Source organism: Streptomyces sp. NPDC006294, assembly GCF_042870895.1.
GTDB lineage: Bacteria > Actinomycetota > Actinomycetes > Streptomycetales > Streptomycetaceae > Streptomyces.
On record NZ_JBIAHV010000021.1, the window covers coordinates 1 to 110,186 of the forward strand.

A 110,186-nucleotide genomic window follows, 5' to 3' on the forward strand; every position below is an offset into this window, starting at 1 on the left:
AGAACCCCTCGACAAGGTTCATCGTCCCAGCTCAGAAGGCACTTTCGTGTTGCCGCACAGAAACCGGTCCCACACCAAGCGAAACGGCGAGGTTAAGGGGTGGCATGTACGACCCGACCCGGCTGGCCGCGCTCGTCGCCGTGGCGGAGGCCGGTTCCATCACCCGGGCGGCCGCCCGGCTGGGCTACACGGCGCCGGCCCTGTCCCAGCAGATCGCCAAGCTGGAACGGGAGGCCGGGGCGGTGCTGGTGGTGCGTTCGCACCGCGGCGCGCGCCTGACGGCGGCCGGCGAGCTGCTCGCCGAGCGTGCCCGGCGGGTGCTGGACGAGATGGAGCGGGCACGGCACGAGCTGGCCGGGCTCTCGGAGCTCTCCGGCGGCCGGCTGCGGGTCGGCACGTTCACCACCGCCGGCATCCATCTGCTGCCGCCGGTGCTGAGCGCGTTCCGCCGCGCGTACCCGGGCGTCGAGCTCAGCGTCGCCGAGTACGAACCGCCGGGCGGTGTCTCCGCGGTGGCGACCGGGGAGGTCGACGTGGCGCTCACCCACACCTATGAACCGGCCGAGCGGGCCGCGCCGCCGTCGGGCGTGGTCGTGGAACCGCTGCTGGTGGAGGAGTTGGTGCTGGTGACGGCGCCGGGGCATGTGCTGGCCGGCGGTTCCGGCCGGCTGCCCGTCGGAGACCTGGCCGGTCAGCCGCTGATCAGCAGCGCTCCCTCGCACCCGCCCCGCAAGGGGGTCGAGGGCGCGCTCGCACGGGCCGGTGCGACGCCGGCCGTGGTGTGCGAGTCACCCGGCTACGCACTGGTGTGCGCGCTAGTCAGCGCGGGGCTCGGGGTGGCCGTCGTACCGGAGATGGTCGCCGCGATGGCGTCGACGCCTTTGCGGACGCGCCAGTTGGAGCCGGCCGCGTTCCGCCGGACGATCTCGGTGGCGCACCGGGGCGAGGACTCGGGCCCCGCCGTGCGGTCTCTGCGGGCGCTGCTGCGCGGCGCGTTCGGCAGGGCGGGCGCCCGTCCGGGGCCGGCCCCGCAGTGACGGGGTCGCGTGGCGTCGCGCGTCTGACGGCGGCAGTCAGCTTCGCACGGGGACGGACCAGGGCAGTGCGATCCAGACGGTCTTGCCGCCCTCCTCGGTGGGCGTGACGGACATCCGTCCGCGGTACTCCGCGGTGAGGGTGCGGATGATGACCATGCCGCGGCCGTTGTCCTGGCGGACGGCGGCGGGCAGCCGCTGCGGCCATCGCGGATGGCTGTCGGTGACGCCGATGCACAGCTCCTCGTCGCGTTCGAGCCGCAGGTCGACCGTGAACGTCGGCGACTGGCCGAAGGTGTGCTGAACGGCGTTGGTGGCGAGCTCGGACACGATCAGCCGGACGGTGTCGTCGGGCTCGAGCCCCCACTCGCACACGGCGTCCGTGACATGTCTCCGCGCGGCGGAGACCGAGGCCGGCTCGTTCGGCAGAGTGACGGATGTTTCCTGATGGTCTGCCATGGCGGCGCTGTCCCTTTCCCACCGCGGCCGGGCTCCGACTCGTCGCGGATGAAACGCGGGAACGGCCACGGATTACGCTTCCGCGTCAGAGTGCCACTTATCGTGCGTCAGGGTCGGGGATCCACCGAGATCAGTACATTTCTGTCGCTCGATGCGGTGAACTCTGCTACGGGCGAACGTATTTGAGCCCCCTGTACAGGCCCCCGCACAGGCCCCCCGGCAGAGGGGCCCGGCAAGGCGCGGCCGGCCCCGGCGGTCCGGCTCAACGGCCGGGCGCCGCCCCGATGATCACGGCGAGCGCCGCGTCGATCTGCCGCTCGGTGAGATCCGCCCGGGCGGTGAGACGGATACGGGAGATCCCGTCCGGCACGGACGGCGGCCGGAAGCACCCGACCACGAGCCCCGCCGCCCGGCAGTCCGCCGCCCAGCGCAGCGCCGCGTCCGGTGACGGCGCCTGTACGGAGACCACCGCGGCGTCCGGCCGGGCCGCGGTGAGCCCGGCGTCGGTCAGTCGCCGGTGCAGCGTCGCGGCGACCTCGCGGGCCCGGACCGCAAGGCGGGGCTCGCGGCGCAGCACCCGCAGGCTCGCGAGCGCGGCGCCGGCCGCGGCGGGCGCCAGGCCGGTGTCGAAGATGAACGTCCGCGCGGTGTTGACCAGGTGGTCGATGACCCGGGCCGGGCCGAGGACCGCCCCGCCCTGGCTGCCCAGGGACTTGGACAGAGTCAGCGTGGCGACGGTGCCCGCCGCGCCGGCCAGCCCGGCGGCGTCCAGGCCGCCCCGGCCGCCGTCGCCGAGGACGCCGAGGCCGTGCGCGTCGTCGACGAGGAGCGCCGCGCCGTGCTCACGGCAGGCGTCGGCGAGGCCCGGCAGGGGCGCGGCGTCGCCGTCGACGGAGAAGACCGAGTCGGTGACGGCGAGGGCCCGGCGGCCGGGGTGCGCGCCGAGCGTCTTGCGTACGGCCGCCACGTCGGCGTGCGGCACGACCGCCGTCTCCGCGCGGGACAGGCGACAGCCGTCGACGACGGAGGCGTGGTTGCCCGCGTCGGAGACGACGAGCGCGTCACGGCCGCTGAGCGCGGTGACCGCGGCGAGGTTGGCCGCGTAGCCGGAGGACAGCACGAGGGCCGCCTCGAAACCGCAGAAGTCGGCGAGCTCGCCCTCCAGTTCGGCGTGGAGTTCGGTGCTGCCCGTGACGAGCCGCGAACCAGTGGCCCCCGCGCCCCACCGGCGGGCGGCCCGGACGGCGCCTTCGGTGACCTCCGGGTGGCGGGTGAGTCCCAGATAGTCGTTGCTCGCAAGATCCAGCAGGTCGCTGTCGGCCGCGCGCGGCCGGAGCGTACGGACCAGGCCCGCGTGCTCGCGTCGGCGGGACTCGTCGTCGATCCAGTCGAAAGGATCCTGCGGCATGGTGGTCCGGTCCTTTTGTAGGCAGCGGACAGACCCTAGCCCGGCTCGGGCAGGCGTCGGGTGTGGCCATGCACACACCTCCAAACAGCGCTGTTGTGGAGTTCCTCCTTGGCCCGGGCCCGTGCCGTGCGCAAGGATCTGCGCCATGGACCTGCTGAACACGCTGGTGGAGAAGGGGCTGCGGCGCGAGCTGCCGACCCGTGAAGAAGCGCTCGCCGTACTGGCGACCTCCGACGACGACCTGCTCGAAGTGGTGGCCGCGGCCGGCAAGGTGCGCCGGCAGTGGTTCGGACGGCGGGTGAAGCTGAACTATCTGGTCAATCTGAAGTCGGGCCTGTGCCCGGAGGACTGCTCGTACTGCTCCCAGCGGCTGGGTTCGAAGGCGGAGATCCTCAAGTACACGTGGCTGAAGCCGGAGGAGGCATCCCAGGCCGCGGCGGCCGGTGTGGCGGGCGGCGCGAAGCGGGTCTGCCTGGTGGCGAGCGGGCGCGGCCCGACGGACCGTGACGTGGACCGCGTTTCGAAGACCATCGAGACGATCAAGGAGCAGAACGAGGGCGTCGAGGTGTGCGCCTGTCTCGGGCTGCTCTCGGACGGTCAGGCCGAGCGGCTGCGCGACGCGGGCGCCGACGCGTACAACCACAACCTGAACACGTCCGAGGGGACGTACGGGGACATCACGACCACCCACACCTACGCGGATCGCGTGGACACCGTCACCAAGGCGCACGCCGCGGGCCTGTCCGCGTGCTCCGGGCTCATCGCCGGCATGGGTGAGAGCGACGAGGACCTGGTCGACGTCGTCTTCGCGCTGCGGGAGCTCGACCCGGACTCGGTCCCGGTGAACTTCCTCATCCCCTTCGAGGGCACACCGCTCGCCAAGGAATGGCACCTGACACCGCAGCGGTGTCTGCGCATCCTCGCGATGACCCGGTTCGTCTGCCCCGACGTGGAGGTCCGGCTCGCGGGCGGGCGCGAGGTGCATCTGCGCTCGATGCAGCCGCTCGCGCTGCACCTCGCCAACTCGATCTTCCTGGGCGACTACCTGACCAGCGAGGGCCAGGCCGGCCAGGCCGACCTGGACATGATCACGGACGCCGGTTTCGAGGTGGAGGGCACGGACACGACGACCCTGCCCGGCCACCGCGCGGCGGGCGGCGGCTGCGGGTCGGTGTGCGGCGACGGTGACGGGAGCGGCGAGGGCGGCTGCGCGAGCGGCGCGCCGGCCGAGGCGGCCGCCTCGGCGGCGGAGCCGGCAGCGGAGCCGGCCGCCCGTACGGACCTGGTGGCGGTGCGCCGCCGGGGCGCCGGGACGGACCTCGCGCCCAATGCCTGACCTCACCCCCGGCGAGCTGCGGGCCCTGGACCGGGCCCACGTCTGGCACCCGTACGGCCCGATGCCGGGCCGTACGGACCCGCTGGTCGTCGAGTCCGCCTCGGGCGTCCGGCTGCGGCTCGCCGAAGAGGTGCACGGGCAGCGCGAGTTGATCGACGGCATGTCGTCCTGGTGGTCGGCCGTGCACGGCTACAACCACCCGGTCCTCAACGAGGCGGCGACCGCGCAGCTCGGGCGGATGAGCCATGTGATGTTCGGCGGGCTCACCCACGAGCCCGCCGTGCGGCTGGCCACCCGTCTGGTCGAGATCACCCCGGAGCCGCTGCGGCACGTCTTCCTCTGCGACTCGGGCTCGGTGTCCGTCGAGGTCGCGGTCAAGATGTGCCTCCAGTACTGGCGCTCGGTGGGCCGCCCCGCGAAGCAGCGGCTGCTGACCTGGCGCGGCGGCTACCACGGGGACACCTGGCAGCCCATGTCGGTGTGCGACCCCGAGGGCGGCATGCACGAGCTGTGGCAGGGCGTCCTGCCCCGCCAGCTCTTCGCGGACGCGCCGCCCGCCGCGTACGAGGAGTCGTACGCGCAGGGCCTGCGCGACCTGATCGCCCGGCACGCGGACGAACTGGCGGCGGTCATCGTGGAGCCCGTCGTCCAGGGCGCGGGCGGTATGCGCTTCCACTCCCCCGAGTATCTGCGGGTGCTGCGGGAGGCGTGCGACGAGTACGGCGTGCTGCTCGTCCTCGACGAGATCGCGACCGGCTTCGGCCGCACCGGCACCCTGTTCGCGGCCGGGCACGCGGGGATCTCGCCGGACGTGATGTGCCTGGGCAAGGCGCTGACCGGCGGCTATCTGACGATGGCGGCGACGCTGTGCACGTCGCGGGTGGCGGAGGGGATCTCGCGGGGCGAGGTCCCGGTGCTGGCGCACGGCCCGACGTTCATGGGCAACCCGCTGGCGTCGGCCGTCGCCTGCGCCTCGATCGACCTGCTGCTCGGCCAGGACTGGCAGCAGGAGGTGAAGCGCCTCGAGACGGGCCTGCGGGACGGGCTCGCCGAGGCGGCCGCACTGCCGGGCGTACGGGACGTCCGCGTCCTCGGCGCGATCGGCGTCGTCCAGCTCGACCACGAGATCGACATGGCCGCGGCGACGGAGGCGGCGGTCCGGGAGGGCGTCTGGCTCCGCCCGTTCCGGGACCTCGTCTACACGATGCCGCCGTACGTCACGGACGACGCGGATCTGGCGCGGGTGTGCCGGGGGGTGCGGGCGGCGGTGGGGGCGGGGTGACGGTCGCGGGTGCGGGTCGCCTGCGGCGGGCTTGTTCCCCTCCCCGCCCCTTCCCGCTGTACCGCATGTGCGGCATGTGCGGCATGTGCGGCTCCGCCGCGTGGCGGGGCAGGCCCCGGACCCCGGTACCGCGCTCCGCGCGGTCGCCTCAATCGCCGGCCGGGGGCACTCCCCCTACGCCTGGCGGCGTGGGAGGTACCCCCACCCGCGGCCGCCGGGCCGTAGGGGGAGTTCGAGGCGCGGGGTTCGGGGCGGAGCCCCGCCAAGACCGGCCAACCCGGCCCCGCCGGCGTTCGAGGCGCGGGTCCGGGCAGAGCCCGGTTTCGGGAAGGGCCGGGGTGGGGGTAAGCGCAGTCGGAACGGATGAAAGGCACGGACGCGCATGGCAGTGATCGTCGTCACCGGAACCGGGACCGAGATCGGCAAGACCGTCGTCACCGCGGCCCTCGCCGCCGCGGCCCTCGCGCAAGGGCGGTCCGTCGCCGTCGTGAAGCCCGCGCAGACCGGCGTCGGGCCGGGCGAGGACGGCGACGTCGACGTGGTGCGGCGGCTCGCCGGGGACGTGACGCGAAGGGAACTCGCCCGCTACCCCGAGCCGTTGGCGCCCGCCACCGCCGCCCGGCGGGCCGGGCTGCCTCCGGTGCGCCCGCACGACGTCGCCGAGGCAGCCGCGAAGCTGGCCACCGAGCACGACCTGGTGCTGGTGGAGGGCGCGGGCGGCCTGCTCGTACGGTTCGACGACGACGGCGCCACTCTCGCCGACGTGGCGGCGGAGCTGGCCGCCCCGGTGCTCGTCGTCGCCCCCGCCGGGCTCGGCACGCTGAACATGACCGCGCTGACCGCGGAGGCGCTGCGTACGAGGGGCCTGGAGCAGCTGGGGGTCGTGGTCGGGAGCTGGCCGGGCGAGCCGGATCTCGCGGCCCGCTGCAACCTGGCCGATCTGCCGGACGCGGCGGGCGTCCCGCTGCTGGGCGTCGTCCCGGCGGGCGCGGGCTCGCTCGCGCCGGTCGAGTTCAGGCGTGGCGCCGCCGCCTGGCTGGCGCCGTGTCTCGGCGGCCGGTGGGATGCGGGGGCGTTCGCCGCCGCCGTAGGGTGAGTTCCATGCGTGCCAGGATCGACGAGCTCGTCCTCGACTGCCACGACCCCGCCCGGCTGGCGCGGTTCTGGGCCGCGCTGCTGGGCGGCGATCCGGTGGACCGGTCCGACGACTGGTCGTACATCGATCCGCCGGAGTTCGTACGCCTCGCCTTCCAGCGGGTGCCGGAGGGCAAGTCGGTCAAGAACCGGCTGCATCTCGACCTGGACGCGGGCGACGTCGACGCCGCGGCGGACGAGGCCGTCGGGCTGGGCGCGGTGCGCCTCGGCGCGGTCGTCACCGACGACCACGGCCGGTTCCAGGTGCTGCGCGACCCGGAGGGCAACGAGTTCTGCTTCGTGGCACCGCTCGACGCCTGATCGGCGCCGGCCGGGGGGAGAATGCCGGTGACCGGCCAGTCCGTCCCGGGAGGCCCCCATGGTTCCGATGGCTCAGCGCGGCACGAAAGTCCCCAAGGACGCCGTCCACCATCCGGTCTTCGCCCGTTTCTACGCGAAGGTGAGTGTGAGCGCCGACCTCAAGGGCGGCATCGCCGCCCACCGGGCCGAGCTGCTGGACGGGCTGTCGGGCCGGGTGATCGAGATCGGCGCGGGCAACGGTCTGAACTTCGCGCACTACCCCGCCGCCGTCTCCGAGGTGGTCGCTCTCGAACCGGAGCGCTCCCTGCGGGAGCTGGCCGTTCAGGCCGCGCTGCGCGCCGAGGTCCCGGTGGACGTGGTGCCCGGCGCCGCCGAGGCCCTGCCGGTCAAGAGCGAGGGCTTCGACGCGGCGGTCGCGTCGCTGGTGCTGTGCACCGTACGGGACCTGCCGCGGGCACTGTCCGAGATCAAGAGGGTCCTGCGCCCGGGCGGAGAGCTGCGGTTCTTCGAGCACGGGCTCGCGGACGGCCGCGGCCTCTCGACGGCGCAGAAGGTCCTGGACCGCACCGTGTGGCCGCTGCTGTTCGGCGGCTGTCACACCGCCCGCGACCCGATCGCCGCGATCGAGGAGGCCGGGTTCGAGCTCGGCCCCTACCGGCGGTTCCGGGTGCCGGGCAGCGGGCCGCAGCTGCCGACCTCGCCGTGCGTCCTGGGCGTCGCGCGCCGTCCACGGGAGCGGGAGGCGGGCCGGTAGGCCGGTCGCCGGCGCGTCACTCGCTCCAGTTCCGCAGCTCCTCCGCGATGCGGGCGACGTCGGCGTCGCCGTCCTTGACCAGCCGGGCCAGGTCCCGCACCTGCTCGGGCGAGGTGACGACCTTCAGGCCGCAGGCGACGAGATAGCCGTACGCGACGGCCGAGGCGAACATGGCGTTGGACCGCTCCAGCGCCGGCACGTGCAGCAGCAGTTGCAGCAGGGCGGCGGCTCTGGCGGCCGGGTCGGCGTAGACGGGGACGCCGAATATCTCCGCCTCGTGACGGCTGACGGCGGCGACGAGCGCACCCCAGTCCGTGACCTGCGGGTCGCCGGGGGTCTTGTGCTCGGCCACCATGAGCAGCCAGGCGAGGTCGATCCGCAGGCTCAACGCTTGTCGCCGAACTCCTCGGCGAAGACCGACTCGTACTGCTTCATGAAGTCGGCCGCCGCGTCGACGAAGGTGCGTCCCGCTTCGCCGGCGTCCTGCTTGACGAGTTCCTCGATGTACCGGTTCATGCTCACGCCGCGTTGCAGCGCCCGCTGCCGGGCGGTCTCCGCGGTGGACTCGTCCACGCGTACGTTCAGCTGGGTCTTGGCCACACCCTCAAGCTAGCGCGAGGCCACTAGCACCCGCAAGAGCCCACTCCCCTCTCCCGCCGGGCGGCCGTCTCACACCGCGAAAGCCGGTGGCGGGTCCGGCACGCGACATGCTTGGCTCGCGGCCATGACCGACGCGCCGACCAGCACCGTGACCGACCTGCGCATCCGCGACGCCGCTCCCGAGGAGGCCGCGGCCGTGCTCGCCTTCTGGCAGCAGGCGGCGGAGGGCACCAGCATCACCGACGACGTCGACGGCGTCACGCGCCTGATCGCCCGCGACCCCGAGGCGCTCATCCTGGCGGAGCTGGACGGCGTCCTCGTGGGCTCGGTGATCGCCGGCTACGACGGGTGGCGCTGCTCCCTGTACCGGCTGGCGGTGCTGCCCTCCCACCGCCGGCGCGGAATCTCCACGGCCCTGCTGGCGGCCGCCGAGGAACGGTTCGTCGCGGTGGGCGGCCGGCGCGGGGACGCGATGGTGCTCGAGGCCAACGAGCGGGCGCACCGGGCGTGGGCGGCCGCCGGGTACGAGCGCGAGGACCACTGGCGCCGCTGGGTCAAGCCCTTGGCTTGAGGATCTGGGCGGTCGCGGGGCGCGGGGGCCCTTTGCCCGTCCTTTACTATGGGGAGCACTGTCCACTCCCCGTATGAAAGGTGTGAGCGTCCGTCCATGGGCGAGCCTCCCAGTAGCCGACATCGCGCAATCCTCCTCCCGCTGTCCGATCATGGGACGGAGGTGAACCGATGACCGAGTTGCTTCTGCTCGCTGTGGCGGTGCTGCTCTCCCTCGCCTGCGGGGCCTTCGTCGCGGCGGAGTTCTCCCTCACGACGGTGGAACGCGGCGAGCTCGAACGGGCCGTGGAGCGGGGCGAACGCGGCGCGGCCGGTGCGCTCAAGGCCGCACGCAGCCTCACGTTCCAGCTGTCCGGCGCCCAGCTCGGCATCACCGTCACCAATCTGGTCGTCGGCATGCTCGCCGAGCCCTCGGTCGCCAAGCTCATCCGCGGCCCGGTGGAGGACCTCGGCTTCTCCCCCTCCGTCGCCTCGTCCGCGGCGCTGGTCATCGGCACCGGGCTGTCGACCGTCGTGCTGATGGTCGTCGGCGAGCTGGTCCCGAAGAACTGGGCCATCTCCTCACCGCTGGCCGTAGCCAAGGTCGTCGCCACGCCGCAGCGGATCTTCACCGCCGCGTTCCGGCCGCTGATCGCCCACCTCAACAACACCGCGAACCGCCTCGTGACGCGGCTCGGCATGGAACCGACGGAGGAGCTCGCCTCGGCACGCAGCCCGAAGGAGCTGATCGCGCTGGCCCGCCACTCGGCGAAGGAGGGCGCGCTGGAGGCGGACACCGCCGAGCTCTTCGTCCGCACCCTCGGCCTCGGTGAGCTCACCGCGGAGAACGTGATGACCCCGCGCGTACAGGTCACGGCCCTCGAGGTGCAGGCCACGGCCGAGGACGTCGCCAACGCGACCCGGGCGACCGGCCTGAGCCGCTTCCCGGTCTACCGGGGCAGCCTCGACACCGTCGTCGGCATCGCCCACATCAAGGACGTACTGGCCGTGCCCGCGCAGAACCGGCCGCGGCTGCGGGTCTCCGAGCTGCTGCGCGAACCGGTGCTGGTGCCGGAGTCGCTGACCGTCGACCGGCTGCTCGACCGGCTGCAGGGCAGGTCCACCATGGCCGTCGTCATCGACGAGTACGGCGGCACGGCCGGGGTGGTGACCATGGAGGACATCGTGGAGGAGGTCGTCGGAGAGGTACGCGACGAGCACGATCCGCACGAGACGCCCGACCTGGCCCCGGCCGGCGAGGACGCCGACGGGCGGTCCCTGTGGTCCGCCGACGGCGCGGCGCGCACCGACCAGCTGGCCGCCATCGGGCTGCGAGTGCCGGACGGCCCGTACGAGACACTCGCCGGACTCGTCGCCACCGAGCTGGGGCGCATCCCCGCCGAGGGCGACGTCATCGACATGGCCGGCTGGCAGCTCGACGTCACCGACGCGTCCGGGCGGCGGGCGGCGCGGGTGCTGATGCACGCGCCCCTCGCGGCGGCCGTCGCGTCCGACGAGTTCAGGGAGGCGGGACGATGATCGCGATCCAGCTCTTCGTCGGCCTGCTGACACTCGTCCTCAACGCCTTCTTCGTCGGCGCGGAGTTCGCGCTGATCTCGGTGCGGCGCAGCCAGGTCGAGCCGGAGGCGCAGGCGGGCAACCGCCGGGCACGCAGCGTGCTGTGGGGTCTGCAGCACGTCTCGGCGCTGATGGCGGCCGCCCAGCTGGGCATCACGCTGTGCACCCTGGTCCTCGGCATCGTCGCCGAACCGGCCATCGCGCATCTGCTGGAGCCGGCCTTCGACGCGGTGGGCGTGCCGCACGGAGCCGTCCATCCGATCTCGTTCGTCATCGCCCTGGCGCTCGCGACGTATCTGCACATGCTGCTCGGCGAGATGGTGCCGAAGAACATCGCCCTCGCGGAGCCCCTGCGCAGCGCGCTGCTGCTCGGGCCGCCGCTGGTGGCGACCGCACGGGCGCTGCGGCCGGTGATCTTCACGATCAACGCGCTGGCCAACGGTCTGCTGAAGCTGCTGCGGGTCGAGACGAAGGACGAGGTCACCGCTACCTTCTCCGACGCCGAGCTGGCGAGCCTCGTCCAGGACGCCGGCGAGGCCGGCCTCCTCGACGACCGCTCCGCGGAACGCCTCCGCGACGCCCTCGAACTCGGCCGCAGGCCCGTCCGTGACGTGGTCCTGCCCATCGAACGCGTGGTGTACGCGCAGGCCGGCACGACGCCGGAACAGCTGGAGGGCCTCTCCGCGGAGTCGGGCTTCTCCCGCTTCCCGGTGGTGGACGCGGGGCGCCGCATCCTCGGCTACCTGCATGTGAAGGACGCGCTGGACGCGGCGCCGCGGGACGTCGCCTTCCCGGTCTCGGCGATGCGGCCGATCGCCCGGGTGCGGGCGACGACCCCGCTGGACGACGTCCTCACCGCGATGCGGCGCAGCCGCACCCACCTGGCGGCGGTCCTCGACGAGGACGGGCGGCCGGAGGGGCTGGTGACGATGGAGGACATCCTGCGGGAGCTGGTGGGGCGCCCGGACTGAGGGGAGACGTCGCGGGTGCGGGTGGCTGGGCCTGCGGCGGGCTGTTCCCCTGCCCGCCCCTTCCCGAAGTCCGGGGCATGCCCCGGACTTCGGTGGCCGTCCTGCGCGCGGGCCGGGCTGGAGTTGCCCGGGCTGGTGTACCGGCCAACTCCAGCCTCGCCGGGGGCACCTCCCACGGCCGCCAGGCCGTAGGGGGAGTTTGAGGCGCGGGGCTCGGGGCGGAGCCCCGACAACCGGGCCCTCCCAGCGCCGGCGAAAGGGGAGCACTCACCCTTTCCATGATCAACATATAGCGCACCGGGGGGCTTGCGGCAAGGCCCCCGTCGTGCCGCAGAATCAGCCGCCGAAGCCCGGATCTGACCCCCGAGACGCGCGCGCGGGCCAGGGCCGTGGCCGGCACGTTCCGCACCGACGGGGCGACGGTGGCCGCGCAGCTGCTGCTCGGCGATTGATCACGGGTGGTGGACCGCGGTCCGGTGACACGTCGCCGGAGACCTCCTAGAACGCCGTCACCGCGAGCCACCCGTCGAGCGCCCCACGGTCCCCCTCGACCGTGAAGCGGGCCGGCTCCGGAGCGCGGCGGCCGTAGAGCAGGAGGAGCAGGTCCGCCGTCGTGGCCGCGACCGTGACCGGCGCGGCCGACGCCGTCTTCGTCCACGAGAACCCCGCCCCGCCGAAGGCGATGGTCCACGCCGCGCCGGTGTCCCGCGCGAGGAGCGAGACCGAGCCGTCCGGCAGCGACCGGATCGGTTCCGTCATCCACGTGTAGTGCGGCAGGTTCTCCAGGAACTCCTCGATGCCGTCCGCCGCGGTCCCCGGCGCGATACGGGGTTCACGGCCGAGCGCCAGTTCCGCGTCCGCGAGGTGGATCACCGCTTCGAAGAGGAGGCGCCGCGGGTAGAAGGCGACCCGCCGGTCCGCCCCGTAGGACCACATGGGCAGGTCAGGGTCCACCTTGCGCACAGTACGCAGGGCGGCTTCGGCGCCGCGGGCCGTCCAGTCCGGGTAGGCCGCCGGCTCGTCCGGCAGGTCGAGGGGGACGTCGCGGGCCCAGACGCGTTCGGTGGCCCGCGTCCGTACCACGTGTTCCGCCCAGCGGTGGGTGGTGCCGTGGTGCTTCACCAGGTCGGCGATGGTCCAGCCGGGGCAGGTCGGGACCGGGGTCGCCGGGTCCGCGCCCCGTACGGTCCGGACGAACTCGCCGACGAGGCGTTCGACGGCGTCGCAGTACCGCTCGTGCTGGTCGTCGTCCAGTCCGAAGCCGTCCGGCACGCGGAGCAGTTCGTCGCGCCACCCGCCCTCGGGGTGGCGGCCGGCCGCCCCGCGGACGAGTGTCGCGAGCTCGCGGCGGTCGGCGGGCGGCAGTCTGTCCAGCAGGAATCCGGTGGATTCCAGCCACTTCACCGCGGTGTCGGGGTCGAGCACGTCGTCGTCGCAGGTGTCGATCAGGGTCACCACTTCGGCCAGCGCCTCGGCCAGCGCGTTGAGCAGTGCGTCACTCACGAAAGCTCCCCTCCGGATACGGAACCGAGGGACCCTACCGCGCGGTACGATCGCTGCGCCATGGAGATCAATGCCAACTACACCAGTTTTGTCGCGGTCGGTGACTCATTCACCGAAGGCATGTCGGACCGGCTGCCCGACGGCTCGTACCGCGGCTGGGCGGACGTCCTCGCCGGCCGGCTCGCGGCCCGCACCCCCGGTTTCCGCTACGCGAACCTCGCCGTACGCGGCAAGCTGATCCGGCAGATCGTCGACGAGCAGGTCGACCTCGCCGCCTCCATGGGCGCCGACGTGGTCACGCTGGTCGGCGGGCTGAACGACACCCTGCGACCCAAGTGCGACATGGTCCGGGTGCGCGACCTCCTCGAGGAGGCGGTGGAGAAGCTCGCGCCGTCGTGCGGTCAGCTGGTGCTGATGCGCAGCCCGGGCCGCGCGGGCCCGGTGATGGAACGGTTCCGCCCGCGCATGGAGGAACTGTTCGCCCATGTCGACTCCCTGGCGGCGCGGCACGGGGCGCTCGTCGTCGACCTCTACGGCTGCGCCGCCCTGAGCGACCAGCGGATGTGGGACGCCGACCGGCTGCACCTGACGACCGAGGGTCACCGCCGGGTCGCGGAGGCGGTCTGGCAGGGACTCGGCCTGGACGCCGAGGACGACTGGCAGGCTCCGCTGCCGCCCGCGCTCCGCGGGAACTGGGCGGCGCGGCGGGTGGCCGACGCGCAGTTCGCCCGCCGACACCTGGGGCCGTGGATCGGGCGGCGGCTGACCGGCCGTTCCTCCGGCGACGGCAGGCCCGCGAAACGGCCGGAACTGCTGCCGTACGAGCCCGGCCTGACGTCCGCCGCCGACACCTGACCCCCACGACCGCCCTCGTGATCTCCTCGTAGCAAGCCACAACGAAGGGCGGGGCGCTGAGCTGCGCGAACCCACAGTAGAATCTGGTCACGTGACTGCTGTGTCTGCGAAGCCTCGCATCCCCAATGTTCTGGCCGGCCGCTACGCCTCCGCGCAGCTTGCCGTGCTCTGGTCCCCCGAGCAGAAGGTCAAGCTGGAGCGTCAGCTCTGGCTGGCGGTGCTGCGCGCGCAGAAGGACCTCGGGATCGAGGTGCCGGACGCGGCGCTCGCCGACTACGAGCGGGTGCTCGACCAGGTCGACCTGGCGTCCATCGCCGAGCGCGAGAAGGTCACCCGGCACGATGTGAAGGCCCGTATCGAGGAGTTCAACGCCCTCGCCGGCCATGAGCACGTCCACAAGGGCATGACCTCGCGTGACCTCACGGAGAACGTCGAGCAGCTCCAGGTCCGGCTGTCGCTGGAGCTGATGCGGGACCGTACGGTCGCGGTGCTGGCGCGGCTCGGCAAGCTGTCGGGCGAGTACGCGGAGCTGGTCGTGGCCGGCCGCTCGCACAACGTCGCGGCGCAGGCGACGACGCTCGGCAAGCGGTTCGCGACCGCCGCGGACGAGCTGCTGGTCGCGTACGGGCGTCTGGAGGACCTGCTGGGCCGGTACCCGCTGCGCGGGATCAAGGGCCCGGTCGGCACCGCGCAGGACATGCTCGACCTGCTGGGCGGGGACACCGCGAAGCTGGCGGACCTGGAGCAGCGTATCGCCGCCCACCTGGGCTTCGCCCACGCGTTCACCTCGGTCGGCCAGGTGTACCCGCGTTCGCTGGACTACGACGTTGTGTCGGCCCTGGTGCAGCTCGCCGCCGCGCCCTCGTCGGTGGCGAAGACCATCCGGCTGATGGCCGGCCACGAGCTGGTCACCGAGGGCTTCAAGCCGGGCCAGGTCGGCTCCTCCGCGATGCCGCACAAGATGAACACCCGCTCCTGCGAGCGCGTCAACGGTCTGATGGTCATCCTGCGCGGTTACGCGTCGATGACCGGCGAGCTCGCCGGTGACCAGTGGAACGAGGGCGACGTGTCCTGCTCCGTGGTCCGCCGAGTGGCGCTGCCGGACGCGTTCTTCGCGCTCGACGGGCTGCTGGAGACGTTCCTGACGGTGCTCGACGAGTTCGGCGCGTTCCCGGCGGTCGTCGCCCGCGAGCTGGACCGGTACCTGCCGTTCCTCGCCACGACGAAGGTCCTCATGGGTGCGGTCCGCGCCGGCGTAGGCCGCGAGGTGGCGCACGAGGCGATCAAGGAGAACGCGGTCGCGTCCGCGCTCGCCATGCGGGAGCAGGGTGCGGAGCGCAACGAGCTGCTGGACAAGCTGGCCGCCGACGAACGCATCCCGCTGGACCGCGCCCAGCTGGACGAACTGATGGCGGACAAGCTGTCGTTCACCGGCGCGGCGGGTGACCAGGTGGCCTCGGTGGTCTCCCGGATCGAGGAGATCGCCAAGCAGCACCCGGAGGCCGCCGCCTACACCCCGGGCGCGATCCTCTGACCCGCCCCACCCCCGCCGAGCTGGAGGCCGCTCGCGACCGCGTCATCGAGGACGTGGTCGCGGACGGTCTCTCAGTACTGTTCTGCGGCATCAACCCGGGGCTGATGTCGGGCGCCATGGGGCACCACTTCGCCCGGCCCGGCAACAGATTCTGGCCGGTGCTGCACCTGTCCGGTTTCACCCCGCGGCAGTTGAAGCCGTCGGAGCAGCGCGAGCTGCTCTCGTACGGCCTCGGCATCACCAATGTGGTGGCGCGGACGACGGCACGGGCCGACGAGATCAGAGACGAGGAGTTCCGCGAGGGCGGCCGGCTGCTGGCGGCGAAGGTGGCGCGGCTCGCGCCCCGTTGGCTGGCCGTGGTGGGCGTGACGGCGTACCGCACGGCGTTCGGGGAGCGCTCGGCCCGGATCGGTCCGCAGGAACGGACGATCGGCGGCACGCGGGTGTGGGTGCTGCCCAACCCGAGCGGGCTCAACGCCCATTGGACCGCGCAGACGATGGCCGAGGAGTACGGGCGGCTGCGAGAGGCCGCCGCCGGCCGGCCCTGAGGCCCCGGCCGGACGGGTTCCGCGTCCGCGGCCGTCCGCACCGTCCGGCGACCGCCACTTTCGCGCCACACGGCGGCGGAAGTGGCGTGATTAGACGTTGCCGGTCCGTTTCGGGAGGCGCAGCCTGAAAGGCATGGGAGCGCTCCCACGACGCCGCGGGAGCGCCCGCACCGTCGGAACCCCCAAGAAAGCCGACACTCCCCCACGGAAAGAAGGCGATCATGGATTGTCATGCACACTACAAGCACCGCGGTCTGACGCTCGTCCTCACGACCCTTGTCGCGGCGCTGCTCAGCCTGATCCCCTGGAGCGGCACCGCCGTCGCTCACGGGTCGGTCGTCGACCCGGGATCGCGCAACTACGGCTGCTGGCAGCGCTGGGGCAGCGACTTCCAGAATCCGGCCATGGCACAGCAGGACCCGATGTGCTGGCAGGCATGGCAGGACAACCCGAACGCCATGTGGAACTGGAACGGCCTCTACCGCAACGGCTCCGGCGGCAACTTCCGTGCGGTCGTCCCGGACGGGCAGCTGTGCAGCGGCGGCCGGACCGAAGGCGGCCGCTACAACTCGATGGACACCGTGGGCGCGTGGAAGACCACGGACATCGGCTCGGACTTCACCGTCAAGCTGTACGACCAGGCCAGTCACGGTGCGGACTACTTCCAGGTCTACGTCTCGCGGCAGGGTTACGACCCCACCACCCAGCCCCTGCGCTGGAGCGACCTCGAACTGGTCGCCCGCACCGGCCGGTACGGACCCAGCCAGAACTACTCGATCCCCGTCAGCACGTCCGGCTACAGCGGTCGCCACGTCGTCTACACGATCTGGCAGGCCTCGCACATGGATCAGACCTACTTCCTGTGCAGTGACGTGAACTTCCGCTGATCCGGCGGTCACCGAGCGGTCCCGCCGGACGGCGAGCACCGTCCGGCGGGACCGCCCGTGCCTCACGTACCGCCGCCGCCCGCTGCCGCACCGCACCGCACCGCACCGCACCGCACCCGCGACCTGCCCGCCGACCGGAACAAGCATCCCCGTCACTGGAGCCGACATGCCAAGACGCCGCTGGGCAGGGCCCCTTCTGCTCGCTCTCCTGCTGCCCGCCCCCACCCTGCTGTCCGCCGCCACGCCACCGTCAGCCGCCGCCGCGACCGTCGACACGACAACGGACACGGCGACCGTGCCGCTGCCGTCGCTGAGCACGACCACCACCCAGGTGGCATCCGGGCTGAGACGGCCCACCGCCATCGCCGCACCCGACGACGGCACGGGCCGGCTGTTCATCACCGAGAAGCCCGGTACCGTCCGCGTCTACCACCCGGACACCGGCCTGGACCGGACCCCGCTCATCGACATCGCTGCGGCCGTGGACCAGTCGGGCAACGAGCGCGGCCTGCTCGGCATCGCCCTCCCGGCCGACTTCGCCGACAGCCAGGACCTGTACCTGGCGTACACGGCTCTGCCCGACGGCGCGGTCACGCTCGCCCGCTACCGGCTCGACGAGTCCCGCCTGGAGGTCCTGCTCTCCCAGGAGCACGCCGAGTTCAGCAACCACAACGGCGGACAGCCGGCGTTCGGCCCCGACGGCAACCTGTACTGGAGCATCGGCGACGGCGGCGGCTCCGCGGACCCGCTCGGCGCCGGGCAGCGGCTCGACACCCTGCTGGGCAAGATCCTGCGTATCGACGTGAGCCGCGCCTGCGCCCCGCTCCCCTACTGCGTTCCCGGTGACAATCCCTTCGCCGGCGCCTCCGGCGACGCCCGCGAGGAGATCTGGCTGTACGGGCTGCGCAATCCGTGGCGGTTCTCCTTCGACGGCGACGACGGCTCGATGTGGATCGGCGACGTCGGCCAGGGCAGATGGGAGGAGATCGACCATCTCCCGGCCGGGCAGGGAGGGCTGAACCTCGGCTGGTCCTGCTACGAGGGTCTGGAGAGGTTCGAAGGCGGTCACTGCGCGCCCGGCGAGACCTACACCGAGCCGGTCTTCACGTACTCCCCCTACACCGGCGGCTGTTCGGTCATCGGCGGCCATGTCTACCGGGGCCGTCAGTACGCCGACCTGGTCGGCGGCACCTACATCGCCACCGACTACTGCTCGTCCACGGTCTGGGCCCTGCGCCCCGACGGCGGCGGCGGCTACGAACAGGCCGAGATCGGGGAGATGCCGACCCAGGTGACGTCGATCGGCACGACGGCCGACGGGGAGTTCTACGTGGTCAACGACCTGCCCGGCGGCCTGCACCGGGTGTCCTTCCAGCGGGAGGAGCCCACCTGCCGGGTGGACCGCACCGTGCGGGCCTGGGGCACCGGAACGACGGTCGACCTCACCGTCACCAACACCGGCGGCACGGCGGTGAGCGGCTGGACCCTCGCGTTCCCGCTGGCCCTCGGGCAACAGGTCGTCTCCGACTGGAACACCGACCTGACTCAGGGAAGCAACACGATCGCGGCGGCCAATGCCCCGTACAACGCCGCCATCGCGCCGGGCGCGAGCATCACCCTGGGATACCTCGCCGACCACACCGGTGACGCGTCACCACCGCCCCGGTTCACCTTGAACGGGGACGCCTGCGCAGTCGGCCGCTGAGCCGCCCCGCAGGCCGCCGCCCCGCGGGCCGCCGACCGCCGTCGCGCCGAGCTTGCAAGGCCCTCCCTAAGGCGGGTCCACGTCGGTGACGACGGCGATCAGGCGGTACTCGTCCTCGCCCTCCGCGCGGGAGACGCCGACGGCCGTCCAGTGGCTCCCGACCCGCCACAGGTGCAGGTCCTCGACGCAGTGGCTCAGCTCGTCCCACGGCGCGGGTATCTCCTCCCCGCAGATGCTGCCGACGAGCACCGACCACAGGGCGAACCACTGGCCCTCGCCCCAGCGGCTGCTCAACGCGGTGACCAGTGCCTCGCACTCCGCCTCGTACGGCTCGCGTGAGCGGCCGGCCGCGCGGTCGGAGGCGTCCAGGGCGTCCGCCGGTATGCGCAGATGGCCGATGTGGTACCCCGGGCCGCTGTCGCCGAGTCGCGACCGCTCGCGCTGCGCGGGGAAGGTGCGGCCGCGCAGCCGGTCGATCGCAGCGAGGTGCTGTGCCGTGGTCATGGACCCATTGAACCTGCCGCCACTGACAGTTGGGGCGCCGTCACCCGTTTCGCGGCGCCGCCCGTCCGGGCCGGTGGCCCGGCGCGGCGCCGGCAGCGAGTACGATCCGGCCAGAGGTGGCACGAGCGGGGAGGACACACGTGGGGCGGCTGACCGGCGGGGATCCATCGCTGCTGCGGCGGATCAACTCCGCGGTGGTACTCCATTCCCTGCGCGGCGCCGAGTCGCCCACGCTCACGGACCTGACCCGGATCACCGGCCTGTCCCGGCCGACGGTGGAGGGTGTCGTCGAGGGGCTGATCGCGGCCGGGCTGGTCGTCGAGGCCGTGCCGGACGAGAGCGAGGCCCGGCGGCAGGGGCGGCCGGCGCGGCGGTTCCGGTTCCGTGCGGAGGCCGGCCACCTGCTGGGTATCGAGATCGGCGCCCACCGTGTCGCGGCGCTGCTGTCGGGTCTGGACGGGCGGATCATCGGGGCGGGTTCGCGGGACGTCTCCGAGCGGGCGAGCGCCGACGACCGGCTGGAGCGCGTACGGGCCGTGGTCGCCGACCTGCTGCGGCGCACCGGTGTGGCGCGCAGCAGTCTGCGCGCGGTGGGCGTCGGATCGCCGGGGATCGTCGAGGCCGACGGGACCGTACGGCTGTCGACGGCGCTGCCGGGCTGGACGGGGCTGCCGCTGGGTGAGCGGCTGCGCAGATCGTTCCGGTGCCCGGTGCTGGTGGAGAACGACGCCAACGCCGCCGCGGTCGCCGAGCACTGGAAGGGTTCGGCGACGGACTCCGACGACATCGTGTTCGTACTGGCGGGGCTGAGCCCGGGCGCGGGGTCCCTCATCGGCGGGCGGCTGCACCGCGGTTACGGCGGAGCGGCGGGCGAGATCGGCGCGCTGCATCTGCTGGGCCGGGACGAGACGCCGGAGGAGCTGCTGTCGACGACCGGTGAGCCGCTGCACCCGTTGGACGAGCAGGCGGTGGCGGACGTCTTCGCGCTCGCCAGGAGCGGTGACGCAGGAGCCCGCGCCGCCGTCGACCGGTTCAACGAGCGCCTGGTGCACGACGTGGCGGCGCTGGTGCTGGCGCTCGACCCGGAGGTGGTGGTGATCGGCGGCTGGGCGGCCGGTCTCGACGGGGTGCTGCCGCCGCTGCGCGACGAGCTGTCGCGCTACTGCCTCCGGCCGCCGCGGGTGACGCTGTCCCTGCTCGGCGAGGCGGCCGTGGCGACGGGCGCGCTGCGGCTGGCGCTGGACCATGTGGAGGAGCAGCTCTTCGCCGTCGAGGGAACGGTGACGGCCCGCCGCTGAGCAGTGCGGCGGGCCGGAACGAAAGCTGCGGACGCCCTGGGACGGGCCGGTCGCGTCAGGACGCGCGGCGCTCCTGGCCGTGGTGGCTGATCTCGACGTCCCCGCCGAAGGTCAGCCGGCAGGTGTCGGCCCGGTACGTGGCGACGGACACCGCTGCGGTGCGGCCCTCCGAGAAGTACCGCGTCGTGACGACGAGGACGGGCGCGCCCGGCAGGCGGTCCAGTTCCTTGGCGTCGACGGCGCCCGCGGACCCCAGCTCGACGGCGCGGTCCTGGCCCTCCAGGCCGAGGCGCTGCAGTTCGCGCAGAACGCTGCGGGCGAGCGCCGGTCCTGACGGCGCCTCGATCGCGGGCAGGTCGGGCACGGACACCGACGGCACGTAGAGCAACTCGGCGGCGACGGGCTGGCCGTGGCTCATCCGGAGCCGGCGCACCGTGTGGACCGCTTCGTCGGTCTCCGTGTCGAGCAGCCGGGCGACGGCCGCCGACGGCACGGCCACGGTGCACTCCGCGGCCTGCCAGGCGTCGTCGCCGGTGCCGGGCCAGTCCTGGCGGGAGGTGGTCACGTCCACGCCCATGCGCGGCGGGGCGACGGTCGTGCCGACGCCGCGGCGGCGCTGCAGACGGCCTTCGAGCTCGAGCTGTTCGAGCGCCTGCCGGAGCGTGGCGCGGGCGACGCCGAAGCGTGCGGCGAGGTCCCGTTCGTTGGGCAGGATCTCGCCGACGGTGAAGTCGGTGTCGAGTGCTTCGGCGAGCACGGTCCTGAGGTGCCAGTACTTAGGCTCCGGCACCGATTCCAGCTGCGTGGTCCCCACCCTGATCCTCCACGATCGCCGTACCGTCGGCTGCTTTTCCGCGCCCTTGTTTATTAAAGGTTCCTGCACTATCCCTGCGACCATAGGACGGGCCTCCCCCTTGGTCAAGACCAATCCCCTCGATGTCACGCAGTGCAGCGGTCCGGATTCACAGAGCGTTCACGTGGCCTTCGTACTGAGGTTGTCGCGGGCAGCACAAGACCCCGCGGCCGGATACGGTCACGGGGTCCGACGTGCGGTGACGGTGGGGTCAGGGGGCGCCGGGCAGGACGAGCGCGGCGAGCTTGTCCGGGTTCCGGATGATGTAGACGCATTGGATGCGTCCGTCCAGTACCTCCACCTGCAGGACGGTGTCCGGCCTGCCCCCCGAGAGGACGATCAGGGCGGGCGCGCCGTTGAGTTCGACGACGCGGACCTCCACGTCCGGAATCGGCTCCTGGGCCACGGCGACGAGGAAGCGGCCGACCTTGTCCGCGCTCTCGATGACGCGCAGCGGCGCCTTGGACTTGCCGCCGCTGTCGCCGACCAGCCGCACGTCCGGGGCGAGCAGGGAGAGCAGCCCGGCCAGGTCGCCGCCGGCGGCGGCGGACAGGAAGCGTTCGGTGAGCTCACGGCATTCGGCGGGGTCCACGTCGTACCGGTGCTTGCGCTCGTCCACGTGCTGGCGCGCCCGTGCGGCCAGTTGCCGCACGGCCGCCTCCGACTTGTCGAGCGTGGCCGCGATCTCGGCGTAAGGGAAGCCGAACGCCTCGCGCAGCACGAACACGGCGCGCTCCAGCGGCGAGAGCGACTCCAGCACGACGAGCACGGCGAGCGACACGGAGTCGGCGAGGACGGCCCGTTCGGCCGTGTCGGGGACGGACGGGCCGAAGTCGGTGGCGATGGGCTCGGGCAGCCACGGGCCGACGTACGACTCGCGGCGGGACTGGACGTGCCGCAGCCGGTCGATCGCGAGGCGGGTGGTGGTCCGTACCAGATAGCCGCGCGGCTCGCGTACGTCCTCGCGGTCCTGGGCCGACCAGCGCAGCCAGGCCTCCTGCACCACGTCCTCCGCGTCGGCGATCCGGCCGAGCATGCGGTAGGCGACGCCGGTCAGGACGGGCCGGTGTTCTTCGAAGACGTCGGTCACGGTGTCTGTCGCCACTCCTCAATCCCAGCCCACCAGGCGCCCGCTGTCCAGCAGGTTCCGGTGCGGCGCGCGGCACATCGGGGCCCGGGGCGGGGTCTGCCTCTTGAAGTCGGAGCTACTGAGCGGTAATTGTTACTGACAGCCTGTCTACAACAGTGCGAGGCAAGGGGAGCGTGCAGGATGGCCGCAGAGATCTCGTTCGCCGTCAAGGCCGCCAGGGGCAGCCGTACGCTGTCCGTCACCTACGAGCGCAGAGGCGCCGGCGAACCGCTGCTCCTCCTCCACGGCATCGGCCACCACTGGCAGGCCTGGGAGCCGGTGATGGACATACTCGCCGCCGACCGCGACGTCGTCGCCGTCGACCTGCCCGGGTTCGGCGCGTCCGCCGCGCTGCCGGACGGCGTCCCGTACGACCTGGGCACGGTGTCGGCGGCGCTCAACGCCTTCTGCGAGAAACTCGGCATCGACCGGCCCCATGTCGCCGGCAACTCCCTCGGCGGGCTGCTCGCTCTCGAGTTGGGCCGCGAGAAGCTGGTCCGCTCGGTGACCGCGCTCTCCCCGGCCGGCTTCTGGTCGGAGGCGGAGCGGCGCTACGCCTTCACCACCCTGCGCGCGATGCGGTTCGGCGCGCGGACCATGCCGCTGCCCGTGATCGAGCGGCTGTCGCGCTCGGCAGCGGGGCGTACGGCACTGGTCAGCACCATCTACGCGCGGCCCGGCCGCCGTTCACCCGAGGCCGCCGTCGCAGAGACCCGCGCGCTGCGGGACGCGACCGGCTTCCACGAGACGCTCGCGGCCGGAGGCAGCGTGCTGTTCACGGACGACGTCCGCGACATCCCGGTCACCATCGCCTGGGGCGCCAAGGACCGGCTCCTGCTGCGCCGCCAGGGCATACGCGCCAAGCACGTCATCCCTCGCGCCCGCCTCGTTCGACTGCCCGGCTGCGGCCACGTCCCCATGAACGACGACCCGGCCCTGGTGGCCCGCGTACTGCTGGACGGCAGCGCCTGACGCCAGGACTCGCCGCCGTCGGCGCGATCCTGGGAGGGCCGGGTCGCGGGTCACTGCTCGCGGCCTCCCAGGCAGGTGCCCGTCCCGTCGCCGCCCCAGCCCGTCCGGGTACGCCACAGGACGTGGACGCCGAAGACCTCGCGGACCGTGTCGGCCGACCAGTCCTCCGCGGGCGGTTCGCACAGCACCAGGCAGAGACGGACGGCCGGCTCCGGCAGGGTGTGGTTGATCTCGAGGAGCCGGATCGCTCCCGAGCGGAGGTCAGCGTAGGCGGACCGGCCGGCGCCCAGGACCTCGTAGACGAACAGGCCGTCGTCCATGGCGCAACTGACGTCCACCGTCGGCGAGTCGGCAGGTTCCAGGTCGGCCCACAGCAGCTCGGACTTCAGCGCGTGGCGCACGGCCTCGTGCTTCTTGCACGTACGGTCGGCGGCCGCCGAGGCCTCCAGCGCGCGCAGGAACCCCTCCTTCGTGGTCACGGCCGGTACGGCGGGGGCTTCGTCGACAGTCGTCACGGGTTCGGCTTCCTTCTCGTCGGGCTGCTGGTGCGTGGTCGTCGCGGGGGCGGTCTCGTCGTCCGGGTCCGCCGTCTCGGCGGCGAGGCGGGCGCGGAGGGTCTCCCGCGCCTCGGCCAGGGCTCCGGCCCAGCCGGAGGCCGCCAGCTCCTCGCGCAGGCGCTCCGGGTCCAGCGTGTCGTCCTTGAGGGCGCGGTTGGCGCCGGCCGCGAGGTCGCGCAGCACACCCAGCCGGTGCCGGTCCGGGGAGCCGAGCACCCGTCGTACGTCCACCCAGTCCGCCTGGTCGCGACGGAGGACGCGATTGGCCATGCCCTGCAGCTCGGACAGACGGCTCCGGGCGTCCCGGGGGACGTCCGCGCCGTCGGCCGGCAGCTCGTCGAGGACGCCGAGCGCCGCCACGTAACGCTCCGCCATCCTCGGGGAAATGGGCCGGCGGCCTCGCTGGTCGGCGGTGAGGACGCTGTGGCCGGTCTCGTTGGCGAACACCCAGCAGTCCAGCTCCTGGCCCGGGCGCGGGGGCGCGGAGCCGTGCCGGACGGTCAGGACCAGCGGGCGGTCCGTCTCGGGTGACAGCGCCTTGACCTTGTAACGGCCGCCGGGCCCGGGGCCGAGGACCCGGACGCGGATGTCCGTCCCGATGTCGGGGATGTCGCCGTGCGTCCGGCCGGTTGCGGTTCCGGCACCGGGGGGTTCGGCCGGGCCGTCGGTGTTCGTCAGGATCTCCGGCAGCGGCGAGGTGTGCAGCACGGTCAGGCTCTGCGTACTGCGGGTCAGCGCGATGTAGAGCTGTCGCAGTCCGGCCGGGCCCCCGCCGGCGATGGTGGCCGGCTCGACGACCAGCACGTGGTCGTACTCCATGCCCTTGGCCTGCGCGGCCACCAGGACGGAGACCGCCTCACGGCGCGGGCCCGCGATGCCGGGGATCCGGTCGAGCAGGCCGTTGATCTCGTCGAGCCGGTCCCAGTCGTCGGGAACGATGACGGCCACGGACCGCAGGGTGCGCCCGTCGCTGGTGCCCACGAGGCGTGTCACCTGGGCGACGGTGTCCGTCAGGAGCTCTCCCGGCTCGACCGCCAGGGTGCGTACGGCGTCCTCGCCGGCCTCGCGCACGGCCTGCGGGTAGGGCAGACCGGGGGCCAACGCGCGGGCGAGGGGCGCGACGAACTCCATGATCTCCGCCGGCACGCGGTAACTGGTGTTCAACTCGGCGACGCGCCAGTCCCCGTGGTCGGACAGGAGGGCGCCCAGCCGGTCCCAGTCGGCGGGGGTGTGCGGCCCGGTGGCCTGGGCGAGGTCGCCGAGGACCGTCATGGAACCGCCGACGGCGCACCGGCGGCGCAGCGCGCGGGCCTGCATGGGCGTGAGGTCCTGCGCCTCGTCGACGACGATGTGCCCGTAACGCCGGGGGATCTCCCCGTCGATCAGGAACCGGAGCTCTTCGAGACAGACATGGTCGTCGAGCGTCCACGGATCGGCGTCGGCGGTGGCCGCCCTCGGGCGGTGCAGGACGGCTTGCTCGTCGCCGTCGAGGACGCCGTCGGCGCAGGCGCGCAGGAGGTCGGGCGAGTCGTAGAGGCTGCGCAGCGCCTCCCGGGCGCCCGGCGACGGCCAGACGCGTTCGACCAGCCGCTCGACCCGGCGGTTGCGTTCCAGGTCACGGCGGATCGTGCCGCCCTGGCCGCGGCGCGGGGCGATGGTGGCGAGCTCCTGGAGAAGCCGGTCGACGAACAGGCTGCGGAAGCGTTCCCGGCGCTCACGGTAGGCGCCGTCGCCGCCGCGGGCCTCTTCGAGGAGGGCGAGGACATCGGTGCGCGGGACGCGCAGAGTCGTACTGCCCGCGGTGACGACGACGGCCGGCTCGTCACCCTCGTAGGAGGGCGGGACGGTCAGGTCGTCCAGGGCCTCGGGGCGGCAGGCGTTCTCGACGCGGCGCCGCAGGACGGCCGCCATCCGCTCGTCCGACTTGACCAGCCGCGCCCGCTCGGTGTCGGTGCCGAGGATCTCGCCGTCCCAGAGGCGGCTCAGCTGGACCGCGTTGACGTCTCGCGTGCCGAGGGTGGGCAGCACCCGGCCGACGTAGTCGAGGAAGCGCTGGTGGGGGCCGATGACGAGGATGTCCTGGGCCTTGAAGTGCTCATTGCTGACGAGCCAGGTCACCCGGTGCAGACCGACGGCGGACTTACCGGTGCCCGGACCGCCCTGCACGACGAGGATGTCGGACGGGGAACCGGTGACCAGGTCCATCTGGTCGCGACGGATGGTCTCGACGATGTCCCGCATCCGGCCGCTGCGTGAGCGCTGCAGCTCCCGCAGCAGGAAGTCGTCCGGCTGGAGCGGCTTACGGCGCTGCTGCCGGGCGACGTCCCGGGGCGTGCGGGCCTTCTCCGGGGGCGCGGTCGCGGTCTGTGCCTCGTCCGCGGTCGCGTGGCCCGGCGTCGCGTCGTCCGCGGCCGGGCGGGGCGCGGGTACGGAGGCGGGGGCGGCGGCGCGAGCGATCTCGTCGAAGTAGCCCTCGACGATCCGCTGCACGCACCGCAGTTGCCGTCGCAGGACCACTTCCCCCGGCGCCTCGGGCCGCGCCTGTGACCACTTCTTCGCGAGGGGGCTGGTCCAGGGCAGGACCACCAGCTCCTTGTCCGAGTCGTGCACCACCCGCCGGCCGATGTACCAGGGGCGGGGCCGCCCTCCCGGGTCCTCCGGCGCGTCGACCCGCGCGAAGACCAGCGCCTCGTCCCCCAGCCCGCCGTACGCCGCGGCCCGCGCCTCCGCGTCCTGCCGGTTGGCGATGCCGTCCTTGCCGGTCGCCGACGCGGTGGCGGTCGACGTCCCGCTCATCTCGGCCAGCCGAGCGGTATAGCAGTCGTACGCGTGGTCCACCGCCTTCTGCTCGGCGGCGAGGACCTCGTCGTGCGCGGTGGTGTTGCCCATGTACCCCTCCCTGCGGCGCCCGTGCGGCCGCCGCTACGGGCAGCCGCCCGTACCCCGCTGAAACAACTACCAGAGAGCGCCTGGTGACGTACAGTCAGAGGCGAAGCTCCGGGACCGACTCGCCGACTTCCGCTCGCCAGGCATGGGCCTGGTCACTGGTGGGGCCGATCTCGTACTGGTGGTAATGGCACCCCAGGCACAGGTGTGACCAGACGGCTTCGGCGCGGCGGGCCGGCCGTCCTTTCCGCCGTGTAGCAGCGCAAACACAGCAGCTGCAGCTTGGCCGGGCCGGTAGTCCTCCATCGCCTGCTGCCGGCCAGCCTGTTCGCCCGCTGTCGATGGGTGTCCGCGCGACGACGGCGAGCCGGCCTGATGGTCGACTCGCCGCCAGGTGTGGCGACGCCCCTACGTCGTGGCGGGGAGTGCCCAGGAGGGACCCTCCGGGCCGTAGCTCACGGCTTGCCCGGCCGGGCTGACCGTCAGGAGGAAATCAGAGCGCTCGGGTTCGCCGGTGATCGTCTTGGCCACCTCCTCGACGGTGTCCCAGAGCCGCTGGGGTCCGGTCTGCTGGACGGTGCCTGTGGTGCGGGCGACGGCGGTCGAGCCGTCCGGGGTCCACAGGCCGATGGCCTCGAGGTTGCCTGCTTCGTCCTTCCAGGAGCAGGAGGTGAAGCCGGGCAGGGCGATCGACAGCGGGAAGTTGAGCCGGCCGAGGACGTCCTCGGCCGGCACGGTGCTGTCGGTCGGTGTCTGCTCGCGGGCGGCGTCGAGCTGCGGAGGCCTGCCCGGGACGCGGCGGGGCATGAAGTGCGCCGGCGTTCGGAGGAATCGGCCGGTGGCGTGGCCGCGGCCGGTGACCGTGGCTCGGACGATGCCGTATCCGAGCGGGGCGACGATGACCGCGCCGTCGGTCGCCTGGTCGAGCAGCGGCGGCGGGATCATGTGCACGCCGGCGGTAGCGATGATCCGGTCGTACGGGGCGTTGAGCGGGTGGCCGCGGGCTCCGTCTCCGGCGGTGACAGTCGGCTGGTACCCGGCCTGCTGCAGGCGCCGGATGGCGGCTTCGACGAGGTGTGGGTCGACGTCGACGCTGGTCACGTTGTTGTCGCCGAGCCGGTGGGAGAGCAGGGCTGCGTTGTATCCGGTGCCGGTGCCCAGTTCGTAGACGCGTTGCCCGTCGTCGACGTCGAGAGCTTCGAGCATGGTGAGCATCAGGGAGGGCTGACTGGAGGAGCTGATGGGCACGCCGTGCTCGTCGAGCTGTGTCGTCAGCGCCTCGTCGCAGTACACGGCTTGCAGGTACCCGTCCTCGTCCCATGCGACCGGCTGCCACTCGCCGTGGGCGTCCTGGCGGTAGAAACGGGGCACGAAGACATGCCGGGGTACGGAGACGAATGCGTCGCTCCACTGGCTGGGCTGCTCGCTCAGTGCGGCGGCGAACTTCTGTCGTGCGGCGGCCGATGCGCCCGTGTCCGGCCAGTTCATAGTTGCGCTCCTGCGAGGTAGTCGGCGTGCGCTGCGGCGATCGGCAGGCCGGTACGGTTCTCGACCCATCCCCAGGTCCCGGCCGGATTGTTCTCGAAGAACACCCACTCTCCTTCGGGGGTGACGGCGAAGTCGAAGGCGCCGAACACGATGCCGTAGTGGGCGAGGAAGCGGCGTACCCCGGTGGCGACGTGGTCGGGTACGTCGACGGTGTCGTACTCGATGTGCTCGTAGTCGGTGCGCCAGTCGGTGCCGGCCGCTTCGCTGGTGGTGGTCAGTTTGCCGCCGAAGACCTGGCCGCCGACGGCGATGAGGCGGACCTCGTAGACTTTGGGGATGTTCTCCTGGAAGTAGTGCGCGGTGATGTTGACGCTGTCGTCGAAGTCGGCGGCGTCGACCCGGTGGGTGGCCACCATGAGCTGTCGGTCCTCGCCGACGTCCAGGCGACCGCCGACGATCGGTTTGCAGATCAGTGGGCCGCCCACTTCCTTGGCGAAGGCGCGTGCGGCGTCGGGGCTGTTGGTGATGAGGCTGTACGGCACGCGCAGTCCGCAGCGGGTGGCGGCGACGAGCTGCTGCGGCTTGTGGGACGCGATGCGATCGGCGTGCGGGTTGTTGATCCACGGCACGCCGGGGAGCGCGGCGAGGACGTTGAGCATCGCCGCGTCGGCCTGGTTCTGGGCCCACAGGTGGTAGGGCTGGGGGACGGTGCCGGCGATGAGCGGGCGTGCGGGCCGCCGCCAGTAGACGGCCCGCACCCTCTCGAGCCGCACCGTCCGGCGCCCGTCGTCGATGGCCCCGCTCCAGCCCGGTTCGGTCGGCAGGTGCCTGCCGGTCAGGGTGAGCCGCTGGGGGAACTCGGCGACGTCGAACCGCATGACGGGGACGCCGCGCAGGTTCAGCTGATCGACGACCATGTCGGCCGCCGCGTCGAGCTGTTCGGCGACGACGAGCACGGGGCGGGCGGCGATGCTCATGAGGCCGAGGCGTAGTACGGGTCGGAGACGTCGTCGCCCTTGCCGTCCATGTTGGTGTCCGTGGTGGACGCTGCCTGCGGCATGGTGTGCCACGGCGTGCCGTCGGCGGTCACGTTGATCTGGCGGTCCTCGTCCCAGGACACGCCGTCGATCGACGTCGTGACCAGACAGGGCGGTGCGGCCGAGCGTGTGGCGAACGGAATCGTGGTGGTCATGTCATTCTCCTTGGTGGTGAGAGAAATTGCTTTGACGGTGGTGCAACCCGGCTCGGGCACGGTGCGACGTCCTGCCGGGATCGCGCGCCGTTCTGGATGCCGGAGCCGGGGGTTCAGCGGCCGTCGACCAAGTCGCGTAGGTCGACGACGGTGTGTTCGCGGATCTCCCGTACGAGCTGGGAGGCGAGGAACCAGGGCAGCATCGGTGAGGTGTAGGGGAGCGGCTGGTCGTCGCCCGGGAGTGCCTGGAGGCCGCTCGCACTCCACTGGTAGGGGGTGCCGATGACGCCGAACAGGGGCGCGCGGTGCACGAGCAGGGCTGTGTGGTTCTTGCGCAGGTTCGGACACTGCTCGACCGCTGCGGCGGCGTGCTCGAGACAGAGCGGCGGGTGCGCGGTCAGGAACCGCTTGCCCGGTTCGAGTCGGGGGTCGGTGTCGAGGAACAGGTGGGCGCCGCGGACTCGGGTTGGGCGGACGCACACCTGGCACAGAAGCTTCATCATCGTCTCGCGCTGCCGTGCGGGGTGAACCATGCGTCACCGAAGGGACCGGGGTCGGCGTGATCGAACGTGTTCTGAGCGAGGATCGCCGCCACTGTGGTGGCCGCTTCGACGTTGCCCGCCCACCGCAGCATGGTCAGGCGCGTACGGGCGTGGATACGGATCAGACCGGTCACGTCGGCCCGGAGGTGGAAGTGCCGTGACCAATCACGGTCGATGACAGTTTCGAATATGGGTGCGACAGCTGAACATGTCGACGTCACAGCGGGAGCGAATCCTGCCTCAGGTGTAGCGGTTCTCGGATGCACAACTCACCCCTGATGTCGGAACGTCGGAAGCACCGGGCCCCAGAGGGCCGTCGCTCATACAACTCCCGTCGCTTCGGACAAGGCAGGAAAAAGGACCGCTGACGTAGTCGCAAGCAACCGGAAATTCCGGCTCGGCGGCTCTCTCGACGGGATGACCGGAGCAAGACACGACGGCTACCGTGAGTGCGTGACCCAGAATCTCCGGCTCCGGGCTGCCATGACTCAGGCGGGTTACACACAGGCCGAGTTAGTGGAGGCATTGAACACGTCGCTGGCAGCCGCCGGCCACCGCGGGACGATCAGCGACCGCACCGTGCGCTACTGGCTGGCCGGAAAATCCGAGTGGCCTCAGAAGCGACAGCGAGACGCGTTGGAGGCAGTATTCGGGAGTCCAGCCGTCGCACTCGGTTTCATCCCCCCGGAGGACCCCTTGCTCCGCCGTACTTTCCTCGCTTCCACCACGGTGGCCGGGGCCACGCTTCCCTTCACGACCGGCATAACCGGCCGGGTCGGGACCGTGGAGGTTGCCGGGCTTCGCGCCAGTCTGGAGAGCCTGACCAGCTTGGACGACAAGCGCGGCGGACATGCCGAGCTCGAGGGGGCGGCCCTCGCCGGAGCTGCCAACTGCCTGAGCAACCAGGAGCGGGCGAGCTCCCAGCGGATCCGGCAGCGCCTGCTGAGCCTCGCATCCGACTTCACCGCGACTGCGGCATGGTCGAGCATCGACGCGCGCCGGCTCGACCGTGCGGACACCCAACTCAAGGAAGCGCTGTACCTGGCGAGGATGGCGGACGACAGCGCCACGGAGATGCGCGTGTGGAACTCACTGGCCATGCTCGCCCACCAGCGCAAGGAGTACGGCCAGGCCGTCGATGCGGGGTACGCCGCACAGGCCACAGGAATTACTCGCCGAGACCGGCTGTTCGCCTCCCTCGCCCACGCCCGGACAGCCGTCGGACATGCCAACCGCGGTGATCGGCAGGCCGCGTTGCGCTCCGTCGGATTCGCCGAGGACCTGATGGGCAAGGTGGACCCGGAGACGCCACGACCGCCGTGGATCGCGTTCTACGGTCCCGCTGAGCTGTATGCCCTGTCTGCGATCGTGCGGCACAGGCTCGGGGACGCAGCAGAGGCGGAAGCCGCTTCGCACCGCGCCCTGGCCGTCCTGCCGGACCGGTTCCGCCGCAACAGGGCCCTGGCCACCGCGCGACTCGCGCCCGCGCAGTTGCACCAGGACGACTCGGAGCAAGCGTGCGAGACAGCAGCCAAGGTGTTCGACATGATGGTCGGCGCTCCACTGCCTGGCCGGATGAGGTCGCTGATCGGTGATTTCTACCGCGACCTTCTCACTCTCGCGCCGGATACTGCGGTGGCGCGAGAGTGGGGTGACCAATACCGCGACCAGTGGAGCCGCTGATGACCCTGGACCTGCGCCATTACTCCCACGCGGACTTGGGCGAGATCCGACAGACGCTCATCGATGTCCATGCCGACGCCTACGCAGACCAGATGGACGATCCGTTCCACCAGCGATTCCCATGGTTTGTGGACCACTGGGGCGGCAACAGCGGCTTTGCCTGCGTCATCGCCTGGGACGGCAGTGAACCAGCTGGCTTCGCCTACGGTGCTCCCTCCGTCCCCCGGCGGGAGTGGTGGCGCGACTACGTTGAGCAAGAGCCTGCGGACCCGTCCACGTTCTCCGTCTCGGAACTGATGGTGCGGCCGAAGTGGCGCAAGAGCGGGGTTGCCGACCAACTGCATACGGCGCTGCTCAGCAGCCGGGACGAAGCGCTGTCGGTTCTTCTGGTGGACACGACCCACCCTCGCGTGCAGGCGCTATACGAATCCTGGCGATACCGGCAGGTCGGTGAGCGGCAGCCGTTTCCCGACTCCCCGGTCTACGCGGTGATGCTCCGCCGCATCGCGACCGACAGCGAACTGCCTCCGCTCTTCGCCGCCCCTGAGTAGGCGGACAGCCCTATGGCACGTTCGGCCTCGCCCTCCCACGACCTCGGGCGGGAGGGCAACACCACCGGGGACCCTGATGGCCTGGTTCCCCTTGGGCTTCCTCACCCGCGACCAGAGCGGCCTCGGTGTCAGCGGCGAGGCCGGCCATCGTGCGGGCCCAGGCACGCCGCTCATGAAGCAGCGCGCGGAAGCTGGCTGGGGCTGAGCTCAAGCCGGACTGGATCGCCCGCGAGGCGGTCCGCGCCCGTCTCCGCAGCGCCATCAAGCGTCTCCTGGCCCGCCGTAACTACCCGCCGGACCAGGCCCCGCAGGCCATCAACCTGGTGCTCAAGCAGATGCAGCACTTCATCAACGAGTGGGCCACGGGCGGCGCGCCGGACAGCTGAGGGGTATCCGGAAGCCCAGCCAGCTCCTGGCGGAGACCTTCTCCGCCGAGCCCCTCGGCATCTGTGGAGGTGCAACAATGCGTGATGACACAGGGCTGACGCCTCGCGGCCTCGAGGCCCGGGGGTTCAGCGGCTTCATACCGTTCGAGAAGCTGCCTGGTTCTCATGTGCCCCAGGAGGGCGGCGTCTACGTGGTGCTGCGGCCGTCTGTCGGCCCACCCCGCTTCCTGACGACCAGCCCTGCTGGATGGCGCAGGCAGCGCGACCCGTCCGTCCCGCGCGAGCGGCTGGCTCTTGAGTGGGTCGACGGAGCTCACGTCGTCTATATCGGCAAGGCCGTCACCGGGGCCAGGGCCAGGCATGGGCTGAGGGGCAGGTTGCTGCAGTACGCCAGGTCCGGCACCGGCTCGTCGGGGCACTGGGGAGGCCGCTTCGTCTGGCAGCTCGAGGACTCCTCATCGCTGCTGGTCGCCTGGCGCCCCACGCCCGGCTTGGATCCGGCGCACGTCGAGGCCGAGCTGATCGACGAGTTCGTCCTCGTCCACGGCAAGCCACCCTTCGCGAATCTACGCCGGGGCAGCCGCAGCCGACCTACTCCCCGCAGCATGGAGAATGGCCTTACGCCGCGGCGTCAGACAGAGGCGGCCTCTGCGGGAGAAGAGTGAACGACCCCGCTCGCCGGTCCGACGGCGGCGGGGGAAAAAGGGAGCCATGATGGATCAGCAGCACTTCTCGGAGATCGCCTCGTTCCTCGAGGACCGGCTGCGGCCGCTCTTCGACCCGGAGACCGGCAGTGATCACGGCTTCGGGATGGACGACACTTCGCGTGCCCTGCGGGCGTTGCGCGGCGCCGTGTCGAGTGCGGCGGCCGTGAAGGGGATCTGCGAGCAGCGGGCCACGGCCGACGGGGAGTTGGGGCGCGTCATCGATCAGACGCTGGCGCACCACTGGGACCAGCTGGTGGGGCTCGCGCGGCACTGGGAGGACCACCCCGACTTCCGGCCCCTGTTCAAGCGCGGCTCGTGGGACTTCGAGCCGGAGTCGTCCGCGGCGGGTACGTCCGAGGGCTGACGACGGGCCCGCGACCGGGCGGCGCGGCGGTGAGGCCGCGTGTCACGGCCGGTCGCGGCGGGCGAGTGCCGTGCGGATGCCGGCGTAGGCGACCGCCCCGGTGGCCGCGGCGATCAGCAGATCGCGGACCTGCTGCGGTACATCAAGCACCGCCGGATCACCGGCACGGCGTGGCTGACGGCGGATGTGCACTACACCTCGGCGCAGCACTACGCGCCGGAGCGGGCCGCGTTCAAGGATTTCGCGCCGTTCTGGGAGTTTGTCCGGGCCGCTGGCGGCGGGCGGTTTCCCGGCGAACGCGCTCGATTCGACCTTCGGGCCCGACCGGGTGTTCGTCCGGGCGCCGAAGCGAGCGAACGTGTCGCCGATCCGGAGTCCCCGCAGTACTTCGGCGAAGTGGACATCGACGGCGGCAGCGGCGAGTTGACCGTCCGGCTGCGCGCGGAGGGCGGAACGGTTCTGTTCAGCCGGACGCTCCAGCCGGGGCGCGTCGGCCAGTGACGGAACGGTCCCGGCCGTAGGGGCGGCCGGGGCCGGTGTCGCGCGGAGCCCTCTGACAGCCTTGCTTCATGGAAGCGAACACTCCGCGCCAGAAACGGTCAATACCAGCCGATAGCGCTCTAAATCGGCGCTTAACCCATCAGTCACAAAGCGTTCGTGATCACGCAACACCAGTCGGTCACAGTGAAGCCATGACAGATGTGACTTCCGCGAAGAGCGCCCGCCGTCCGCACCACTGGCGGCGGGACCTCGTCGAACTGGCCGCCATGTTCACCGCCGTAGCCGTCGCCGACACCGTCGCGAAACTCATCGGGCACACGCCCGACGGGCCGTTCCTGCTCGTGGCCTCCGCCGTGACGCTCGCCGCGACGGCCGCGTTCCACACATGGTGGGCACGGCGCCACAGCAACGCACCGCCGGCCGAGGCGACGGGGGACACCGGGACGACGACGGACGGTGCCGCCGAACCCGGCAAGCCCCGCGAGACCACGCTGTGGCGGATGCGCACCACCGTCCAGGACACCCCCGGCAGCCTCGCCGCGCTGTGCGGCGCGCTGGCCGGGCTCGACGTCGACATCCTCACGCTGCAGACCCACCCGCTGGCCGACGGCACGGTGGACGAGTTCCTGCTGCGCGCGCCCGCCTCGCTCCAGGCGCAGGAGCTGGCGCGCACGGTCGCCGCGGCCGGGGGCAGCGGCACGTGGACCGAGCGGGCCGACGCGCACGACCTCGTGGACACCCCCACGCGGGTGCTGGGCCTGGCCACCCGTACCGCGCTCGACGCGGCGGAACTGCCGCTGGCGCTACGGCAGTTGCTCGGCCGGTGCACCATCCGCTCCCGCCCGGCCGTCTCGCCGACGGGCCGCCCCACCGGCGAGACGCCGCCGGTCGAGGGCGTCCTGGAGGAGACCGTGATGCGGCTGCGCGACCCGAACGGCGGCGCGATCACCGTCGAGCGCGCCTATCTGCCGTTCACCCCCACCGAGTTCGCCCGGGCGCGGGCCCTCGTCGAGCTGGACGCCCGCCTCGGGCCCCGCGTCCCGTGCAGTCAGGACGTCCTCACCCTCCCCGAGGGCAACGAGATCACCGTGCGCCGCGCGGACCAGGGTGATGTCGACGCGGCGCTCGCCATGCACGAACGGTGCTCCGGCCGGACGCTCTCCCTGCGCTACCACGGCCCCGTCCAGGACGCGGACCGCTATCTGAACCACCTGCTGAGCCCGCGCTTCGGCCGCACGCTCGCGGTGGAGACGGCCTCGGGGCGACTGGTCGCCCTGGGCCATCTGCTGTGGGACGGGGACGAGACCGAGGTCGCGCTGCTGGTCGAGGACGCCTGGCAGCGCCGGGGCATCGGCTCGATGATGCTCGAACGCCTGGTGGGGATGGCGGCCGAGGCCGGCTGCGAGCACGTCTACGCCGTCACCCAGGCGTCGAACACCGCGATGGTCGCCGCCATGCGCGGCCTCGGTCTGCCGCTGGACTACCAGATCGAGGAAGGCACCCTGGTGATCACAGCCCGACTGGACGCGGCTGCCGTCCCTCCGCGTTCCCTTCACGAGCGTGCTGAGCAGGCAGGACGGACCGGTCAGGTGCCGCGGACCGGTCGGACCGAGCGCTGAGCGCCTCCGTCAGGTCCCGCCACAGGTCCTCGACGTCCTCCAGCCCGACCGACATCCGCAGCAGACGGTCGCTGACCCCGGCGGAGCGCCGGTCGTCCGCGTCCACGATGCGGTGGCTGATGGACGCCGGGTGCTGGATCAGGGAGTCGACGCTGCCGAGGCTGACCGCCGGCGTGATGAGCCGTACGCCGGCGATCACGTCATGCGGGTTCCCGTACACCTCGAAGGAGATCATCGCGCCGCCGATGCTCGGGTAGTGGACCCGGGACACGCGGGGGTCGGTGGCCAGCCTGCGGGCGAGGTCGGCGGCCGTGGTGGAGGCGGCCCTGACCCGTACCGGCAGCGTGGACAGCCCGCGCAGCAGCAGATACCCGGCCATCGGGTGGAGCACGCCGCCGGTGGCGAAGCGCACCTGGCGCAGCTTGCGGGCGAACTCCTCGTCGCAGGCGACCACGCCGCCCATGACGTCGCCGTGGCCGCCGAGGTACTTGGTCGCGCTGTGCAGGATCAGCCGCGCGCCCTCCTCGGCGGGGCGCTGGAGCACCGGGGTGGCGAAGGTGTTGTCGACGAGCAGCGGCACCGAGCCGCAGGCGTGCCGTACGGCCCTCAGGTCGACCTCGGCGAGCGTCGGGTTGGCCGGGGTCTCCACCATGACCAGACCCGTGTCGGGCCGCAGGGCGTCCGCGATGCCGGCCGGGTCGGTCCAGGTGACCTCGGTGCCGAGCAGTCCGGCGTTCAGCAGATGGTCGCTGCAGCCGTACAACGGCCGGACGGCGACGACGTGGCGCAGGCCCATGCTGGCGCGCACCAGCAGCACGGCGGTCAGGGCCGCCATGCCGCTGGCGAAGGCGACGGCGCTCTCGGTGCCCTCGAGCTTGGCGAGCGCCGTCTCGAAGCGGGCGGTGGTCGGGTTGTCCAGCCGTGCGTAGACGGGCGGCCCGTCCGGCCGCGCTCCGGTGGTGGCGAACGCGTCGATCCGCGCCGCCTCACCAGCGGCGTCGTGCGACGGGTAGGTGGTCGACAGATCGAGCGGCGGGGCGTGCACGCCGAGCTCGACGAGGTCCTCGCGTCCGGCGTGCACGGCATCGGTGGCCAGGGCCCGGGTCGCGGGCGTGGCCGAAGCTGCGTTCTCCATGGCCGCACTGTGAACAGTTACCGGGAAGTAGCGGTACGCCTCCGTGCTACGTTCGGCAAATGGCTGATTCCGTCGCACTGGACCCGATAGATCTCCAGATTCTCCGCCTGCTCCAGAACGACGCCCGGACCACCTACCGCGACCTCGCGGCGGAGGTCGGCGTGGCCCCGTCCACCTGCCTGGACCGGGTCACGAGGCTGCGCCGCTCCGGCGTCATCCTCGGCCACCGGCTCGCCCTCGACCCCGCACGGCTGGGCCGTGGGCTGCAGGCGCTGCTGTCGGTGCAGGTGCGGCCGCACCGGCGGGAACTGATCGGACCGTTCGTCGAACGCATCCGCGCGCTGCCGGAGTCGCTGGCGCTGTTCCATCTCACCGGCCCGGACGACTATCTGGTCCATGTCGCCGTCACGGACATGGCGGATCTGCAGCGGCTGGTGATCGACGAGTTCACGTCACAGCGCGAAGTGGCCCGTGTGGAGACCCGATTGATCTTCCAGCAGTGGGAGTGCGGACCGCTGCTGCCACCGGCGGCCGCCGACAGTTGAGGAACCGGCCAACGCCGCCCGGTCGACAGGCGACCGGGGTCCAATGGTGGTGACGCGGGACGCCCGTTCGTACGAGGATGGGGCGCATGTCAGAGACTTCCAGCACCGCGCTGCCCCGCCAGGTCGCCGACACCTACGTCGACGCACTCATCGAGCTCGATCCGGTCCTCGGTACCTACCTGGGAATCAAGGAGAGTTCCGGGCTCCTTCCCGACTACTCGCCCGCCGGACAGAACGCGGTCGCCCGCCTCGCCCGTGCGACGCTGGCCAGGCTCGACGACGCGGAGAAGCTGCCGGGCGCCGACAGCGACGCCGAGCGCCGCTGCGGGCGGCTGCTGCGGGAGCGGCTCACCGCCGAACTCGCCGTCCACGACGCCGAGGAGAACCTGCGCGCGGTCAGCAACATCCACTCCCCCGCCCACACGGTGCGCGAGGTCTTCACCGTCACTCCGGCGGAGACCGAGGAGGACTGGGCGGCGATCGCCGAACGGCTGCGCGCCGTCCCGCGGGCGCTGAAGGGCTACCAGGAGTCGCTGGCCCTCGGGCTCGAGAAGAAGCTCCTCGGCGGCCCCCGCCCCACCGCCACCTTCGTCGAGCAGCTGACGGAGTGGAGCGGCGGCGGCGCCGGGCGCGGCTTCTTCGACGACTTCGCGGCCGACGGGCCCGCGTCGCTGCGATCCGAACTGGACGTCGCGGCCGCAGAGGCGACCCGGTCCGTGGCCGAGCTGCGCGACTGGATGCGGGACGTGTACGCGCCCGCCGTCGCGGACGCGCCGGACACCGTGGGCCGCGAGCGCTACGCCCGCTGGTCCCGCTACTTCAACGGCACCGACCTCGACCTGGACGAGGCGTACGCGTACGGCTGGTCCGAGTACCACCGGCTGCTCGCCGAGATGAAGAAGGAAGCGGAGAAGATCCTTCCCGGTGCGGGCCCGTGGGAGGCGCTGGCCCACCTCGACGTGCACGGTGAGCACATCGAGGGCGTGGACGAGGTGCGGGTCTGGCTCCAGCGGCTGATGGACGAGGCGATCGACGCGCTCGACGGCACGCACTTCGAACTCGCCGAGCGGGTACGGAAGGTGGAGTCCCGCATCGCCCCGCCCGGCGGCGCCGCCGCGCCGTACTACACCGGTCCGTCGGAGGACTTCTCGCGGCCCGGCCGCACCTGGCTGCCGACCATGGGCGAGACGCGCTTCCCCGTGTACGACCTGGTGTCCACCTGGTACCACGAGGGCGTGCCCGGCCACCATCTGCAGATCGCGCAGTGGACCCACGTCGCCGACCAGCTCTCCCGCTACCAGGCGTCGGTCGGCCAGGTCAGCGCCAACGCGGAGGGCTGGGCGCTGTACGCGGAGCGCCTGATGGACGAACTGGGCTTCCTGCACGACGCGGAGCGGCGTCTCGGCTACCTGGACGCGCAGATGATGCGCGCCTGCCGCGTGATCGTCGACATCGGCATGCACCTGGAACTGTCGATCCCTCAGTCGTCGCCGTTCCACCCGGGCGAGCGGTGGACGCCGGCGCTGGCGCAGGAGTTCTTCGGCATGCACAGCGGCCGGCCGGCGGACTTCGTCGAGAGCGAACTGACCCGCTACCTGTCGATGCCGGCGCAGGCGATCGGCTACAAGCTCGGCGAACGGGCGTGGCTCCTGGGCCGCGAGAACGCGCGGCGGGCGCACGGGGACGCGTTCGACGCGAAGGCGTGGCACATGGCGGCGCTGTCGCAGGGGTCGCTGGGGCTGGACGACCTGGTGGAGGAACTGTCGCGCCTGTGACGCGCGGGTGGGTGGGGCGGGGCGGGTGACGCCTGCGGCGGGCTTGTCCCCTCCCCGCCCCTTCCCGCATCCGGGGCAAGCCCCGGACTCCGTACCGCCCGGTGGGCGGGCGGGCCGGGCTCCGCCCGAGCCCGGTACCGCGCTCCGCGCGGTGGCCTAGAACTCCCCTACGGCCTGGCAGCCGTGGGAGGTACCCCCCGGCCGGGCACATCCAGCCCCCGCCGGCGATTGAGGCGCGGGGCTCGGTGCGGAGCCCCGACGAGACGGGCAGGCTTCCGGCCGTGGGCGTTTGGGGGCTGGGGCGTGCTGCCGGGCAACTTCAGCCCCGCCGGCGTTTGAGGCGCGGGGCTCGGGGCAGCGCCCCGACAACACCGCCACGCCCAGAGCCCCCCGACGATTGAGGCGCGCGCTCCTGGGAGCAGCGCCCACGAACCGCGGCGCGGGCGTCAGCGGCGGAGGCCGCCCTCCGAGTCGATGACCTGGGAGGTGACCCACTCCGCCTCGTCCGTCGCGAGCCAGGCGATCAGGCGGGCCGGGTCGTCCGGCATGCCCCACCGGCCGGCCGGGAACATCGCCGCGATCTCGGCGTACGGCTCGCCGTCCAGGTAACCCGTGTCGACCGGGCCCGGGTTGACGCAGTTGACGGTCACGGCGAGGTCGGCGAGGGAGGTCGCCAGGGAACGGGTCGCGGAGGCCAGGGCGCCCTTGGCCAGGGCGTAGGCGATCTCGTCGGGCATCCCGCCCGCGAGGTCCTGGCCGGAGGTCATCATCAGGACCCGGCCGCCCGGCGTCCGCGCCGGCAGCGTGGCGCGCAGCCGGGCGTACGCCTGGACGAGCAGGATCACCGAGCGCGCGTCGACCGCCCAGTGCGCGTCGAGCATCGCGGCGTCGATCGCGTCGAGCGGCCCGTCGGAGCCGCTGAGGGCGTGGTTGGCGACGAGGATGTCGACGCGCCCGCCGAGCGCGTCGGCGGCCGTGGCGAGCAGCTCGGCCGGGGCGTCGGCGCCGGACAGGTCGGCGGGGCCGTGGCAGACGACGGCCTCGGGGTCGCCGAGGGCTTCGCGGACACCGGCGGCGACCGCTTCGGGCCCGCCGGGGTCGGCGCCCCACGGCTGGGCGGCGTCGTGCGGGACATGGTGGTGGAGGTAGACGCTCGCGCCGTACGCGGCGAGGCGCCGGGCGACCGCGTAGCCGATGCCGCCGGTGCGGCTGGCGCCGGTGACGAGGGCGGTGCGGCCGCGCAGCGGGAGGACGTCGCGTCGCAGCGACTCGGCGGGGGGTGAGGGAATCTTCGGCATGGCGGCCCATCATGATCGCCACGCCGGCCGCTGTCATCCGGTTTCCGCCCCGGCGCCCGTGCGAAGCGGCTCAGCAGCCGCAGGCCGCCGCGCCGGCCGGTGCCGTGAGCGGGTCGGCGGCGCGGGTGGTGCGGCCCTGGCTGGTGTCGTACGCGAAGCCCTCCCGGGCCCAGTACTCGAAGCCGCCGAGCATCTCCTTGACCTGGAAGCCCTGTTGGGCGAGGGCGAGGGCGGCGCGGGTCGCTCCGTTGCAGCCGGGGCCCCAGCAGTAGGTGACGACCGGTACGGACGGGTCGAGGAGCTGCCCGGCCTGTTCGGGGATGAGGGCGGTCGGCAGGTGTACGGCGCCCGGGATGTGGCCCTGGTCCCAGGACTCGGTGGAGCGGGAGTCGAGGACGACGAACCCGGGGTCGCCGCCGGCGGCGAGCGCGGCGGCGACGTCGGAGACGTCGGCGTGGAAGGCCAGGCTCGCGGCGAAGTGTGCGGCCGCGGCGGCCGGTGAGGCGGGCGGAACCCGCAGGACGGGGTTGGCGGCCCGCGCCCCGGCGATGTCACTCTGTGTCGTGGTCATGCCCAGAAATCTACGGTCGGTGACCGTCTCCCGGAAGTGAGAGTCCCCGGCACACGGGTTGATCTGCCGGGGAATCCCCTGTTGTCTGTCGGGCATGACCGCTTATTCACCGGACGCCACCGACTGGCGCATTCTCCAGGTCCTGCAGACCCGGGGCAGGGCCGGCTTCACCGAGCTGGCCAAGGCCGTGTCCATGTCGGCGAGCGCCGTCACGGAGCGCGTGCGGCGGCTGGAGGAGGCGGGCGTCATCAAGGGCTACTCGGCCGTCGTGGACCAGGAACGGCTCGGCCTGCCGGTCCTCGCGTTCGTGCGGCTGCGCTATCCGAACGGCAACTACAAGCCGTTCCACGACCTGCTGGACGCGACGCCCGAGATACTCGAGGCCCACCACGTCACCGGCGACGACTGCTTCGTGCTGAAGGTGGCGACCCGCTCGATGAGCCACCTCGAGCAGGTGTCGGGCAAGATCGGCGCCCTCGGCTCCGTGACGACGAGCGTCGTGTACTCCTCTCCCCTGCCGCAGCGTCCGATCAGTCGCTGAGTCCCGCCCCCGCCCGCAGCCGCACCGCGGAGCCGCCGCGGTCCTTGACGACCTCCAGCTGCGCGGGGATGCGGCGGCGCAGATCGCCGACGTGGCTGACGATGCCGACGCTGCGGTCCCGTTCGCGCAGCGAGTCGAGGACGTCGAGGACCTCGTCCAGGGTCTGGTCGTCGAGGCTGCCGAAGCCCTCGTCGATGAAGAGGGTGTCGAGCCGTACGCCGCCGGCCTCGTCGGTCACCACGTCGGCGAGTCCGAGCGCGAGGGCCAGCGAGGCGAAGAACGTCTCGCCGCCCGACAGCGTCGCCGTGTCGCGTTCCCTGCCGGTCCAGGCGTCCACGACGTGCAGCCCGAGTCCGGCGCGCTTCCCGCCGGTGCGGGCGTCGGAGTGGACGAGCGTGTACCGGCCGGAGGACATCCGCTGCAGCCGTACGGTGGCGGCCGCCGCGACCTGTTCCAGCCGGGCCGCGAGCACATAGGACTCCAGCCGCATCTTGCGCTCGTTGTCGGCGGAGGTGCCGGCGGTGAGCGCGGCGAGTCCGGCGAACCGTTCGTACTCCTCGCGCAGCGGGCCGAGCCGGAGGGTCTCCTGTGCGGCCTGGTCGGACAGCCGGTCGAGTTCGGCGCAGCGGGTGCGGGCCGCGTCGAGCGCGGACGCGGCGTCGCGCAGATCGCGCTCTGCGGCGTCGTGTGCGGTGCGGGCCCTGTCGGGCTCGGCGGGCGGGAGGCCGGCCGCGGCGCGGGTGTCTTCCTCCGCGAGCCGGTCGGCGACGGCGGCCGCCTCCGCCTGCCAGGTGTCGATGCGGTGCTGGAGGTCGCGCTGTTCGGCGTCGGGCAGGAGCGCGGCGGCCGCCTCCTCGGGCGTGGGGAACCCGGCGCGGAACGCGGCGTCGGCGAGCCGGTCGTCGGCCTCCTTCAGCCGCAGGGCGGTGCTGTCGACGGCGCGTACGGCGTCCGCCGCGGCCGCCAGCAGGCCGACCTGCTGCTCGAGCAGCGCGGCGCGCTCGGCGACGCTGCGGGCGCCGCCCCTGGCGCGGCTCACGTCGCTTTCGAGGGCGGCGAGTTCCTGGTCGAGCGTCTCCCGCCGGGAGGTGCGCGCGGCGCCCCGCCGTTCGGCCCCCTGCCGGGCCTCGATCCGCTCCTCGTACTCGCGCTCGGCCCGGGCGAGAGCCTCGCGGGCGCCGTGGATGCCGGCCGCGAGGGCGCGGGTGCCGGCGTGCTCGCGCTCCAGGTCCTCGACGCCTTGGAGCAGTCCGGCGACGGTGGGGTCCGCCCCGGACCGGGGGCCGGGTACGGCGCCGGCGGCCTGTTCCGTGGCGGTGCCGGCGCTCTGCGCGCGAAGGGCGGTCCCGTCGGAGGCGGCGTGTGCCGTGGTGACGGGGGCCGCGGTCACGGCGGCCTGATCCGATCCGCGGGCCCGCGCGGCCGCCGCCGCGCGGGACTCGTCGAGCACGGCGAGCTCCCGCTCGGCCGCCGCCCTGGCCTGTTCGGCGCGGGCGTGTTCCTCGTACGCGGCGTCCTCGGCGGCCCGGTCCACATGGCCGGCGCCGGCGCGGGCGGGCGCCGGGTGTTCCTCGGAGCCGCAGACCGCGCAGGCCCGGCCGGGGACCAGCGCGGCGGCCAACTCGGCGGCGATGCCCTGGAGTCGGCGCTCCTTGAGGTCGAGCCAGGCGGCCTTGGCCTCGTTGGTCCGCTCGTGCAGAGTGCGCAGCCGCTGCGCCGCCCGCTCTGCGCGGGCGGCCAGTTCGTCGCGCTCGCGGGCGGCGCGCAGCCGTTCCCGGGCCGGTTCGAGCCGGCCGGCGAGGTGTTCGGCGCGGGTCGCGGCCTCCTGCGCGGCCGTGATCCGTTCCTGGTGGTCGCGCCGGACGCCGTCCCACTGGGCCAGCCAGGCCGTCGCCTCTTCGAGGATGTCGTCGTCCGCCCGCGCCTGCCGGTCCAGGTCGGCGAGCTCGCGGGTGATGCCGGCGGCGCGGGTCTCGGCCCGGCGGGCGGCGTCCAGGCCGCCGGACTCCTCGCGCAGCGCCCGTTCCGCCGCGGTCAGTCGGTCCGCGCCGGCGTCGGTGAACTCAGAGGGGAGCCCCGCCCTGGTCCGTTCCCGTTCCCTTGCCGCGTCCCGGTGCTCGCGCTCCGCGGCGTCGCGCACGCGCAGCGCCGGTTCGACGAGGGCGGCCGTGCGGGCCCGTTCCAGCCGGGTCCGCAGCGTCTCCTGCTCGGCCCGCCGCGCCTCCAGGGCCTCCGAGCGGGCGAGGGCGTCCGCGTGACGCCGCTGGAGCCGGTCCCGCTCCCGCGTCTCCTCCAGTTCCCGCCGTGCCGTGGCGCGGCGGCTCTCCGCGGCGGCCGCCCGGTGCTCGGCGATGCCGAGCCGCTCGCGCGCTCCGGTGCGGGCGACCGCCGCCCATTCAAGGACGGCGGCCGCGAGTCCGGGGTCCCCCGGCTGCTGTTCGGGGCGCGGCCACTCCGCCGCCGGGCCGGCGGCCTGCTCGATCCGGTGGGCGACGGCGAGCAGCCGTTCGTCCCCGGTCTTCACCTGCAGTTCGGCGGCGCGCCGCAGGTCGGCGAGGCGGTCCTCGACGGCGGCGAAGCGGCGGGTGTCGAAGAGCCGTCCGAGGAGTTTGCCGCGAGCCTCCGCGTCGGCCCGCAGGAAGCGCGCGAAGTCGCCCTGGGGCAGCAGCACGACCTGGCAGAACTGCTCGCGGCTCATCCCGAGGAGCTGGGTGATCTCCTCGCCGATCTCCTGGTGGGACTTGCTGAGCGCCTGCCATTCGCCGGCCGCCGCGTCGTACTCGCGCAGGGTGCTCTGTGCCCGCTCGGTGACGAAGCCCTTCCCGCGCTTCTTGGGGCGGGGCTGTTCCGGGCGGCGCGTGACCTCCAACCGCCGTCCGGCGACGGTCAGTTCGAGCCGGACCTCGGTGGGGGTGCCGGTCTGCGCGTGGTCGCTGCGCAGCGACGCCCCGGGGCTCTGGCGTGCGCCGGGCACCGCCCCGTACAGCGCGAAGCAGACGGCGTCGAGCACGGACGTCTTGCCCGCGCCGGTCGGCCCGTGGAGCAGGAAGATGCCGGAGCTCGCGAGGGCGTCGAAGTCCACTTCCTGGGTGGTGCCGAACGGGCCGAACGCGGTGACGGTCAGGGTGTGCAGTCTCACCGGGCCACCTCGCGCACACCGGCGTCGACGCGTACGTCCTCGAACGCGGCGCGCAGCACGGCGCATTCACCGTTACCGACACTGAGACCGCCCCGCACGTGGACCCCGTCCACTTCCTGGGTGGTGCCGAACGGACCGAACGCGGTGACGGTCAGGGTGTGCAGTCTCACCGGGCCACCTCGCGCACACCGGCGTCGACGCGTACGTCCTCGAACGCGGCGCGCAGCACGGCGCGCTCGCCGTCGTCGGGGCCGTTGCCGCCGCGGACGTGGGCGACGAAGTCCTCGGCGATCTGCTGGTCGCTGCGCCCGCGCAGCCGCTGTGCGTACGAGGCGGTGGTGTCCCGCTCCGTCCGCTCCGGGTCGAAGACGAGGTGCAGGGTGTGCGGGAAGCGCGCGGTCAGCCGGGCCATCGGGTCGGCCGGCCGCACGGCGTCGGTGAGGGTGGCCTCCACGAACGACTGCTCGTGGCGGTCGAGCGCCGGGTCCTCGAGCAGGTCCTCCAGCGTGCCGCGCAGCCGGGCCAGTGGGCGTGGCACGGGGCAGTCGATCCGCTCGGCGGTGACGGCTCCGGCCGCGTCGAGGTCGACGATCCACATGGTCTTGCGGTGGTCGGTCTCGGAGAACGAGTAGGGCAGCGGGGAGCCCGAGTATCTGACCCGGTCGGTGATGGTCTGGCAGCCGTGCAGGTGCCCGAGGGCCGCGTAGTCCACGCCGTGGAAGACGCCGGAGGGCACGGCGGCGACACCGCCGACGGTGATGTCCCGTTCGCTGTCGCTCGGCTCGCCGCCGACGACGAAGGCGTGGGCGAGCACGACGGACCGGGTGCCGGGCTCACGTGCGGCGAGGTCGTCCCGTACGCGCTCCATCGCCGCGGCGAGGACCGTCTCATGGGCGGTCCGCTCCGTCTGGAACTCGGCCCTGACCAGGGCCGGTTCAAGGTAGGGCAGCCCGTAGCAGGCGACCGGGCCGTGTTCGTCGGCGAGCAGCACGGGCGTGCCGCAGCCGGCCGGGTCGGTGCGCAGATGGATGCCGGCCCGGTCGATGAGGCCCGCGCCGACGCCGAGCCGGCGCGCCGAGTCGTGGTTGCCGGAGATCATCACCGTCGGCACGCCGGCGTCGGCGAGCCGGTGCAGGGCCTCGTCGAACAGCGCGACGGCGGCGAGCGGCGGCACGGCCCGGTCGTACACGTCTCCCGCGACGAGCACCGCGTCCACGTCCCGTTCGCGCACCGTCGCCACCAGGTGGTCGAGGAACGCGGCTTGGGCGTCGAGCATGCTCACCCGGTGGAACGACCGTCCCAGGTGCCAGTCCGACGTGTGCAGGAGTCTCATGATCGGTGAGCGTATCGGTGGGGTCGGACAATGCGGGCGGCTTCACGCATCCCCGTACGCCTCGCCGCCCAGTTCCAGCCCCGCCGTGCCCGCGGTGGCGTCGGCCAGCCAGCCCCGGAAGGCGTCGACGTCGGCGTCCGGGAGCCCGATCCCGATCCGGACGGCGTCCGCGTACGCGACCTCGCGCACCTGACGGCCCGTCGCCCGCAGATCGTTCTCCAGCTTGCCGGCCCGCTGGTGGTCGACGGTGACGGTGGCGAGCCGGAACCGTCTGCGGGTGAGGGTGCCGACGGCGTCCAGGGCCTCGCCGACCGCTCCCCCGTACGCCCTGATCAGCCCGCCGGCGCCGAGCTTGACGCCGCCGTAGTAGCGGGTGACGACGGCGGCGGTGTAGCGGATCTCGCGCCGCATCAGCATCTGGAGCATGGGCACCCCGGCGGTGCCGCCGGGTTCCCCGTCGTCGCTCGCCTTCTGGACGGCGGCGTCGGCGCCGACGACGTACGCGAAGCAGTTGTGGCTGGCGGCCGGGTGCTCCTTGCGGATGCGGGCGACGAACGCCTGCGCCTCCTCCTCGGTGGCGGCGGGGGCGAGCGCGCAGATGAAGCGCGATCGGTTGATCTCGGTCTCGTGGACGCCCTCGCCGGCGACCGTCCGGTACTGCTCCTGCATCCGGCCACCCTATGCGCCGCCCGGAGCGGGACGCTCCACGGGGGAATCCTCCGGGCCCCCGCCCCGTTGTCCTGGCATGTACGCAGACGCAGAGACGATCCGCAGGATTCTGACGACCACCGGTGACACCTGGGCGGTCGTCGGCCTGTCCCACAACCGGGCGCGAGCGGCGTACGGCGTCGCCGAGGTGCTCCAGCGCTACGGCAAGCGCGTCGTGCCGGTCCATCCGAAGGCCGAGACGGTCCACGGCGAGCAGGGGTACGCGAGCCTTGCCGACATTCCCTTCGAGGTGGACGTCGTGGACGTCTTCGTGAACTCGGAGCTGGCCGGGCAGGTGGCCGACGAGGCCGTGGCCGTGGGCGCGAAGGCGGTGTGGTTCCAGCTCGGCGTGGTCGACGAGGCGGCGTACGAGCGCACCCGGGCGGCCGGTCTGGACATGGTGATGGACCGGTGCCCGGCGATCGAGATCCCGCGGCTGGGCTGACGCTCGCCGCGGGGTCGCCGGGTGGGGGCCTTGCTCAGACGCCGAGGCCCTCGACGTCCACCGCGCCGGGCAGGGCGGCGAACGCCCTGCCCGGCACGATCAGCTTGCCGCGCCGGCGACCGCTGCCGACCAGGACCCATTCGGTGTCCACGACGGCCGGGTCCACCAGCAGCGGCCGGTCGGCGGGCAGCCCGATGGGCGTGATGCCGCCGTACTCCATGCCGCTCGCGCCCGTCGCGGTCTCCATGGACGCGAACGACGCCTTGCGCGCGCCGAGTTGCCTGCGCACCGCGCCGTTGACGTCGACGCGGGTGTGGGACAGGACGAGACAGGCGGCGAGCGTGGTCTCCCCGCCACGCCGGACGGCCACGATGACGCAGTTCGCGGACTGTTCGGGCAGTCCGCGGCCGTAGTGCTCCACGAACACGGCGGTGTCGGCGGTCTCCGGGTCGGTGTCGACGTGGAGGAGCTGATCGGCGGGGACGTCGCCGTGCCAGGCGCGTACTGCCGCGGCTGGCGGGGACGTCGCCGTGCCAGGCGCGTACTGCCGCGGCGACGGGCGCGACGAGTCGCTCGAGGCAGTCGGGAGCGGGGGTGGCGTTGTCGAAGTTCCCGATGGGTGCGCGCATGTGCCGCACGCTGACACCGGCGCGCACGGCGGCGGTCGGGCGTCTCAGCGGGGGTGCGTCTCAGCGGACGGGCGGGACGGAGACCGCCATCATCACTTCCACGATCTCGTCGCCGTCGTTGCGGTAGGCGTGCGGGGCGTTCGCCTCGAAGGTGGCGGAGGTGCCGGCCGGCACGGGGTGGGCCCGGCCGTCGACGACGAGGGTCAGCTCCCCGGCGGTGACGTGCAGCAGCTCCGTCGTGCCGTCCGGGTGGGGGTCGGAGGCGCTCTCGTCGCCGGGCATCAGCCGCCAGGACCACAGCTCCAGCGGGCCGCCCCGCTCGTTGCCGACGAGGAGGGTGGTGGAGCTGCCGGTGGAGGTGGACCACATCCGGACGGCCTGCTCCGGCGGGACGAGCCGGACCTGCGGGCCCTGTTCGTAGTCGAGGAGCGTGGTGATGCTCACGCCGAGGGCGTCGGCCAGCTTCACCGTGGTGCCCACGCTGGGATTGGTGCGCGCCTGCTCGATCTGGATGATCATGCCGCGGCTGACCCCGGAGCGGGCGGCGAGGGCGTCCAGCGTGAACCCGCGTTCACCGCGCCAGCGCTTGAGGTTCCGGGCGAGCGACCGGGTGAGCTGGTCGAGGTCCGACACATTCCGTCCAAGATTCCGGCGCCGTCCAATATTCTGGATGACGGAGTCCAATGGATTGCACTACGGTGTGGTGCACCGAATCGTCCACCACACTGTACTGCGAGGCCCCCGCATGACCGCACTCCTCGCCCTGGCCACCAGCCTGCTCTGGGGCCTGGCCGACTTCGGCGGCGGACTGCTCACGCGACGCACGCCCGCGCTCACCGTGGTCGTCGTCTCCCAGATCGTCGCCGTGGTCGTGCTCGGCGTGATCGTGGTGGCGACCGGCGGCTTCTCCGAGACCGGACCGCGGCTCTGGTACGCGGTGGCGGCCGGAGCGGTCGGACCGGTGGCGATGCTCTGCTTCTACAAGGCCCTCGCCCTCGGCCCCATGGGCGTCGTGTCGCCCCTCGCGTCGCTGGGCGTCGCCGTGCCCGTCGGCGTCGGGCTGCTGCTGGGCGAGCGGCCCGGCCTGGTCCAGTTCGCGGGCATCGCGGTGGCCGTGGCCGGCATCGTCCTGGCGGGCGGCCCCGAGCTGCGGGGCGCGCCGGTACAGCGGCAGGCGGTGCTGATGACGCTGGTCGCGGCGTTCGGGTTCGGCGCCGTGCTGGCCCTGATCGCCGAGGCGTCGACCACGCTCACCGGGCTGTTCCTCGCCCTGTTCGTCCAGCGCGTCACCAACGTGACGGTCGGCGGGGTCGCGCTGTACGTGTCGGTGAGGCGCGGCGGCCGGGCCCTGCCCGAGGACGGCGGGGCGCGCACCGTGCTGCGCTCGCTGCCGGCGCTCGCCTTCGTCGGCCTCGCCGACGTCGCCGCGAACGGCACGTACTCGATCGCCGCGCAGCTCGGACCGATCACGGTGGCCGCGGTGCTGGCGAACCTCTACCCGGTCGTGACCGTTCTCGCGGCGCTCGTCGTCCTCAAGGAGCGGCTGCGCAGTGTGCAGGCGGCGGGCGCCGGACTGGCGCTGGTGGGCACGGCCCTGCTGGCGACCGGCTGATCAGCGCTCCTCGAGTCCGGCCCGGGCGTCGGCCGGCCCCGACAGCTCCGCGTCGAGCTCCTTGAGCGCGCGGAGCTGCTCGGGAGTGACTCCTTCGGGGATCGGCACCGGCGCGGGCGTCCGCAGCGGCGGCTGCCAGCCGTCCTTCTCGTCCCACCGCCGCACGACCCGGGCGGGCGCGCCGGCCACCACCGCGTGGTCGGGCACCTCTCCCCGTACGACCGCGCCCGCCGCCACCACGACGTTGCGCCCCAGCCGGGCGCCGGGGAGGATCACCGCACCGGTCCCCAGCCAGCAGCCGGGCCCGATCTCCACGGGGTCCGTACGCGGCCACTGTTTGCCGACGGGTTCGTGCGGATCGTCGTAACTGTGGTTCGTGGACGTGATGTAGACGTACGGGCCGCAGTACGTGTCGGAGCCGATGGACACGCGGGTGTCGGCGATGACATGGCTGCCGCGGCCCAGGACCACGCCGTCGCCGAGGCTCAGGACGGTGTCGGAGCCGAGGTCCAGGCCGGGCATCATCCCGGCGGTGAGGGTCACCTGCTCGGCGATGATGCAGTGGGCGCCGAGCTCGATCCACGGTTCGCCGAAGACGGTGCCCTGCGGGAAGGCCAGTCGCGTGCCGCCGCCGATCCGCCGGAACCGCAGCCGCCCGGGACGCTCGGCCGTGACGGCCCCCGTGTCCTGCACCCACTGCCACACGCGGTGCACGGCACGCGTGAGGAACCGGCGGCGCCAGGCGGTCGCGGACGACGGGGTGTTCCTGCTCTTCGGCACCCGCCCACGGTAGTCGGCCGCGTCCGGCGGGAAGGCGCTGACGTGCTGTGACGTTCACCCCAAGCGGCGCTCGCCCACTGGCCCGTGCCGCCAACCGGCCCGCCGGACCGCCGGTACGACGCCGCCGGCTTCAGCAACGGGCTGTGCCCCCGGGCCCGTTGAGCGGTCCTCGGGGTGGCAGGGGCGGCGAGGGAACGCGGGGCGGCGCGTCCGCGGCGCGCGCGGGCCACCCCGGCGGTCACCGCCCGACGCGGGGGCATACGGTGCAGGCAGGCGCGACGGACCGGTGAATTCGACAGGGAGCGGGCATGACGGAGCGGGCTTTGGTTGCGGGTGTCGGCGGCGGGGAACCCGATGTCGATCCTGAGGCGTTCACCGCGCCGACGTCGGTGGTGATGGGCGAGGTCACGCTCGGCGCGGGCGTGAGCGTCTGGTACCACACGGTGCTGCGCGCCGACTGCGGGCCGATCGCGATCGGCGCCGGCAGCAACATCCAGGACAACTGCACGGTCCACAGCGACCCGGGGTTCCCCGTGACCGTCGGCGAACGTGTCTCGGTCGGCCACAACGCGATCCTCCACGGCTGCACCGTCGAGGACGACGTGCTCGTCGGCATGGGCGCCACCGTTCTCAACGGGGCCAACATCGGCGCGGGCTCGCTGATCGCGGCCCAGGCCCTCGTGCCGCAGGGCATGCAGGTACCGCCGGGCTCCCTGGTCGCGGGGGTGCCGGCGAAGGTGCGGCGCGCGCTGACGCAGGAGGAGCAGGAGGGCATCAAGCTCAACGCGGCGGTCTATCTGGACCTGGCCGCGCAGCACCGCGACGCGCACAAGGACTGAGCCCGGTTACGCCGCGGTGCGCGAAGGGCCGTCCCGGCACCTCGACGGTGTCGGGCCGGCCCGGTGCTGCGGCCGGCGCTCAGCTGTTGGGGCGCAGGGTCCAGACGATGTGCATCTCGCCGGTCACGGCGCCGTCGGCGCGCTGGATGGCGACCGTCACGGGGAACTCGGGGCGCTCCCCGGCGTCCAGCTCCTTCACGACGTCCGCGACGGGGCGGCCGAGCGTCGCGGTCGCGGTGAGGACTCCCTTGGCGAGCTTCTTGTAGCTCGTCTCCGCCTTGACCGGCAGCGGTACGGCGCGGCCGAGCTGGTCACCGAAGGCGGCGAGGACGACGGCCCCGCTCGCGGACTCGGCCAGCGTGAACATCGCTCCGGCGTGGGGTCCGCCGACGTGGTTGTGGTACTCGGGGTCGTCGGGCAGGCGGAGCACCGCCCGCTCGGGCGTGGTCTCCAGGTACTCCAGCTTGAGGGTCCTAACCATGGGAACGGTGGCGGTAAGCAACTCGCCGATGGACATCTGCTCTGCGCTCATGGCGCGATGTTACCCACGAGTAGGAGAGCTTGGCCATCCCTTGGCGACCGCCTTCGCCGCGGGCTTCGAGCGACCCGGTGGGGGCCGGGCGTAGCAGTGCCGGACCCGCACCTCTATCGTTACTCGCCATGTGGCCAGGACAGCAGCCGCCCGGGGGCGAGCAGAACCCGCAGGACCAGAACCCGTACCAGCAGCCGGGGTACCAGCAGCCGAATCCGTATCAGCAGCCGGGATACCAGCAGCAGGGGTACCAGCAGCCCAACCCGTATCAGCAGCCGACCGCGCCGCAGTACGCCGTGCCCGGCCAGATGCCCGGGGCGCCGCAGCCGCCCCGGGACGAGAAGAAGAAGACGACGATCGTCGCGATCGTCGCCGCCACGGCCGTGGTCGTGACCGCGGCCGTGACCGGCTTCATCGTGCTGCCCGACGACGACAAGCCGTCCGACAAGGGCAGCGACGCCGCGGCCTCGAAGCCGGCCGAGCCGGAGAAGTCGGAGCCCGCGGAGGACCCGGCGCCGGCACCGACGGGCAACCCGCGCGGCGGCGAGTCCAAGCCGACCATCGCCGGCTGGAAGGTCGTGACCAACCCCAAGCACGGGACGCAGTTCGACGTCCCCGCGGAGTGGGAAGTTCTGAGCTCCGGAACCGCCACCGGTTTCGAGGACGAGAAGAAGGGCGACGGGTCCCTCGCGGTCGTCATGTCCGCCCCGGCGCACCTGAAGAGCAAGTGGTGCGCCATCGACGCCGACAAGGACGGCAGCGAAGAGGACTACGGCCTGGCCAGCACCGGCACCAAGGGCGGCAAGGGCGCCAAGAACACGGCGGAGGCCGCCTACAACGAGGCCGGCAACTGGGTCTGGGCCGCCTACGCCCAGACCGAGCCGAAGGGCACGGTCAAGATCACCGAGGCGAAGGACTACACGACGAAGTCCGGCCTCAAGGGCAGCATGGCCATGGCCACGGCGAAGGGCGTCAAGAAGGAGAACAAGTGCGAGACCGACGGTAAGTCGGTCGCGTTCAGCTTCAAGAACGCGAAGGGTGACTTCGCGAGCTGGGTGCTGTACTCCAACACGGGCGTGCCGGACGAGGTGCCGGACGAGACGATCCAGAAGATCCTCAGCACGGTCCGCCTGGCGGGGTCTGCGGGCTGACCCGGCGGGCCGGGGTTGGCCGGTCCCGTCGGGGCGCCGCCCGAACCCCGCGCCTCAATCTCCCCCTACGGCCTGGCGACCATGGGAGGAGCCCCAGCGAGGCTGGAGTTGCCCGGCACCTCCGGCCCGGGCAACTCCGGCCCGGCCGGCGATTGCGGCCACCGCGCGAAGCGCGGTACCGGGCCCGGGGGGAGCGCCGATCGCCGCGCAGCGGCATTCCAGCCCGGCCTGGGGGTACTCCCCCTCCGGCCTGACGGCGTGGGAGACGCCCCACCCACAGCCGCCAAGCCGGAGGGAGAAACGGAAGCCCCCGTGCCAAGCGCGGTACCCGCCCCGGGCGAAGCCCGGGCCGCCCACCGGCGGCACGAGCTCTGGGCGCCGCCCCCGAATCGCCCGCAGGGCGTACCCGGCCCGGGCGGAGCCCGGCCCGCCGCCCGGAGCGCGGTACGGGGGGGCCGGGGCGGAGCCCCGAACACACTGCGCGGAGCGCGGTGGACGGGTCCGGGCGGAGCCCGGTTCGGGAAGGGGCGGGTAGGGGACAAGGCAGCGGCCGTACCCTCCGTCACCCCACCGTGAACGCCCCCTCCGGCGGCTCCGGCGACGCCGTCGCCCCCGCGTCGTCGACCGGCGCCGCGTCACCCCGCAGCCGCGCCACCGCCCGCCCCCGCTCCACCCGCGCCGGAAACGCGTCCGACGCCGCCCGCCGCGCCAGCGCCGTCGTGTCGAGCGGGGCCTGCGACGCGAGCAGGACCGCGTTGCCGAAGCGGCGCCCCCGCAGCACCGACGGTTCCGCGATCAGCGCCAGTTCCGCGAACGCCTCCGCGAACGTCGCCAATTGCGAGCGGAGGAAGGCGAACGGCGCGCCGTCCGCGAGGTTCGCCGCGTAGACGCCGTCCGGCCGCAGCACCCGCTCGGCGGCCCGCGCGTACGCGACCGTGGTGAGGTGGGCGGGGACGCGTGAGCCGCCGAAGACGTCGGCGACGATCAGGTCCGCGGAGTCCGGCGCCGCGGCCTCGACCCATGCCCGGGCGTCGGCACGGTGCACGGTGACGCCGGAACCGTCCGGCAGCGGCAGGTGCTCCGCGACGAGTGCGGCGAGCCCGGCGTCGGCCTCGACGACGTCCTGCCGGGACCCGGGCCGGGTCGCGGCGACGTAGCGGGGCAGGGTGAGCGCGCCGCCCCCGAGGTGGAGCACGGACAGCGGCGCTCCCTCCTCGGCGGCGCAGTCGACGACATGGCCGAACCGCCGCACGTACTCGAATTCGAGGTGCGTCGGATCGTCGAGGTCGACGTACGACTGCGGTGCGCCGTCGACGGTCAGCAGCCAGGCGCGCTCACGGTCCACGTCGGGCATGAGCTTGGCGGTGCCGCCATCGACGGCGCGCAGGACGGGGAGGGGCTCGTTCACCGCCCCATTGTCCCGCCCCGCGCCCCCTCAGCCCCGCAGCCCTCAGATGTCAGAGCACGGCCGTCACCGTCCCCGCGCCCACCGTCCGACCGCCCTCGCGGATCGCGAAGCCGAGCCCCGGCTCCAGCGGTACGTCCCGGCCCAGCTCGACGGTCACGGAGACCGTGTCGCCGGGCCGTGCCACACCCGCCTCCCCGAGGTCGATGTCGCCGACGACGTCCGCGGTGCGAATGTGGAACTGCGGCCGGTAGCCCGTGGACACCGGTGTGGCCCGGCCGCCCTCGCGGGCGGAGAGCACATGGACCCGCGCCGTGAAGCGCCGGCTCGGCGCGACACTGCCGGGCGCGGCGACCACATGGCCGCGCCGGACCTGGTCGCGGTGGACGCCGCGCAGCAGCATCGCCACGTTGTCCCCCGCCTCCGCGGACTCCATCGGCCTGCCGAAGGTCTCCAGACCGGTCACCACCGTCTCGGTGTCCGCCCCGAGCACCTGGACCCGGTCGCCGACGCGCACGGTGCCCCGCTCGACGGCTCCGGTGACGACGGTGCCGCGCCCGGTGATGGTGAGGACGTTCTCCACCGGGAGCAGGAACGGCGCGTCGGTGTACCTGACCGGCATCGGCACGTACGTGTCGACGGCGTCGAGCAGCGCCTCGATCGCGGCGGTCCAGCGCGGGTCGCCCTCGAGCGCCCGCAGCCCGGAGACGCGTACCACGGGCACGGCGTCGCCGCCGTAGCCGTGCGCGGTCAGGAGGTCGCGGACCTCGAGCTCCACCAGGTCGGTCAGCTCGTCGTCGCCCGCGTCGGCCTTGTTGAGGGCGACGACGACGTGGTCGACGCCGACCTGGCGGGCGAGCAGTACGTGCTCCGCGGTCTGCGGCATGACGCCGTCGAGCGCGGACACGACGAGGATCGCCCCGTCGAGCTGCGCGGCGCCGGTGACCATGTTCTTGACGTAGTCGGCGTGGCCCGGCATGTCCACGTGGGCGTAGTGGCGGGTGTCGGTCTCGTACTCGACGTGCGCGATGTTGATGGTGATGCCGCGACTGGCCTCCTCCGGCGCCCGGTCGATGCGGTCGAACGGCACGAAGACGCCGGTCCCGCGCCCGCTGAGGACCTTGGTGATGGCGGCGGTCAGGGTGGTCTTGCCGTGGTCGACGTGGCCCATGGTGCCGATGTTGAGGTGCGGCTTGGTCCGCACGTATGCCGTCTTGGGCATGACGAGGTCGTTCCTTCCCGGAACTCGAAGTGTGTCGGGACCCCTGGGCCCGCCGACCCTCCCCCTGCGGGGTCCGCGGACAATCCGGGAAGGGTCAGCCTCGGGCGCCGCCGAAGGGCGCCGCGGCGGCGCCGGCCGCACTGACGGCGGCCTTTGCGACCGCGGTCTCGGCCACTGCGACTGCGACTGCGAGTGCGACTGCGACGACCTCAGTCGCGGGAAACGCGGCAGCCTTCGGCGCGTCCGCGACTGCGGACGGCGCTGCGAGGAAGGCGTACCGGAACATGCGTCGATGATCGCCCCTGCCCCCGGGCGGCGTCGAGCGGTTTTCGGGCGACGGGCAGTCGTCCGGGGCCTACCCCGTCACAGATGCTTGAGCGCCTCCCGCACGGAGAGCGGCGACAGCCGCCCCCGCGCGCCGTCGACGAACTCCCGTACCGCGTCGGGGTCCGTTCTGGCGTACTCCCGCAGCGCCCAGCCGATGGCCTTGCGGATGAAGAAGTCCGGGTGGTCGGCCCGGCGGAGGCAGTAGCGGAACAGGCGTGCGCCGTCCGTCGCCTCCCGGTAGCGCAGTTGGTGCAGGAGCGCCGTGCGGGCCACCCATATGTCGCCGTCGTCGATCCATGCGTCCATGACGCGTCCGAGCGCCGGGTCTGCGGCCACCAGTGGTCCGACGACGTGCACGGCGAGCATGTCGACGGTGTCCCACCACGGCACGGTGGTGATCAGCCGGTGCGCCACGGGCAGGAAGCCGGAGGAGCAGCGGCCGACGTGGCGCCGCAGATAGTCGGCGGCGAAGTAGTGGTACTCGCGCTCGGGCAGGGCCCAGCAGCGCAGCGCGACGGCCGTGCAGTCCGCCTCGTCGGGCCGGGGAGTGCCGGCGAGGACGGTGCGGGACAGGGCCCGGCGTTCGGGTGTGGGGATGCCGAGGAACGGGGCGGCGCCCTTCATGTACGCGACGGCCCGCGCGGCCCTTGCCTCGTCCGCCGCGGCCGGATACACGGCGACGAGCCGTTCCATGACGGTGTCGGCGAGATCGCTGCGCGGTACGGCGTCCGGTACGGCGTGCGTCATACGGCACACATTACGGCGATCACATACCGGTGTCGGCTAGTCTCCCCGGATGCTCGACCTCGTCCCCCGGCCGGCGTCCGCCCTCGCCGCCCGCTGCTCCAGGGTCCTGTTCTCACCCTGGTCCCGGCTGTCCCTTCTCGCAGTGCTGCTCGCCTCCGCCGCGGTGACGGTCGTGCTCTTCGAGCCGCAGATTCTGCTCTCCGCGGGCTGGCCGCAGTTGAGCGGTCCGGCGGCCGTGGTGCTGTACGGCGTGGGGTACGGGGTGTGCACGGCCGCGTTCGTGCCGCGGCCCATCCTCAATCTGGCGGCGGGCGCGCTGTTCGGCTCGCAGGCCGGGCTCGTGGCGGCGCTCGCCGGCACGGTGCTGGGGGCCGGGATCGCCTTCGCCCTGGGCCGGGTGCTCGGTCAGGACGCGCTCCGCCCGCTGCTGCGGGGGCGGTGGCTGGAGGCCGCAGACGGGCAGCTCAGCCGGCACGGTTTCCGTTCCATGCTGGCGATACGGCTGTTCCCGGGCATACCGTTCGCCGCCGCCAACTACTGCGCGGCCGTCTCCCGCATGGGCTACCTGCCCTTTCTCCTGGCGACCGGCCTCGGCTCGATCCCGAACACGGCGGCGTACGTGGTCGCGGGCAGCCGGGCCGGGTCGCCGACGTCGCCGGCGTTCCTGATCGCGATGGGGTTCATCGTGGTGACGGGGCTGGCGGCCGCGACGGTCGCCTGGACCAAGCGCCACCGGATGCGCGGCGCCGGGCACCGCCCCGCGCAGGCGCCCTCCGCCCCGGCCGCGGACCGGGGCCCCCTGGAGCCGGTCGTGGCCCACGGCCCCGCCGTCTGACGAGGCCGCCCACCACCGCGTGGCGGGCCCGCCGGACAGGGCCTGCCGCAAGCGCTTCACTCAAGGGCGCTACGCTGCCACCCGGCGCGGGCCCGCTGACGTACGTGAGTCGTCACTCGCGGGTCACGTGCCTTCGTGCTCCTGACAGACCGTGACCAGCCTTGGGTGGCATAGCTTTCATGTCTTGGTTCGAATCATTCATCCTCGGGCTCGTCCAGGGGCTGACGGAGTTCCTCCCCATCTCCTCGAGCGCGCATCTGCGGCTCACCGCCGCGTTCGCCGGCTGGCACGACCCGGGGGCCGCGTTCACCGCGATCACCCAGATCGGCACGGAGACGGCCGTCCTCATCTACTTCCGCAAGGACATCGGCAGGATTCTGTCGGCCTGGTTCCGCTCGCTCACCGACAAGGCGATGCGCGGCGACCACGACGCCAGGATGGGCTGGCTGGTGATCATCGGTTCGGTGCCGATCGGTGTGCTGGGCCTCACGCTCAAGGACCAGATCGAGGGCCCGTTCCGTGATCTGCGGCTCATCGCCACGACTCTGATCGGCATGGGCATCGTCCTGGGCATCGCGGACCGGCTCGCCGCCCGGGACGAGGCCGGCGGCCGCCACCGGGTGGTCAAGGAGCGCAAGACGCTGAAGGACCTGAGCGTGCGGGACGGCCTCATCTACGGCGTCTGCCAGGCGATGGCCCTGATCCCGGGGGTTTCCCGCTCCGGCGCGACCATCAGCGGCGGCCTGCTGATGGGCTACACCCGCGAGGCGGCGGCCCGTTACTCGTTCCTGCTGGCGATCCCGGCCGTGCTCGCCTCCGGCCTGTTCGAACTGAAGGAGGCCGGCGAGGGCCATGTGTCGTGGGGACCGACGATCTTCGCGACCTTCGTCGCCTTCGGCGTGGGCTACGCGGTGATCGCCTGGTTCATGAAGTTCATCACGACGCGAAGCTTCATGCCGTTCGTGACCTACCGGATCGTCCTCGGCATCGTGCTCTTCATCCTGATCGGCATGGGTGTGCTGAGTCCGCACGCGGGCGAGTCGGCCGGCTGAGCCGCCGGCGTCCGGCCGTCTCCGAGGACCGGGCGCACACGGCCCCAACGCCCCGACGCCCTCCTCGCACCGTGATGCTCCCGGTGGGAAGAGGGCCGGCGGTGCGGCGGATCCCGGCAGATCCCGATGTGGATCAGACGTCGATCGCACCGAGCTGCTGCAACAGACCGAGGTCGTCGAGGTTCCACCAGCTCTCAGCGATCTTCCCGCCTTCGCACCGGAAGGTTGCGTGGCCGGTTCCCGAGATCTCCCGGCCGGTGGCCTCCATGCCCTGGTACGTACCCACGTGACGTCCCTTGTAGGTCGCCCGTACACACACCGTGTCACCCTCGGCCACCAGGTTCTCGATGGTGGTCACCGGTTCGAACGCCTCGATGGTTTCCTTGTTCTCGGCCTTGGCCTGCGCGAGCCCCAGATCGTACGAGGACAGGCCCGGGTCGTGCTCCCGGTAGTCGTCCGTGCATATTCCGTCCGCGGCGTCGACGTTCCTCGCGTTGATCACGTTCTCGAAGAAGCTGCGGACCACGATCTTGTTCAGCTGCTCGTCCCGCATGACGTCGAGGTCCGTGAAGGACGGCTCGCCCTCGCACAGAGCCACCATCTCGCGGAAGATCCGGTCGGTCTCCGGCAGCTGCGAGTTCTTCATCGCCTCCTCGTAGGAAGGGAATTCCACGATTTCGACCACATGGGTCGAGTCCGCACGGTCACGCCCCACGATCGAGTGGGTGGCCGTCCGCTTGCCCTGCGTCGACTCGATCCAGGTGTCCATCAACCTGTTCAACTCATCGGCCCTGCTGGTCCTGCAGTCTATGACCTGCATGAATGTCATGACTTCTCCCAGTGTTCGGAGAGTTCGAGACATCTTCAGGCTATGCCCGGCCCCTGACGCCTGCCAGGTTGGTCGACGGCCGCCGTCCGCTCCCGTGCCGTTTCCAGGGCACGTCCCGCCCATGGACTCTGGTACGCGCCGGGCGCCCGAGGGTCAGGCTTCGCGGGATCCCTCGTACATCGCGTCGATGGCCCGGGCGTGCGTGCGCTCCACGACGGGGCGTTTGACCTTGAGGCTCGGGGTGAGTTCGCCGTGTTCGACGTCGAGGTCGCGCGGGAGCACCGAGAACTTCTTGATGGTCTGCCAGCGCTGCAGGTCACCGTTGACGCGCTGGACGAAGCCGTCGATCAGCTCGTGGACCTGGGGTGAGGAGACGACGTCGGCGTAGCTGCGGCCGCCGAGGTCGTGGGATGCCGCCCACGGCATGATCACGTTCTCATCGAGGGCGATCAGGGCGGTGCAGAAGTTGCGGCCGTCGCCGATGACCAGGATGTTGCTGACGAACGGGCAGACCGCCTTGAAGCGGCCCTCGATCTCGGTGGGCGCCACGTACTTGCCGCCCGAGGTCTTGAACACGTCTTTCTTGCGGTCGGTGATCCGGAGGAAGCCGTCCTTGTCGACCTCGCCGATGTCGCCGGTGCGGAACCAGCCGTCGCTCTCCAGGACCTCGGCGGTCTTCTCCGGAAGGTTGTGGTAGCCGCGCATGATGCCGGGGCCTCTCAGGAGGACCTCGCCGTCCTGGGCGATGCGGATCTCGGTGCCGGGCAGTGGCGTGCCCACCGTGCCGATCCGGTGGCCCTCGGCGGGGTTGACGGTGCAGGCCGCGCTGGTCTCCGTCAGGCCGTAGCCCTCGAAGACGTGCACACCGGCGCCGGAGAAGAAGTAGCCGATGTCCGGGGCGAGGGCGGCGCTGCCGGAGACGCTGCCGCGCAGATTGCCGCCGAAGGCCGCGCGGATCTTGCCGTACACCAGCCGGTCGGCGACGGCGTGCTGAACGGCGAGCGGCAGGGGCACCCGGCGTTTCCCGGTCGCCACGGTGCTTTCCTGGCCGATCCTGGCGTAGTCGCGGGCGACCTTCGCCGCCCAGAGGAAGATCTTGTACTTGGCGCCGCCCTCGGCTCTCGCTCTGCCGGCGATGCCGTTGTAGACCTTCTCGAAGATCCGCGGCGCGGACGCCATCACGGTCGGCCGGACCGCGGGCAGGTTGGTGACGATGCGCTCGACGCGCCCGTCCACGGCCATCACATGCCCGGTCCTGATCTGCCCGGAGATCAGGGCCTTGCCGAAGACGTGGGACAGGGGCAGCCACAGGAACTGCACATCGTCGGGGCGCAGCAGTCCGCTGACCTCCTGTGCGACGCCCTGGTACGACCAGCAGTCGTGCACGAGGCGCACGCCCTTGGGCGGGCCGGTCGTGCCGGACGTGTAGATGAGGGTGGCGAGGTGCTCCGGCTCGATGGCCCGCACCGCCTGCTCGATCGCGTCCGGGTGCTCTTCCAGGTACGCGGTCCCGCGCTGCTCCAGCTCGGCGAGGGACAGTACCTCGAGCCCCTCGACCGGCGGGATGTCCGCTCCGGGGTCGAAGACGACCGCGTGGCCGAGTTCGGGCAGCCGGTCCCTGTGGGCGACCACCTTGGCGAGCTGTGCGGCGTCCTCGACGAAGATCGCCCGGCTGCCTGAGTCGGAGAGGATGTGCACCGTCTCGTCGGCGTTGGTGCTGGGGTAGACGGCGGTCGCGGCGGCCCCCGCGCACATCACGCCCAGGTCGGCCAGGATCCACTCGACCCGGGTGGAGGAGGAGATCGCCACGCGCTCCTCGCGCCGCATCCCGAGGGCGAGCAGCCCGGCCGCGATCGCCCTGACGCGCTCGGCGGTCTGCGCCCAGGTCAGTGAGCGCCACTCCTCGGCGCCGGACGCACCGTCACCGGCCGGCACGGGGTAGCGGTAGGCCTCGCCGCCGGGTGTGGCCTCGACTCTGGAGAGAAACAGGTGCGCCACGGAAACCGGACGGCTTTCAAGAAGGGACTGCGCGGAACTCACATTGACCTCCGGGCCCTGGTGCGCCCATCGACGACTTGTTGGCTGACGAGTAACTCGAAAGTAGGGGTGAGACCAGAGGGCAAGTCCCCCCGCCGCGTAAGGGCCAAGACCCTCAGGGAGGACCGCCGGCGGCACCGAAACCGCTGACGACGCCTTCAGGAACCCGGCGCGTGACCGGGCCGGGGGGCGGGCGACGCCGGACCGGTGGCCGACGGAGGGACGGCGGGCGGCGCCGTCCAACTCCCGAGCAGCCGCAACGCGCTGTCCGCACGCGGGTCAGGCGCGGTGAAGACGACCAGGGACCGGCCCTCGTCCCCGGGCAGTGACAGGGTCTCGTACGCCAGGTCGAAACCGCCGACCAGCGGATGCCGGAAGCTCTTGGTGCCGTACGACTTCTCCCCCACCTCCTGCGCCGCCCACAGTGCCCGGAACTGCGGGCTGCGGCGGCTCAGTTCCGTGACGACCCGGCCCAGTCGCGCGTCACCGGGGCGACGGCCGGCGGAGAAGCGCAGAAAGCCCACGGTCTGCCGCGCCACGTCGTTCCACCGCGGATACAGGTCGCGGGCAGAGGCGTCGAGGAAGACGTGATGCGCGAGGTTCGAGGGCGCGGGCGATGCTCCGCCGGGGCCTCCGAGGAGGGCGCGGGCCAGGTCGTTGGCGGCGAGGACGTCCATCGCAGGCCCCAGAAGATACGCGGGAACGGCCCCCACAGCGGCGAGCAGACGGTGCAGGTCCTCCCGTACGACCATGCCCGGCACGGCCCCGGCGTCCCCGAAGTCCCCGTCCTGGGCGGCGCCTTGGACGGGACCTGCCGGGAACGGCGCCGCCCTGCGGACCGCCCGGCGCGCGAGGTCGTACAGGTGTGTCCGTTCGGTCGGATCGAGCCGCAGCACGCGTGCCAGGGCGTCCAGCACGGCGTCGGACGGGTTGCGGGCCCGGCCCTGCTCCAGCCGTGTGTAGTAGACGACGCTGACGCCCGCGAGGTCGGCCACCTCTTCCCGGCGCAGCCCCGCGACCCGGCGCCGGCCGACGACGGGGAGACCGGCCGCTCCGGGGGCCACCCGGGAACGCCGTGCCTTGAGGAAGGCGCCGAGCTCGCTGGCTTGGTTCATGAGGGCCAGTATGGGCCGCTGCGGAGCCCGGCAGCCTGTCCCTGTCAGTACCCCCCTGCGGCCTGTGCGGTCCCGCCCCCCCCTCTCGGCCTGGTACTCGCCGAGTAATGGCTCCGCGCCCACCGCGCCGCGACTGTGGACCCGGGTGCGGATCCGCACCCCGCCGCCCGGCGTCCGAAGGAGCCGGACGGCGCACGGACATGCGACACGACAAGGGCGGCGGGAAAATGCGCGCGGTGGTCTTCTCCCAGTACGGCGACGAGAACGTGCTGGAACTCACGGAACGGCCCGAACCGGCTCCGGCGGACGGAGACGTGCTGGTGGAGGTCAAGGCGGCGGGAGTGAACCCGGTCGACTGGAAGCACCGCGAAGGAGAGGTACGCAACGACCGGCCCTTCCCGCTGGGGATGGGCTGGGACGTCGCGGGCGTGGTGCGGGGCACCGTGCCGGGCGGCCCGGCGGTCGGTGAGGCCGTCCACGGCATGCTCCCGCTGCCGTACGGGGGCGCCTACCAGGAGCTGTGCGTCCTGCCGGCCTCCGCTGTGGCGCCCAAGCCGGCCAGCCTCTCCTACGCGGAGGCCGCCGCCGTGCCCCTGGCCGCCCTGACCGCCTGGCAGGCGCTGGAGACGGCGAAGGCGACGGTCGGCATGCGCGTTCTGGTGCACGCCGGTGCGGGCGGGGTGGGGCACTTCGCCGTGCAACTCGCCCGGCACCTCGGGGCACACGTCACGGCCACCGCCTCGGCGCGCAATCTGGGGTTCCTGCGCCGGCTGGGTGTCGACGAGCCGGTGGACCGCGCGACGGCGGACCTGGCGGCCGGGGAACCGTTCGACGTCGTCCTGGACACCGTCGGCGGCCCGGTGCAGCACGCCTCGTGGCGGCTCCTGCGGCCCAGCGGCACGCTCATCACGCTGCCCGAGCCGGTGGACGAGGCGCACCGCGTCCCCGGCGTCACGGCCCACCGCGTCGTCGTCGCTCCCGACGGTGCGGCGCTGCGCAGGATCGGCGCGCTCATCGACTCCGGCGCCGTGCACGTCGAGGTCCAGTCGGTCCTCCCGCTGGCGAAGGCCGCCGAGGCCCACCGGCTGAGCCGTGCGGGCCGGGTGCGCGGAAAGCTGGTCCTCAGCCTCTGAAGCCGCCCTGAAGTCCGGACCGCCCGGGCCCTCTTCGGCCTGTGGAGTGGTTCATGAAATTCATCACTACGAAGAGCGCCAGGAGGGTGCTTCAGGCCGTTCGTGATCTCCCGCATCCTGCCTGGAATCCCGCTGTTCGCGCTGGTGGGAGCGGGGGCACTCGGTCCGCGCGCCGGTGCGTCGGGCGGCTGGGCCGCCGGTCGGCGGTGCAGACGTGGCCGATGCCAGGCCGTAACCTTGCAGGCATGTCCCCCTTTCCCCGCGAGTCCAAACCCGAAACCTTGATGTCCGCGTCCGAGCTGAACACCCGGATCCGAGAGCTGTGGGCCGACGGCGCGCTGCCCGAGGACCGGCGCCCGGAGTACGAGGCACTGGTGGTGGAGTGGGCTGCCGCGGCACACGAGGACGTACGGCCCGCCGCCTAGCAGCGGTTAGCCTGGGCGCACGATGAACCGTCTGACCACGTCATGGGGCGCCCCCGAGCTCGCCCGTTTCCCCGAGGACCCGCGCGACCCGCTTCGCGCCTGGGACGCCGCCGACGAGTATCTGCTGCGGCAGCTGCACGGCGCCGACGAAGCCCCGCCCACCGACCTGTCGGGCACGGTGGCCGTCGTGGGCGACCGGTGGGGGGCGCTGGTCACCTCGCTCGCGGCCCGTACGAGCGGGCCGGTCACCCAGATCTCCGACTCCTTCCTCGGGCAGCAGGCGACCCGCGCCAATCTGGCCCGCAACGACGTGGACGCCGGCGCCGTGCGACTGCTCACCGCCCGGCAGGAGCCGCCGGAGCGCGTGGACGTGCTGCTGGTCCGGGTGCCGAAGAGCCTCGCGCTGCTGGAGGACCAGCTGCACCGCCTGGCGCCCGCCGTGCACGCGGACACCGTCGTCATCGGCGCGGGCATGGTCACGGAGATCCACACGTCCACGCTCAAGCTGTTCGAGCGCATCATCGGACCGACCCGCACGTCCCTCGCGGTGAAGAAGGCCCGGCTGATCTTCTGCACGCCGGACCCGGCCCTCCCCCGCACTCCGAGCCCCTGGCCGCGGCGGTACGCCCTGCCGTCCGACACCGGCGTTCTGGCGGGCCGGACGGTGACCAATCACGCCGGCATCTTCTGCGCCGAGCGCCTCGACATCGGCACCCGCTTCTTCCTGCGCCACCTGCCGCCGAGCCGGGGCGCCGAGCGCGTCGTGGACCTGGGCTGCGGCAACGGCGTGGTCGGTACGGCGGTGGCGCTGGCCAACCCGGACGCGGCCGTGACGTTCACGGACGAGTCCTTCTCGGCGGTGGCCTCGGCGGAGGCGACCTTCGCGGACAACGTCCCGTCGGGCACGGCCGAGTTCCTGGTCGGGGACGGCCTCTCGGCTCTCCCCGACGCGACGGTGGACCTCGTACTGAACAATCCGCCGTTCCACTCGCACCGGGCGACGACCGACACGGCGGCCCGGCGGATGTTCGCCGACGCGCGCCGTGCGCTGTCTCCCGGCGGCGAGCTGTGGGTCGTCGGCAACCGCCACCTCGGCTACCACGTGCGGCTGAAGCGGCTGTTCGGCAACTGCGAAGTGGTCGCGAGCGACCCGAAGTTCGTGGTTCTGAAGGCCGTACGGCGCTGAGCCCCGCCGCGCGTCCGGAGCGCTGCGCCGCCGGCGCGGGCGGGTGCGGTTTTCCGGCCGGTCGCCGCCGGCCGGCCGACACAGTCCCGCACGGCCCTTGGCCCTGCGGTCGGCCTCACCGAGACTGACCCGATGACACAGCGCGTGGATCTCGCGACCGTGATGGACAGACTCGCCCTCGACGACGTGGTCACCGGCTACGCCGCAGCCGTCGACGACGGCGACTGGGACGCCTACCGGGCACTGTTCACGGCGGACGGTCGGGCCGACTACCGCGCGTCCGGGGGCATCGAGGGGCCGGCCGACGAGGTCGCCCAGTGGCTCTCCCGGACGATGCGGCACTTTCCCGTACGCCAGCATCTGATCGTCAACCGGCGGGTGACCATCGACGACACGGACGGGTATCCGGGCGAGCGGGCGGAGGTGCGGGCGGACTACCTCAATCCGATGCGGACCGGGTCGGGGGAGGACTTCGTCTCCGGCGGCCGCTACCGCTTCGGCATGGCGCGGGCGGCGGAAGGCTGGCTGCTGCGCTCCGTGGTGACCGAGGAGAAGTGGCGGCGTACCGGGACGGGAGGCGCCCCGGAAGGGGGCTGAGGCGCGGGAGGCGCACTGTCCGCCGGGGCCGATCTTCGCGCACACTTGGGATGAACGGCTCGGGGCCCCTCGAGGCCGGACGAGGAGGCGCGGCATGCGGATTCCGGTCGGCGGTCGGGTGCACAGGAAGCGGCGGGACGGGCGGCACGACGCCGCCGCCCTCGGGTCGCCCGGGGCGCGCGGCGCCGCCGCGCTCCTCGCCGGAGCCCTGCCCGCACTGGCCTTCCCGGAGCCGTCGCTGTGGTGGTTCGCCCATCTGGCGCTGGTGCCGTGGATGCTGCTGCTGCGCAGCGCGCCCACGGCCCGCCGGGCGGCGGTCGAGGGCTGGCTCGGCGGCGCCGGTTTCATGGTCGCGGTCCACCACTGGCTGCTGCCGAGTCTCCATGTCTTCCTGCTGGTGCTGGCGGCCCTGTTCGGGCTGCTGTGGGCGCCGTGGGGCGCTCTGGTGCACCGGATGCTCGGCGGCGGTCCGTCGACGGGCCGCGCGGCGGCGGCCGTCGCCGCCGTCCCGGCGGGCTGGCTGATGATCGAGCTGGTCCGTTCCTGGGAGGGTCTGGGCGGCCCGTGGGGGCTACTGGGCGCGAGTCAGTGGGATGTGCCGCCGGCGCTGCGGCTGGCCTCGGTCGGCGGCGTCTGGCTGGTGAGCCTGCTGGTGGTGGCCGTCAACACGGTGGCCGTGCTGCTGGTGGCGGTCCGGTCGGCCCGCAGGCCGGCGGTGGCGGGGGCCGTCGTGTGTGCGACGGCTGTCACGTCGGCGTGGGTGTGGGCGCCGGTGCCGCGCGAGTCGGACCGGGTGCGGATCGCCGTGGTCCAGCCTGGGGTGGTCGGCGGCATGCTGAGCGCGGAGCGGCGCTTCGACCGGGGTGAGGAGCTGACCCGGGAGCTGGCGGGGAGCGATCCCGACCTGGTGGTCTGGGGTGAGAGCAGCGTCGGGGCGGACCTGCCCCGGCGGCCGGACCTGGCCGACCGGCTGGCCGCCCTGTCCCGTGAGGTCGGGGCCCCGGTCCTGGTCAATGTGGACGCCCGCAGCGAGAGTGCGTCGGGGCCGCCGGGGATCTACAAGAGTTCGGTGCTCGTCGGTCCGGACGGCCCGACCGGGGACCGGTACGACAAGATGCGGCTCGTCCCCTTCGGGGAGTACATCCCGGCCAGGTCCGTACTGGGCTGGGTCACGTCGGTCGGCAGGGCGGCGGGCGAGGACCGGCTGCGCGGGGAGTCCCCCGTGGTGATGGGGCTGCCGGACAGCGGTGTGCGGCTGGGGCCGCTGGTCTGCTTCGAGTCCGCCTTCCCCGACATGAGCAGGCGGCTGACGAGGGACGGCGCGCAGGTGCTGGTCGCCCAGTCGGCGACCTCGTCGTTCCAGGGCAGCTGGGCCCCCGAGCAGCATGCGTCGCTGGCGGCGCTGCGGGCGGCGGAGAGCGGCCGGCCGATGGTGCACGCCACGCTCACCGGCGTGAGCGCCGTGTACGCGGCGGGCGGTGCACAGGCCGGCCCCACGCTCCCCACCGACGCGAGCACCGCGGCGGTGTACGACTTGCCCCTGACGAGCGGCACGACGCTGTACGTCCGCTACGGGGACTGGCCGGTGTACGCGTCGCTGGCGCTGCTGGCGGCGCTGGGCGCCGCAGGCGGCGTACGGGCGCTCAGGCGGCCTGCTGCTCCAGGGCCAGCCGGACCACCCGCTCGCACAGCTCGTGAGTCCTCAGCGCGTCCTGTGCGCTGAGGAGCTTCCCGGCGCGCACGGCGTCGAGGAAGCTGTGCACCGCCTGTTCGATGCCGCGCTGGCGGGCCACCGGCACCCAGTCGCCGCGCCGCCGGACGCTCGGCTGGCCCTTGTGGTCGACGATCTCCGCGAGGTTGCGGACCTCGCGCTTGGAGTCCTGCCCGGAGACCTCGAGGATCTCCTCGGCCGAGCCGCTCATCCGGTTCATGGTGCCGATGGCGGTGAATCCGTCGCCGGACAGCTGGAGGACGACGTGGTGCATCAGCCCGTCGACCATCCGCGCCCGCACGTCGGTGTGTTCGACGGGTCCGGGGACGAGGAAGCGCAGGGTGTCCACGACGTGGATGAAGTCGTCGAGGACCAGGGTGCGGGGGTCCTCGGGGAGGCCGACGCGGTTCTTCTGCATGAGGATCAGCTCGCGCGGGTGCTCGGCGCACTGCGCGTAACCGGGGGCGAGCCTGCGGTTGAAGCCGACGGCGAGGCTGGTGCCGCGTTCCTCCGCGAGGGCCACCAGCCGTTCGGAGTCGGCCAGTTCATAGGCGAGCGGCTTGTCGACGTAGGTGGCGACGCCGGCGTCGAGCAGCCGGGTGACGATCTCGGCGTGGGCGGAGGTCGGCGCGTGGACGAACGCGGCGTCGAGGCCCTGGGCGAGGAGGGAGTCGAGGTCGGCGTGGCACCGGGCGGCGGGGATGTGGTGGGTCTCCGCCGTACGGGCCAGGGTGGCCTGCGTCCGGGTCTGCAGGTGCAGTTCGGCCCCGGGCAGGGTGGTGAGCACCGGCAGGTAGGCCTTGCGCGCGATGTCGCCGAGACCGATGCAGCCGATCTTCACGGTGCCCCCTCACATGTCCGGCCGGGTCAGTGCCGTGCCGGTCGTCCTTCGTGCCCGCCGTTCTCGGCGTGCGCGTCCTGTGCTTCGGCAGCATACGTCCGCTGGGGCGGGCGCCAGTCGGCGATGCCGTCGAAGGTCCTGAGCACGACGCCGGGGCCGAGCCGGGAGACCGCGGACATCAGGGTGTCGCGGACGGCGACGGCGGGCCTGCCGGTCAGCGACATCAGCCGGGCGACCTGCGCCGACTTGCGGACGATGCCCATGGTGCGCGGCAGCCGGTCGGCGCTGTACGCGGCGAGCCCGGCGCCCAGGTCCTGGCCGGCGGCCGCGTGGTGGGCGAGGACGATCGCGTCCTCGATGGCCTGGTTGCCGCCCTGCCCGAGGGTCGGGGCCATGGCGTGCGCCGCGTCGCCGAGCAGCACGGTACGGCCGCGGTGGAAGGCGGGGAGGGACGTGGTCATGTGGTGGACGTCGTTGCGCAGGACGCCGCCGGGCTCGGCGGCGGCGATGACGCCGGGCACCGGGTCGTGCCAGTCGCCGAACCGGCGCAGCAGCTCGGCCTGTTCACCGCCGGCACCGTGGGCGCCCGGGGGCGCCACGGCGGCCGCGTAGGCGTAGATCCGGCCGTCCTTGAGGGGCTGGGTGCCCCAGAGCGCTCCGGCGCCCCAGGTCTCGTGGGGTTCGAAGGGCCGCTCGGGCGCGGGGACGACCGTGCGCCAGGTGGTGAAGCCCGCGTAGGCCGGGCCGGGGTGGCGGGGGAAGAGGGCGCGGCGGACGGCGGAATGGATGCCGTCGGCGCCGATGACGAGGTCGGCCTCGATGTCGCCGTCGGGTGTGGTGACCCGGGCCGCGTGGCCGCCGGCGGTTCCGGCGTCCGCCAGTTCGCCGGGGCAGCCGGTCCTGACCGCTCCCTCGGGCAGCCGCCGGGCGATGCGGTCGATCAGGGTGGCGCGGTGGACGAGGACCAGGGGCCCGCCGAATCGTTCGGCGGCGGCGGTGCTGTCGGTGCGCGACAGCCAGCGGCCGGACGGGTTGCGCATCCCGCCGGGGCCCTGCCAGGCCGCCAGGGCGCGGATCTCGTCGCCGAGGCCGATGACGTCGAGCGCGCGCTGGGAGTTGGGGGCGAGTCCGATGCCCGCGCCGACCGGGTCCAGCGAGCGGGCCCGCTCGAGGACGGTGACCTGCCAGCCGCTCTGGCGCAGGGCGACGGCCGCGGTGAGGCCGCCGATCCCGCTGCCGACGACGACTGCGTGGGCGGTGGTACGGGATGCGGGCATGGCTGCTCCTCCTCGGCGACTACACCTGTAGTGACACCCCATACGCTACTACAGCTGTAGTGACGAAGGTAGATTGGCCCGATGGCCGCACGCACCGCCCCTTCCGGCGCCCCACGGGCAGAACTGATCGCCGACACCGCGCTCGCGCTCCTCGCCGAGCGCGGGATGCGAGGGCTCACCCACCGCGCCGTCGACGAGGCGGCCGGGTTGCCGCAGGGCTCGACCTCCAACCACGCCCGCACCCGCCAGGCCCTGCTGGAGGCGGCGGTGCGCAGGCTGGCGGAGCGTGAGGCGGCCGTCCTGACCGTGACGGAGATGCCGGCCTCGCTCGGGGGCGAGGACCGGGGCGGGAGGACGCTCCTCGACGGCCTGGCGCTGGCCCTGCACCGCTATTTGACGGAGCACTCCGGACTCCTCGTCGCCCGCTACGAACTGGCCCTGGAGGCCACCCGGCGACCGGAGCTGCGCGAGTTCTACGACCGGACCGGCGGCCGGTTCCGCGGCCCGCTGGTGGCGATGATGGCGGAGGGTGGATCGCCGGAGCCGGAGCGGCACGCGCTGACCCTGATCGCCTGGTGCGAGGGGCTGATGTTCTCCTGTGCGGCCGGCTCGTACCACGCGGCCGTGCCCAGCCGGGAGGAGCTGCGCACCGGCTTCGCGGAACTGCTGCGCGGGATGCTGGGTCCGCGGGCCGCGGACCTCGCATAAGCGGACCTCGCATAACCCGTGGCAGCGCCGCTCCCCCGTGCCGCAGGATGACCGCCATGACAACCGACGAACGCACCGAGCCGTCCACCACGGCCGCCGAGCGGGACATGCTCGAAGGCTTCCTGGACTTCCACCGCGAGACGCTGCTCGTGAAGTGCGCGGGTCTGTACGACGAACAGCTGCGACGGGCTGTGCTCGCGCCCTCGAAGCTCACGCTCCTGGGCCTGGTGCGCCATCTCACCGGGGTCGAACGCTACTGGTTCCGCCAGATCATGGAGGGCCAGGAGCTGCCGGACCTCTACGCCACCGAGCACGACCGGGACGGGGACTTCCGGGTCAGCGACCGGGACACCTGGGCCCGGACGCACGAGACCTGGCTCACCGAGGTCGCCCGGGCCCGCGAGGTCTCGGCCGCGCACGGCCTCGACGACATCAGTGCCTCCCGGGGCCGCCACCCCGAGGGCTTCAGCCTGCGCTGGATCCTCACGCACATGATCGAGGAGTACGCACGGCACAACGGCCACGCCGACCTGCTGCGCGAGCACCTCGACGGCGTCACCGGCGAGTGAGCGCGGCGGCGCCCGCTCACCCCGCCCGCAGAGTGCGCTCCAGCCGGTCGATGGCGGCACGCACCCCGGCGCCGTAGCCGTCGTCGCCCAGGGCGTTCGTGGACGCGCGCGCCCGGTCCAGATGGGCGCGCGCCTCCCCCCTGCGGCTCAGCTTGACGTAGTCCGCGGCGAGGTTCAGGTGGAGCGAGGGGTACAGCGCGCGCACCGCCAGGGACTGCCCGTGCCGGGCGAGCCGCTCGTCGCTCAGTCCGTCGGCCGCCGACAGGGCCCGCAGGTCCCAGGCCAGTTCGTCCGCCGGGTCGTCCTGGACGTCCGCCATGCAGTGGGCGAGGGTGCAGCGGTGGAGGGCGTCGCCCTCCTCGCCGATCTCCGCCCAGAGCAGGGCGAAGCGATTGCGTGCCTCCTCGCGGTCCCCACCGTGCAGCAGCATCATCGCCTGACCGATCCGGGTCATGACGATGTCCTGCGACGTCTCCCGCTGCTCCGTCACTGTGGCCTCCTCGTCCGCACGGCGAACCGCTGGTCCCGACAGACGACGCTAGCGGTCGTGGCGGCAGAACCTCCTCAGGCTCGGGCGCCGGACGGGCGCCTGTCAGCCGGTCGCGCGAACCGCTCAGCCGATGTCGGGGATCCGCCAGTCGATCGGCTGGTGCCCCTGGGCCGCGACCGCTTCGTTCATCTGCGTGAAGGGGCGGGAGCCGAAGAACCTCTTCGCGGACAGCGGCGAGGGGTGGGCGCCCTTCACCACGGCGTGCCGCTCCTCGTCGATGAGCGGCAGCTTCTTCTGCGCGTAGTTGCCCCACAGGACGAAGACGGCCGGGTCGGGCCGGGAGGCGACCGCGCGGATCACCGCGTCGGTGAACTTCTCCCAGCCCTTGCCCTTGTGCGAGTTGGCCTCGCCGGCCCGGACGGTCAGCACCGCGTTGAGCAGCAGGACGCCCTGGCGCGCCCACGGCATCAGATAGCCGTTGTCCGGGACGGGGTGGCCGAGCTCGGCCTGCATCTCCTTGTAGATGTTCCGCAGCGACGGCGGCGTCTTGACGCCCGGCCGCACGGAGAAGCACAGGCCGTGGCCCTGACCCTCCCCGTGGTACGGATCCTGGCCGAGGACGAGCACCTTCACCTGCTCGTACGGCGTGGCCTCCAGTGCGGCGAAGACCTCCGCGCTCGGCGGGTACACCGGCCCGTTCGCCCGCTCCTTCTCGACGAACTCGGTGAGCTCCTTGAAGTACGGCTTCTGCAGCTCTTCGCCGAGGACGCCGCGCCAGGACTCGGGCAACATGTCGGTGTCGGTCACGTCAACAACCTCCGTCTGTCGGTAGGTTCCGAGATCGGGGAACCCAGATCTCAGAACCTACCGGGAAGCACTGACAGCCCGGCCGCTACCAGCTGGCCTTGCGGTACAGCTCCCACACCTGCATGACGGTCTGCGGGTCGAGGGCGCGCTCGCCGCCGCCGATCTCCTCGCTGGCCGCCACGTACAGCTTGCCCTGCCACAGCGGCAGCAGACGCACGTCGTCGACGAGGATCTCCTGGGCCTTCTCGAACTGCTGGGTGACCGCGCCGCGGTCGCTCTCGCGGCGGGACTGCACCAGCTGCTCGGTGATCTCGGGCGCCTCGTACGGCGTGCCGAGCACGTTGTTCGGGCCGACGAACGGCGCGATGAAGTTGTCCGGGTCCGGGAAGTCGGGGAACCAGCCACGGCCGAAGACGGGGTACTTGCCGCCCTGGTAGCCCTTCTGGAACTCGTCCCACGGCTTGCCCTGGATGGTGACCTTGAACAGTCCGGAGGCCTCGAGCTGCCGCTTGATCTCGGCGAACTCCCCCGCCGTCGCGGAGCCGTAGCGGTCGGTGGTGTACCAGAAGTTCAGCGGCACGGGGTCCGTGATGCCCGCGTCCTCGAGGATGGCCTCCGCCTTGGCCACGTCCGGCTCGCCGTACCGGTCGAAGAACTCGGTGGTGTGCCCGGCGATGCCCTTGGGGACCATCGAGTACAGCGGCTCCGCGGTGCCCCTGTAGACCTTCTCGACGAGCGTGTCGCGGTCGATGACCTGCGCGATCGCGCGTCGGACGGCCAGCTTGCCGGCGTTCGGGTCGGAGGGGTTGAAGACCAGGTAGCGGATGTCGGCGCCGACCGTCTCCACGAGCTGGAGGTGGTCGTTCTCCGGCTTCTTCTCCTGGAGCTCGACGACCTGCTCGGCGGTCAGACCGCGGTTTATGGCGTCGATCTCGTGCTTCTTGAGGGCCGTCATCATGACGGCGGAGTCCTCGAAGTAGCGGATCGTCACCACGTCGTTCTTGATCTTCGCGAAGCCCTTGTACTTGGCGAACCGGGTCAGCTCCGCGCTGTCGCCCTTCTTGTACGAGTCGAGGGCGTACGGACCGGAGCCCGTCAGCCTGCCGTCCTCCCGCAGCTTGTCGGCCGGGTACTCGGAGGGCGGCACGATCGACATGGCCGGGGTGGCGAGGATGAACGGGAACGTGGCGTCGGCCGTCTTGAGGTGGAAGGTGACGACGCGGTCGCCCTTCGTCTCGACCCGGTCCAGGGAGCCCAGCAGACCGTTCGGACCACCCTGCACGTCGATGGTCCGGATGCGGTCGATGGAGTGCTTCACCGCGGCGGCGTCGAGCTTGTCGCCGTTGGTGAACGACAGGCCCTCGTGCAGCTCGCACTCGAAGGTCTTGTTGCCGGTGTCGGCGAAGCGGCAGTCCGCGGCGTCCGGCTGCGGCACGGTGCTCCCCGTCGGGAAGCTCACCAGTGTCTGGAAGACGTTCCGGTACAGCTCCCACGATCCGTCCCAGGCGGCGGCCGGGTCGAGCGTACTGGGCTCACTGGTCGTGCCGACGGAGATCTTCTGTTCACGGTCGGCGCCGTCGTCCGAGAGCAGGCCGCACCCTGCCAGCAGAGATATGGACGCTAGGGCTGCAGTGGCCTGCAGACAGGTCCGGTAGAACACGCGCACGCTCCTCGTTCAGCCATGGGTCGGCGAACCATACCGCAGCGCCCCGCCGGGGCAATGTACAGGCCCGGCGGGGCACTTGGATCAATCAGGGACAAACCACCCAAGGGCGGCCCGCCGACTCTCAGTGGACTCCCGCGTTGAGGAAGATACCGCCGTCCACGACGAGCGTCTGCCCCGTGATCCAGTCCGACTGCTCGGAGGTGAGGAAAGCGGCGGCGCCGCCGATGTCGGCCGGCACGCCGAGCCGCCCCAGCGGGTAGGCCGCGGCCGCCTCCGCCTCCCGGCCCTCGTAGAGCGCCTCGGCGAACTTGGTCTTGATGACCGCGGGCGCGATGGCGTTGACCCGCACGCTCGGCGCGAGCTCGTGGGCGAGCTGGAGGGTCAGATTGATCATGGCCGCCTTGCTCATGCCGTACGCCCCGATGAAGGGGGACGCCGAGACGCCCGCGACGGAGGCGATGTTCACGATCGCACCGCCGTTCTCCTTCTGCCACGCCTTCCACGTCTGCTGCGCGAAGCCGAGTGCGGAGATCACGTTGGTCTCGTAGACCTTGCGCGCCACACCCAGGTCGAGCTCGGCGATGGGGCCGAAGACCGGGTTGGTGCCGGCGTTGTTCACCAGGTAGTCGACCCGGCCGAACGCCTCCATGGTGCGCTCGACGGCGGCCGCCTGGTGGGCCTCGTCGTGGGCCTTGCCCGCGACCGCGATGACCCGGTCGGCGCCGAGCCGCTCCACGGCCTCCTTCAGCGCCTCCTCGCCGCGGCCGGTGATGCACACCCGGTCGCCGCGCGCGATCAGCGCCTCCGCGATGCCGTATCCGATACCCCGGCTCGCCCCGGTGACCAGCGCGACCTTGCCGCTGTCCGGCGCCTGCTCCGCCCCTGCTGCCTGTGCTGCCATGTCGTTCGTACCCCGATTCAGTTGAGCGGGCCGCCGGCCACGTACATGACCTGGCCGGAGACGAAGCCGGCGTCGTCGCCGGTGAAGAAGGCGATCGCATTCGCGATGTCGTCGGGCCGGCCGACGCGCTGGACGGGGATCTGGGTCGCGGCGGCGGCCTGGAACTCCTCGAAGCCCATGCCCACGCGGGCCGCGGTCTGCGCGGTCATCTCGGTGACGATGAAGCCGGGGGCGACGGCGTTGGCGGTGATGCCGAACTTGCCGAGCTCCTTGGCGAGGGTCTTCGTGAAACCCTGCAGACCGGCCTTGACGGCCGAGTAGTTGGCCTGACCGCGGTTGCCGAGCGCCGAGGAGGAGGACAGGGAGACGATCCGGCCGAAGCCGGCGTCGACCATGTGCTTCTGGCAGGCCTTGGCCATCAGGAACGCGCCCTTGAGGTGCACGTTCATCACGGTGTCCCAGTCCGACTCACTCATCTTGAAGAGCAGGTTGTCGCGGAGCACGCCGGCGTTGTTGACGAGGATCGTCGGCGCGCCGAGCTCGGCGGCGACGCGCGCCACGGCGGTCTCCACCTGGGCGGCGTCGGAGACGTCGCAGCCCACCGCGATGGCCTTGCCGCCCGCCGCGGTGATCTTCTCGACGGTGTCCTTGCAGGCCGCCTCGTCGAGGTCGAGCACGGCTACGGCGCGGCCCTCGGCCGCGAGCCTGATGGCGGTGGCGGCGCCGATGCCGCGCGCGCCTCCGGTCACGACAGCCACACGCTGCTCGGTGGTGGACATTCTGGTTCTCCTCGCCCTTGAAGCCCGTCAATCCCTGTGCCGGCGGCCACGCGGCGCCCTATCGCTGAGCGACCGCTTAGTACCTTCGGCAGACAGGACGCTAGAAGCCCTGGCACGCGGTGTCAACGGCACCGGGGCCGGGCGGCGCATGTCACATCGACCGGCCCTCGTCCTCAGCGCACCAGCAGGTCCAGCAGACGCTCGACCTCCGCCTCCGGATCGAGGGTGAGTCCGGTGTGCACCGGGCCCGGCTGGACGACCGTCGAGCGGGGCGCGATCAGCCAGCGAAAACGCCGCCCCGCGTCGTCGCGCGCGGCCTGCCCCGCGTCCTGCCCACCCCGGCACACGCCCTCCACCGCGCGCAGCGCCGCCCGTACTCCCGTCATGTCCACCTGCGGGTCGAGCGCCCGCAGCCTGGCCTCGTCGAGATGGGTGCGCGCGGCGACGAACGTCCTGGCGCGGCAGTAGACCACCACGCCGGCGTTGACGAACTCCCCGCGCTCGACCCGCGGCACCACGCGCAGCAGCGCGTACTCGAAAACGTCACGGTCGCTCACTGGGCGGTGTCCTTCGCGCTCTGCTCGGTGGTACGGGGCCGGGGCGCCAGTCGCTCGGTCAGCCAGCCGGGCGCCCGGGACGGCCCGGACCGTGTCGGGGCCCCGAGGGTGATGCGCTCGTGGATGGTCGCGGCGCGCGACAGCAGCGCCTCGACGTAGGCGCGGCGCAGCGCGTCGGCCGAGTCGAATCCGGGCTCGCCGGCCAGCCACTCGTCGGGCACGTCCGCCACGACCTCGCTCAGCAGCTCCTCCGTCACCCGCGGCGCGAGCTCGGCGGCGGCCGCCGCGATGTCCGGTCCGAAGGGGGCGAGCGCATGGTCGGAGGCGTCGTACGGCTTGGCCGCGGAGGCGGCGGCGCCGGGCCAGTTGTGGTGCCAGATCATGGTGGCGCCATGGTCGATGAGCCACAGATCCCCGTGCCACACCAGCATGTTGGGGTTGCGCCAGGACCGGTCCACGTTGTTGATCAGCGCGTCGAACCAGACGACCCTGCCCGCCTGGGCCGCGTCCACCTCGTAAGCGAGCGGATCGAACCCGAGCGAGCCGGGCAGGAAGTCCATGCCGAGGTTGAGCCCGCCGCTGGCCTTGAGCAGCTCCTGCACCTCCTGATCCGGCTCGGAGAGCCCGATGACCGGATCGAGCTGCATCGTGACGAGCTCGGGCACCCGCATCCCGAGCCGCCGCCCGAGCTGCCCGCAGACAACCTCGGCGACAAGCGTCTTCCGCCCCTGCCCGGCGCCGGTGAACTTCATGACATACGTGCCGAGATCATCGGCCTCGACGATCCCCGGAAGCGAACCGCCCTCACGCAGGGGCGTGACGTATCGGGTCGCGGTGACCTCTTTCAGCATTTTCCCAGGCCACCCATCTCTTCGCCCTTGCAATCCACGGTCAACTCTGGAGGGACGTAACTGCGGGAAGCACCTGTCAACGGACCCGGAGAATCTGGGGAGTTTCGGCCGGCCTCCCGATTCCCCCGCTCCCCGAGCGGTCCGTCGATGGCGGTGCGCCCCTTGCTCCGGCCTCCGGCGGTGAAGTGAGCATAGTAACCAAGGGTGATCGCGGGCACGGAGTGCCCGAGCCACCGCGCCGAGGTGACGCCGGACTCTCCGCTCATACCGCGGGTAGCCACCGACCACCCGGCGGCAGCGGGCCGGAACGGATCATCTCTGCCCCACGCCCCGGCACCGCGACGACCTGACGGTGCTCGCCGTTGACAGCCGTGGACAGCGCCCCCGCCGCGCGGCGGGGGCGATACTGATCGTGACAGTGATCCCGCCGCCGGGCGGCCTCCGACGCCGGCTCGGTCGGTGGGGTCGCGCCTTTGTCGATGTCTGTGAGGGGAGCCGTTCATGACCACGGCGAAAGACCTGTTCATCATCGCCATTGACCTGAAGCGCTCCGTGGGGCAGGGCGACCTGTCCCTCGCACTCGCGGGAGCCGAGCTGATCGATCTCATCGGTGCGGGGGCGGTTGCCGTGGACGGCGACCGCATTGTGCCGGATGGAGCGCCGCCGGTGGACGACCGGTTCCTGGGCGAGGCTGCGGCAGGGCTGACTCGACGGGCGCCCTACGAGCGGATCGAGGACTGGCTGTGGCGCCGGGGGCAAGACCTCTCGGCCGCGTACCAGGCCGCACTGGAGAAGAACGGTGAGCTGAAGCCGCAGCGCAGCGGCCGGTTGTCCTTCGGCACGGAACGCGTGGAACCGGCCGATACGCCCGCGCGCCGCCGTGCAGCCGGCCGCTGGAAAGAGAAGGAACCCGTCCTGGCCGCCCTCGCCTCGGTCGTGGGCATCGACGACGAACGCTCCGACGACGGGGCCGGGCTCGATGACGAGGCGGTGACGACCGTGGTGGCCGCCGTCCACGACGCGGTGATGGAGCTGGAGGCCGTACGCCAGAGGCGGACCATCGAGAACACGGCCTTCGCCAACATCTGGCGCGGACCGTGAGGCGAGCCCGCCTTCGGGGGCGCGGTCAAGTCCGACGGCGACGGTGAGCGGTCGCGCGGCCTCGACCTGGAGGCCGGGTGTACGCACGGTGCCGGCCGGCGCGGACTCCCACACGTCCGCGCCGTACGACCCGCTGCCGGCGCGGAACCGAACGGGGGTCAGTCCCCCTGCCGAGGTCTCCGACGAGCGCCGGTCACTGGGTGATCACGACGGTCGCCACGGGCGTGGGCCGGCCGTAGTGGTCGGTGACTTCGGCGGCCGTCACCTTCAGCGGCACGGGCTGCGGATCGCCGGACCGAGACCACTGGCGGGAGCGCCGCCGGTGAGTGCGGCCCCTGTTGCGCCGGACGCGTTGTACGGCGTTGCGCAGTGAACGGGCAGTGCCCCAACCGCGTGGGCGGCCCGGGCAGGGGTGGTTGTGCGGTGGGGGGGGCGGTGGTGGCGAGGACTACTGCTCCGGATCCCAGGCCACCAGCTGGCCGAAGATGCGCCCGTTGCCGTCGAGCTTCAGGGAGTCGAACGGAATACGGCCGTAGAAGCCGAGGACCAGCTCGTTGGCCGTGCCTCGGGCGGAGGCGTCGGCCGCGTCCGGCTTCTCGTCGGCGGCGGGTCCTGTGCCGGGTTCGGGCAGGCGGTCGAACCGCGCGCCGTCGCCGGAGAGCCAGTTGCGCCAGGAGCGGCCCTCGGTGGCGTGGTAGTCAACAGCGGCGGCCTCGTGCGGCCAGGCGACCGTCGTCGTGCAGATGGTGGACAGGAACTCCTCGACACCGTCGAGTGCCACCTCGTCCGGCAACGGCTGCGGGGCGCCCACGGTGAGCTGGGCGTCGTAGGTGTGCACCGCGATCTCGTGGAGCTGGTGCCGGGCGACGGCACCGCAGGTCTGCGGCGACTGCGACTTTCCCCACCACGTCCAGCAACCGCGGTCCGGGTCGGCCTCCCGCAGTGCGTCCAGCAGTTCCTGCGTCGATGCGGCCAACCAGACCAGCAGGGGCTCGCGTTCCCGAGGCGCGGACGAGTCGCCCTGCGGGGCGGACTTGGCCGTGGCGTCAGGCCCTGCGGCGATGGTGGCCGCCCAGGCGCGGCGCCCCTCGCCCAGGTGCTTCACCAGATCGAACAGCGTCCACTCAGGACAGGTCGGCACCTGCACGTCGAGACTGGGGGCGGCGGCAACCGCGGCGCGGAAGGCGGCCGACCGCTCGTCGATGAGTCGCAGCAGGTCAGGGAAATCCAGAGTGTTCTGCACGCCGGATGTCTATCACTGTGCCCCAGGCGACCGCATGCGGATTTTCCACAGCCGGCGCGGCGGGCGCGCGGCACGGGCCGCGCATCCTCGGAAGAGGCGTGCTGCTCTGGTGGCTGGACCGCCGTGCCGCCCGTCGCGGGCGGTCAGCCGGCCGGCGAACGGTGGGCGCCGGCGCATGGTGGGCGCCGGCGCATGGTGGGCCCGTTGCTGTACGTGCCGATCCGCGACGGCGGGCGACCCGTAAAAGCGCACACCCCGGACACCGCACCAGTCGGAATGACGTTGATCCCGACCGTCGCAGCACGAGTTGTGGACCGGCCGTCACCGGTGGCTGCTCGCTGAAGAGCCTGGTGCAATGGTCGGACAGGGGCGGGGCGAACCGAGTGGAAGAGGAGCGCCTGTGCCGGATGTCACCGTCGTCGTCATCGTCTACAACGACGCCGACCGCCTGAGCCGCGCAGTGCTGTCGGCACTCCACCAGTCCCTGCGGAACCTCGAAGTGATCATCGCCGACGACTGCTCGACCGACAGCACGCCGGCCGTGGCCCGGTCGCTCCAGGATGCGGACCCGCGGGTCCGCTACCTCCGGTTGGACACCAACAGCGGCGGATGCAGTGCGCCACGCAACGCCGGCCTGGCGGCCGGGCGGGCGCCGTACGTCATGTTCCTCGACAGCGACGACGAACTGCCGAAGCACGCCTGCAAATCGATGCTGCTCATGGCGGAACGGACCGGAGTGGACTTCGTCACCGGCGAAGTCACGCGGATCTTCGAGGAGACCGGCGCCACCGGCCTGTGGTATCCGGACCTCTTCGACGGGGTCCGGATCGTCGAGGGCGTCCGGGAGGCGCCGGAGTACTTCCACGACCATCTCTCGACGAACAAGCTCTACCGAACCGACTTCATCACCGGCCACGACCTGCGTTTCCCCGAGGGCATCCACTACGAGGACCAGCTGTTCACGGCCATGGCCTACACCCTGGCCCGCAGCTTCGCCGTCGTACCGTGGCCCGTCTACACCTGGCGGCTCTCGGCCGACCCGGCCCACCTGTCCATCTCCTCCAGTCGCCACAAGCTGCGGAACGTGGCCGACCGGATCGCCGTGGCCCGGCGCATCGACCGGTTCCTCGTCCAGAGCGGCAACGCGGATCTGCGCCCGTTCAAGGACGAGAAGTTCCTCCGCCACGACCTGCGCCTCTACCTCGGTGATCTCCCCTTCCGGGACCGCGGGTGGACCGAGCGGTTCGCCGAGCTGGTGACGCCGTACCTCGACGAGCTGACCACCGAGGCGATCCGCTCGGTGTGCCGGGAGCAGCGCATCTGCCACCACCTGCTCCGCACCGGCCGCCTCGACGAGGCGAAGGAGGCTGCCCGGGAACTGGGCAGCCCGCGGATCGCCCCACGACGCGTGAGCAGGCGGTCCGGGCGGACGTACTGGGGACGTCTGGCTCCGGATCCCGGCTCCGACGGCGGCCGCGAGCCGGACAGCAGCGCTACGGACTCCAGCAATCCGGACATCAGCGAACTGGACGTCAGCGAGTGGCATCTGGACGAGCAGCCCTTCGCGTCCGCCCCCGTGCGGCACGAGGTGCACGCCCTGACTCCGGCCGGTCGCGTGCTGCGCCTCCGGCTGCGCACCTACGACCCGGCGCGGCTGCTCTCCGGCCCCGAGCAGGTGACGGCGCAGTTGTGGCTCGGCGCGGGAGGCGCGCCGTTGAAGGTCCCGTTCCGGTATCTGCCGGCCGGCGGGGAACCGGATGTGTACAGCGCCTGCGTCGAGCTGGATCTCCGGCGCGTCCCGCTGAGCGCCAAGGGCTTCAAGGGCCGTCGTCACCCCGTGGTGGTCCTCGAACGGCTGGGGACGAAGCGCACCGACATGGTGCTGGCGCCCGCCGACCTGCGTCCGCTGCGCGCTCACCTGACGCTGCACGGCACGCTCGCCGGCCAGGACGTTCGCGTGGCGTGCGAGGGCAAGGGGGCCGGACGGCTGGAATTCACCTGGTCGCGATCCGGCGCGCTGGCGCACGCGGAGACGCTGGTGCCGCGGGTACGGCCGCTGCGCCGGAAGGTCCGGCAGGCGCAGCGCAGGCTCAACGGGGCGCACGCCAAGGCACTCGCCTATCGCGAGCTGCAGAGACTGCCGGTGGACGACGCGCTGGTGGTGTTCGAGGCCCTGGAGGGCCGTGGCTACACCGACAGCCCGCGCTACATCTACGAGGAGCTGGTCCGGCGCGGTCTGCCGCTGCGCGCCGTCTGGTCCTGTTCGGGGGATCGTGCGGCCTTCCCGGAGGGCCTGGAGCTGGTCCGGCGCGGGAGCTGGGAGTACGTCCTGACCCTCGCCCGCGCCCGCTACTGGGTGGACTCGCACGGCTTCCCCTCGGTCTACCCGAAACGCCCGGAGACCCGCTATCTCCAGACCTGGCACGGCCAGGCCGTCAAGCACATGGGGTTCGACCTCGCCGCGCTGCGCTTCGGCAGTCCCGAGCGGCAGCAGAAGCACCGCGACATGATCTCGCGGTGGGACGCCCTCATCTCACCCAGCGAAGAGTTCGAACGCACCTTCGTCCGCGCGAACGAGTACACGGGCCGGCTGCTGTCCTGCGGGCTCCCCCGGAACGACGTGCTGGTCCGCTGCGACGAGCCGGAACAGCTCGAACGGGCCCGGGCCGCACGCCGCCGGCTGCAGATCCCGGACGGACGCAAGGTGCTGCTCTACGCACCGACCTTCCGGGACGGGAACAGCACGGGCGGCTCGATCCGGGTGGACCTGGCCGAACTGGTGGAGAAGACCGCCCACGAGTGGATCGTCGTGGTCCGCCCCCACTACTACGACCGCTTCACGGTGCCGCGCGAACTGGGCCACGCCGTGCGCGACGGCCGCGCGTTCCCCGACATCAACGACCTGATGCTCGCCTCGGACGCGCTGCTCACGGACTACTCGTCGGTGATGTTCGACTACGCGAACCTCGGGCGTCCCGTCCTGCTCTTCACCGACGACTACGACGAGTACAGCACCAGCGCTCGCGGCACCTACTACAACCTCCCCGACATCGCCCCCGGCCCCATGCTGACCACCACCGGGGAACTCGCGGAGGCGATGCGGGACCTGGACCAGGTACGGATGAAGTGGGCCGACGCGTACGCCGCCTTCAACGCCAGGTTCAACGCCCGCGAGACCGGACGGGCCAGTGAAACCGTCGTCGACATGTTCTTCGGAGGCGACAGCGGATGAGCACCGGAACGCAGCCCACCGGACACCGCCGGAACCTCTTCCTGGTGGGCATCGACGTCGACTCGATGGGCGGATCGCAGCGGGTACTGCACACCCTCGCCCAGGGCTTCGCGCAACGCGGGCACCACGTCGACCTCATCGGGATCAGGCCGAGCCCCGAGCCGTACGCGTACTTCCGCGAACCGGCCTATCGGCACACCACCCTCTACCGCAGGCCGTCGGCTCCGCCGTGGCGGGCCCAGCGCCTCAGCGAGCGGCTCAGCCCCGTGCGGATGCGCGCGGCACGCACCGCCCGGGCCGAGCGGGAGCGGGCCAGGCAGAAGCTGGCGCGGCGGTTCGCCTCCGTGGCCGACGGCTACGTCATCATCGGCTCCCCCTGGGCGGCCGACTGGCTCGCGTCCGTCGAGTGGCCGCACCTCAAGGGAATCGGGCAGTACCACGAGTCGTTCGCCCAGGCCCAGGGCACGGACCATCTCCGCCTGATCCGGCGTCACTACCCGCGGCTGGAGAAGTCGGTCTTGCTCAGTGACGGCGATGTCGCCGCGTTCCAGCGCGACCGGCTGCCGAACACGACCGCCATGCCCAACCCGTTGCCCTTCGCGTCCACGGCCCCGGCCCCGCTGGACACCCGGCGCATCGGCGCGGTCGGCCGGCTGGACGCCCTCAAACGGCTCGACCGTCTCATCGACGCCTTCGCGCTCGCCTGCGCCGACCTCCCGGACTGGGAGCTGCACCTCTTCGGCGACGGCCCTCAGGAGCCGCATCTGCGGGAGCAGGCGGCACGCCTCGGGATCGGTGACCGGGTGCGATTCCGCGGCAGCGTCTCCGACATGGCCGCGGCGTACCGGGAGCTGGCCGTGGTCGCCCTCACCAGCGAACGCGAGGGGCGCCCGATGGCGCTGGCGGAGGCGGCCGGCTGCGGCGTGCCGTGCGTGAGCTTCGACCTGTCGGCCGGGGTCCGGGAACTCGTCGAGGACGGACGTACGGGCACTCTGGTGCGGCCGGGAGACATCGCCGCTCTGGCCGGCGCCCTGCGGCAGCTCGCCGACGACGCGGAGCTGCGCCGCCGCTACGGCCTCGCCGCCCGGTCGCACGTCGCCCCGCTGGAGCTGCCCGTCGTACTGGACCGCTGGGAGCGTCTGTTCGACGAGATCGACCGGTGAGTCCCACCACCGGGCCCAAGAAGAGAGCAGCGTCGCTCACCGGAACGGATCTCGCGCACATGGCAGCAGAAACAGACCGTGACCGGCTGACGGGCAGCGTCAGCGTCATCGTGATCGGTTACAACGACGCGCGGCACATCCAGCATGCCGTGCTGTCCGCGGTGCGCCAGGGACCGGCCGTCGCCGAGGTGCTCGTGGTCGACGACGCGTCGACCGACGACACCGCCGTGGTGGCCGCGGATCTCGCCCGTCGGCACGCCGCTGTCCGGTCCGTGCGCCGCACGGTCAACAGCGGCGGTTGCGGAACCCCCCGCAACGACGGTCTGCGCGAGGCCACGGCCCCTTATGTGATGTTCCTGGACAGCGACGACGAGCTCGCGCCCGGCGCGGTCGGCGCCCTGCTCGCCGCGGCGGTACGCCATGGCGCGCCCGTCGTCGCGGGGATGTGCCTGCGCCGTGAGCTGCCCGAGATGCGCGACACCCCCTGGCAGGAGGCGCTCTTCCGGCGGGCGGCGGTCCACGACTCTCCCGCGGAGCTGCCCGCTCTCGTCCGCGACACGTTGTGCGTCAACAAGCTCTACTCCCGTGCCTTCCTGGCGGAGCACGGTGTCACGTTTCCTGAAGGGGCCTTCCGCTACGAGGACTTCGTGTTCACCGCGCGGCTGCTGGCCGCGTCACCCCGTATCGCCCTGATTCCCGACACCGTCTACTTCTGGCACGTTCGCCGCTCCGCCGCCCACCCGTCGATCTCCCTGGCCCGCGGCGGAGTCGACAACTGGCTCAGCAGACTGCGGGCACACCGCGGCGCGGTCGAGGTCTTCGAGCGGGCCGGCCAGAAGGAGTTGGCCCACGCCGCCCGGGTGAAGTTCCTCGACCACGACCTGCGGATGTACGTCCACGAGCTGGGCGCCCACGACAGCGGTCACCACGCCGAGTGGTGGCGGCTGACCCGCGAGCACCTCGCCTCCTTCGACGAGTCGGACCTGCGCGCCGCCGAAGCCCCCGCCCGCTGGCTCGCCGGGGTCGTCACCGGGGCCGACGGCCCCCGCGAGCTGCCGAGGCTCGTCGGTCTCGCCGGCAGTCCGCCCCGGCTGCTCCCGCCGTACGCGCGCGTCGACGGGCGTGCCGTCTGGGCGGCGAACCTGCCCGAGGTCGTGCTCGACACCATCGAGAGCGACCCGCTCAGCCGGCTGCCGGTCACCATCGACGCCGAGCCGCACATCTGGGGAGGGCGCGGAGTCCTGCGGATCACCGTGCACGAGTTCTACGGACGGCTCGCCGCGGCGGAGCCCCGGAGCCTGGACGTCGAGCTGCGCCGCCGAACCGACGGACGGGTGGGGCTGCGCCGCAGCAGCGTCCTGACGGGGCACCAGGGACCGGACGGGCCGACGTGGAACGGCACGGTCCTCCTGAACGGCCTCGACCGTATGGCCGGCCGGCACGCCCACCGGCTCGACGCCTGGGACGTATGGGCCCGGCTGCACTGCGCCGACGGCTCCTCGGTCTGCACCCGCGTACGCGCCACCGGGTCCGGACTGCGGCGTACGGTCGTCCCGGGCCGGCGCCACGGGGTGACGCTGGTCCAGCCCTACCCGACGGCCGGCGGATCACTCGCCCTCCGGATCGCGCCGGGCCCCGGGGCCGCGGCGGTCGTGGTGACGCGCAGGCTTCGCCGGCTGATGAGCAGGGACGTGGAATAGAAGATGCGCGTCGGGCCGCCCGATCCGCGCCTAGAGTCGCCGCATGAGACGAAGGACAGGAGCGGCGATGGCCGGGGCGGCGGTCCTGGCCTGGGGCGAGTGGATGAACTGGCGCTGGTCGCGCGCGCTCCTGGGGAACGGTGAGGGCGCTGCCGAGGCCGTGGTCGTGCTGGGATTCCGGAATCCGGGAGCGACGGCGAATCTCGTCAACCGCCGGCGAGTACGCACCGGCATCCGCTCCATCGCCGCCGGCAAGGCGCGTGGCACTCGCGTGATCTTCAGCGGCGGAGCGGTCGGCGGTGACGTTGCGGAGGCCCGGTTGATGGCCGACTACGCGAAGTCGGTGCTCGGGTTCGACGGCACCGTGCTCCTCGAAGAGGAGAGCGGGACGACGTGGGAGAACATCGCGAACGTGATCCCCCTGATCGAGGACGCCGACCGCATCACGATCGCCTCACAGCCGGCTCATGCGCTCAAGGCCCGCGCGTACGTGCGTCGCCAGCGCCCTGATCTGGCCGAGAGGCTCGTCCGTGCGGACGACTACCGCCCCGGCGAGTGGATCCTCGTCAAACCGCTGCTGGCTCTGTACGGACTGTGGACCCTCCGCGGTCTCCGGGGCGACGAACGCGAGAGCGGTGTGCTCACAGCGCGGTGAGGACCGGGTCCACGGAGATGTGCGGGGACAGCGACCCGAGGAAGTCGGGCGCGTCGAAGATCTCGCCGGCGGAGGCCACACCGACCGTCCTGGTCTGCCCCGCGAGGATGCGGTGAACCGCTTTCACCACGAGCGGCGCGGTGACGGCGTAGATGTCCTGCCCCTGGGCCGTGACGCGCCGCTCGATGCCGCCGGAGCGCACCAGGACGTCGACGAGGAAGGTCTGCGCCGAGCGTCCACGGTCGTCGACCGGGGCCGGCGCCGGTGTGTCCGGGGCGGCGACGTCCTGGCCCGCCTCAACCGTCATATAGGTGCGCACCTCGGGAACGGGCAGGTGGCTGGGGATGGTGACGACATCGGCCATCGTGAACTCCCCGATGACCGCCCGGGTGCCCATCGGTTCGGGAAACGGCCAGTCCAGGACGGGCAGTTCGTCGGTGTGGTACTCCAACCGCCCCTTCGTGTAGCGGACCCGCCGGCCGTTGCGGCGCTCCTGGACGGCCTTGCCGGCAGCCCGCGTCCCCTCGGTGGGGTGCCAGCTGCTCAGCCCGTACGCGACGTGGGCCTCGTCGGCCGTCGTCCAGTCGCCCATCGCCGCGGTGGCCAGCAGATCACCGAGTCCGCCGTAGAAGGCCATCGCGGGGACGACCGCCACTCCCGCGGCCCGGGCGCGGTCCTTGAACTGCGCGAACGTGTCGGCGTTGGCCTCGATCTCGGCCGCCACGTCCACGTACGGGATCCCGGCGCGCAGCGCCGCCTCGATGACGGGGGCGGCGGTCGTGGTGAAGGAGCCGGCGCAGTTGATCACAGCCGAGGTGCCGGACAGCGCGCGGTCGAGCGAGGCCGCGTCGTCGACCGACGCCGGCCGGGCGTCGAGTCCGGGATACGCCGCCGCCAGCGCCCGGAGCTTGCCGGCGTCGCGACCGAAGGGCACCGGAACGAACCCGCGCTCCCGCAGCTGTGCCACCACGAACCGCCCGGTGTGCCCGTACGCGCCGAACACCGCGACCGACTGCCCTGAACCCATGACGTCTCTCCCCTGCCCTCTGCTCGGAATGATTTGTTGCGGCCATCCTGACGACGGTCGGCATCCCACCGTGAGTGTCCGGAACGCCATGCCCCGTACAATTCCGGACATGGGTACTGTCGCGCTGGCCGTCACCGACGGGATGCTGCACTTCGAACTGTCCGTGGCGTGCGAGGTGTTCGGATCCGCTCCCTCAGGGGTGGCCGGACCCTGGTACGACCTCGCGCTCTGCGGGTCGGACGCCGTGCGGGTCGGACGGTTCCTGCTGGAGCCCGACGCCGGGCTCCACGCGCTCCGGCGCGCCGACACCGTGATCGTCCCCGGCTGGGCGGACATCGACGTGGACCCGCCCGCCGGCCTGGTCGACGCGGTGCGTGCGGCCTACGAGGCGGGCGCGCGCGTGGCCTCGCTGTGCACCGGCGCGTTCGTGCTGGCCGCCGCCGGTCTGCTGGACGGGAAGCGCGCGACCACGCACTGGGCGCACACCGACGCCCTGGCCGCCCGCCACCCCGAGGTGGAGGTCGACCCGGACGTGCTCTACGTGGACAACGGCAGGGTCTCCACCTCCGCCGGCAAAGCCGCCGCGCTGGACCTGTGCCTGCACCTCGTCCGCCTCGACCACGGCTCGTCGACGGCCAACGCCGTGGCCCGCCGCCTGGTCGTGCCACCCCACCGGGCGGGCGGCCAGGCCCAGTTCGTCACCGCTCCGGTGCCGGCCCGGGACGACCACCCGCTCGCCGAGCTGCTCCCCTGGGCGATCGAAAACCTGCACCGGCCGCTGACCGTGGAGGACCTGGCGCGCCGGGCGCGGATGAGCTCACGGAACCTGGGCCGCCATTTCAGGGCGGCTGCCGGCACCCCCCCACTGCAGTGGCTGCTGACTCAACGCATCCGGCGCGCCCAGGAGTTGCTGGAAACGACCGACGAGGGTGTGGAGGCCATCGCGACGGCCACCGGCATGGGCACCGCCACGACCCTGCGCCGGCACTTCAACCGCACGGTCGGCGTGCCCCCCGACGCCTACCGCCGCACCTTCCGCTCACGGGCTCTCCCCGGCTGAACGACACGGCACACAACGCCCCGGCCCGGACTCAGGTGCCGGCCGTGGAATGCCGGTGCGGCCGAGCGGGTTCCCTGCGAGCCGTACGCGGTGCCACACGACACCCTGGACGGCACGGAGGCCGGGACGGCAGCAACGGCGGCCCGTCACATCGAACAGGAGCACACATGGACCAGCCGGCCACCGAACCCACTTCCCTGGCCGTGCCGTCCGTCCCACCGGGGCCACGGGAACCGGTGCCGTCCCGTGCCGCCTCCCGGGGACCGATGGTCAAACTGGCGGTCCTCGCACTGCTGTTGGCCGGTCTCGGCTGCGCGGTGGTCCTGGGCGGCGGCGGTCTCCTGGACGACGTACGGCAGTGGGTCGACTCGCTCGGTCTCTGGGGCCCGCTGGTCTTCGCGCTCTGCTACGCCGTGGCGGTGACCGCGCTTCTGCCGGGCTCCGTGCTCACCGCGTCCGCCGGCGCCCTGTTCGGCCTGCCGCTGGGTGCGGCGACCGTGCTGGTCGGAGCCACGGCGGGCGCCGCGCTCTCGTTCGGTCTCGCGCGCCGGCTGGGGCGTCCGGCGGTGGCCCGCTTCGCCGGATCGGGACGACTGGCCCGCCTCGACGCGCACCTGGCGCGCCGCGGTTTCGTGGCCGTACTGCTGCTGCGCCTGGTGCCGCTGTTCCCGTTCGCCGTCATCAACTACGGGGCCGGTGTGACCGGTGTCCGGTTCCGGCCGTATGTGGCGGCCACCGCCCTGGGCATCGTGCCCGGCACGCTCGTCTACACCGGACTGGGCGATTCGCTGGGGAGGCCGGAATCGCCCGTGCTGTGGGCGGCGTTGGCCGGGCTGGTGGCCCTGAGCGCCGGCGGCTGGTGGGCGGCCCGGCGGATCCGGTCCCGCACACCGTCGGGGCGCCCCGGTCACTGAGTCTCGTGCCCGCCGAGCGCTCGCGCGTGGTGGCTACGGTCCGGCGGGCGGGGCGCCCGGATCCTCGTCGCCGGCGGGCGGGTCGGCCACGAGCGACGCGCCGAACGCGCGCAGCCGGTCCACGGCCCCGGTGTCCGGTTCGGCCCCGCGGGACAGGGCCCGGTGGATCTCCTCGTAGACCGATGCCTCGAGGCCGCAGCGGCGGCAGTCCTTCACGTGGGCCGCGACCCGGCGGGCGGTGACCTCGTCCGTCTCGCCGTCGAGGTAGGACTGCAGCAGCCGGCCGGCACGCAGGCACGCTTGCATTTGTCGCAGCATCCGGCGTTCGGCCGTCGAGCGCCGCCACCATGGGTGCCTCGTCACATCACACCTCGCTTCGGTGCCAGTCCGGCAGCGGCCAGTCGAGTCCGGATCCGTTTGCGCGCCCGGTGCAGCCGGCTCATCACGGTGCCTTCCGGTACGTCCAGCAGCCGGGCGGCCTCCGCGTACGTGAGGCCGCCCACGTCCACCAACTGCACCACCTGACGGTGCTTGTCCGGCAGCGCGCGCAGGGCCTCGTCGACCACCTCGTCGAACGCCTCCCCGACCACGATCTCCTCCGCCGACCCGCCGGCGCCCGTGGAGCTGAGCCGGTCCAGGTCGGCGTCGGGATCGTCCAGGAGATGCGGACGGCGGCGGCGGTGACGGTTGATCTCGGCCCTCCGCATGATCGTCAGCAGCCAGGCACGGGGATGTCTCCCGTCGAACCGGTCGACGGCCCGGTACGCGCGCAGCAGCGTGTCCTGCACCAGGTCCTCGGCGTCGGCGGGCTGCGCGGTGAGCGTCATCGCCACCCGCAGCAACACCTCCACCTCGGGCAGCACATACGCGGCGAACGCCTTGCCCCGAGAGTCGGCCGCATCCGGCGACGCGGTCACTTCTTCTTCCACGCGGCGGAAACCCGGCGACGGGACCAAAACATTCCATGCTCCCGGTTTCGCCGGCCGACGGCGTGCTCGCGGGCGTGTTCACCGGCGGCGAGGCGTACGGGCAGGGGCACGGTCACCGCTCCGTCGTCGCGAGGACGCGGCGCAGCGGCAGGGGCAGGGTGCGTCCGTCGCCGATCCACTCGGCGAGTGCCCGCTTCGCGGCGTCCGCGCGTCCGGGGCGCAGCCCGGGCAGGTAGAGGCCGTCGACCAGGACGGCCGCGTCCTCCGGCGTCTTCAGCACGAGGGTGAAGACCCGGCGCTCGTCCGCCCGGACGGTGAATCCCGCCTGCCGCAGCACCTTGGCGACGGAGTCCTTGGCCCGCGGGTTGGGCCAGGGCTGGCGGGCCACGCCCAGCGTGCGCATGACCTTGGCCCAGCCCAACAGCCCCGACGGGTCGAGTCCCGGACGGGAGGGGACGAGGGCCGCGAGCGTCCCGCCGGGGCGCAGCACCCGCTTGACCTCCCCGAGCACCCGCGGCAGCGGCGTGAGCACCGGCAGGCACATCGACGCGCAGACGGCGCCGACGCTCGCCGCGGACAGCGGGAGGGAGTCGGCCGTCGCCCGGACGAGCGGTCCGCGACCGAGCCGGGCGGCGGCGGCCAGTTCGCCCGGCGAGGAGTCGATACCGACCCAGTCGGCGTCCGGCAGCAGGGGGCGCAGCGGCGCCGTGCCGCACGCCAGGTCGAGTACGGTGCCGGTCGCCGGGCGCAGCGGCTCGGCCAGCCAGGCGTGCGGGGAGACGTCGGCCCGCTCGAAGAACCGCTCGGTGATGCCGGGACGGTCGTCGTGGTAGGCGGCGAGATAGCGGCGCCACTCGTACTCGTCCAACGCGATGGCTCCTCGTGGTCGACGGGTGATCGTGCGGGGTGGTCGGCGGCGATCGGAATGTACCGCGCCGCGTCCTGGGTTTCCGGTCCATGAAGAGGCAGCGCGTCCCCGGGTCACGCCAGTTGTGGGCGGAATGCCGGGAGAGACTACGGCACCTGCGGTTCTGCGGTGCGGTGGAGGCATTCGCCGACGGGGAGCTCACCGGGCGCCGTCAGGTGCGCGTGGCCGCGCACATCGCCCGCTGCTGGGCGTGCAGCGGCTCCTTGCAGACGTTGCGGTTGATCAAGGTCTCGCTGCGCCGCAGCCCGCGGCGCACGCCGGAATCGCTCGCCTCCGTCCGCGTGCGCCGCTTCGCCCGGCGGCTCGCCGCGCCGCCGCGGCCCGGGCCGTGAACCACCGGGGCGGCCAACGGTGTTGGCCGTGGCCGCCGGGCCGGTACCGGCGGTGCGGCCTGTGCCGGTCCGGCGGTCGCGGCCGGGGAGCCGGTCCCGGCCCGGCACGGCCCCAACCGCCACGGCCCCGCCCGGCGCGGTCAGCAGCAGGCGGCCGCCGAGGCCGAGGCGCCGGTCGCCGTGGCGTCGGCGGGTGCGCAGGGGAACAGGCCGAAGTGCGTCTCCTTGGCGCCGGTCACGGTGAAGTGCGGGGCGTAGCGCGTCCGTTCCAGCATGTCGGCCGTGTTGCCGCAGACCAGCACCGGCCTGCCGGTGTGGAAGCGGTGGTGGTCGTCGAGGTCGAAGACGTGCGGGTGCTCGGTGATCGTGCCCCGGTAGACGGCGACCTGCCCGTAGTCCTCGCAGCGGTCCTCCAGCGGCAGCTTGAAGGCGCGGACGGTGCGTGAGGCGAAGGCGGCGAAGCCGATCTTCCGCTCGATCTCCGGGCTGCTCAGTGTGATGGGCGTGGTGGCGACCGTACGGGCGTCCGCGCAGCCGGACGCCGTCATCAGCCGCCGGAAGTCCTCCGGGTAGAGGGCGCCGGCGAGGCATTCGCCGACCAGCTCCGGGTCGTCCATGAGTGCGGCGGGCAGACGGCGGTCGGCGAAGACGTCGGAGAAGTACAGCTCGCCGCCCGGCTTGAGGACCCGGAAGATCTCCCGGAACACCCGCGGCTTGTCCGGGGAGAGGTTCAGTACGCAGTTGGAGACGACCAGGTCGATGGAGCCGTCCGCGACCCCGGCGGTGGCCAGGTCCTCGATGAAGCCCTGGTGGAACTCCGTGTTGGCGTATCCGAAACGCTCCGCGTGCCAGTTCTGGTGGCGGCGGGCCACAGCCAGTTGTTCCTCGGTCATGTCGACGCCGACGACCCGGCCCTCGGGGCCGACGAGCTGGGACAGGACGTACGCGTCGCGCCCGCTGCCGCAGCCGAGGTCGAGGACGGTGATGCCGTCGACGGCGGCCGGGATCGGGGAACCGCAGCCGTAGAAGCGGTCCTGGACCTCGTCGTGCACCCGGGTGAGGGCGTCGGCGACATGGGCCGGCGGCGGCTCCGCGATGCAGCAGGCGGAGGTCTTCAGGTCCTGTGAGGACGCCAGGACCGTGCCGTAGTACTCCTTGACGGCGTCGGTCACGGAACCCGCGGTGGTCAGGGAACGCGCAGTGGTCGTGGAGCCGGTCGGGACATCGGTCGTCATGTTCTCCCCTGTGGCAGCGACGGACGGGCGCGGCGGCGTGTGCCGTCGTGCGCCGGGAACCCGGCGCGGCGCGGACGGCATTCCGTTGTGCCGGGCCCCTGTGCCGGACCCTGGTGGCCGACACGCCAGAACGGTGGTGGGCCTCCCGGTGCCGTGCGGCGTGTCGAATGAGTCGTGCCCGGAGGGAAGGCGGCGGCCGCCCCGGCGGGTTCCCTTGCCGCAGCGGAACAAGAGAGGCGAGTGAGGCGGCCGATGAGCATGGGACAGCCCCCGCGGAGTGACGGGACGTACGACCTGGTGGTGATCGGCGGCGGCAGCGCCGGCCTGACCGCCGCCCGGACCGCCGGCCGTCTCGGCGCCCGCGTGCTGCTGGTCGAGCGGGACCGGCTGGGCGGTGACTGCCTGTGGACCGGGTGCGTGCCCTCCAAGGCGCTGCTGCACGTGGCCGCCGAGGTGCAGGCCGCGCGCGGGGTGGGGCGGTACGGGCTGCGCGCGCCGCACGGTCCGGCGGACCTGGCGGCCGCCATGGCGCACGTCAAGCAGGCGATCGGCGCGATCGAGCCGCACGACTCGGCCGAGTCCCTGCACGCCTTCGGCGTCGAGGTGGCCCACGGGGCCGCAGTCTTCACCGGACCGCGGACGCTCCGGGTGGCGGCCGAACGCGAGGTGACGTTCCGGTACGCGGTGATCGCCACCGGTTCGGCCCCGGCCCTGGTCCCCGTCCCGGGTCTCGCCGAGGCCGGCCCCCTGACCAGCGACACCGTGTGGAGCCTGACGGCGCTGCCGGGGCGGTTGGTGGTGCTGGGCGGCGGGGCCGTCGGCTGCGAACTGGGGCAGGCCTTCGCCCGCCTCGGCTCCGAGGTCACGCTCGTGGAGGCCGCGGACCGGTTGCTGCCGCGCGAGGAACCCCGTGCCTCGGCTCTCGTACAGGAGCGGCTGGCGGCCGAGGGGGTCACGGTACGCACCGGCTACCGGGCCGCGAAGGTCGACGGCGGCGCCGTGCACGGCCCGGGCGACCTGCTGCCGTACGACGCGCTCCTGGCCGTCACCGGCCGCCGTGCGAACACCGGCGGCCTCGGGCTGGAGGCCGCCGGCGTGGCGCTGACCGAACGCGGCGACGTCCGCGTGGACGACCGGTTGCGCACCGCCAATCCGCGGGTCTACGCGGCCGGGGACGTCACCGGCCGCTCCGCCTTCACGCACCTGGGCGGGGTGCAGGGCGGGGCCGCCGCCGCGGACGCGCTACTGGGCGCGCGGCGCCGTATCGACTACGCCGCGGTGCCCCGGGTGACGTACACCGACCCGGAGGTGGCCCGCGTGGGCGTGACGTCCGCCGAGGGGGCCCGCACCCTCACCGTGGACCACGACCGGGTCGACCGGGCCGTCGCCGACGACCGCGTGGACGGCTTCACCCGCCTGGTGCTGGACGGCCGCGGCCGGATCGCCGGCGCGACCGTGGTCGCCCCGCGCGCCGGAGAGACCATCGCGCACCTGGCGACGGCGGTCCGGCTCGGCTGGACACCGTCCCAGTACGCCAAAACCGTGCACCCGTACCCCAGTTACACCGACGGGCCCTGGCACACGGCCCTCACGGACGTGTACGCCCGCCTCGCCCGGGCCCGCCCGCTGACCGGCGCGCTGCTGGGGCTGCGCAGGAAGGTCCGGCCGTGACCCTCCGCCGCTCCTCGTACGACACCGGAAACGGAGAGGTGACCCGATGGGAATCCTGGCGCGGCTGCGGGCCCTGGACCGTGCGACCCGGCCCTACGATCCCGAGTTCGTGGCCGCGATGGCACGCCGGTGGGCCGAACTGCCCGACGTCGTCAAGACGCCCGGGCAGATCCTCGGGCGGCACGGGGTGGGCTGTGAAGGCACGCACGGGGTCTTCCCCCGGTGCAACCTGAAGTGCACGCCCTGCTACCACTCGCGGGACGCGAACCAGGTCCGGGTCGACGGCCCGCACACCCGGCGGCAAGTGGCGGCGCAGATGGGCCTGTTGCGCAGGCTGCGCGGCCCGCGCGCCCATGCCCAGCTCATCGGCGGCGAGGTGAGCCTGCTCCCGCCGGACGAGCACGCCGCCGCGCTGGAGATCATGCGCGCCGAGGGCCGGGAGCCGATGAGCTTCACGCACGGCGACTTCGACTACGACCATCTGGAGCGGCTCGCCCTCGGCGAGGACGGTCGCCGGCGCTTCGGCCGACTGTCGTTCGCCGCGCATTTCGACCGGTTCATGTACGGCAGGCGCGGCATCGAGCGCCCGCCCGACGAACGGTCGCTGAACCCGTACCGGCAGCGGTTCGCGGCCATGTTCGCGCGGCTGCGGCGTGAACACGGGGTGCGGTACTTCCTCGCCCACAACATGACCGTCACGCCCGGCAATCTCGACGAGGTCGCCGGTGTCGTCCGGGACTGCCACGCCATGGGGTACGGCATGTTCTCCTTCCAGCCCGCCGCCTTCCTCGGCGACGAGCGCCGCTGGAAGGAGCGGTACCGCGAGGCGACCCCGGAAGCGGTGTGGGCGGAGATCGGGCGCGGCGCCGGCCGCACGCTCGGGTACCGGGTCTTCGAGAACGGTGATGTGCGCTGCAACCGCACCGCGTACGGCTTCTACGTCGGCCGGCGCTGGTATCCGTTCCTGGAGGAGGACGATCCGCGCGATCTGGCCGTGCGCGACGCCTTCTTCCGGTACTTCGGCAAGGTGAGCTTCAGCGGCACGCCGCCCGTCCTGCTCGCGGCGAAACTCGCCCGTGTCGTGGCCCGCCACCCCATGACCGTGGGGGTCGCGGTGCGCTGGCTGGCCCGTACCGCCGGCCGGGTCGGGGTGGGGCGGCTGCTGCGGCACCGCTGCCGTGTCCGGCCGGTCACCTTTGTGATGCATCAGTTCATGGACGCCGAAGTCGTCGCGCCCGCCTGGGAGATGATGCTGCGCGGCGAGCGGGCTACGGAGCCCCGGCTGCTCGAGGCACAGGAGCGGCTGGCCGCCTGCCACTACGCGATGGCGCACCCTGAGGAGGGCACGGTGGTGCCCGCGTGTGTGCAGCACGCGGTGCTCGACCCGGCGGAGAACGCCGAACTGCGCACACTGCTTCCGCTCGTCGAAGTCCGTACAACCGCCCGTACGACCGCCCGTACGCCCGACCGTCCGCACGACGACCTTCCGCACGACAATCCGTCCGTCCGCCGTCCCGGCCCACAGGAGAGATAACCCATGCGCATAGGAGTCATCACCGGTTCAGGCAGCTACGACTGGCCGCATCTGGAGGACGCGGCCCAGCGCACCGTCACGACCGGGTACGGGCAGGTGACCGTCACCGAAGGCCGTCTGAAGGGCGCCGAACTGGTTCAGCTGTCCCGGCACGGCGCCGGTCACCACCGGCTCTCCCACCAGGTCGACCACCGGGCGAATCTCGCGGCCCTGCTCGCCTGCGAGGTCGACGCGCTGGTGTCGTTCACGGTGTGCGGCGCGGTCGATCCGGCCGCCCCGCCGGGTTCGCTGGTGGTCTTCGACGACCTGTACTTTCCCGGCAACCGGCTTCCCGACGGCTCCGCCTGCACCTGGTACGACACCCCCGGCGCCGCCGGACGCGGCCACTGGATCTTCGACCGGCCGTTCAGCGAGCCGCTGCGCCAGGCGCTGATCGCCGCAGCCGACCGCACCGGAGCGCCCGTGGTCACCCGTGGCGTGTACGGACATGTGGACGGCCCCCGTTTCAACAGCCGCCCGGAGATCGCGGCCCTGGCGGCCGCGGGCGTCACCGCCGTCAGCCAGACGGCCGGCCCGGAGGTGGTGCTGTCCGGGGAGGCCGAACTGCCGATGGCCCTGGTCGGCTTCGTCACCGACCACGCCAACGGGGTCGCGCCCGAACCGGAGCCGGTCGAGGCGCTGTTGGCCCGGATGGCCGCGAGCAAGGACACCTTCGCCGCCCTGGCCGCCCACGCCCTGCCCGGGCTGGGCCCCGTGGCCCCGGCCGGCACCGTCTACCGGTTCGGCTCATGAGCCCCCTTACGTCTTCGGTCACGGCCGAGGCGCTCCGGCCGGGCGCCGTGCTCGCCCCGGCCCCGGCGGTGCGGCCCGGGTCAGCCGCGCCGCTCCCGCCCGCGGAGGCGTTGTGAGCGAGGTGTCGATCATCGTCCCGGTCCTGAACGAGGAAGCCACCGTGCAGGCCGCGTTGAGCCGCCTGTGCCGGGACTTCCACGACTGCGAGCTGATCGTCGTCGACGGCGGCTCCACCGACGCCACCGTCGAACTCGCCGCCGCCCACGCCACGGTGGTGCACAGCGCACGCGGCCGCGCGAGGCAGATGAACCAAGGCGCCCGGCACGCCCGCGGCGACGTGCTCTGGTTCGTCCACGCCGACACCACCGTCGACCCGGCGGCGCTCGGCCAGATCCACGCCTGCCTGGCCGACCCGGCCGTGGTCGGCGGCGGGCTGACCATCCGCTTCGACCGCCGCACACCCGGCCTGAACTATCTGGCGTGGTCCTCGAACGCCAGGGCCCGCCGCCTCCACCACATCTTCGGCGACCAGGCCATGTTCGTCCGCCGGGGCGTCTTCGACGAGCTGGGCGGCTTCCCCGATCTGGCCGTCATGGAGGACCTGGAGATGTCCCGGCGGCTGCACCGGCGCGGCGAACTGCGCCTGCTGCCCGCCACGTCGACGGCCTCCTCGCGCCGGTTCACCGCCCACGGCACCTGGCGCATGATCGCCTTCATGCAGTACCTGAAGCTGCTGTACTTCGCGGGCGTCGACACCGAGACCATCCGCGACCGCTATGCCACCGGCCCCCGGCTCGCCGGCCGCAGGCGGACGACGCGCGGCGCCCGCGCCGAACGGTCCTGACATCCCTGCCCGTTCCCTCTGGAGACTGGAGACCATCGCTGTGCGCATCGCAGTATGCGGAGGCCCCTACGGCAACCCGTACGCCCTGCAGGCGTTCGTCGACGACGCGCGCGCCCGGGGCGCCGAGCGGCTGTTCTGCCTGGGCGACCTCGGCGGCTTCGGCGCCGACGTGGACGCCCTGTGGCCGATCCTGACGGACAACCGCGTCGAGTGCGTCGCCGGCAACTACGACGTGGCGATCGCCCGCGGCGACGCCGACTGCGGCTGCGGCTACCGCGACCCGAAGGACAACGAGTACGCCCAGATCGTCTACGACCACACGCTCGCCGCCACGGGCCGCGACTTCGCCGCCTGGATGGGAACCCTGCCCACCGAGCGCCGGGAGACGATCGACGGCGTGGACGTGCACATGGTGCACGGCTCCACACTGGCCCTGAACGACTTCTGGTGGGAGTCGCTGCCGGAGGAGCAACACCGGCTGCGGGCCGCGGCGTCCGGCGCCGACGTGGTGCTGTGCACCCACAGCGGTCTGCCCTGGCAGCGGCGCATCGGCGACACGCTCGCCGTCAACGTCGGCGTGGTCGGCAAACCGGCCAACGACGGCCGCCCCGAGGTCTGGTACGCGATCCTCGATCTCGCCGACGGGCGCGTCGAGGCCGAACTCGTGCCGCTCGCCTACGACTGGCGGGCGCAGGCCCGCTCGATGCGGGCCGCCGGGCTGCCCGAAGTGTTCGTCGAGACCGTGGAGACCGGCTGGTGGACCACCTGCCTGGAGGTGCTGCCGCCGCGCGAACGCTCCCGGGGCCGCTACCACCTCTACCGCTCCACGCTGCCGTCCGGCTTCCGGCCGGCCGACGAAGGCTGGGGCGAGACCACGCCCCGGGCCCTCGAGGACGCTGGGCCAGGCGACTTCGGTCATACCCCCAGGCCGGTGGTCCCGCTGTTCGGCACCCCGTACTTCCCGTCCCGGCTGTGGATCTACACCAACTTCCACTGCAACCTGGCCTGCGACTACTGCGCCGTCGCATCCTCCCCCGAGGCAGCGCCCCGGACCCTGACCGCCGACGCCTTCCGGGACCGCGTGGACGAGGCCGCGGAGGCCGGGTTCACCGACCTGTATCTCACCGGTGGCGAGCCCTTCCTCCACCCGGACATCATCGGCCTGCTCGACCACGCCACCACGCGGCTGCCGACCGTCGTCATGACCAACGCGATGCTGCTGCGCGGCCGCCGGGCCGCCGGGCTGGCGGACCTCGCCGACCGCAAGCTCACCGTCCAGACCTCCCTGGACGGCGCCACCGCCCACACCCACGACGCGCACCGCGGCAACGGCTCCTGGCGGCGCACCATGGACGGCATCCGCCATCTGATCGACCTCGGTCTGCCGCCGCGCGTCGCCCTCACTGAGACGCCGGAGAACACGCACGAGATCCCCGCGGTCGCCGAACTGCTGGCCGGACTGGGGCTGCCCGCCGACCACTTCGCCGTACGCCCGCTGCTGCGCCGCGGCTTCTCACAGACCGGGGTGGAGATCGGCGAGGACTCCAGCATCCCGGAGCTGACCGTCACCGCCGACGGGCTGCACTGGCACCCGGCCGGAGCCGACCTGGCCACCAGCCCGGACATGCACCTCGCCCCCGCCGGAACCCCGCTCGTCACCGGCCGACAGCTCGTGACCGAGCGGTTCTTCGCCGCCCGCCTCGCCGACGGCAGCCTGCCCCGCCCCGTCCACTGCGCCATGTGACCCGTACGGCAAAGGAGTTCCCCATGCAGCACCACGTCGCGATCCTCGGCGCCGGTCCCGTCGGCCTCGATGCCGCCCTCGCCTGCGCCGCCGCCGGACGGACCTTCACCGTCTACGAGGCCGGGGACACGGTCGCCGCCCATGTGCGCGCCTGGGGCCATGTGCGCCTGTTCACCCCGTGGGACCTCAACGTGTCCCACCGGATGCGCGCCCTGCTGCCACACGCCCCGACCGGCCAGGACTGCCCCACCGGGGCGGAACTGGCGGACCGTCTGCTGGAGCCGGTCGCCGCACTGCCCGTGCTCGCCGACCGGATCCGGCTGCGGACCCGTGTCGTCGGCGTCGCCCGTTCGGGCCTGCTCAAGCACGAGCAGATCGGCTCGGGCGCCCGCGCCGCGGCCCCTTTCACGCTTCTCCTCGACGGGCCGGACGGTGAGGAGACGGCGGAGGCGGATCTCGTCCTGGACTGCACCGGCACCTACGCGGTCCCCAACACCCTGGGCGCCGGCGGCATCCCGGCCCGCGGGGAGCGGGCTCTCGACCACCGGATCACCCGTACCCTCCCCGCCGCCGACGACCCGGAGCGCTGGGCCGGCACGGTCCTGCTCGTGGGCGCCGGCAAGTCCGCGCAGACGGCCGTGCGCGACCTCGCCGCGCTGCCCGGCACCCGGGTCGAGTGGGTCGTGCGCAGCGCCGCGCCCGACTGGGGAGCCGTGCCCGACGACACGCTGCCCGGCCGCCGACGCCTCGTGGAGACCTCCCGGGCGTTCGCCGGCGGCGCACACGGCAACGTCACCGTCCACACCGGCGCCCAGGTCCAGGCCCTCGCCTCAGACGGCGGCCGGGTCCACGTCACCCTGGCCACCGCGGACGGCCCGCGGGAGGCCGTCTGCGACCACGTCGTGTCGCTGACCGGCTATGTCGGCGACGCCTCCCTCTACCGGCAGTTGCAGGTCCACGAGTGCTACGCCACGGCCGCCCCCATGAACCTGTCCGCCACCCTGCTCGGCTCGGCGGGCGGCGACTGCCTCGCCCAGCCCGCCGTCGGCGTCGACGCCCTGCGCAACCCGGAGCCGCACTTCTTCGTCCTCGGCGCCAAGTCCCACGGCCGCCTCAACACCTTCCTGCTGCGCACCGGCTACGCACAGGTCGACGCGGTCACCGGCGCGTACGCCCCGGCCCTGGCGGTCTGAGCCCACCTCCCCCATCAGGGCGACGGCGGCTGTCGGGAAATCCCGTGCGTCCCATGCGTCACGGGCACCGGCGTTTCGGCCAACCCCGAGCGCCGGACCGGCGGCCTCAGCACTGCGACCGCGTGCTCGACCGCTTGCCTCGCATGGGGTCGAACACGTCCTGTGGGAGGCCGTCGACGCCGTCGGCATGCGCGAGGCCGTCGAGAAGCTGCCGCGCGAACTCGACACCCTCCTTGCCAAGGAGCTGTGGGGCGGCGGCGGCGCCGAGCTGTCCGGCGGCCAGTGGTAGCGCCTCGCCTACGCACGCGCGCTGTATCGGCGAACTCCGCTGCAGATCCTGGACAAGTCCACCTCGCAGATGGACCCTCGCGGGGAGCACCGGATCTTCTTGGAGATCAGGCGCATCGCCGCCGAGCGCATCACCGTCATCGTCATCCACCAGCTCGAGAACACGCGCCTGGCCGACCGCATCATCGTCATGAGCGAGGGGCGCGTGGTCGAGCAGGGCGGATACGAGGAGCTGACCGGCGCGGGCGGTCTGTTCGCCGAACTCGTCACGCCGGCCGAGGACCGGTAGGCCCCGCGCCGGGATCGTGCGGCGGGCCCGACCTGTGAGCGGCGGGGTCAGCGGTCCCCGTCCTCGGTGGGCCCGCGCTCGTAGACGTCCGGGACGGCGTTGGCGTTCTCGTCGGCGTTCTCCTCCTCCCACAGCCGGCGGTAGATGCCGTTTCTGCGCTTGAGCAGCAGTGCGGCGAGGCCGGCGGCGATCAGTGAGCCGACCAGGACGGCGGCCTTGACGTGCTCGGTGAGCGCCGGATCGGTGAAGGCGAGGTCGCCGATCAGCAGGGCCACGGTGAAGCCGATGCCGGCCAGGGCCGCGAGGGCGAAGACGTCCGCCCAGGCCAGGTCCGGGTTGAGGCGGGCCCTCGTGAAGCGCGCCGCGAGCCAGGTCCCGGCGAAGACGCCGACCGTCTTGCCGACGACCAGTCCCAGGACGACGCCCAGCGGCTCCGGGTCGGAGAACACCTTGCCCAGGGCGGAGCCCGAGACGCTCACCCCGGCGGCGAAGAGCGCGAAGAGGGGGACGGCGACGCCCGCCGAGATCGGCCGCAGCAGGTGCACGGTGCGCTCCGCGGGCGACGCGGCCTCCCGGGGGCGGTCGCGGGCGGTGCCGTCGTCGTGCGCGGCGCGCAGCAGCATGCCCATGGCCACACCGGCCACGGTCGCGTGCACGCCGCTGTTGTACATCAGCGCCCAGACGGCCAGGCCGAGCGGCACGTACCACCACCAGCCGCGTACGCGCAGCCGCTGCAGCGTGTAGAAGAGCACGAGTCCCGCGACGGAGCCGCCGAGGGCCACGAGGTTCAGCTCGGAGGTGAAGAACACCGCGATGATCAGAATCGCGCCGAGGTCGTCGACGACGGCGAGGGTGAGCAGGAAGGCTCGCAGCGCGGACGGCAGGTGGGTGCTGAGGACGGCCAGTACGGCGAGCGCGAACGCGATGTCGGTGGCCATCGGCACGGCCCAGCCCGCGGGCGAGCCCCCGCCCGCCCCGACGGTGAGGAGATAGACGGCGGCGGGCACGATCATTCCGCACGCGGCGGCGATCACGGGCAGCGCGGCCCGCGCGGGCTTCCGCAGCTCGCCCAGGACCAGTTCCCGTTTGAGTTCGATCCCGGCCACGAGGAAGAAGACGGTGAGCAGGCCGTCGGCGGTCCAGTGCTGGAGCGACAGGTCCAGGCCGAGCGCGGGGATGCCGACGTGCACGTCACGCAGCGATTCGTAGGCGCCGGCCCAGGGCGTGTTCGCCCAGACCAGTGCGATCGCGGCGGCCACGAGGAGCACGACCCCGCCGACCGTCTCGGTTCTGAGGGCCTGCGCGACGGCTTTGCGTTCCGGCCAGGGCAGCAGGTCGAGGAAGACGGATCGCTCGCGCGGGGCAGCGCACACGACGGGAACCTCCGGGGCGTCGGCACTCGGGCACTCGGGCCCCTTGATCGCCGACCAGACTTCCCGGCACACCGCGCGCCTGTGCGACGCGTTCCCCTCACCCTATCCCTCCGTCCTCCGCGCGGCCCGGCGCCGCGACGGCTCCCGTGAGCCGGGCGTGCGCGGGGTTGCTCCCCGGTTCGGCTGCCGACGGCTGCCCGACAGGGCTAAGCTGTGTTGAGCGAAGCCCTGCCACTCCCCCGTTGGCGGGGCTTCGCGCTGTGCCCGCGTCGCCGGCCGCCCCGGTGCCCCGCCGAGGCGCGCGGCTAGGCTCCCGCCCATGAACGAAGATCACGACGCCGAGCCGGTCTTCGTCCGCTCCAAGTGGGGGACGAGCCGCTATGTGTACAACCCGAACAACCCCGTGGGCATGGCTCTCATCATCGGGTCCCTGCTGTTCGCAGGCGGTGGCATGTACGCCCTGCACGACAGTTCGTCATGGAGCGAGGGCGAACTGCACGACGCGGTCCACGCGGCCGCCGAGAGCCTCGAGGCGCGAGCACAACACGTGGGCGGGTTCCGGGGAAGCTACGAGGAGTTGATAGCCGACGCCATCGAGAACAGCGGCGAGGGCCCCGATTTCGGGATGGTGAGCGTCTCGCCGCAGAGCGATGGGGAGGAGACCACGTCGGCGGACCTGTTCGAGGTCACCACCGACGACGTCGACGCCGCGTACTGCCTGCACGTCACACCGACCGAGCCCGAGTCCGACGCCTACACGTCCGTGACCCTCGCCCTCGGGGTGGAGGTGGAAACCGGCGAGTGCTGACCCGACGGAAGGCGCGGCCGGGTCCGGCTTCAGGCGCCGACGTCCGCGAAAGCGCCGTGCGCGGTGAAGGCCAGCTCGGCGAAGCGTTCGCCGATACGGCGGTGGGTGGCGGCGTCCGGGTGGAGCTGGTCGGGCAGCGGCGCTTCGGCGAAGTCCGCCTCGCCGTAGAGGCCGCGGCCGTCGAGGTAGTGCAGATTCGGGTCCTGGGCCGCGCGCTGGGCCACGATCCGGGCCAGCTCGTCGCGGATGACGTTCAGGGTCAGTTTCCCGCTCGCCCGTTCCGCCGGATCGCCCGTGGCCCGGAACCGCAGCCGCCCGGCGCTGAGGGCGGTGAAGTCCGCGGCGCTGGGGCCGGGGGTGTCCTCGTGGATGGGGCACAGGATGGGCGAGACGACGAGCAGCGGTGCGGTGGGGTGGCCGTCGCGGACGGTGTCGAGGAAGCCGTGGACGGCCGGGGTGAAGGCGCGCAGGCGCATCAGGTCGGTGTTGACCAGGTTGATGCCGATCTTGACGCTGATCAGGTCGGCGGCGGTGTCCCGGAGCACGCGCGCCGTGAACGGGTCGAGCAGGGCGCTGCCGCCGAACCCCAGATTCACCAGGTCGACGCCGCCAAGTGAGGCGGCGAGAGCGGGCCAGGTGGTCGTGGGACTCGCGGCGTCGGAGCCGTGGCTGATCGAACTGCCGTGGTGCAGCCAGACTTTGCGGCCCCGGTCCGTCGCGGGCTCGACGGGGGCGTCGGTGCGCAGTGCGACGAGTTCGGTGGTCTCGTTGTGCGGCAGCCAGATCTCGACGTCCTTGGGGCCGGCGGGCAGGTCGGCGAAGCGGACGGTGCCGGGCGGGCCGGGCCGGTGCTCTGCGGTGCCCGCGGCCATGTCGATGGTCAGCGTGTTGCCGCCGGTCACGCCGGCCTGACCGGCCGGGCGGCCGTCGACGAGCAGGTCGTACACACCGTCCGGGCGGGCCGGGGCGCCCGCGTAGACCCGCTTGGTGGGCAGGGCGTCCAGTTCGACGGCGGTGGCCCGGGTGCGGAACACCAGGCGGACGCCGGAGGGCTGGGCCTCGGCCATGGCCAGTTGCGCGTCGGCGCACTGGGCGCGGGCCCGGGCCGGCAGCCGGTGCGGCAGCACACCGTGCTCGGTGCGCTCCACTTCGAGGGCGCCGCGCAGGAGGTCGGCGGTGACGGGTGTGGTGATCCAGTTGCCGTTGGGGTGCATGGTCGTCTCAACCTGTTGATCGGAGTATCGGGCGGGCGGTCCGGCGAGGTGCGCGCCTGCTCGGGCGTCGCCCCCATGGCCGGTGCGCGCGCAGGTCGTACGCTGCGGACCCGGTCACGCCTGGGGCCAGTTGCGCAGCAGGGCGTCGAGGGCGTCCAGGGTCCGTGACCACGTCTCCTGTGTGTCGGGGGCGCTGTGGCTGAAGGCGCCGCCCGTCTCCAGGCTGACGTAGCCGTGGAAGACGCTGCCCAGCAGCCGGACCGCATGGGTCCGGTCCGGCTCCGGCAGGTCGTATCCGCGCAGGACCGCCCGGGTCATCTGTGCGTGTCTGCCGCCGGCACTGGCGGCCGCCGCCTCCGGAGTGAGCCGCAGCTGGGCCGCGGCGTAACGGCCCGGGTGCTCGTGCGCGTAGTCGCGGTAGACGTCGGCCAAGGCCGTCAGGGCGTCCTTGCCGGCGCGTCCGGCGAGCGCGGCGGCGGCCCGGTCGGCGAGTTCTTCCAGGGCGAGCAGGGCGATCCGGGTCCTGAGGTCCTGGGAGTTCTTCACATGCGAGTACAGACTCGCGACCTTGACGTCGAAGCGCCTGGCGAGCGCCGAGACGGTCACCTGGTCGAAGCCGACCTCGTCGGCCAGCTCCGCGCCCGCTCGCGCCAGTCGTTCCGTGGTCAGCCCCGCACGCACCATGGCATCTATTAGGCAGCAGCCTAATACCTTTAGGCAAATCGCGCCGGAAAGCTCATAGCACTGTGTGACCCACGTCACACACGATTTCTGTCAGCAATCGGGACCCTGTTCCGCTCAATTCACCGAGAGCAAGCGAACCGACAGGAGCTGCACATGAAGCACCGCATCGTCGTCCTCGGCGCCGGCTACGCCGGGGCCTACGTGGCCGGGAACCTGACCCGCCGGCTGTCCCCGGAGGACATCGAGATCACCGTGGTCAACGCCGAGCCGGACTTCGTCGAGCGGCTGCGGCTGCACCAGCTCGCGGCCGGCCGGGAGATCGAGGCCCAAAAGCTCGCCGACGTCTTCGCGGGCACGGGGATACGGCTGCGCCTGGCCCGGGTCACCGCCGTCGACCCCGAGCGCCGGGTCGTCGCGGTGGCCGACGCCGACGGCGGCGGCGAACTCGGCTACGACACCCTGCTCTACGCGCTCGGCAGCCACGTCGCCGACCACGGCGTCCCGGGCGTGGCCGAGCACGCCTTCGACGTCGCCGGCCGGCCCTCGGCGCTGCGCCTGCGGGAGCGCCTGGACAGCCTGGACAAGCGGGACGGGCCGAACGCGGGCAAGAGCGTGCTGGTCGTCGGCGACGGACTGACCGGTATCGAGACCGCCACCGAGATCGCCGAGGCCCGGCCCGGCCTGTCGGTCACGCTGGTCGCCCGCGGCGAGCTGGGCGCCCCGCTCTCCCCCGGGGCCCGCGACCACCTGCGCCGGGCCTGCGACCGGCTGGGCATCACCGTCCTCGAGCACACCGCCGTCGAAGCCGTCGAAGCGACGCGGGTGCTGTGCGCCGACGGCGGCGTCCTGGCCTCCGACGTGACCGTGTGGACGGCCGGCTTCGCGGTCGACACCATCGCCGCCGCCGGCGGGCTGGAGGTCACCGAGAACGGTCGGATCGTCGTCGACCGCACCATGCGGTCGGTCTCGCACCCGGACGTCTACGCCGTCGGCGACAGCGCCCACGCCATCGGTGACAACGGCCGGCCGCTGCCGATGTCCTGCGCCTCGGCGGGCTACACCGCCATGCAGGCCACGGGCGCGATCGTGGGACGCCTGACCGGCCGCAAGGTCCCGAACACCAAGCTGGAGTACGTGGGCAACCACATCAGCCTCGGCCGGCGGGACGGGATCCTGCAGATGGTCGACGAGGAAGCGCGGGCGAAGCCGAAGTACCTGGGCGGCCGGAAGGCCGCACGGATCAAGGCGGGCATCCTGAAGTTGTCGCTGTGGACCACCAATCACCCGACCTTCTGCGTGCCCAAGCGCAAGCTCCGGGTGGCGGCCACGCCGAATGCCTCCACCGTCAACCGCGTTGCCGCCTAGGGTGGTCCGTGTGGACAGCACCGACATCGATCGCTTCGACACCAGTCGGTTCGAGGCCGGCCGGAACCGGCTGGCCTCGCTGGCGTACCGACTGCTGGGCTCCGCCACCGACGCCGAGGACGCCGTGCAGGACGCGTTCCTGCACTGGCAGGCCGCCGACCGGCAGTCGATCAAGGTGCCGGAGGCGTGGCTGACGAAGGTCGTCACCAACCTGTGCCTCGACCGGCTCCGCTCGGCGCAGGCCCGCCGCGAACGCTCCGTCGGCGCCTGGCTGCCCGAACCGCTCCTCGACGGCGACCCGATGCTCGGCCCCGCCGACACATTCGAGCAGCGCGAATCGGTCTCCCTGGCCGTGCTGACTCTCATGGAGCGCCTGTCGCCCCTGGAGCGGGCCGTCTACATCCTGCGCGAGGCGTTCTCCTACGGCCACGCCGAGATCGCCGAGATCCTCGACATCACCGAGTCCGCGAGCCAGCAGCATCTGCACCGGGCCCGGCACCGCGTCACCGCCGCGCGCCGCCGCGGCGGCGGCGAAGTCGACGCGGCGTCCGCCCGCAGGATCGTCGAGGAATTCCTCGCCGCCGCCTCCTCGGGCCGCACCGAGCGGCTGGTGTCGCTGCTGACCGACGACGCGATCGCGATCTCCGACGGCGCCGGCCTGGCCAAGAGGCTGCTGCGGTACGACACTCCGCAGCGCATCGCCGCCATCGCACGGGCCGGCTTCAAATCCACACCCGCCAAGCAGCGACTCGCCGGCGGTCCGTCCGCCGTCCACTACGCGGTCGTCAACGGCGCGCCCGCCATCCTCTTCGTGCCCGGTGACCAGGTCGTCGGCGCCGTGACGTTCGACATCGCGGGCGGCAGGATCGCGACCGTACGCGGCATCGCCGCGCCCGCCCGCCTCGTCCGCCTCACCGAAGCTTGGCGGCGGCACGAACCGGACACGCCGCTCATCACCCAGTGGTGAGCCCGACCGGACTCCGACCGGGGCAGGGCCCGACCCGCGCCCCGGCGTCGTCCGTCCCGTGGGAATTCCGTCAAACCTTGAACGCCGCGGTCCGGGCACGCGTACAACTTCACGAACCGGCCGGCACGAGGCCGGACAGTGGAGAGGGAGCCAGCATGACCGGATCCAAGGGGACCACTCGGACCGTGGCCCGCCGCACCGTCGTCGCAGCCGTGGGCGGGGCCGGTCTCACCGCCGCCCTGACCGCGTGCGGCGGCTCGGACGACACGGCGCAGACCGGGTCCCAGCAACCGGCCGGCGGCGAGAGCGGCGGCGAGGCCGGCGCGGCTGCCTCGGGAGGCGGCACGGGCGGGGCCGGCGGCACGGTGCTCGCCAGGACCGCGGACATCCCTGCGGGCGGCGGCAAGGTCATCGGGGACGTGGTGATCACCCAGCCGGTCGCGGGCGAGTTCAAGGCATTCTCGTCCAAGTGCACGCACCAGGGCTGCGCGGTCAAGGACATCTCGAACGGCACCATCAACTGCCCTTGTCACAACAGCCAGTTCGACGCGTCCGACGGCAGCGTCAAGGCGGGTCCTGCGACGGCGCCGCTGCCGCCCGCCCAGATCACCGTCGAGGGGGACTCGATCAAGCTCGCGTGACCCCGCGCGGCCCTTTCCAGCAGGACACCACCTCGTCGGTCGTGGCGATGCCGGCGACCAGCGACAGGGTGTTGCGGATCATCGCGGGGGTGTACTCGGCGGGCACTCCCGCGATGGCGTCCGCGACGACGACCGCCGTGTAGCCGAGGTTCACCGCGTCGAAGACCGCGGCCGGCACCGCCACATTGGCCGAGACGCCGGTGACCACGAGGGTGCGGCAGCCGAGGTTGCGCAGAATCGGATCGACGCCGGTGCCGGCGAGCGGCGAGAGCCCGTGCAGCCTGCCGACGACGAGGTCCTCCGGCGCGACCTCGATCGGCGGTGCGACGCGTACGGCCGCGGAACCGGTGTGCTGCTGCACGGGCAGCCGTTCGGCAGCCCTGAACAGCCGCGCGTTCCGGTTGGACCCTCGGCCGTCGGGGCGCCGCTCGGCCACCGCGTGCAGCACCTGCACCCCCGCCTCATGGGCGGCGCCGACCAGCCGTGCGACGTTGCGGAGCGCGCCCGACGCGCCCGCCTGGGCGGCGAGTTCCGGCAGGGCGCTGTCCTTGCCGACGACGCCCTGCTGGCATTCGACGGTCAGCAGGACGGTGGGCGCCTCGAGCAGTTCCAGCAGCTGTTGACGGGACGGCATGGTGCCCCCTCGGTGTCGTGTCCGGCCCGGTGCGAAGGCGCGTGACGGTAGCCGCCATTGCGTACCGAGGGAAGAGCGTCCATGCTGTTCCCGGTACGAGTCCTGGCAGTGAGTCAGCGACAGCGCCGGAAGGACCGCAGATGACCGCCACCCAGCGCCGGGGCCGCCGCGTCATGATGACCCCCGGCGAACTCGACGCGTTCCTCACCGAACAGCGGACCTGCCGGGTGGCCACCGTCTCGCCCGACGGGCGCCCGCACGTCAGCGCCCTGTGGTTCGCCTGGGACGGCACGTCCCTGTGGCTCTACTCCCTCACCCGCAGCCGCCGCTGGGCCGACCTGCGCCGGGATCCGCGGGTCGCCGTGGCCGTCGACGACGGCGAGGAGTACGGGGAGTTGCGCGGCGCCGAGCTGTCCGGCACGGCCGTGTTCGTCGGCGAGACACCGCGCACGGGCGAGGACTGCCCCGAACTGGCCGTGCCCGAGGCGCTGTTCGCCGCCAAGAACTTCGGCCTCGACGCGATGCCGCACGACGGCCGGCACGCCTGGCTGCGGCTCACCCCCGACACGGTCGCGTCCTGGGACTTCCGCAAACTGCCGGCCCCCTGATCCGACGCTTCGGCCCCGACGGTCAGCCCTGCTGCTCCGCGGCCCTGCACAGCGCCTCCACCGCCGCCCTGATGGACGGCCTGCGGTCGGCGTCCGTGCGCCACACCGCGTGGACGTGCCGGCGCATCCGCTGCCGTACGGGAACGAGCGCGACGCCCTCCGGGACGGCCCCCCGCCCGAGCCGTGGCGCGACGCAGACACCGAGGCCGGCGGCGATCAGGGCGAGTTGGGTGTGATGCTCGCCCGCCAGATGCGCGATCCGCGGCTCGAAACCCTTGGAACGCAGGGTGAACACCAGCCACTCGTGGCAGAACTCGCCCTGCGGCCAGGACACCCACTCGTCGTCGGCGAACTCCTCCAGGTCGACCTCCGCGCGGCCCGCGAGGGGGTGGTCCGCGGGCATGGCGACGTCGGGAACGTCGTCGAGCAGATGCGCCTGCGCCAGTCCGCCGGGCACGGGCAGCCGCTTGTTGCTCCAGTCGAGCACCACGGCGAGGTCGAGGTCACCCCTGATGACCTCCCTGACCGCCGCCTCCGGCTCCAACTCCGTGGAGAGCACCCTCAGTTCGGCGTGATCGCGGCGCAGGGAGGACAGCGCGGCCGGGAACAGTCCGCGGGCCGCGGTCGGGAACGCGGCGATCCTGACCTCGCCCACCACCTGTCCGCGCCGGGCCTCTATCTCGGACTGCGCGAGCTCGACCTGGGAGAGGATGCGCGAGGCATGGTCGGCGAGGAGCCGGCCGGTGTCGGTGAGGCGCACACCGCGCCCGTTCTTCGCCAGGAGCTGCTGGCCGACCTCGCGCTCGAGTTTCGCCATCTGCTGGGAGACGGCCGAGGTGGTGACGTGCAGCCCGTCGGCGGCGGCGCTGACCGAGCCGTGCCGGGCCAGGGCGTCCAGGGTGCGCAGCCGCTCCAGATTCAACATGTAAGCAACACTAAGCGATGCAGTCGAGAAATTCTCGCTTGTCCTAAGAAGTGAGAACGGTTCATCGTGTTGCCATGAGCACCGCAGCCACTGGGGCCGACGCCCGCACCCTCACCTCTCCCGCCTCCCCGACCGATCCGGACTCCGGCCACGGCGAGCCTGTGCTCGCCACCCCTCCGCGCCGGCGGGCCGTCGACTGGCGTATCCGGTTCGCGCTGCTCTCGGCTGTCTGGGGCTTCAGCTTCCTGCTCATCAAGGTCGGCACCGGGGCGTACGCGCCGTTCCAAGTGACTTTCGGCCGCC

At 72.6% G+C, this 110,186-nt stretch carries 109 protein-coding genes and 3 pseudogenes (1 of these 112 running past the window's edge); 61 read left to right on the forward strand and 51 right to left on the reverse strand.

Annotated elements, in window-relative coordinates; all coding sequences use genetic code 11:
• Positions 1-104: 104 nt before the first annotated feature.
• Positions 105-1,037, forward strand: a complete 933-nt coding sequence (locus ACFYOP_RS29540) for a LysR family transcriptional regulator (RefSeq protein WP_356896796.1) — start codon at positions 105-107, stop codon at positions 1,035-1,037.
• Positions 1,038-1,073: 36 nt separating this feature from the next.
• Here ACFYOP_RS29540 and ACFYOP_RS29545 read toward each other — a convergent pair whose 3' ends face one another.
• Positions 1,074-1,493, reverse strand: a complete 420-nt coding sequence (locus tag ACFYOP_RS29545) for an ATP-binding protein (protein ID WP_356896798.1) — start codon at positions 1,491-1,493, stop codon at positions 1,074-1,076.
• 262 nt (positions 1,494-1,755) lie between these two features.
• A complete protein-coding gene (locus ACFYOP_RS29550; protein ID WP_356896800.1) occupies positions 1,756-2,901 on the reverse strand; it encodes an 8-amino-7-oxononanoate synthase in 1,146 nt (381 codons plus the stop codon).
• Positions 2,902-3,046: 145 nt separating this feature from the next.
• Between ACFYOP_RS29550 and bioB the strand changes: the two genes are divergently transcribed.
• The 5 genes from bioB to ACFYOP_RS29575 all read left to right on the forward strand — a co-directional run bounded on the left by bioB (position 3,047) and on the right by ACFYOP_RS29575 (position 7,728).
• Positions 3,047-4,237 (forward strand): biotin synthase BioB, encoded by a 1,191-nt coding sequence (bioB, locus tag ACFYOP_RS29555; protein WP_356896802.1) that lies wholly within the window; start codon positions 3,047-3,049, stop codon positions 4,235-4,237.
• The gene (locus ACFYOP_RS29560) at positions 4,230-5,519 is read left to right on the forward strand and encodes an adenosylmethionine--8-amino-7-oxononanoate transaminase (protein WP_356896804.1); all 1,290 of its coding nucleotides are present in this window, start codon (positions 4,230-4,232) and stop codon (positions 5,517-5,519) included. Before bioB ends, ACFYOP_RS29560 begins: the two co-directional genes overlap by 8 nt.
• A 382-nt stretch (positions 5,520-5,901) precedes the next feature.
• Complete coding sequence (gene bioD / locus ACFYOP_RS29565) at positions 5,902-6,615, forward strand: dethiobiotin synthase (protein WP_356896806.1); 714 nt, start codon at positions 5,902-5,904, stop codon at positions 6,613-6,615.
• Positions 6,616-6,620: 5 nt separating this feature from the next.
• On the forward strand, positions 6,621-6,974 hold the full coding sequence (locus ACFYOP_RS29570) for a VOC family protein (protein WP_356896808.1): 354 nt from the start codon (positions 6,621-6,623) through the stop codon (positions 6,972-6,974).
• A 67-nt stretch (positions 6,975-7,041) separates the two neighbouring features.
• The gene (locus ACFYOP_RS29575; protein WP_356897038.1) at positions 7,042-7,728 is read left to right on the forward strand and encodes a class I SAM-dependent methyltransferase; all 687 of its coding nucleotides are present in this window, start codon (positions 7,042-7,044) and stop codon (positions 7,726-7,728) included.
• A 16-nt stretch (positions 7,729-7,744) separates the two neighbouring features.
• Here the strand turns inward: ACFYOP_RS29575 and ACFYOP_RS29580 are convergent, their stop codons facing one another.
• A complete protein-coding gene (locus ACFYOP_RS29580) occupies positions 7,745-8,116 on the reverse strand; it encodes a fic family toxin-antitoxin system, toxin component (protein ID WP_356896810.1) in 372 nt (123 codons plus the stop codon).
• The gene (locus tag ACFYOP_RS29585) at positions 8,113-8,328 is read right to left on the reverse strand and encodes an antitoxin (protein ID WP_356896812.1); all 216 of its coding nucleotides are present in this window, start codon (positions 8,326-8,328) and stop codon (positions 8,113-8,115) included. The genes ACFYOP_RS29580 and ACFYOP_RS29585 overlap by 4 nt, the downstream gene beginning before the upstream one ends.
• 148 nt (positions 8,329-8,476) lie before the next feature.
• Here ACFYOP_RS29585 and ACFYOP_RS29590 point away from each other — a divergent pair, with 148 nt between their 5' ends.
• The 3 genes from ACFYOP_RS29590 (at position 8,477) to ACFYOP_RS29600 (ending at position 11,426) form a co-directional block, all read left to right on the forward strand.
• On the forward strand, positions 8,477-8,899 hold the full coding sequence (locus ACFYOP_RS29590) for a GNAT family N-acetyltransferase (RefSeq protein ID WP_356897040.1): 423 nt from the start codon (positions 8,477-8,479) through the stop codon (positions 8,897-8,899).
• Positions 8,900-9,069: 170 nt separating this feature from the next.
• Complete coding sequence (locus tag ACFYOP_RS29595; protein WP_356896814.1) at positions 9,070-10,416, forward strand: hemolysin family protein; 1,347 nt, start codon at positions 9,070-9,072, stop codon at positions 10,414-10,416.
• On the forward strand, positions 10,413-11,426 hold the full coding sequence (locus ACFYOP_RS29600; protein WP_356896816.1) for a hemolysin family protein: 1,014 nt from the start codon (positions 10,413-10,415) through the stop codon (positions 11,424-11,426). Before ACFYOP_RS29595 ends, ACFYOP_RS29600 begins: the two co-directional genes overlap by 4 nt.
• 498 nt (positions 11,427-11,924) lie before the next feature.
• Here the strand turns inward: ACFYOP_RS29600 and ACFYOP_RS29605 are convergent, their stop codons facing one another.
• On the reverse strand, positions 11,925-12,929 hold the full coding sequence (locus ACFYOP_RS29605) for a maleylpyruvate isomerase family mycothiol-dependent enzyme (protein WP_356896817.1): 1,005 nt from the start codon (positions 12,927-12,929) through the stop codon (positions 11,925-11,927).
• A 60-nt stretch (positions 12,930-12,989) separates the two neighbouring features.
• Here ACFYOP_RS29605 and ACFYOP_RS29610 point away from each other — a divergent pair, with 60 nt between their 5' ends.
• The 5 genes from ACFYOP_RS29610 to ACFYOP_RS29630 all read left to right on the forward strand — a co-directional run bounded on the left by ACFYOP_RS29610 (position 12,990) and on the right by ACFYOP_RS29630 (position 18,458).
• Entirely contained in the window at positions 12,990-13,784 is a 795-nt protein-coding gene (locus ACFYOP_RS29610; RefSeq protein ID WP_356896819.1) for an SGNH/GDSL hydrolase family protein, read from the forward strand.
• A 91-nt stretch (positions 13,785-13,875) separates the two neighbouring features.
• Positions 13,876-15,318, forward strand: a complete 1,443-nt coding sequence (purB, locus tag ACFYOP_RS29615; RefSeq protein ID WP_356896821.1) for an adenylosuccinate lyase — start codon at positions 13,876-13,878, stop codon at positions 15,316-15,318.
• On the forward strand, positions 15,315-15,866 hold the full coding sequence (gene mug / locus ACFYOP_RS29620; protein ID WP_356897042.1) for a G/U mismatch-specific DNA glycosylase: 552 nt from the start codon (positions 15,315-15,317) through the stop codon (positions 15,864-15,866). The genes purB and mug overlap by 4 nt, the downstream gene beginning before the upstream one ends.
• Before the next feature lie 221 nt (positions 15,867-16,087).
• The gene (locus tag ACFYOP_RS29625) at positions 16,088-16,753 is read left to right on the forward strand and encodes a lytic polysaccharide monooxygenase (protein WP_356896823.1); all 666 of its coding nucleotides are present in this window, start codon (positions 16,088-16,090) and stop codon (positions 16,751-16,753) included.
• A gap of 166 nt (positions 16,754-16,919) precedes the next feature.
• A complete protein-coding gene (locus ACFYOP_RS29630) occupies positions 16,920-18,458 on the forward strand; it encodes a PQQ-dependent sugar dehydrogenase (RefSeq protein WP_356896825.1) in 1,539 nt (512 codons plus the stop codon).
• A gap of 66 nt (positions 18,459-18,524) precedes the next feature.
• On the opposite strand, the gene ACFYOP_RS29635 is transcribed toward ACFYOP_RS29630, so the two are convergent.
• Entirely contained in the window at positions 18,525-18,962 is a 438-nt protein-coding gene (locus ACFYOP_RS29635; RefSeq protein ID WP_356896827.1) for a hypothetical protein, read from the reverse strand.
• A 140-nt stretch (positions 18,963-19,102) separates the two neighbouring features.
• Here ACFYOP_RS29635 and ACFYOP_RS29640 point away from each other — a divergent pair, with 140 nt between their 5' ends.
• Positions 19,103-20,260 (forward strand): ROK family transcriptional regulator, encoded by a 1,158-nt coding sequence (locus ACFYOP_RS29640; protein WP_356896829.1) that lies wholly within the window; start codon positions 19,103-19,105, stop codon positions 20,258-20,260.
• A 55-nt stretch (positions 20,261-20,315) separates the two neighbouring features.
• On the opposite strand, the gene ACFYOP_RS29645 is transcribed toward ACFYOP_RS29640, so the two are convergent.
• Positions 20,316-21,074: a GntR family transcriptional regulator gene (locus ACFYOP_RS29645; protein ID WP_356897044.1), complete on the reverse strand. Its 759-nt coding sequence runs from the start codon at positions 21,072-21,074 to the stop codon at positions 20,316-20,318.
• A gap of 250 nt (positions 21,075-21,324) precedes the next feature.
• Positions 21,325-22,218: an RNA polymerase sigma-70 factor gene (locus ACFYOP_RS29650; RefSeq protein WP_356896831.1), complete on the reverse strand. Its 894-nt coding sequence runs from the start codon at positions 22,216-22,218 to the stop codon at positions 21,325-21,327.
• A 165-nt stretch (positions 22,219-22,383) separates the two neighbouring features.
• Between ACFYOP_RS29650 and ACFYOP_RS29655 the strand changes: the two genes are divergently transcribed.
• Positions 22,384-23,214 carry an alpha/beta fold hydrolase gene (locus ACFYOP_RS29655; protein ID WP_356896833.1) on the forward strand — a complete coding sequence of 277 codons (831 nt, stop codon included), beginning with the start codon at positions 22,384-22,386 and terminating at the stop codon, positions 23,212-23,214.
• Between the two features lie 50 nt (positions 23,215-23,264).
• On the opposite strand, the gene ACFYOP_RS29660 is transcribed toward ACFYOP_RS29655, so the two are convergent.
• The 6 genes from ACFYOP_RS29660 to ACFYOP_RS29685 form a co-directional block, all read right to left on the reverse strand.
• Positions 23,265-26,660 carry an ATP-dependent DNA helicase gene (locus ACFYOP_RS29660; RefSeq protein ID WP_356896835.1) on the reverse strand — a complete coding sequence of 1,132 codons (3,396 nt, stop codon included), beginning with the start codon at positions 26,658-26,660 and terminating at the stop codon, positions 23,265-23,267.
• A gap of 405 nt (positions 26,661-27,065) precedes the next feature.
• Positions 27,066-28,145: a methyltransferase domain-containing protein gene (locus ACFYOP_RS29665; protein ID WP_356896837.1), complete on the reverse strand. Its 1,080-nt coding sequence runs from the start codon at positions 28,143-28,145 to the stop codon at positions 27,066-27,068.
• Positions 28,142-29,122: an ATP-grasp ribosomal peptide maturase gene (gene tgmB / locus ACFYOP_RS29670; RefSeq protein ID WP_356896839.1), complete on the reverse strand. Its 981-nt coding sequence runs from the start codon at positions 29,120-29,122 to the stop codon at positions 28,142-28,144. Before tgmB ends, ACFYOP_RS29665 begins: the two co-directional genes overlap by 4 nt.
• Positions 29,119-29,337 (reverse strand): putative ATP-grasp-modified RiPP, encoded by a 219-nt coding sequence (tgmA, locus tag ACFYOP_RS29675; protein WP_356896841.1) that lies wholly within the window; start codon positions 29,335-29,337, stop codon positions 29,119-29,121. Before tgmA ends, tgmB begins: the two co-directional genes overlap by 4 nt.
• Positions 29,338-29,450: 113 nt before the next feature.
• Positions 29,451-29,840 (reverse strand): hypothetical protein, encoded by a 390-nt coding sequence (locus ACFYOP_RS29680; RefSeq protein ID WP_356896843.1) that lies wholly within the window; start codon positions 29,838-29,840, stop codon positions 29,451-29,453.
• Positions 29,837-30,013 carry a hypothetical protein gene (locus tag ACFYOP_RS29685; RefSeq protein ID WP_356896845.1) on the reverse strand — a complete coding sequence of 59 codons (177 nt, stop codon included), beginning with the start codon at positions 30,011-30,013 and terminating at the stop codon, positions 29,837-29,839. The genes ACFYOP_RS29680 and ACFYOP_RS29685 overlap by 4 nt, the downstream gene beginning before the upstream one ends.
• Before the next feature lie 319 nt (positions 30,014-30,332).
• Between ACFYOP_RS29685 and ACFYOP_RS29690 the strand changes: the two genes are divergently transcribed.
• From ACFYOP_RS29690 to ACFYOP_RS29720, 7 genes are all read left to right on the forward strand, one after another.
• Positions 30,333-31,562: an XRE family transcriptional regulator gene (locus tag ACFYOP_RS29690; protein ID WP_356896847.1), complete on the forward strand. Its 1,230-nt coding sequence runs from the start codon at positions 30,333-30,335 to the stop codon at positions 31,560-31,562.
• On the forward strand, positions 31,562-32,113 hold the full coding sequence (locus tag ACFYOP_RS29695) for a GNAT family N-acetyltransferase (RefSeq protein WP_356896849.1): 552 nt from the start codon (positions 31,562-31,564) through the stop codon (positions 32,111-32,113). The genes ACFYOP_RS29690 and ACFYOP_RS29695 overlap by 1 nt, the downstream gene beginning before the upstream one ends.
• A 191-nt stretch (positions 32,114-32,304) precedes the next feature.
• On the forward strand, positions 32,305-32,499 hold the full coding sequence (locus ACFYOP_RS29700) for a type I restriction enzyme endonuclease domain-containing protein (protein ID WP_356897046.1): 195 nt from the start codon (positions 32,305-32,307) through the stop codon (positions 32,497-32,499).
• Positions 32,500-32,576: 77 nt separating this feature from the next.
• The gene (locus ACFYOP_RS29705) at positions 32,577-33,164 is read left to right on the forward strand and encodes a hypothetical protein (RefSeq protein WP_356896851.1); all 588 of its coding nucleotides are present in this window, start codon (positions 32,577-32,579) and stop codon (positions 33,162-33,164) included.
• Positions 33,165-33,210: 46 nt separating this feature from the next.
• Positions 33,211-33,570 carry a hypothetical protein gene (locus ACFYOP_RS29710; protein WP_356896853.1) on the forward strand — a complete coding sequence of 120 codons (360 nt, stop codon included), beginning with the start codon at positions 33,211-33,213 and terminating at the stop codon, positions 33,568-33,570.
• Positions 33,571-33,609: 39 nt separating this feature from the next.
• The gene (locus ACFYOP_RS29715) at positions 33,610-34,071 is read left to right on the forward strand and encodes an alkaline phosphatase D family protein (protein WP_356896855.1); all 462 of its coding nucleotides are present in this window, start codon (positions 33,610-33,612) and stop codon (positions 34,069-34,071) included.
• A 191-nt stretch (positions 34,072-34,262) separates the two neighbouring features.
• Positions 34,263-35,690 (forward strand): GNAT family N-acetyltransferase, encoded by a 1,428-nt coding sequence (locus ACFYOP_RS29720; protein WP_356896857.1) that lies wholly within the window; start codon positions 34,263-34,265, stop codon positions 35,688-35,690.
• On the opposite strand, the gene ACFYOP_RS29725 is transcribed toward ACFYOP_RS29720, so the two are convergent.
• A complete protein-coding gene (locus tag ACFYOP_RS29725) occupies positions 35,581-36,825 on the reverse strand; it encodes a PLP-dependent transferase (protein ID WP_356896859.1) in 1,245 nt (414 codons plus the stop codon). The genes ACFYOP_RS29720 and ACFYOP_RS29725 overlap by 110 nt on opposite strands.
• Positions 36,826-36,884: 59 nt before the next feature.
• Here ACFYOP_RS29725 and ACFYOP_RS29730 point away from each other — a divergent pair, with 59 nt between their 5' ends.
• Both ACFYOP_RS29730 and ACFYOP_RS29735 read left to right on the forward strand, forming a co-directional pair.
• Positions 36,885-37,370, forward strand: coding sequence for an Lrp/AsnC family transcriptional regulator (locus ACFYOP_RS29730; protein WP_356896861.1), 486 nt, complete (start codon positions 36,885-36,887; stop codon positions 37,368-37,370).
• An 86-nt stretch (positions 37,371-37,456) separates the two neighbouring features.
• Positions 37,457-39,145, forward strand: coding sequence for a DUF885 domain-containing protein (locus ACFYOP_RS29735; protein ID WP_356896863.1), 1,689 nt, complete (start codon positions 37,457-37,459; stop codon positions 39,143-39,145).
• A gap of 446 nt (positions 39,146-39,591) precedes the next feature.
• Here the strand turns inward: ACFYOP_RS29735 and ACFYOP_RS29740 are convergent, their stop codons facing one another.
• Both ACFYOP_RS29740 and ACFYOP_RS29745 read right to left on the reverse strand, forming a co-directional pair.
• Positions 39,592-40,443 carry an SDR family oxidoreductase gene (locus ACFYOP_RS29740; protein ID WP_356896865.1) on the reverse strand — a complete coding sequence of 284 codons (852 nt, stop codon included), beginning with the start codon at positions 40,441-40,443 and terminating at the stop codon, positions 39,592-39,594.
• 70 nt (positions 40,444-40,513) lie between these two features.
• Positions 40,514-41,014: a rhodanese-like domain-containing protein gene (locus ACFYOP_RS29745; RefSeq protein ID WP_356896867.1), complete on the reverse strand. Its 501-nt coding sequence runs from the start codon at positions 41,012-41,014 to the stop codon at positions 40,514-40,516.
• 94 nt (positions 41,015-41,108) lie between these two features.
• On the opposite strand from ACFYOP_RS29745, the gene ACFYOP_RS29750 reads away from it, so the two are divergent.
• On the forward strand, positions 41,109-41,555 hold the full coding sequence (locus ACFYOP_RS29750) for an Lrp/AsnC family transcriptional regulator (protein ID WP_356896869.1): 447 nt from the start codon (positions 41,109-41,111) through the stop codon (positions 41,553-41,555).
• Here the strand turns inward: ACFYOP_RS29750 and ACFYOP_RS29755 are convergent.
• From ACFYOP_RS29755 to ACFYOP_RS29770, 4 genes are read right to left on the reverse strand one after another with little or no spacing between them, the layout of a single operon-like run.
• The gene (locus ACFYOP_RS29755; protein ID WP_388453433.1) at positions 41,545-44,694 is read right to left on the reverse strand and encodes an AAA family ATPase; all 3,150 of its coding nucleotides are present in this window, start codon (positions 44,692-44,694) and stop codon (positions 41,545-41,547) included. The two genes, ACFYOP_RS29750 and ACFYOP_RS29755, sit on opposite strands and share 11 nt — an antisense overlap.
• Positions 44,691-44,864 carry a hypothetical protein gene (locus ACFYOP_RS29760; RefSeq protein WP_356896873.1) on the reverse strand — a complete coding sequence of 58 codons (174 nt, stop codon included), beginning with the start codon at positions 44,862-44,864 and terminating at the stop codon, positions 44,691-44,693. The genes ACFYOP_RS29755 and ACFYOP_RS29760 overlap by 4 nt, the downstream gene beginning before the upstream one ends.
• Positions 44,861-46,027, reverse strand: a complete 1,167-nt coding sequence (locus ACFYOP_RS29765) for an exonuclease SbcCD subunit D (RefSeq protein WP_356896875.1) — start codon at positions 46,025-46,027, stop codon at positions 44,861-44,863. Before ACFYOP_RS29765 ends, ACFYOP_RS29760 begins: the two co-directional genes overlap by 4 nt.
• Positions 46,028-46,069: 42 nt before the next feature.
• Positions 46,070-46,696 (reverse strand): YigZ family protein, encoded by a 627-nt coding sequence (locus tag ACFYOP_RS29770; RefSeq protein WP_356896877.1) that lies wholly within the window; start codon positions 46,694-46,696, stop codon positions 46,070-46,072.
• Positions 46,697-46,772: 76 nt separating this feature from the next.
• Between ACFYOP_RS29770 and ACFYOP_RS29775 the strand changes: the two genes are divergently transcribed.
• A complete protein-coding gene (locus ACFYOP_RS29775) occupies positions 46,773-47,180 on the forward strand; it encodes a CoA-binding protein (protein ID WP_356896879.1) in 408 nt (135 codons plus the stop codon).
• Between the two features lie 34 nt (positions 47,181-47,214).
• Here the strand turns inward: ACFYOP_RS29775 and ACFYOP_RS29780 are convergent.
• Positions 47,215-47,809: pseudogene (locus ACFYOP_RS29780) on the reverse strand (YbaK/EbsC family protein).
• A gap of 60 nt (positions 47,810-47,869) precedes the next feature.
• A complete protein-coding gene (locus ACFYOP_RS29785; RefSeq protein WP_356896881.1) occupies positions 47,870-48,442 on the reverse strand; it encodes an XRE family transcriptional regulator in 573 nt (190 codons plus the stop codon).
• A 112-nt stretch (positions 48,443-48,554) separates the two neighbouring features.
• Between ACFYOP_RS29785 and ACFYOP_RS29790 the strand changes: the two genes are divergently transcribed.
• A complete protein-coding gene (locus tag ACFYOP_RS29790; RefSeq protein WP_356896883.1) occupies positions 48,555-49,421 on the forward strand; it encodes an EamA family transporter in 867 nt (288 codons plus the stop codon).
• On the opposite strand, the gene ACFYOP_RS29795 is transcribed toward ACFYOP_RS29790, so the two are convergent.
• Positions 49,422-50,201, reverse strand: a complete 780-nt coding sequence (locus ACFYOP_RS29795) for an acyltransferase (RefSeq protein ID WP_356896885.1) — start codon at positions 50,199-50,201, stop codon at positions 49,422-49,424. It abuts the gene before it with no gap.
• Positions 50,202-50,509: 308 nt separating this feature from the next.
• On the opposite strand from ACFYOP_RS29795, the gene ACFYOP_RS29800 reads away from it, so the two are divergent.
• Positions 50,510-51,040: a gamma carbonic anhydrase family protein gene (locus tag ACFYOP_RS29800; protein WP_356896887.1), complete on the forward strand. Its 531-nt coding sequence runs from the start codon at positions 50,510-50,512 to the stop codon at positions 51,038-51,040.
• A 79-nt stretch (positions 51,041-51,119) separates the two neighbouring features.
• On the opposite strand, the gene ACFYOP_RS29805 is transcribed toward ACFYOP_RS29800, so the two are convergent.
• Positions 51,120-51,572, reverse strand: a complete 453-nt coding sequence (locus tag ACFYOP_RS29805) for a DUF4442 domain-containing protein (RefSeq protein WP_356896889.1) — start codon at positions 51,570-51,572, stop codon at positions 51,120-51,122.
• 128 nt (positions 51,573-51,700) lie between these two features.
• On the opposite strand from ACFYOP_RS29805, the gene ACFYOP_RS29810 reads away from it, so the two are divergent.
• On the forward strand, positions 51,701-52,723 hold the full coding sequence (locus ACFYOP_RS29810; protein ID WP_356896891.1) for a hypothetical protein: 1,023 nt from the start codon (positions 51,701-51,703) through the stop codon (positions 52,721-52,723).
• Positions 52,724-53,285: 562 nt separating this feature from the next.
• Here the strand turns inward: ACFYOP_RS29810 and ACFYOP_RS29815 are convergent.
• The 3 genes from ACFYOP_RS29815 to ACFYOP_RS29825 all read right to left on the reverse strand — a co-directional run bounded on the left by ACFYOP_RS29815 (position 53,286) and on the right by ACFYOP_RS29825 (position 56,424).
• The gene (locus ACFYOP_RS29815; RefSeq protein WP_356896893.1) at positions 53,286-54,131 is read right to left on the reverse strand and encodes a fused MFS/spermidine synthase; all 846 of its coding nucleotides are present in this window, start codon (positions 54,129-54,131) and stop codon (positions 53,286-53,288) included.
• A gap of 49 nt (positions 54,132-54,180) precedes the next feature.
• On the reverse strand, positions 54,181-55,350 hold the full coding sequence (gene tuf, locus ACFYOP_RS29820; protein ID WP_356896895.1) for an elongation factor Tu: 1,170 nt from the start codon (positions 55,348-55,350) through the stop codon (positions 54,181-54,183).
• A 363-nt stretch (positions 55,351-55,713) separates the two neighbouring features.
• A complete protein-coding gene (locus tag ACFYOP_RS29825; RefSeq protein WP_356896897.1) occupies positions 55,714-56,424 on the reverse strand; it encodes a DNA alkylation repair protein in 711 nt (236 codons plus the stop codon).
• A 49-nt stretch (positions 56,425-56,473) separates the two neighbouring features.
• Between ACFYOP_RS29825 and ACFYOP_RS29830 the strand changes: the two genes are divergently transcribed.
• Both ACFYOP_RS29830 and ACFYOP_RS29835 read left to right on the forward strand, forming a co-directional pair.
• The gene (locus ACFYOP_RS29830) at positions 56,474-57,259 is read left to right on the forward strand and encodes a TVP38/TMEM64 family protein (RefSeq protein WP_356896899.1); all 786 of its coding nucleotides are present in this window, start codon (positions 56,474-56,476) and stop codon (positions 57,257-57,259) included.
• Between the two features lie 179 nt (positions 57,260-57,438).
• Entirely contained in the window at positions 57,439-58,311 is an 873-nt protein-coding gene (locus tag ACFYOP_RS29835) for an undecaprenyl-diphosphate phosphatase (RefSeq protein WP_356896901.1), read from the forward strand.
• Positions 58,312-58,444: 133 nt separating this feature from the next.
• Here ACFYOP_RS29835 and ACFYOP_RS29840 read toward each other — a convergent pair whose 3' ends face one another.
• The 3 genes from ACFYOP_RS29840 to ACFYOP_RS29850 form a co-directional block, all read right to left on the reverse strand.
• Positions 58,445-59,140 carry an ester cyclase gene (locus ACFYOP_RS29840; RefSeq protein ID WP_356896903.1) on the reverse strand — a complete coding sequence of 232 codons (696 nt, stop codon included), beginning with the start codon at positions 59,138-59,140 and terminating at the stop codon, positions 58,445-58,447.
• A gap of 153 nt (positions 59,141-59,293) precedes the next feature.
• The gene (locus ACFYOP_RS29845) at positions 59,294-61,180 is read right to left on the reverse strand and encodes an AMP-dependent synthetase/ligase (RefSeq protein ID WP_356896905.1); all 1,887 of its coding nucleotides are present in this window, start codon (positions 61,178-61,180) and stop codon (positions 59,294-59,296) included.
• A 155-nt stretch (positions 61,181-61,335) separates the two neighbouring features.
• A complete protein-coding gene (locus ACFYOP_RS29850; RefSeq protein WP_356896907.1) occupies positions 61,336-62,292 on the reverse strand; it encodes a helix-turn-helix transcriptional regulator in 957 nt (318 codons plus the stop codon).
• Between the two features lie 227 nt (positions 62,293-62,519).
• Between ACFYOP_RS29850 and ACFYOP_RS29855 the strand changes: the two genes are divergently transcribed.
• The 6 genes and pseudogenes from ACFYOP_RS29855 to lnt all read left to right on the forward strand — a co-directional run bounded on the left by ACFYOP_RS29855 (position 62,520) and on the right by lnt (position 67,356).
• Positions 62,520-63,425 carry an NADP-dependent oxidoreductase gene (locus ACFYOP_RS29855; RefSeq protein ID WP_356897048.1) on the forward strand — a complete coding sequence of 302 codons (906 nt, stop codon included), beginning with the start codon at positions 62,520-62,522 and terminating at the stop codon, positions 63,423-63,425.
• 41 nt (positions 63,426-63,466) lie between these two features.
• A pseudogene (locus ACFYOP_RS29860) lies at positions 63,467-63,614 on the forward strand (undecaprenyl-diphosphatase); the annotation flags it as partial.
• A gap of 56 nt (positions 63,615-63,670) precedes the next feature.
• Positions 63,671-63,850 carry a hypothetical protein gene (locus ACFYOP_RS29865; RefSeq protein ID WP_356896909.1) on the forward strand — a complete coding sequence of 60 codons (180 nt, stop codon included), beginning with the start codon at positions 63,671-63,673 and terminating at the stop codon, positions 63,848-63,850.
• Positions 63,851-63,872: 22 nt separating this feature from the next.
• Positions 63,873-65,036, forward strand: a complete 1,164-nt coding sequence (locus tag ACFYOP_RS29870) for a methyltransferase (protein WP_356896911.1) — start codon at positions 63,873-63,875, stop codon at positions 65,034-65,036.
• A 132-nt stretch (positions 65,037-65,168) separates the two neighbouring features.
• Complete coding sequence (locus tag ACFYOP_RS29875) at positions 65,169-65,633, forward strand: nuclear transport factor 2 family protein (RefSeq protein WP_356896913.1); 465 nt, start codon at positions 65,169-65,171, stop codon at positions 65,631-65,633.
• Between the two features lie 94 nt (positions 65,634-65,727).
• Positions 65,728-67,356, forward strand: a complete 1,629-nt coding sequence (gene lnt, locus ACFYOP_RS29880) for an apolipoprotein N-acyltransferase (RefSeq protein WP_356896915.1) — start codon at positions 65,728-65,730, stop codon at positions 67,354-67,356.
• On the opposite strand, the gene ACFYOP_RS29885 is transcribed toward lnt, so the two are convergent.
• The gene (locus tag ACFYOP_RS29885) at positions 67,277-68,185 is read right to left on the reverse strand and encodes a Gfo/Idh/MocA family oxidoreductase (RefSeq protein ID WP_356896917.1); all 909 of its coding nucleotides are present in this window, start codon (positions 68,183-68,185) and stop codon (positions 67,277-67,279) included. The two genes, lnt and ACFYOP_RS29885, sit on opposite strands and share 80 nt — an antisense overlap.
• A 26-nt stretch (positions 68,186-68,211) precedes the next feature.
• The gene (locus ACFYOP_RS29890) at positions 68,212-69,462 is read right to left on the reverse strand and encodes an FAD-dependent monooxygenase (protein WP_356896919.1); all 1,251 of its coding nucleotides are present in this window, start codon (positions 69,460-69,462) and stop codon (positions 68,212-68,214) included.
• Positions 69,463-69,543: 81 nt separating this feature from the next.
• Here ACFYOP_RS29890 and ACFYOP_RS29895 point away from each other — a divergent pair, with 81 nt between their 5' ends.
• Positions 69,544-70,170, forward strand: coding sequence for a TetR family transcriptional regulator (locus ACFYOP_RS29895; RefSeq protein WP_356896921.1), 627 nt, complete (start codon positions 69,544-69,546; stop codon positions 70,168-70,170).
• A 47-nt stretch (positions 70,171-70,217) separates the two neighbouring features.
• Positions 70,218-70,739 (forward strand): DinB family protein, encoded by a 522-nt coding sequence (locus ACFYOP_RS29900; protein ID WP_356896923.1) that lies wholly within the window; start codon positions 70,218-70,220, stop codon positions 70,737-70,739.
• Positions 70,740-70,755: 16 nt separating this feature from the next.
• Here ACFYOP_RS29900 and ACFYOP_RS29905 read toward each other — a convergent pair whose 3' ends face one another.
• The 7 genes from ACFYOP_RS29905 to ACFYOP_RS29935 all read right to left on the reverse strand — a co-directional run bounded on the left by ACFYOP_RS29905 (position 70,756) and on the right by ACFYOP_RS29935 (position 76,790).
• Positions 70,756-71,229, reverse strand: a complete 474-nt coding sequence (locus tag ACFYOP_RS29905; protein ID WP_356896925.1) for a hypothetical protein — start codon at positions 71,227-71,229, stop codon at positions 70,756-70,758.
• Between the two features lie 123 nt (positions 71,230-71,352).
• Positions 71,353-72,036: a uracil-DNA glycosylase gene (gene ung, locus ACFYOP_RS29910; RefSeq protein WP_356896927.1), complete on the reverse strand. Its 684-nt coding sequence runs from the start codon at positions 72,034-72,036 to the stop codon at positions 71,353-71,355.
• Positions 72,037-72,121: 85 nt separating this feature from the next.
• Entirely contained in the window at positions 72,122-73,696 is a 1,575-nt protein-coding gene (locus ACFYOP_RS29915) for an ABC transporter substrate-binding protein (RefSeq protein ID WP_356896929.1), read from the reverse strand.
• Positions 73,697-73,823: 127 nt separating this feature from the next.
• Positions 73,824-74,603 carry an SDR family oxidoreductase gene (locus tag ACFYOP_RS29920; RefSeq protein ID WP_356896931.1) on the reverse strand — a complete coding sequence of 260 codons (780 nt, stop codon included), beginning with the start codon at positions 74,601-74,603 and terminating at the stop codon, positions 73,824-73,826.
• Between the two features lie 17 nt (positions 74,604-74,620).
• The gene (gene fabG, locus ACFYOP_RS29925) at positions 74,621-75,382 is read right to left on the reverse strand and encodes a 3-oxoacyl-ACP reductase FabG (protein WP_356896933.1); all 762 of its coding nucleotides are present in this window, start codon (positions 75,380-75,382) and stop codon (positions 74,621-74,623) included.
• A gap of 173 nt (positions 75,383-75,555) precedes the next feature.
• A complete protein-coding gene (locus ACFYOP_RS29930; protein ID WP_356896935.1) occupies positions 75,556-75,939 on the reverse strand; it encodes a DUF3037 domain-containing protein in 384 nt (127 codons plus the stop codon).
• Positions 75,936-76,790 carry a HipA family kinase gene (locus ACFYOP_RS29935; protein WP_356896937.1) on the reverse strand — a complete coding sequence of 285 codons (855 nt, stop codon included), beginning with the start codon at positions 76,788-76,790 and terminating at the stop codon, positions 75,936-75,938. The genes ACFYOP_RS29930 and ACFYOP_RS29935 overlap by 4 nt, the downstream gene beginning before the upstream one ends.
• A 501-nt stretch (positions 76,791-77,291) precedes the next feature.
• On the opposite strand from ACFYOP_RS29935, the gene ACFYOP_RS29940 reads away from it, so the two are divergent.
• Entirely contained in the window at positions 77,292-77,891 is a 600-nt protein-coding gene (locus tag ACFYOP_RS29940) for a GPP34 family phosphoprotein (RefSeq protein ID WP_356896939.1), read from the forward strand.
• A 448-nt stretch (positions 77,892-78,339) separates the two neighbouring features.
• Here ACFYOP_RS29940 and ACFYOP_RS29945 read toward each other — a convergent pair whose 3' ends face one another.
• On the reverse strand, positions 78,340-79,134 hold the full coding sequence (locus tag ACFYOP_RS29945; protein WP_356896941.1) for a maleylpyruvate isomerase N-terminal domain-containing protein: 795 nt from the start codon (positions 79,132-79,134) through the stop codon (positions 78,340-78,342).
• 400 nt (positions 79,135-79,534) lie between these two features.
• Here ACFYOP_RS29945 and ACFYOP_RS29950 point away from each other — a divergent pair, with 400 nt between their 5' ends.
• Genes ACFYOP_RS29950 through ACFYOP_RS29965 form a run of 4 tightly spaced genes read left to right on the forward strand, consistent with a single transcriptional unit; the run spans position 79,535 to position 85,884 of the window.
• Complete coding sequence (locus ACFYOP_RS29950; RefSeq protein WP_356896943.1) at positions 79,535-82,366, forward strand: CDP-glycerol glycerophosphotransferase family protein; 2,832 nt, start codon at positions 79,535-79,537, stop codon at positions 82,364-82,366.
• Positions 82,363-83,529, forward strand: a complete 1,167-nt coding sequence (locus ACFYOP_RS29955) for a glycosyltransferase (RefSeq protein ID WP_356896945.1) — start codon at positions 82,363-82,365, stop codon at positions 83,527-83,529. The genes ACFYOP_RS29950 and ACFYOP_RS29955 overlap by 4 nt, the downstream gene beginning before the upstream one ends.
• Positions 83,530-83,588: 59 nt before the next feature.
• Positions 83,589-85,229, forward strand: coding sequence for a glycosyltransferase family 2 protein (locus ACFYOP_RS29960; RefSeq protein WP_356896947.1), 1,641 nt, complete (start codon positions 83,589-83,591; stop codon positions 85,227-85,229).
• A gap of 43 nt (positions 85,230-85,272) precedes the next feature.
• A complete protein-coding gene (locus tag ACFYOP_RS29965; protein WP_356896949.1) occupies positions 85,273-85,884 on the forward strand; it encodes a YdcF family protein in 612 nt (203 codons plus the stop codon).
• Here ACFYOP_RS29965 and ACFYOP_RS29970 read toward each other — a convergent pair.
• A complete protein-coding gene (locus tag ACFYOP_RS29970) occupies positions 85,871-86,911 on the reverse strand; it encodes a saccharopine dehydrogenase NADP-binding domain-containing protein (protein ID WP_356896951.1) in 1,041 nt (346 codons plus the stop codon). The genes ACFYOP_RS29965 and ACFYOP_RS29970 overlap by 14 nt on opposite strands.
• 109 nt (positions 86,912-87,020) lie before the next feature.
• Here ACFYOP_RS29970 and ACFYOP_RS29975 point away from each other — a divergent pair, with 109 nt between their 5' ends.
• Both ACFYOP_RS29975 and ACFYOP_RS29980 read left to right on the forward strand, forming a co-directional pair.
• A complete protein-coding gene (locus ACFYOP_RS29975) occupies positions 87,021-87,971 on the forward strand; it encodes a helix-turn-helix domain-containing protein (RefSeq protein ID WP_356896953.1) in 951 nt (316 codons plus the stop codon).
• Between the two features lie 167 nt (positions 87,972-88,138).
• Positions 88,139-88,885: a TVP38/TMEM64 family protein gene (locus ACFYOP_RS29980; protein WP_356896955.1), complete on the forward strand. Its 747-nt coding sequence runs from the start codon at positions 88,139-88,141 to the stop codon at positions 88,883-88,885.
• Positions 88,886-88,918: 33 nt separating this feature from the next.
• On the opposite strand, the gene ACFYOP_RS29985 is transcribed toward ACFYOP_RS29980, so the two are convergent.
• The 3 genes from ACFYOP_RS29985 to ACFYOP_RS29995 all read right to left on the reverse strand — a co-directional run bounded on the left by ACFYOP_RS29985 (position 88,919) and on the right by ACFYOP_RS29995 (position 90,682).
• A complete protein-coding gene (locus tag ACFYOP_RS29985) occupies positions 88,919-89,191 on the reverse strand; it encodes a zf-HC2 domain-containing protein (RefSeq protein ID WP_356896957.1) in 273 nt (90 codons plus the stop codon).
• Between the two features lie 53 nt (positions 89,192-89,244).
• The gene (locus tag ACFYOP_RS29990; protein WP_356896959.1) at positions 89,245-89,802 is read right to left on the reverse strand and encodes a sigma-70 family RNA polymerase sigma factor; all 558 of its coding nucleotides are present in this window, start codon (positions 89,800-89,802) and stop codon (positions 89,245-89,247) included.
• A gap of 124 nt (positions 89,803-89,926) precedes the next feature.
• Entirely contained in the window at positions 89,927-90,682 is a 756-nt protein-coding gene (locus tag ACFYOP_RS29995) for a methyltransferase domain-containing protein (RefSeq protein ID WP_356896961.1), read from the reverse strand.
• A gap of 173 nt (positions 90,683-90,855) precedes the next feature.
• Here ACFYOP_RS29995 and ACFYOP_RS30000 point away from each other — a divergent pair, with 173 nt between their 5' ends.
• Positions 90,856-91,074, forward strand: a complete 219-nt coding sequence (locus ACFYOP_RS30000; protein ID WP_356896963.1) for a zf-HC2 domain-containing protein — start codon at positions 90,856-90,858, stop codon at positions 91,072-91,074.
• Between the two features lie 140 nt (positions 91,075-91,214).
• Here the strand turns inward: ACFYOP_RS30000 and ACFYOP_RS30005 are convergent, their stop codons facing one another.
• The gene (locus ACFYOP_RS30005) at positions 91,215-92,309 is read right to left on the reverse strand and encodes a methyltransferase domain-containing protein (RefSeq protein ID WP_356896965.1); all 1,095 of its coding nucleotides are present in this window, start codon (positions 92,307-92,309) and stop codon (positions 91,215-91,217) included.
• A gap of 258 nt (positions 92,310-92,567) precedes the next feature.
• On the opposite strand from ACFYOP_RS30005, the gene ACFYOP_RS30010 reads away from it, so the two are divergent.
• The 7 genes and pseudogenes from ACFYOP_RS30010 to ACFYOP_RS30040 all read left to right on the forward strand — a co-directional run.
• Complete coding sequence (locus ACFYOP_RS30010; RefSeq protein ID WP_356896967.1) at positions 92,568-93,980, forward strand: FAD-dependent oxidoreductase; 1,413 nt, start codon at positions 92,568-92,570, stop codon at positions 93,978-93,980.
• 46 nt (positions 93,981-94,026) lie between these two features.
• Positions 94,027-95,514: a radical SAM domain-containing protein gene (locus ACFYOP_RS30015; protein ID WP_356896969.1), complete on the forward strand. Its 1,488-nt coding sequence runs from the start codon at positions 94,027-94,029 to the stop codon at positions 95,512-95,514.
• 3 nt (positions 95,515-95,517) lie between these two features.
• Positions 95,518-96,306: an MTAP family purine nucleoside phosphorylase gene (locus tag ACFYOP_RS30020; RefSeq protein WP_356896971.1), complete on the forward strand. Its 789-nt coding sequence runs from the start codon at positions 95,518-95,520 to the stop codon at positions 96,304-96,306.
• Between the two features lie 112 nt (positions 96,307-96,418).
• Positions 96,419-97,150: a TIGR04283 family arsenosugar biosynthesis glycosyltransferase gene (locus ACFYOP_RS30025; protein WP_356896973.1), complete on the forward strand. Its 732-nt coding sequence runs from the start codon at positions 96,419-96,421 to the stop codon at positions 97,148-97,150.
• Between the two features lie 40 nt (positions 97,151-97,190).
• Positions 97,191-98,894, forward strand: coding sequence for a radical SAM protein (locus ACFYOP_RS30030; RefSeq protein WP_356896975.1), 1,704 nt, complete (start codon positions 97,191-97,193; stop codon positions 98,892-98,894).
• 23 nt (positions 98,895-98,917) lie between these two features.
• Positions 98,918-100,087 carry a hypothetical protein gene (locus ACFYOP_RS30035; RefSeq protein ID WP_356896977.1) on the forward strand — a complete coding sequence of 390 codons (1,170 nt, stop codon included), beginning with the start codon at positions 98,918-98,920 and terminating at the stop codon, positions 100,085-100,087.
• 160 nt (positions 100,088-100,247) lie between these two features.
• Positions 100,248-100,664 (forward strand): annotated as a pseudogene (locus ACFYOP_RS30040) (ABC transporter ATP-binding protein); the annotation flags it as partial.
• A 47-nt stretch (positions 100,665-100,711) separates the two neighbouring features.
• Here the strand turns inward: ACFYOP_RS30040 and nhaA are convergent.
• Positions 100,712-102,037 carry a Na+/H+ antiporter NhaA gene (gene nhaA, locus ACFYOP_RS30045; RefSeq protein ID WP_356896979.1) on the reverse strand — a complete coding sequence of 442 codons (1,326 nt, stop codon included), beginning with the start codon at positions 102,035-102,037 and terminating at the stop codon, positions 100,712-100,714.
• 319 nt (positions 102,038-102,356) lie between these two features.
• Here nhaA and ACFYOP_RS30050 point away from each other — a divergent pair, with 319 nt between their 5' ends.
• Entirely contained in the window at positions 102,357-102,845 is a 489-nt protein-coding gene (locus ACFYOP_RS30050) for a hypothetical protein (RefSeq protein ID WP_356896981.1), read from the forward strand.
• Between the two features lie 29 nt (positions 102,846-102,874).
• On the opposite strand, the gene ACFYOP_RS30055 is transcribed toward ACFYOP_RS30050, so the two are convergent.
• Positions 102,875-104,059, reverse strand: coding sequence for a GDSL-type esterase/lipase family protein (locus tag ACFYOP_RS30055; protein ID WP_356896983.1), 1,185 nt, complete (start codon positions 104,057-104,059; stop codon positions 102,875-102,877).
• Positions 104,060-104,173: 114 nt separating this feature from the next.
• Entirely contained in the window at positions 104,174-104,743 is a 570-nt protein-coding gene (locus tag ACFYOP_RS30060; RefSeq protein WP_356896985.1) for a WHG domain-containing protein, read from the reverse strand.
• 153 nt (positions 104,744-104,896) lie between these two features.
• Here ACFYOP_RS30060 and ACFYOP_RS30065 point away from each other — a divergent pair, with 153 nt between their 5' ends.
• The 3 genes from ACFYOP_RS30065 (at position 104,897) to ACFYOP_RS30075 (ending at position 107,716) form a co-directional block, all read left to right on the forward strand.
• Positions 104,897-106,108 (forward strand): FAD-dependent oxidoreductase, encoded by a 1,212-nt coding sequence (locus ACFYOP_RS30065; protein ID WP_356896987.1) that lies wholly within the window; start codon positions 104,897-104,899, stop codon positions 106,106-106,108.
• Positions 106,109-106,118: 10 nt separating this feature from the next.
• Positions 106,119-107,075 (forward strand): sigma-70 family RNA polymerase sigma factor, encoded by a 957-nt coding sequence (locus ACFYOP_RS30070; protein ID WP_356896989.1) that lies wholly within the window; start codon positions 106,119-106,121, stop codon positions 107,073-107,075.
• A gap of 155 nt (positions 107,076-107,230) precedes the next feature.
• The gene (locus ACFYOP_RS30075) at positions 107,231-107,716 is read left to right on the forward strand and encodes a Rieske (2Fe-2S) protein (protein WP_356896990.1); all 486 of its coding nucleotides are present in this window, start codon (positions 107,231-107,233) and stop codon (positions 107,714-107,716) included.
• Here the strand turns inward: ACFYOP_RS30075 and ACFYOP_RS30080 are convergent.
• A complete protein-coding gene (locus ACFYOP_RS30080) occupies positions 107,703-108,350 on the reverse strand; it encodes a cysteine hydrolase (RefSeq protein ID WP_356896992.1) in 648 nt (215 codons plus the stop codon). The genes ACFYOP_RS30075 and ACFYOP_RS30080 overlap by 14 nt on opposite strands.
• Before the next feature lie 140 nt (positions 108,351-108,490).
• On the opposite strand from ACFYOP_RS30080, the gene ACFYOP_RS30085 reads away from it, so the two are divergent.
• The gene (locus tag ACFYOP_RS30085) at positions 108,491-108,958 is read left to right on the forward strand and encodes a pyridoxamine 5'-phosphate oxidase family protein (protein ID WP_356896994.1); all 468 of its coding nucleotides are present in this window, start codon (positions 108,491-108,493) and stop codon (positions 108,956-108,958) included.
• A 22-nt stretch (positions 108,959-108,980) separates the two neighbouring features.
• On the opposite strand, the gene ACFYOP_RS30090 is transcribed toward ACFYOP_RS30085, so the two are convergent.
• The gene (locus ACFYOP_RS30090; protein WP_356896996.1) at positions 108,981-109,883 is read right to left on the reverse strand and encodes a LysR family transcriptional regulator; all 903 of its coding nucleotides are present in this window, start codon (positions 109,881-109,883) and stop codon (positions 108,981-108,983) included.
• A gap of 74 nt (positions 109,884-109,957) precedes the next feature.
• Here ACFYOP_RS30090 and ACFYOP_RS30095 point away from each other — a divergent pair, with 74 nt between their 5' ends.
• Positions 109,958-110,186: the start of a DMT family transporter gene (locus tag ACFYOP_RS30095; RefSeq protein ID WP_356896998.1), read on the forward strand. It continues 797 nt past the right edge of the window; the window shows 229 of its 1,026 coding nt (coding positions 1-229); the start codon lies at positions 109,958-109,960; the stop codon falls past the right edge of the window.

What these genes read in the sequence shown, in the direction of transcription:
- ACFYOP_RS30005 (WP_356896965.1), bottom strand. Translation starts at nt 92,309, where the DNA reads ATGACGACCGATGTCCCGACCGGCTCCACGACCACTGCGCGTTCCCTG.
- fabG (WP_356896933.1), bottom strand. Translation starts at nt 75,382, where the DNA reads ATGTCCACCACCGAGCAGCGTGTGGCTGTCGTGACCGGAGGCGCGCGC.
- ACFYOP_RS30050 (WP_356896981.1), top strand. Translation starts at nt 102,357, where the DNA reads ATGAACGAAGATCACGACGCCGAGCCGGTCTTCGTCCGCTCCAAGTGG.
- bioB (WP_356896802.1), top strand. Translation starts at nt 3,047, where the DNA reads ATGGACCTGCTGAACACGCTGGTGGAGAAGGGGCTGCGGCGCGAGCTG.
- ACFYOP_RS29970 (WP_356896951.1), bottom strand. Translation starts at nt 86,911, where the DNA reads ATGGGTTCAGGGCAGTCGGTCGCGGTGTTCGGCGCGTACGGGCACACC.
- ACFYOP_RS29980 (WP_356896955.1), top strand. Translation starts at nt 88,139, where the DNA reads ATGGACCAGCCGGCCACCGAACCCACTTCCCTGGCCGTGCCGTCCGTC.
- ACFYOP_RS29940 (WP_356896939.1), top strand. Translation starts at nt 77,292, where the DNA reads ATGACCACGGCGAAAGACCTGTTCATCATCGCCATTGACCTGAAGCGC.
- ACFYOP_RS29745 (WP_356896867.1), bottom strand. Translation starts at nt 41,014, where the DNA reads ATGACCACGACACAGAGTGACATCGCCGGGGCGCGGGCCGCCAACCCC.
- tuf (WP_356896895.1), bottom strand. Translation starts at nt 55,350, where the DNA reads ATGCCCAAGACGGCATACGTGCGGACCAAGCCGCACCTCAACATCGGC.
- ACFYOP_RS29740 (WP_356896865.1), bottom strand. Translation starts at nt 40,443, where the DNA reads ATGCCGAAGATTCCCTCACCCCCCGCCGAGTCGCTGCGACGCGACGTC.
- ACFYOP_RS29830 (WP_356896899.1), top strand. Translation starts at nt 56,474, where the DNA reads ATGCTCGACCTCGTCCCCCGGCCGGCGTCCGCCCTCGCCGCCCGCTGC.
- ACFYOP_RS29835 (WP_356896901.1), top strand. Translation starts at nt 57,439, where the DNA reads ATGTCTTGGTTCGAATCATTCATCCTCGGGCTCGTCCAGGGGCTGACG.
- ACFYOP_RS29920 (WP_356896931.1), bottom strand. Translation starts at nt 74,603, where the DNA reads ATGGCAGCACAGGCAGCAGGGGCGGAGCAGGCGCCGGACAGCGGCAAG.
- ACFYOP_RS29770 (WP_356896877.1), bottom strand. Translation starts at nt 46,696, where the DNA reads ATGCAGGAGCAGTACCGGACGGTCGCCGGCGAGGGCGTCCACGAGACC.
- ACFYOP_RS30035 (WP_356896977.1), top strand. Translation starts at nt 98,918, where the DNA reads ATGCAGCACCACGTCGCGATCCTCGGCGCCGGTCCCGTCGGCCTCGAT.
- ACFYOP_RS29560 (WP_356896804.1), top strand. Translation starts at nt 4,230, where the DNA reads ATGCCTGACCTCACCCCCGGCGAGCTGCGGGCCCTGGACCGGGCCCAC.
- ACFYOP_RS29655 (WP_356896833.1), top strand. Translation starts at nt 22,384, where the DNA reads ATGGCCGCAGAGATCTCGTTCGCCGTCAAGGCCGCCAGGGGCAGCCGT.
- ACFYOP_RS30080 (WP_356896992.1), bottom strand. Translation starts at nt 108,350, where the DNA reads ATGCCGTCCCGTCAACAGCTGCTGGAACTGCTCGAGGCGCCCACCGTC.
- ACFYOP_RS29765 (WP_356896875.1), bottom strand. Translation starts at nt 46,027, where the DNA reads ATGAGACTCCTGCACACGTCGGACTGGCACCTGGGACGGTCGTTCCAC.
- ACFYOP_RS29805 (WP_356896889.1), bottom strand. Translation starts at nt 51,572, where the DNA reads ATGAGCGCAGAGCAGATGTCCATCGGCGAGTTGCTTACCGCCACCGTT.
- ACFYOP_RS29680 (WP_356896843.1), bottom strand. Translation starts at nt 29,840, where the DNA reads ATGATGAAGCTTCTGTGCCAGGTGTGCGTCCGCCCAACCCGAGTCCGC.
- ACFYOP_RS29550 (WP_356896800.1), bottom strand. Translation starts at nt 2,901, where the DNA reads ATGCCGCAGGATCCTTTCGACTGGATCGACGACGAGTCCCGCCGACGC.
- ACFYOP_RS29800 (WP_356896887.1), top strand. Translation starts at nt 50,510, where the DNA reads ATGACGGAGCGGGCTTTGGTTGCGGGTGTCGGCGGCGGGGAACCCGAT.
- lnt (WP_356896915.1), top strand. Translation starts at nt 65,728, where the DNA reads ATGCGGATTCCGGTCGGCGGTCGGGTGCACAGGAAGCGGCGGGACGGG.
- ACFYOP_RS29750 (WP_356896869.1), top strand. Translation starts at nt 41,109, where the DNA reads ATGACCGCTTATTCACCGGACGCCACCGACTGGCGCATTCTCCAGGTC.
- ACFYOP_RS30055 (WP_356896983.1), bottom strand. Translation starts at nt 104,059, where the DNA reads ATGCACCCCAACGGCAACTGGATCACCACACCCGTCACCGCCGACCTC.
- tgmB (WP_356896839.1), bottom strand. Translation starts at nt 29,122, where the DNA reads ATGAGCATCGCCGCCCGCCCCGTGCTCGTCGTCGCCGAACAGCTCGAC.
- bioD (WP_356896806.1), top strand. Translation starts at nt 5,902, where the DNA reads ATGGCAGTGATCGTCGTCACCGGAACCGGGACCGAGATCGGCAAGACC.
- ACFYOP_RS29965 (WP_356896949.1), top strand. Translation starts at nt 85,273, where the DNA reads ATGAGACGAAGGACAGGAGCGGCGATGGCCGGGGCGGCGGTCCTGGCC.
- ACFYOP_RS29895 (WP_356896921.1), top strand. Translation starts at nt 69,544, where the DNA reads ATGGCCGCACGCACCGCCCCTTCCGGCGCCCCACGGGCAGAACTGATC.
- ACFYOP_RS29840 (WP_356896903.1), bottom strand. Translation starts at nt 59,140, where the DNA reads ATGACATTCATGCAGGTCATAGACTGCAGGACCAGCAGGGCCGATGAG.
- ACFYOP_RS29610 (WP_356896819.1), top strand. Translation starts at nt 12,990, where the DNA reads ATGGAGATCAATGCCAACTACACCAGTTTTGTCGCGGTCGGTGACTCA.
- tgmA (WP_356896841.1), bottom strand. Translation starts at nt 29,337, where the DNA reads ATGACCACCACGATTCCGTTCGCCACACGCTCGGCCGCACCGCCCTGT.
- ACFYOP_RS29545 (WP_356896798.1), bottom strand. Translation starts at nt 1,493, where the DNA reads ATGGCAGACCATCAGGAAACATCCGTCACTCTGCCGAACGAGCCGGCC.
- ACFYOP_RS29985 (WP_356896957.1), bottom strand. Translation starts at nt 89,191, where the DNA reads ATGCAAGCGTGCCTGCGTGCCGGCCGGCTGCTGCAGTCCTACCTCGAC.
- ACFYOP_RS29975 (WP_356896953.1), top strand. Translation starts at nt 87,021, where the DNA reads ATGGGTACTGTCGCGCTGGCCGTCACCGACGGGATGCTGCACTTCGAA.
- ACFYOP_RS29960 (WP_356896947.1), top strand. Translation starts at nt 83,589, where the DNA reads ATGGCAGCAGAAACAGACCGTGACCGGCTGACGGGCAGCGTCAGCGTC.
- ACFYOP_RS30075 (WP_356896990.1), top strand. Translation starts at nt 107,231, where the DNA reads ATGACCGGATCCAAGGGGACCACTCGGACCGTGGCCCGCCGCACCGTC.
- ACFYOP_RS29825 (WP_356896897.1), bottom strand. Translation starts at nt 56,424, where the DNA reads ATGACGCACGCCGTACCGGACGCCGTACCGCGCAGCGATCTCGCCGAC.
- ACFYOP_RS29890 (WP_356896919.1), bottom strand. Translation starts at nt 69,462, where the DNA reads ATGCCCGCATCCCGTACCACCGCCCACGCAGTCGTCGTCGGCAGCGGG.
- ACFYOP_RS29625 (WP_356896823.1), top strand. Translation starts at nt 16,088, where the DNA reads ATGGATTGTCATGCACACTACAAGCACCGCGGTCTGACGCTCGTCCTC.
- ACFYOP_RS30015 (WP_356896969.1), top strand. Translation starts at nt 94,027, where the DNA reads ATGGGAATCCTGGCGCGGCTGCGGGCCCTGGACCGTGCGACCCGGCCC.
- ACFYOP_RS30060 (WP_356896985.1), bottom strand. Translation starts at nt 104,743, where the DNA reads ATGGTGCGTGCGGGGCTGACCACGGAACGACTGGCGCGAGCGGGCGCG.
- ACFYOP_RS29725 (WP_356896859.1), bottom strand. Translation starts at nt 36,825, where the DNA reads ATGGAGAACGCAGCTTCGGCCACGCCCGCGACCCGGGCCCTGGCCACC.
- ACFYOP_RS29730 (WP_356896861.1), top strand. Translation starts at nt 36,885, where the DNA reads ATGGCTGATTCCGTCGCACTGGACCCGATAGATCTCCAGATTCTCCGC.
- ACFYOP_RS29775 (WP_356896879.1), top strand. Translation starts at nt 46,773, where the DNA reads ATGTACGCAGACGCAGAGACGATCCGCAGGATTCTGACGACCACCGGT.
- ACFYOP_RS29865 (WP_356896909.1), top strand. Translation starts at nt 63,671, where the DNA reads ATGTCCCCCTTTCCCCGCGAGTCCAAACCCGAAACCTTGATGTCCGCG.
- ACFYOP_RS29635 (WP_356896827.1), bottom strand. Translation starts at nt 18,962, where the DNA reads ATGACCACGGCACAGCACCTCGCTGCGATCGACCGGCTGCGCGGCCGC.
- ACFYOP_RS29595 (WP_356896814.1), top strand. Translation starts at nt 9,070, where the DNA reads ATGACCGAGTTGCTTCTGCTCGCTGTGGCGGTGCTGCTCTCCCTCGCC.
- ACFYOP_RS29665 (WP_356896837.1), bottom strand. Translation starts at nt 28,145, where the DNA reads ATGAACTGGCCGGACACGGGCGCATCGGCCGCCGCACGACAGAAGTTC.
- ACFYOP_RS29570 (WP_356896808.1), top strand. Translation starts at nt 6,621, where the DNA reads ATGCGTGCCAGGATCGACGAGCTCGTCCTCGACTGCCACGACCCCGCC.
- ACFYOP_RS29600 (WP_356896816.1), top strand. Translation starts at nt 10,413, where the DNA reads ATGATCGCGATCCAGCTCTTCGTCGGCCTGCTGACACTCGTCCTCAAC.
- ACFYOP_RS29855 (WP_356897048.1), top strand. Translation starts at nt 62,520, where the DNA reads ATGCGCGCGGTGGTCTTCTCCCAGTACGGCGACGAGAACGTGCTGGAA.
- ACFYOP_RS29710 (WP_356896853.1), top strand. Translation starts at nt 33,211, where the DNA reads ATGATGGATCAGCAGCACTTCTCGGAGATCGCCTCGTTCCTCGAGGAC.
- ACFYOP_RS30090 (WP_356896996.1), bottom strand. Translation starts at nt 109,883, where the DNA reads ATGTTGAATCTGGAGCGGCTGCGCACCCTGGACGCCCTGGCCCGGCAC.
- ACFYOP_RS29735 (WP_356896863.1), top strand. Translation starts at nt 37,457, where the DNA reads ATGTCAGAGACTTCCAGCACCGCGCTGCCCCGCCAGGTCGCCGACACC.
- ACFYOP_RS29850 (WP_356896907.1), bottom strand. Translation starts at nt 62,292, where the DNA reads ATGAACCAAGCCAGCGAGCTCGGCGCCTTCCTCAAGGCACGGCGTTCC.
- ACFYOP_RS29695 (WP_356896849.1), top strand. Translation starts at nt 31,562, where the DNA reads ATGACCCTGGACCTGCGCCATTACTCCCACGCGGACTTGGGCGAGATC.
- ACFYOP_RS29870 (WP_356896911.1), top strand. Translation starts at nt 63,873, where the DNA reads ATGAACCGTCTGACCACGTCATGGGGCGCCCCCGAGCTCGCCCGTTTC.
- ACFYOP_RS29540 (WP_356896796.1), top strand. Translation starts at nt 105, where the DNA reads ATGTACGACCCGACCCGGCTGGCCGCGCTCGTCGCCGTGGCGGAGGCC.
- ACFYOP_RS29790 (WP_356896883.1), top strand. Translation starts at nt 48,555, where the DNA reads ATGACCGCACTCCTCGCCCTGGCCACCAGCCTGCTCTGGGGCCTGGCC.
- ACFYOP_RS29660 (WP_356896835.1), bottom strand. Translation starts at nt 26,660, where the DNA reads ATGGGCAACACCACCGCGCACGACGAGGTCCTCGCCGCCGAGCAGAAG.
- ACFYOP_RS29720 (WP_356896857.1), top strand. Translation starts at nt 34,263, where the DNA reads ATGACAGATGTGACTTCCGCGAAGAGCGCCCGCCGTCCGCACCACTGG.
- ACFYOP_RS30065 (WP_356896987.1), top strand. Translation starts at nt 104,897, where the DNA reads ATGAAGCACCGCATCGTCGTCCTCGGCGCCGGCTACGCCGGGGCCTAC.
- ACFYOP_RS30020 (WP_356896971.1), top strand. Translation starts at nt 95,518, where the DNA reads ATGCGCATAGGAGTCATCACCGGTTCAGGCAGCTACGACTGGCCGCAT.
- ACFYOP_RS29575 (WP_356897038.1), top strand. Translation starts at nt 7,042, where the DNA reads ATGGCTCAGCGCGGCACGAAAGTCCCCAAGGACGCCGTCCACCATCCG.
- ACFYOP_RS29810 (WP_356896891.1), top strand. Translation starts at nt 51,701, where the DNA reads ATGTGGCCAGGACAGCAGCCGCCCGGGGGCGAGCAGAACCCGCAGGAC.
- ACFYOP_RS30085 (WP_356896994.1), top strand. Translation starts at nt 108,491, where the DNA reads ATGACCGCCACCCAGCGCCGGGGCCGCCGCGTCATGATGACCCCCGGC.
- ACFYOP_RS29875 (WP_356896913.1), top strand. Translation starts at nt 65,169, where the DNA reads ATGACACAGCGCGTGGATCTCGCGACCGTGATGGACAGACTCGCCCTC.
- ACFYOP_RS29955 (WP_356896945.1), top strand. Translation starts at nt 82,363, where the DNA reads ATGAGCACCGGAACGCAGCCCACCGGACACCGCCGGAACCTCTTCCTG.
- ACFYOP_RS29630 (WP_356896825.1), top strand. Translation starts at nt 16,920, where the DNA reads ATGCCAAGACGCCGCTGGGCAGGGCCCCTTCTGCTCGCTCTCCTGCTG.
- ACFYOP_RS29705 (WP_356896851.1), top strand. Translation starts at nt 32,577, where the DNA reads ATGCGTGATGACACAGGGCTGACGCCTCGCGGCCTCGAGGCCCGGGGG.
- ACFYOP_RS30010 (WP_356896967.1), top strand. Translation starts at nt 92,568, where the DNA reads ATGGGACAGCCCCCGCGGAGTGACGGGACGTACGACCTGGTGGTGATC.
- ACFYOP_RS29935 (WP_356896937.1), bottom strand. Translation starts at nt 76,790, where the DNA reads ATGCTGAAAGAGGTCACCGCGACCCGATACGTCACGCCCCTGCGTGAG.
- ACFYOP_RS29900 (WP_356896923.1), top strand. Translation starts at nt 70,218, where the DNA reads ATGACCGCCATGACAACCGACGAACGCACCGAGCCGTCCACCACGGCC.